A 112,647-nucleotide genomic window follows, 5' to 3' on the forward strand; every position below is an offset into this window, starting at 1 on the left:
CATGTTGCGGCGCAGCGTCGACACCGCCAGCCGCACAGCATCAACCACCTATAAAATTTGGATAAATCAGCGCCCCGCTCAATCCCGGAAGCGGCGACGGACATCGGGATTGGCGGGCAGCGGCGCTCCGTCCTCGCCCAGCGTATGGGCATCCAGCCAGCGTTCGGAGGGCACAAGGACGTGGCCGTAGATCCGCGCGCACACCGCGCGCGCGGCGGTGCCCGGCCAGCCTTCCGGCAGAATCTCCTCCGGCAGCACCGGATCGCGCAGCACGATGCGCCGGTATTCATGGATAAGCAGCACCCGCGCCACCATGGCTTCCAGGTCGCTCAGCCGGGCGCCGCCGTCCAGCGCCTCCGCCAGGGGGGCGAAGGCCTCGATGAAGCGGGCGTAAGCCGCGCCGGTCTCGTCCAGCTGCCAGGCGCGGGCCGCGAGAGCCCTGACGGCACCAGGCGTGCCCTTCAGCTCGAAGTCGAGTCCGTGCGCAGCCTCCGGTCGCGCGACCCCGGATGGCGCGATCCACACGCCGGGCGCCGGCATGCCGAAGCCCGCGGCTTCCAGCGTCGTCCGCATCTCCTCGCGCCCGGCGGCGAGGTCCGGCAGGAACATGCGGAAGGCGCCGGACCAGGCCGGAGGCCGCAGCTCGTAGATGTGCGATGTCGCCTGCCGAAAGGTTTCCCGCCCCTTCTCCGCCAGCCGGTAGAAGGAATTGCGGCCGACCCGCGTGCGCTCCAGCCAGCCATCGGCGGCAAGCCGCGACATGGCGGTGCGCACCACACCCTCGGCGACGTCCAGCCCCTTGAAGAAGGCCAGCAGCGTGCCGAGCCACACGGCCCCGCCCCGCGGGACGACCGCATCGCCGTAGACGGTGATGATGATGGACCACGTGCGCGAGGGCTCCCCCCGCACATGCTCCAGAATCGAATGAAGGGCATCGCGCGACATGCCGCGATCCATAGACCGGGACGCTGTTTCCCGGAAGCCGTGTCGCGGCTAGGCCTTGCCCCGCGCCGCCGAGGCGCGGTGGGGCGCAGCCTTGCCGGTCGCGGCGCGCGGCGCCGGGCTCCGCTTGGCGCTTGCGGCATCCGCGACGGAAGGCTTTGGGGCAACCTTGGGGGTCTTGACCGGCGTCTTAACGGCCGTCTTGGCGGGGGCCTTAGCGGGAGCCTTGGCAGACTTCGTCGCCGCGGATCCCGCCAGGGCGGCAGCGGCGCTCCCCGCGCCCGCGGTCACCAGAGCCGTCACCAGGCGGGCATAGTCCTGCCGGCTCAGCCCCTTGCCCTCCCGGAACCACAGATAGTGCCAGTTCAGCATGCCGAACATGGACATGGTCATGGGCTTCAGCAGCGGTCCCCGCCCGATCTGCGGCACAGTGTCGGCAATGGCGTCGGAGAGCAGCACCACGAGGCGGCGCTCCATGCCGCGCAGCGTCTCCTGCCGTTCCCCGGAGAGGAGCTTCAGGTTGGCGATCTGCACCTGATGCTCCGCGTCGGAATCACGATAGGCCTCGAGCAGGGCAGCGGATATGGCATAGAGCCGCTCCTCCAACGGCGCCGCCTCGATCGCCGCTTCCACCTCGGCGATGATGTGCTCGAGATGAGCGAAGAGGATGTCGAAGAGGACCGCCTCCTTGTCCGGATAATAATGGTAGAGCAGGGCCTTCGAGATGCCGCAGGCATCCGCGATCATGGTGATCGACGTGCCGGAATACCCATACTGCGCGAACAGCTCGGCCGAGCGGTGGAGGATGGCCTGACGCTTGGCGTCATAGTCTTGAGCGCGGGTCCGAGCCATCCTTTTCCATCCGTAACGTGGCAGCGGCACATCTCCGCGGCGTCAGCACACCGAACCCACCGGCCCGGTGCCTTGTGGCATATCAAATATTGTCCGGCTGGTCGATCAATCCTTGGGCCGGTAAAAATCCGAATCGAATGATTGACCAGCCGGTCGGTTAATCATAAAGTCCCCCTGCCGTTGGGTGGCCGCCCCGCGGCATGGAGGCGGGGCCAACCCGCTCCATGGCCAGAACGGTCGTTGGTGGGCACCTCACCGCCCGCAAATGCAAAAAAGGCACGTTATCCGACCGGCTTGCGATCCAGGCTGACCGGCGCGTGCTCCAGGAGGAACGCCAGATGACATCGTCCGCTTCCGGGCGGCGGATCGCGCTCGCGCTTGCCGCCACCCTCGCCACTCTTGCCGGCCCAGCCATTTCTTCGCGTGCCCAGGCCGCAGATCCCATCAAGATCGGCGCCGTGGTCTCCGCCACCGGCCCGTCGGCCTTCCTGGGCGATCCGGAAGCCAGGACGCTGAAGCTCTACGTGGAGGAGCTGAACAAGAAAGGCGGGCTCATCGGCCGCCCGGTCGAGCTGGTGCTCTATGACGACGGCGGCGACGCCAACAAGGCCCGCACCTTCGCCTCCCGCCTCGTGGAGGACGACAAGGTGGTGGCCATGGTGGGCGGCACCTCCACCGGCGCCACCATGGCCATGATCCCGGTGTTCGAGGAAGCGCAGATTCCCTTCGTCTCGCTCGCCGGCGGCATCGAGATCGTCGATCCCGTGCGCGCCTACGTGTTCAAGACGCCCCACACCGACAAGACCGCCTGCAGCAAGATCTTCGAGGACATGAAGGCGCGCGGCATCACCAGGATCGGCCTGATCGCGGGCACGGACGGCTTCGGCAAGTCCATGCGCAACCAGTGCCTGAAGGTGATCGGCGGCTACGGCATCTCCGTCCTCGCCGACGAGAGCTACGGGCCGACCGATGCCGACATGACGCCCCAGCTCAACAAGATCAAGAACACCGCCGGCATCCAGGCGGTGCTGAACCCGGGCTTCGGCCAGGGCCCGGCCATCGTGACACGCAACTATGCGCAGCTCGGCATCTCCGTGCCGCTGTACCAGAGCCACGGCGTCGCCTCGAAGAGCTTCATCGACCTCGCGGGGCCCGCAGCCGAGGGGGTTCGCCTGCCGGCCCCAGCCATCCTGGTGGGCGACAAGCTCGCGGCGGACGACAAGCAGAAAGCCATCGTCGCCGCCTACAAGGCGTCCTACGAGAAGGCCTCCGGCCAGCCGGTCTCCACCTTCGGCGGCTATGGCTTCGACGGCATGCAGATGGTGGCCCAGGCCATCGAGAAGGCGAAGTCCGCCGATCCGAAGAAGATCCGCGACGCCCTCGAGGGCACCAAGGATTACGTGGGCGTGACCGGCATCTACACGCTGTCGCCCACCGATCATCTCGGGCTCGGCACGGACTCCTTCCGCATGCTGGAGATCCGCAACGGCGACTGGACGCTCCAGGCCCCCACCCGCTGATGCGGCACCGCTGCGGCATCCGGAACGCCGCAGCGGCGCGCGATTTACTCCGGCGGCGGCGCTCCCCGCGCCGCCCGTGCCGAGGTGCGAGACGCCGAGGGCGAGGCAAACCATGGCCGAATTCCTGCAACTCCTCTTCTCCGGGCTCACGGTGGGTGCGGTCTATGCGCTCGTCGCCCTCGGGTTCACGCTCATCTACAACGCCTCCGACGTGATCAATTTCGCCCAGGGCGATTTCGTCATGATCGGCGGCATGGGCACCGTGTTCCTCGCCGCGGCGGGCCTGTCCCTGCCGCTGGCCGCCTTCATCGCGGTGCTGGCCGCGGTGGCAGTGGGCCTGCTGCTGCATCGCTTCGCCATCGAGCCGGCGCGCGGCGCCTCGCCGGTGGCGCTCATCATGATCACCATCGGCGCGTCCATCTTCATCAAGGGGGTGGCGCAGCTGGTGTTCGACAAGCAGTTCCACTCGCTGCCCGCCTTCTCGGGCGACGCGCCCATCCCGGTGGGCGGCGCGACCGTGCTGCCGCAAAGCCTGTGGGTGCTGGGCACCGCCGTGGCGCTGGTGGTGGCCCTCTATCTGTTCCTGGAACGCACGCAGCTCGGCAAGGCGCTGCTCGCCACCGCCGCGAACCGGCTGGCGGCAAGGCTGGTGGGCATCAACGTCACCGTCATCCTCGCCCACGCCTTCGGCCTCTCCGCCGCCATCGGCGCGCTCGCCGGCGTCGTGGTCACCCCCATCACGCTGACGCGCTACGACGTGGGCACGCTGTTCGCCCTCAAGGGCTTCGCCGCCGCCATGCTGGGCGGCATGGGCAACCCGCTCGGCGCGGTGGTGGGGGGCCTCCTCATCGGCCTGCTGGAGACGTTCGGCGCCGGCTACCTCAGCTCCACCTACAAGGATGCGGTCGCGTTCGTGATGATCCTCGTCGTCCTCTTCTTCCTGCCGCGCGGCCTGTTCGGCAGCCGCAGCGTGGAGCGCGTGTGATGCTGGCGAACCTCATCCGCGCCCGCTTCACGCCGCTGGTGGCGCTGGCGGCGATCATCGCGGTCGTCCCGCTGGTCGCGCCCTCCTCCTTCCACCTGCGCGTGGCCGCGCTGGTGTGGATCTTCTCCCTCGCCGCCCTCGGGCTCACCATCCTCATGGGCTATGCGGGGCAGGTCAGCCTCGGCCATGCGGGCTTCCTTGGCATCGGCGCCTATGCGGTGGCCATCGGCCCGGCGCGCTTCGGCCTCGATCCGGCCCTGTGCCTGGTCGTCGGCGCCGTCCTCGCCGGGCTGGTGGCTTATGTGGTGGGCCGGCCGATCCTGAAGCTCAAGGGCTACTACCTCGCCATCGCCACCCTCGGCTTCGGCGTCATCGTCGCCCTGGTGCTCCACAGCGAGAGCGAGGTGACCGGCGGGCCGGACGGCATGCAGGTGGCCCGCCTCACCTTTTTCGGCTGGCGCGTCTCCGGCGCCTGGAACTGGTACTGGGTCACGGCCGGCGCGCTTCTCCTCGGCGCCGCCCTCGCCCTGAACATCGCCGCGAGCCCCACCGGGCGGGCGCTCCGGGCCCTGCACGACAGCGAGGTCGCGGCCGCCGGCACCGGCATCGACGTGGCGCGGAAGAAGCTCGCCGCCTTCGTCATCGCCGCGATCTATGCCGCCGTCGCCGGCGGGCTGCTCGCCGCCATGAACGGGCTCATCACCCCGGAAGCCGCGAGCTTCACCCACTCCATCGAGCTCGTGGCCATGGCCATCATCGGCGGCCTCGGCTCCGTTCTCGGCACGGTGGCGGGCGCCGCCTTCCTCGTGGTGCTGCCGCAGGTTCTCACCGCGCTCCAGGAGTATGAGCAGGCGGTGCTGGGCCTGCTGATCATGGTGTTCATGATCGGCCTGCCCGCCGGCATCGTGCCATCCGCGCGGAACTGGCTTCTGGAGCGCCTGTCATGAGCGCCGCCCCCATGACACCGGTCGCCCCCGCCCTGCTGGATGTGAGCGGCCTCGGCATCGCCTTCGGCGGCCTGCGCGCCGTGGACGGCGTGGGCTTCAGGGTGGCCGCCGGCGAGGTCTTCTCCATCATCGGCCCCAACGGCGCCGGAAAGACCACCCTGTTCAACCTCGTCACCGGCATCTACCGCCCCTCCCAGGGACGGGTGGCGCTCGCCGGCGAGGACATCACCGGCCTGCCTTCCCATCTTCTGGTGCGGCGGGGCATGTCCCGCACCTTCCAGAACCTGCAGATCTTCTTCCGCATGACGGCGCTGGAGAACGTGATGGTGGGCCGTCACCTCTCCGAGCGGACCTCCCTCATCGCCGACATCCTCGGGCTGCCGGGCGTCGGCCGGCAGAACCGGGCGACGCGCGAGCAGGCCCGCACCCTGCTGGAGCGCGTCGGCCTCGGCCAGCTTGCCGAGTCCCAGGCCGGCTCGCTTCCCTACGGGGCGCTGAAGCGTCTGGAGATCGCCCGCGCCCTGGCGGCGGAGCCGAAAATCCTGCTGCTGGACGAGCCCGCCGCCGGCTGCAACGCGGTGGAGACCGAGGCCATCGACCACCTCATCTGCGACATCGCCCGCAGCGGCGTCGCCGTGGTGCTCATCGAGCACGACATGAAGCTGGTGATGAAGATCTCCGACCGCATCCTGGTGCTCGCCCAGGGCCGCCCACTGGCGGAAGGCGCCCCCCGGGCGGTGCGGGAGAACCCCGCCGTCATCTCCGCCTATCTCGGCGACCACGGCGCACGGGAGGCCGATCGTGCTTACGGTTGAAGCCCTGTCCTCGGCCTATGGCCGCATCTCGGTGCTGCACGACGTGAACCTCCAGGTGGAGGCCGGCGAGATCGTCGCCCTCGTGGGTTCCAACGGAGCGGGCAAGACGACGCTGCTGCGCACCCTCTCCGGGGTGCAGCCGGCGCGCTCCGGGCGCATCCTGTTCGAGGGCCGGCCCATCGAGCGCATGGAACCGCACAGGCGCGTCGCCTGCGGCATCTCCCAGTCGCCGGAGGGGCGGCAGGTGTTCGGGCCGCTGAGCGTCGAGGACAATCTGAAGCTCGGTGCTTTCCGCCGCTCGGGCGGCCCCATGCGCGAGGCGCTGGAGAAGGTCTACGCCCTCTTCCCCGTGCTGGAGGAGAAGCGCGCCATACCGGCCATGAGCCTTTCGGGCGGACAGCAGCAGATGCTGGCCATCGGCCGCGCGCTGATGGCGGCGCCGAAGCTGCTCCTGCTCGACGAGCCGTCGCTCGGCCTCGCGCCGCTGCTGGTGGACCAGATCCTCGCCGCGGTGGTGTCGCTGAAGGAGCAAGGCATCACCGTGCTGCTGGTGGAGCAGAACGCCTCCGCCGCGCTGGCTATCGCCGACCGGGGCTATGTGCTGGAAACCGGGCGGGTGGTGATCGAGGGCACCGGCGCGGCGCTGCTGGAGGACCCCAAGGTGCGCGCCGCCTATCTCGGCTTCTGAGGGACCTTTCGGTATCGGTCGAAGGCCGGGACCGTCGGCGTCAGGCAACCGGTGGCGGCACCGGGGCCGGCCGTCCGGTGAGGTACCCCTGGATAGCGGTGCAGCCGATGGCCGCGAGCCATTCGAACTGCTCCAGGGTCTCCACACCTTCCGCCACCACCTCGACCTCAAGCCGCCCGCACAGATCGACGATGGCCGTGACGATGTCGCGCGAACGCGAGCTGGCCTCGATGTCGTCGATGAGGCTCTTGTCGATCTTGATTTTCGCGACGGGCAGCTTGTCCAGATAACTCAGCGACGAATAGGCGGCGCCGAAGTCGTCGATGGCCACCCGCACGCCGAGCGCGTTCAGCTGGCGGATCTCTTCCGCTGCCTTCGGCGCATCCTCCACCAGGGCGCGCTCGGTGAGCTCGAGCCACAGGCGGCTGGGGTCGAGCCCGCTGTCGGCCAGCGCCACCTTCACTTCGCCCACCAGGTCGCCCACGGCGAGCCAGCCGGGCGACATATTCACCGAGATCCAGGGCTTCTCCGGCCAGGCCGCCGCCTCCCGGCAGGCGCGACGCAGCACGAACGTATCGAGCTTCGGCCACAGGCCCATGGCCTCCACCCGCGGGACGAACACCCCTGGCCCCACCTCCCCGACATCGGGACGAGGCCACCGCACGAGGGCCTCCCGGCCCAGCAGCCTGCGTCCGGGTGCAGACACCACGGGCTGCCACACGATGGTGAAACCCTCACTGGCGATCGCCGCCTCGATCGCCTGGTCGAACAGGCGCCGCTGCTGCCGGCTCTCCTGGATCTGCGGCGTGAAGACGACGGCGGCCGGGAGCTCCCGCGTGCGTGCGGCCTCCAGCGCGATTCCCGCCATCTGGATGAAGCGGTCCGGATCCACTTCCGCATCGGTCCGGATCGCATACCCGAGATCGAGGCGCATGGGCACGAGTTGCCCCGAAAGGCGGTAAGGCGCTCCGACCGCCTCCACGAGGGTGCCCACAAGACGCTGCGGATCCGGCATCGCCGTGCCACCCGGAACAACCACGGCGAATTCGTCGCCGCCCATGCGGGCCACCGTCGCCCCGGCCGGGGCCGCCTCGGTCAGCCGTCGCCCCGCCTCGATGATGCGCAGATCGCCGGCCGCCCCGCCGAACAGCTCGTTGACCAGGGAACTGTCCCTGAGGTTGATGCGCATGAGCATCCCCTGCCCGGTCATGTCCGCGCCCGCGCACAGGCGCGACAACATCCGCCGGTTCGGCAGGTGCGTCAGGGGATCATGATCCTGCGCCCACAGCATCTCCAGCCGCGACTGCCCCGCGGCGAGCTCCGCGTGCTTGCGGGCGGTGACGTCGAGCGCCAGCCCTTCGGCCAGCGTCTCGCCCGCCTGCTCGGACGCGACCGGATTGATCTGCGAGCGTGCCTGGATCCACACCACGGAGCCGTCTGGCTTGGTGACCCGAAACTCGGAGATCACGGGCCCGGACCGCCGTGCGGAGGCCAGCTGGATGGCCTGCGTCACCACGGCGAGGTCATCGGTATTGATGCGCGACAGGAACACCTGCGGATCAGCGATGACAGCATCCGGGTCGAGGCCGAGCACCTCCCGGGCCCGGGCGCTCATGTAGCGGAACTCGATGCCGCCGTCCGGCCCGAACCCGCGGCGATAGACGACCCCGGGGATGTTCGCTGCGATGGTCGCGAGCTGCTCCCGCGCCGTCGCCATCAGGGCCTCCATGGACATTTGCCTGATATAGGCCGCGAGAATGGCGCCCACCGCGAAGGTTGCTCCCGCCAGGAGCACGAGGTGCAGCAGCCAGTTCGCCTGGTACTGCGGCGTGATGGGAGCGGCAAGGTCACCCCAGTGGAGCTCGGGCAACATGGCGGCGAAGGGCGCAAAGGCCGCCAGCTCCGCCACATGGCGGAGCTTGAACCCGACCACCTGCCTCCGTCCCGTCCAGCGCCATCCCATCCTCCAGGCCATCACCAGCCCGAAGCCCGATGACAGGGCCACCTGGCTGAGGCCGGGCAACGGCCCATCCGCCCACAGCACGCTCGCCGCAGCAGCCGCCGCGGCGGCGAGCGTGCCCGCGGCGAGGCCTGACGACGGGGCGGCCAGGAGCAGGGGAATGATCCGCAGGTCCACCAAGTGCCCCGGCTCCAGCGGCACGGGGACGGTCATGGCCACGACCGCGAGCAGGCCCATCAGCAGCCCGTTGACGAGGTCCTGAACCGGAACAGCGAAGCGCTGGATCTGCGGACGCAGCAACACCATCACGCCGACGATTCCCGCGAGAACCGCAACGCCTCTCAAGACGGCATCCACCGTCTGCAGGAATTCCGTTTCCTCCACCGCCCCCTCGCCCCGGGTCGATGTCGGAGGCGCCCCTGAATGGTCGCCGCGCGACAGATCGGCAGGCTATGCGTCCCTTCGGCCGACTTCCAGCGCTGATGCCGCCAAGTTGAGCGGGATCCACGACGGCCCCGCGGACTCACCGCGGCCAGGAGGCGTTCCCGCTTCGCTGCTTGCTGCTGTTTGGGAGGTTGCGGCACCCCTGCACCACCTGGCGACGGTACCACCCCCGTATCGGCCGTCCGTAGCGAAGCGGCACCGCGACGGATGTCCTATCCCTGTTGCGTCGGCCGATTTTTGCTGATCCTGTTTCCGAAACCTGCCGTGAAGTAGTCGGCCGTGCGTTTTCCGTCCTTTTTTCCCGAGCATGTAAAAGATGCACAATTTTCACATATTGCCCGGCAGCTCTGCCGGAGGTATCGAGCTATCCAACGAATAAAAATACATGGAAAGGATGAAAGGTATCCCCATGGCCAACACGACAGCGGAGCTCGACGCGCTCCTCTCACAGCGATCCCTGACCGACACGCAGCTTCTGGCTGCAACCGAGGCTTCGGCAGACTTCCGGATCCTTCCCGACGCATCGGTGATCAAGATTGGCGGGCAGAGCATCATCGACCGCGGTCGCGCAGCGGTCTACCCGCTGGTGGACGAGATCGTCGCGGCCCGCAAGGCGCACAAGCTGCTGATCGGCACCGGCGCGGGCACGCGGGCACGGCACCTCTATTCGATCGCCGCGGCGCTCAACCTGCCCGCGGGCGTGCTGGCGCAGCTCGGTGCCTCGGTGGCCGACCAGAACGCCGAGATGCTGGGCCAGCTCCTGGCGAAGCACGGCATATCCAAGGTTGACGGCGCCGGTCTTTCGGCCGTGCCGCTCTACCTCGCCGAGGTGCACGCCGTGGTCTTCAGCGGCATGCCGCCCTATTCGCTCTGGATCCGCCCCGCCGCCGAGAGCGTCATCCCGCCCTACCGGACCGACGCCGGCTGCTTCCTGCTCGCCGAGCAGTTCGGCTGCAAGCAGATGATCTATGTGAAGGACGAGAGGGGCCTCTTCACCGCCAACCCGAAGACCGCGAAGGACGCCACCTTCATCCCCAAGATCTCGGTGGACGAGATGCTGGCGCAGGGCCTGCACGACTCGATCCTCGAGTTTCCCATGCTGGACCTGCTGAAGCAGGCGCGCCACGTGCGGGAGGTGCAGGTCGTGAACGGCCTCGTCCCCGGCAACCTGACCCGCGCGCTCGCCGGCGAGCATGTCGGCACCATCATCACCGCGAGCTGAAGAAGAACAACCGCCATGCCTGACAACAACATCAAGCACGTCGCATCGCCGCTCGCGAGCCAGACCCTCCTCGACGGCCAGCTCACCCGCCCGGTTGCCAGCGTCAAGCCCATCCGGCTCCTGCCCTGGCTGCAGGTGGTGAAGATCGGCGGACGCTCCATCATGGACCGCGGCCCGGAGGCGATTCTTCCGATCGTCGACGAAATCCGCAAGATCCTGCCGGAGCACCGCCTGCTCATCCTGACCGGCGCCGGCATCCGCGCCCGCCACCTCTACGGCGTCGGCCTGGACCTCGGCCTGCCGGTCGGCTCGCTGGCCCCCCTCGCCGCGAGCGAGGCCGGCCAGAACGGCCACATCCTCGCCTCGCTGCTCGCGCCGGAGGGCGTCTCCTACATCGAGCACCCGACCATCGCGAGCCAGCTGGCGATCCACCTCTGTGCTGCCCGCGCCGTCGTGGGCAGCGCCTTCCCGCCCTATCACCACCACGAATTCCCGGGCGCGCGCATCCCGCCGCACCGGGCGGACACGGGCGCGTTCCTGCTGGCCGACGCGCTGGGCGCAGCCGGCCTGACCATCGTCGAGGACGTGGACGGGGTGTACACCGCCGATCCCAAGGGAGCGGGCGGCGACAAGGCGCAGTTCCTTCCCGAGGCACGCGCCGCTGACCTCGCGAAGGCCGAGGGCACCCTGCCGTTCGACCGCGCGCTTCTCGAAGTGATGGCCACCGCGCGCCACATCGAGCGCGTGCAGGTGGTGAATGGCCTCGTGCCCGGCCGGCTCACCGCCGCGCTGCGCGGCGAGCATGTGGGCACCATCGTCCACACGGGCGCCCATCCGGCCTGACCATCCACAACCGGCAGCCCCTCCCCGACGACGGGGAGGGGCAACGTCCCATCCACCCCATCAGCTCGCTCTCCCCACCCTCCACCGACTTCGTTCAGGCGGGGTCGGCCTCTTCCGTTGACCGCTTCGCCACCTCGCTCAAGAGCGCGCGGAAGGCAGCAGCAACGGAATCGGGATCGTCCGCCTTGCCTTCCGGCAGCCTTGATCGCCGTGCCGAAGCCCTGCCCTCGGCAGCCGGGCTGCGGCTACGTCCCTGAGGGCAGCCTTTCAAGGCCTTGAAGCAGACTTTCCTTGTGCGCCATGCGCCACCCGCCTCCGTCCGAATGAACGGATTCGCCCAGGATTGCCCATGAAATTCCAGGTGAATTGTGAGAGGCGCCAGAACTTCACATTCTAAGTCAATGGCTTATCTGGTGTCCCGGAAGGGATTCGAACCCCTGACCTGCGGTTTAGGAAACCGCTGCTCTATCCTGCTGAGCTACCGGGACACGCGCTTCTTCTAGAACGGCCGGCGGCAGGAGAAAAGGGCGTCCGTGCACGGTCGTGGAAAGGTGGTGAAAGCACAGGTGATCGTCGGGCGCCTTCTGGCCGCAGCCGCATTCCGCTATCTTCCGGGAATGCATGGCCTTGCGCCCGCGGGACGATCCCAGGCGGGGCGGAGGGGCAAGCGAACGCCGGGCGCCGGCAAGGGGTGCATCCCATGCGGCGGGGCGCCCAGGAAGGTCCGGAACAGGCGGAAGCATGATCGTTCGGCGCAAGACCAGGCCCGATTCGCCCGGCACGGCCGGCCGGCAGCCTTGGCACGCAGCGGGGCTCGGGACTGCGCTGCAGGTCGCCGCGCTCCTCGCCACCGTGCTCCTCGCCGCCGTGCCGACCCTCGCCGCGGCGGCTCCCCAACCGGCGGCGGAGGCCTGCGCCGTGGCGCCGGTCGCCGGCGGAGCCCCGGTTTCCGCCCGCTGGTCGGATTCGGGGGAGCTTCTCCTGGCGGACGGGAGCCGGCTGGCGCCGGAGGGAATCGTTCTGCCGACCCGGCTCGCCACGGATCCCGCCATTCCGGCCGCGGCGGCTGTGGCGGCAGCGGCGGCGCTGGAGGGACACGCCGTGCGCCTCGCCGCTCCCCGGTCCGACCGGCACGGGCGGCTGTCCGGAGCCGCGCTCCTCGGTCCGGCCGATGGTTCGGGCGGAGCCGGAGACGACCTTGGGGAAGACCTTGTGACCGCATTGCTGCGGGCCGGGGCCGGCTATGCCCGGCCGGGGACCGCAGACGGCAGCTGCGCCGCCGCCCATCGCGCTGCGGAAGCCGAAGCCCGGCAGGAGAAGCGCGGCATCTGGGCGGTCGCGGGCACGGTCGCCGAAGCCACGGATGAGGCCGGGCTCAACGCCCACACCGGCCTGTTTGTGGTCGCGGAAGGGCAAGTGCGTGACGTGGGCGTCACCCGCGAGCGGGTGTACCTGAATTTTGGTGCAAGGTGGCGGCAAGATTTCACAGTCATCATCCAGAGGGAGGATTTCGCCACAATCTTGGGCGATAGCCTAGATCCGGCCGCTTTGCGCGGCACCAGAGTGCGGGTACGTGGCGTCGTGCGCGCGGATGGCGGGCCTGCCATCCTGGCGCGCAGGGCTGGCGAGATCGAGCGGCTGGACGGGATGGACCCCTCGGCCGCGCTTCCGCCGCCCCGCCGGCGCAAGGAAAGGTGAACGGGTGCGAGTGAGACGCGGGCAGGAGAACGGGATGCGCGGTGCGGCGCAAGCGGAGCGGGCGGATACGCCTGCGCGCCGCATGCACGCGCTCATGCGCGCGCCTGCCTTGGTCCGGGCCCTCCCGCTGCTCCTGCCCCTCCTGCTGGGCGGCTGCGCGGGCATTGACCTCGACCAGGCAAGCGTTCCCCTCACCTCGCAGGCGGCCGCCTCCGAATATGCCGACATGTCCCCGTCCCAGCGTCGGGAACACGAGCGGCTCGTCGCCAGCTATGGCGGCGCCTATAACGATCCCGAGCTGAAGGCGCTGATCCAGCAGGTGGTGGAGCGGCTCGTCGCCGCCTCCGAGCGGCCGGACCTCAAGTACCGGGTCACCGTGCTGAACTCCCCGGCCATCAACGCCTTCGCCCTGCCGGACGGCTCACTCTACGTCACCCGCGGCCTGCTGGCGCTGGCCAACGACACGTCCGAGCTGTCCTCGGTGCTGGCGCATGAGATGGCCCACGTCATCGCCCGCCACGCCACCATCCGCGAGGACCAGGTGAAGCAGGCGGTGCTGGTGAGCCGCGTCATCTCCGACGTGGTGAACGACCCCGATCTCGGCGCGCTGGCCATGCAGAAGAGCCGGCGCACGCTCGCCTCCTTCTCGCGCGGCCAGGAGCTGGAGGCGGACGCCATCGGCGTCGGCATCGCCGCGCGGGCCGGCTTCGATCCCTATGGCGCGTCGCGCTTCCTCACCGACATGGGCCGCTACGGCGACCTGAAGAGCACCGCCTTCTCCGGTTCCTCCACCACGCCGGACATGGACTTCCTCTCGTCCCACCCGGCGACGCCGGAGCGCATCTCCATCGCCATCGCCAACGCCCGCCAATATGCGGAGGGCACCAAGCCGAGCGACGGCGAGCGTGATCGCAACGCCTACCTTTCGGCCCTCGACGGCATGGTCTACGGCGACGATCCGAAGGAAGGCTTCGTGCGCGGGCGCAAGTTCTTCCACCCCAAGCTCGGCTTCACCTTCACCGCGCCGGACGGCTTCTCCCTGGAGAACACCTCCCAGGCGGTGCTCGGTGCCACCCAGACCGGGCGGGAGGCGCTGCGGCTCGATGCCGTGCGCGTCAACGCCGACCAGTCCCTCGCCCAGTATCTCTCCTCCGGCTGGATCGACGGGGTGGAGATCAACACGGTGGAGACGCTGACCGTCAACGGTTTCACCGCGGCCACCGCGGTCGCCCGCGGCGACCAGTGGTCGTTCCGCATGTTCGCCATCCGCTTCGGCTCCGACGTCTACCGCCTCATCTTCGCCGCCCGCGAGCTGACACCGGAGCTGGACAAGCAGTTCCGCGCCGCCGCCGACACCTTCCGGCGCGTCTCCACCGGCGAGGCCGACACGGTGAAGCCCCTGCGCGTGCGTGTGGTCTCCATCGGCCTCGGCGATTCCGTGGAGAAGGTCGCGGCCCGCATGCAGGTGCCCGACCGGCCGCTGGATCGCTTCCTCATCCTCAACGGCTTCGACGGCGCGGCGAAGCTGAAGTATGGCGAGAAGGTCAAGATCATCGCCGAGTGAGGCTTCGAGCTCACGGGCCCTTGGCCGCTCCACCCCACCCCCATTCCAATCTCCGCCAATTGATCCCGCGCAAGCCCGGTACGCGGGCTCGCCTGCTATGATGCAACCTTCCCGGGATGGGGAGGATGGAAATGTACAAGAAGATCCTCGTCGCGACCGACGGATCGGCCCTGTCGGACCTCGCCGTAGCCCACGCCGTCTCGCTTTCCGCCGCGCTCAAGGCGCGCCTCGTTGCTCTCACCGCGAGCGAGCCTTTCCACCTTCTGACCACCGAAGCCGACCAGATCGCCGACACGGAGGAGGAGTATCGCCGCCTCGTCCAGGTGCGCGCGAGCCGCATCCTCGACAAGGCGGCGGAGAAGGCGGAGGCCGCCGGTGTGGAGATGGCCCGCGTCGCCATCGAGGACGATCACCCGTTCGAAGGCATCATCGCCACCGCCGAGCAGCAGCAGTGCGACCTCATCGTCATGGCTTCCCACGGCCGGCGAGGCCTCTCCGCCATGGTGCTTGGCAGCGAGACCACCAAGGTGCTCACCCATTCCAGCATCCCGGTCCTGGTGGTGCGCGCCGAAGGTGCTCCCGCCGAAAATCCAGCAGCGGCAAGGGCTGCCGGTGAAGCCCGCCCGGACATCGGCCGCCTGCCGCCCATCTGAGGCGGCAAGGGGACATTCTGCAAGGGCGCCCGTATGATATATGCGAGCGGCGAACGATTGAACGTCGATGGGGGCCCATGGCGGAGCTGCGGCAGGTCGAGAAGGAAAATCTGTCGGCGCGTGTCTACGGGCGGATCCGCCGCGCGCTGATCGATGGCCAGTTCGAGCCGGGCGAGCGCCTGCGCATCTCGGCGCTGGCAGCCGATCTCGGCACGTCCATCACCCCGGTGCGGGAAGCCATCTTCCGCCTCGTCAGCGAGCAGGCGCTGGAGATGAAGGCGGCGACGGCGATCCACGTGCCGCTCATCGATGCCGCGCGGCTCAAGGAAATCCAGCTGGTGCGCATGGAGCTGGAGGGGGCGGCGGCGGAGCGGGCGGCGGAGCGGATCACGGACAAGCAGCTGAAGCGGCTGGAGGCCCTCCAGGCGGAGTTCGTGGAGGTTGCCGCCAACCCCAAGAAGGCGAGCCTGAAGAACCGCGACTTCCATTTCACCCTCATCGAGATTGCCGAGCTGCCGCTGCTGGAATCCATCGTGGAGAACATGTGGACCCTCATGGGACCGCTGCTCGGCGTGTTCCACGCCACCCTCTCCCCGCGCGAGATCGCCGGGCAGGATCACCTGCATTTTGAAGTGCTTGCGGCGCTCCGGGCGCGCGATCCGCAGGCCGCGCGGCAGGCCATCCAGCAGGACATCCGGCTGGGGCTGCGCATGGAGGAATGGCTGGAGCAGCAGGCGAAGGCGCCGCCGGCCAAGCGCAAGCTCGCCTCCTTCGCCGCCGGGTAAGGCCGCGACGGCGGTTCGCGACCTTCGCCACCTCCTCCTGACAGGGGCCGGCTGGGGCGCGCGACAGGCATCGCCAAGCCACTGAAATCATTGATTTCGTATCGCGCCGCGCCCTGAAGGCATCGACGGCTTCGCCGCCTTCGGCATCAGGTCATATCGCCGCCGGTTCGGGCATCCCGGCGTCATTACTTTAATACCATCGACAGATATCACCCGCCCGCGGCTCCCCCTTCCGCCCGCGCCGGGCGATCCGCGCCGCCGGCCCCCGTTCCCGGACGTGCCGCGATACCCCTGCCGCTGTCCTCCCCGCCGTCCGGTCGCGCGCAGGCCGCCGGCCATGCAACCCGCCCCAGGAAGGGCGGGCCCGCGAAACATTCGGACACGCGGCGGCAAACAATCGGTACCCCCGGGACCTATTGCCGACATGGCGGCCGGGACAATGCCCAGGAACGGACCGGGGCCTCACCTCGCGTCCGGGCGGGGTCCTCCGTCACCCGCTCCCTCTCCGGGGACCCCGCCACCTCTTCGCCTGCAGGAGACGACGACGATGCACACCCGTGAACCGACGTCCGCCGCCTCCGGGTCGCAGCCGGACCTTCGGCTGGGCGGCGCGCGCCGCAGGAGCATCGACCTCGAGGCCGCGTGCCGCGCCATCGGCCTCGCCGCAGTCCGGCCGTTGCCGCGTCTTCCCCTTTGGTGGCTGGCCGTGGCCGCCGTGGCGCTCGCCGTGCCGGTGGCGACCCATGACATCTCGCTCCGGGACCGGGTGCGGCTGGAGGCGAAGATCCGCTCCAATTTCGCCCATGCGCCGGTGCTGATGGTGGGCGACAGCATCACCTACCAGGCCGCCCCCACCCAGCTGTGCGGCGAGACGGTGTTCAACGCTGCCGTGCCCGGCGACCGCATCGCCGATCTCCTCGGCGATGCGCCGGATTATTCCGCCCGCCTCGCCGAGACCCGGCGGGTGGTGGTGGCGGTCGGCGTCAACGATGCCTGGCCCCGCCACAAGGACCTCGAAAGCTGGATCGCCGACTATCGCGCCCTCGTCTCCCTCTATGCCGGGCGCGACCTGGTGCTGGTGGAGATCAACCCGGCCGATCCGCGCCTCTCCCGCATGATGCGCAAGCTCGACACGGGCTTCATCGCCGGTGCCAACGCCGCCATCCGGCAGATCGCCGCCGAGACCCAAGCGCGGGTGGTGCCGGCGCCGCCGGAGGTGTTGACCAGCGATGGCCTGCACCCCACCCCCGCCGGTGCCGCCCAGTGGCGCGACCGCCTCTCCGCCGCCGCCTGCGCGATGCCGGGCGGCGGCCGCGCCTGACAGCCGCGGTCCGGGTCCTTGCCGGTGCCGCGTGGCCGGTATCGCACGCGTTTCGCCGAGATGGCGCGCAGGCGCGAACCAACAGCCGATGCCCCCTATTCCCCGTTGATGCGCCCCCTCACCCCCATCCGGTCCCTGCGGATGCCGACGCCTCGCCCCTGGCACCAGGGCACGCCCCGATCTGACCGCACCGCGATCAGATCGGATAACGCGTTCTGCTCCTTCACGTTCAGAGAGCCGCTCGGCGGTTCCATATGATCGGATCGCGCTCTAGTCTGAAGCAAAGGCGCCGCCACCTCCGGGCCGGCGGGCCTTGAAACCGGGAACGGTCCGCGACGCGGGCCGGCGAAGGGCGGCGGACGGGTGGAACGCGCACGCGCAGATTCACGGCTACAGGCGGGCGCGGCCAGCCCGGGCTCCGCCGCGCGCGCCGGCGACACGGTGGCTGCGCCCGCCGCCCCGGCGTCCGGCCGGCGCGAGGCGGCGCGCGGCTGGCGCATGGCCGGCCTGTTCCTCGCCCTGTGGATCGGAGGGGTCTCCGCCTTCGCCGCCGTCTCCCTGCGCACCGCATACGAGCGGGCGGAAGAGGCGCTGGATGCGGCCGGCACCGCCCTCCACCGCGTCATCTCCCAGCGCGTCGCCCAGCACGATGCCCACCTCACCAGCCTCGCCGCCCTGGTGCAGGTCGCCGACCCGCCCCCGCGCGAGGCGCTGCGGCTGGTGGCGCTCTCCATCATGCGCTTCTACCCGCGCATCACCTCCATCCGGGTGCTGGAGCAGACGCCCTCCGGCGCCATCGAGACGGTGATGAGCACCTCCGATGCGGCGCGGCCGGTGCCGGCCTTCGCGCCGGCGGTGTTCGCCCAGCGCCCCGGCGAGGCCCGGGCCTATGTGGATGCGGCCCAGGATGCGGCCCAAGGCGCGACCCCGGACGCGGCCCGGAACCCGGTCCCGGACCCCGCGGCGCCCCGGCGCTATTTCCTCGGCAAGCGCACCGGCGCCTCCGCCCGCCCGCTGGCGATGATCGTGGAGATCGACCCCGCCTTGCTGGTGGAGGCGGAGGAACGTCCGGCCTCGGCGGCGGTGAAGCTCTCTTTGGACGATCATCTCCTCGTGGACAGCGCCGCCAGGGAAGACGCGGCCGCCGACGGCGCCGGCTGGAGCCGGCAGCTCACCTTCACCCGCACCGTGGCGAGCCAGAACCAGCCCCTGCGACTGGAGCTGGAGCGCCGGCTGGTGCTCGCCGACGTGCTGGCGCCCCGCCCGCTCCTCGCCGTCGCGGGGCTCGCGCTGGTGGGCCTGCTTGCCCTCGCCTATGCGCTGCGCCAGCGGCGGGAGGCGCGGCGCTCGCGGGATGCGGTGCGCCTCGCCGAGGAGCGCAGCGCCCTCCTGGAGCGGGAAACGCGGCTCGCCCACGCCTCGCGGGTGAACTCGCTGGGCGAGCTCGCCTCCGGCATCGCCCACGAGCTGACCCAGCCGCTCACCGCGCTGCTCAGCCAGAGCCAGGCGGCGGTGCGGCTCGCGGCGCCCGGCGGCGATCCCCGCCTGTCGGACGCGCTCCAGGCCAATGTGCGCGAGGCGCGGCGCGCCGGCGACATCCTCGCCCGCATGCGCGAATACATCTCCAACCGCCCGGTGGAGCGCGCGCCCACCGACCTCAACGCCGTGGTGGCCGACGTGGCGGCCCTCGCCCGCGCCGGCCTCGCCGAGCAGGGAATCCGGCTCGTCACCGAGCTGGACGGCACCTTGCCCGAGGCGGTGGTGAACCCCATCGAGATGGAGCAGGTGCTCCACAACCTCGTGCGCAACGCCGCCGATGCCCTCGCCGCCCCGGGCGGGCCGGAGCGGACCATCACCATCCGCACCCGCGCCGGCCGGCTGGGGCCGGAGATCGATGTGAGCGACACCGGGCCGGGCATCCCGCCCGAGGTCACCGGCCGCCTGTTCGAGCCCTTCTTCACCACCAAGCACGGCGGCATGGGCCTCGGCCTGTCCCTGTGCGCCACCTTGCTGGAACGGGTGGGCGGGCGCATCGCGCCGACGGGCCGGCCGGGCGAAGGCGCCACCTTCACCGTGGTCCTGCCGGCGGCCCCGGCGCGGCGGCAGGCGGCGCAATGAAGGGGATGCGCATCTATCTGGTGGACGACGATGCCGCCGTGCGCGAGGCGCTGGCGCTGCTGCTCTCCACCTATTCCATGACGGTGGAGACCTTCGCCGATCCCGCCGCCTTCCTCGCCCGCGTGGACCCGGCCCGTCCCGGCTGCCTGCTGGTGGACCTGCGCATGCCGCACATCAGCGGCATCCAGCTGAAGGAGGCGCTGGCCGCCCGCGGCATCGACTGGCCCACCGTGATGATCACCGGCCATGGCGACGTGAACGCCTGCCGCCGCGCCTTCAAGGCCGGAGTGGTGGACTTCCTGACCAAGCCGGTGGACGAGCAGGTGCTGCTGGAGGCGGTGCAGGCCGCCGGCCGCGCCCTGGAGACCCTGCTGGAGCGGCACGAGACCCACAATCTCCTGTCCACCCTCACCGACCGCGAGCGGGAGGTGCTGGACATGGTCTGCCGCGGCTGGGCCAGCAAGGAGATCGCCGCAGCCCTCGGCGTCTCCCCCCGCACCATCGACGCCCACCGCGCCAACATCTCCGAGAAGCTCGGCACCTCCTCGGTGGCCGACCTGGTGCGGATGGCGCTGGAGCACGCCCCCGGCGGCCTGCCCCGCAGGCCACAGGGGTAAGGCGCGGGCGCCTGCGGCTCGGTAGGCCTACCTATACCCCTGTGTGGCATCGCGGATTCTGCACCGCGCGGCGGGCGCCTATTGCTGGAGCATCCACAAGAACAACACCCAGGGACAGACGATGAAGCGCCTTGTTCTCGCCGCCGCGGCGACCCTCGCCCTCATGAGCGGGACCTCCGCGCAGGTTCTTCAGGAGAAGAACATGCCGCTCGGCCTCGCCCTCGACATCGCCCGCGAGAGCATCGCCGCCTGCGCGGCCCAGGGCTACAACGTCTCGGTGGCGGTGGTGGACCGGGCCGGCGTGCTGCGCGTCGCGCTGCGCGCCGACAATGCCGGCCCCCACACGGTGGATGCCGCCCGGCGCAAGGCCTTCACCTCCGCCTCCACCCGCGCGCCCACCGGCGCCGTCGCGGAGAACGTGCAGAAGAACCCGGCCCTGGCGCAGCTCGTCGCCATCGACGGCTTCCTGGTGCTGGGCGGCGGCGTGCCGGTGAAGGTGGGCGGCGAGACCATCGGCGCCGTGGGCATCGGCGGCGCGCCGGCCCCGAACCTCGACGAAGCCTGCGCCGCCGCCGCCCTCGCCAAGGTGGAAGCCCAGCTGAAGTGAGCGCCGCGCATCCGCGCGCGTTCTGAAGGCTCACGGCTGGAGGCGGAGCGGCGGGCACCCGCGGTCCGGCTCCGGTGACGAGGCCGGGAACGTTCATTTCGGCCAGCCTGCCCGCAAGCCGGCCGGCGCGTTCCCGGGGGCACCGGCAGCGCCCCCGCCCTGCCGGTGCCCTCAGATCAAAGGCCCGTGAGCGTCACCTCACGGGCCTTTGGCCAGGCCCGCGCGGCGCCTCAGCGACCCGCTCGGCTCCGGTGGAAGACCGGGCCGGTGGCATTACAGCCGCCGCAGCTTGACCTCGGCCACCTCGTGGTCGCCCGCCTTGCTCAGGATGAGGTTGGCGCGCTGGCGGGTGGGCAGGATGTTGTCCTGGAGGTTCGGCAGGTTGATCCGCCGCCAGATGGACAAGGCGGTAGCCTTCGCCTCGTCCTCGGTCAGCTTGGAATAGCGGTGGAAGTAGGAAAGCGGATCGGTGAAGGCGGTGGACCTCAGCCGCATGAAGCGCTCCACGTACCAGCGCTCGATCACGTCCTCGTCCCCGTCGATATAGACCGAGAAATCGAAGAAGTCGGACACGAAGGGAATGGCCTTGCCGTCCTTGGGGGGACGGGTGGTCTGCAGCACGTTCAGCCCTTCGACGATGAGGATGTCCGGCCGGTCGATCTCCACATACTGGTCCGGCATCACGTCATAGAAGAAATGCGAGTAGAGCGGCGCGCGCACCGGCCGTCGCCCGGCCTTGATGTCGGTGAGGAAGCGCAGCAGCAGCGACAGGTCGTAGCTTTCGGGAAAGCCCTTCTTCTCCATCAGCCCCTCGCGCTCGAGGATGGCGTTGGGGAGCAGGAAGCCGTCGGTGGTCACGAGGTCCACCTTGGGCGTGTTGGGCCAGCGGGCGAGCAGCGCCTGCAGCACGCGGGCGGTGGTGGACTTGCCCACCGCCACCGAGCCCGCCACGCCGATGATGTAGGGCATCTTGCCCTCGCCGTTGGCCTCGGCGTCGCGGGCGTCGAGGAAGTGGCTCATGGCGCGGAACAGCTTCTGCGTCGCCGCCACGTAGAGCGAGAGCAGGCGCGAGAGCGGCAGGTAGATCTCCTCCACCTCCTTGATGGAGAGGTGGACGCCGAGGCCCTCCAGCCGGGTGATCTCGTCCGGCCGCAGCGTCATGGGCGTGTCGCGCCGCAGCTGCGCCCACTCGTTGCGGGAGAAGGCGCGATACGGCGAGAGACCGTGGTCGATGGGGCGATCCATGGAAGCCCTCTTCTCAGCCGTGCTGCCGCGACGCCTTTTCCGCAAGGCCGGACTGGCCGGTGCGGCGGGCGAGCTCTTGATGGATGTCCTTCAGCTCCACGCCGCGCGCCTTGAGCACCACGAGGAGATGATAGAGGAGGTCGCTCGCCTCGGCGACGACCGCATCCTTGTCGCCGGAGATGGCCGCGATCACCGTCTCCACCGCCTCCTCGCCCAGCTTCTGGGCGCATTTGCCGATGCCCTTGTCGAGCAGGGAACGGGTGTAGGACGCGCCCGCATCCGCCGACGCGCGCCGGGCGACGATGGCTTCGAGATCGGCGAGGGTGAAGCTATCGCTCATTAAGTCGGCCCCGGGTCCACGCTCTGGAGGGAAGGGAAGGAGCGGCGCGGCTCAGACATCCAGCCGCACCGGAAGGCCCGCCTCCGCGAGGCATTCCTTCGCCTCGCGGATGGTGAAGGTGCCGAAATGGAAGATGGACGCCGCCAGCACCGCGGAGGCCCCGCCCTCGCGGATGCCATCCACCAGGTGATCCAGCGTGCCGACCCCGCCGGAAGCGATCACCGGCACGTGCACGGCGTCCGAAACCGCGCGGGTGAGGGCGCAGTCGAAGCCCTTGCCGGTGCCGTCGCGATCCATGGAGGTCAGAAGGATCTCGCCGGCGCCGAGGTCCACCACCTCGCGGGCGTACTGGATGGCGTCGATGCCGGTGGGCTTGCGGCCGCCATGGGTGAAGATCTCCCAGCGGTCGGCCTCGCCCGGGCCCGACACCTTCTTGGCGTCGATGGCCACCACGATGCACTGCTCGCCGAACTTCTCGGCCGCCTCGCCCACGAAGGCGCGGCGGTTCACGGCGGCGGTGTTGATGGACACCTTGTCGGCGCCCGCGTGCAGCAGGGTACGCACATCGTCCACCGTGCGCACGCCGCCGCCCACCGTGAGCGGCATGAAGCACTGCTCGGCGGTGCGCTGGACCACGTCGAGGATGGTGCCGCGGTTCTCGTGGCTGGCGGTGATGTCGAGGAAGGTGAGCTCGTCGGCCCCGGCGGCGTCATAGGCGCGCGCGGCCTCCACCGGATCACCGGCGTCGCGCAGATCCACGAATTGGACGCCCTTCACCACGCGGCCGTCCTTCACGTCGAGACAGGGGATGACGCGGACCTTCAGCATGGCACACCTATCGTCCGGCCACCAGCGCCAGCGCCGCGCGGGGGTCGAGCCGCCCGTCGTAGAGGGCGCGGCCGGTGATGGCGCCCTCCAGCTTCGCCGCGCGGGGCTCCAGCAGCGCCTCGATGTCGGCGATGGAGGCAAGCCCCCCGGAGGCGATCACCGGCAGGCTGACCGCCTCGGCAAGCGCCACGGTGGCCTCGAGGTTCAGGCCCTTCAACAGGCCGTCGCGGGCGATGTCCGTGTAGATGATGGCGGTGACGCCCGCATCCTCGAACCGTTTGGCGATGTCCACGGCGGCGAGCTCGGAGGTCTCGGCCCAGCCTTCCACCGCCACCCGCCCGTCGCGGGCATCGAGGCCCACGGCGATGCGGCCGGGATGGGCCTTGGCCGCCTGTTTCACGAACTCGGGGTCGCGCACCGCCGCGGTGCCGAGAATGACGCGGGTGACGCCCTTCTCCAGCCAGCCGTCCACGGTGCGCATGTCGCGGATGCCGCCGCCGAGCTGCACCGGAACGGAGACGCTCTCCAGGATGCGCTCCACCGCCGCCGCGTTCACCGGCTTGCCGGCGAAGGCGCCGTCCAGGTCCACGAGATGCAGGTAGCGGAAGCCGAGGGTCTCGAACTCGGCCGCCTGGGCGGCGGGGTCGCGGTTGAACACGGTGGCCCGCGCCATGTCGCCCTGTTCGAGGCGCACGGCGAGGCCGTCCTTGAGGTCGATGGCCGGAAAGAGGATCACGGATGCCACTTCAGGAAATTGCCGAGGAGCGCGAGGCCGAGCTTCTGGCTCTTCTCGGGATGGAACTGGGTGCCGGCCACGTTCTCGCGGGCCACCATGGCGGTGATGGTGCCGCCATAATCGGTGGTGGCCACGAGGTCGATGCCGTCGGCGGGCTTCAGGTGGTAGGAATGGACGAAATAGGCGTTGAGCCCGCCTGCCCCGGTATGGATGCCGGCGAGCAGCGGATGCTCGCGCGCCACCTCCAGCGTGTTCCAGCCCATGTGGGGGATCTTCAGGGCGGGATCGTTGGGGGCGATGCGGTCCACCTCGCCGCGGATCCAGCCGAGGCCCGCGGTCTCGCCATGCTCCAGCCCGCGCTCGGCCAGCAGCTGCAGGCCGACGCAGATGCCGAGGAAGGGCCGGCCCTTCGTCTTCACCGCCTCGGTCATGGCCTCCACCATGCCGGGCACGGCATCGAGGCCGGCGCGGCAGTCGGCGAAGGCGCCGACGCCGGGCAGCACGATGCGGTCGGCGGCGCGCACCACGTCGGGATCGCTGGTGACGACGACCTTCTCCGCGCCGAGGTCGAGCGCGGCGCGCTCCATGGCCTTGGCGGCGGAGTGCAGGTTGCCGGAATTGTAGTCGATGATGGCGACCGTCATCGCCTCAGGCTCCCGGGAAGGCGCCGATGACGCCGGGCTGGCCCATCGGCCGGGCGGCGGGCGCCAGCGGACGGATGGGGGGAATGTGCGGGGCGGGGCGCGGGCCCGTCCACTCGGAGAAGAAGCGGTATTCGGCCTCCTCCCGGTCGGGCGCGATGACCACCCCCACCTCGTTGAAGCCCTTGCGGCCGAGCTTGCGCAGGCGCAGCGCCGGCAGCTCGAAGGCGAGCAGCAGGTGGAAGCCGAAGAAGACGACGCTCGTCACCGCGCCGGCGACGCCCGAGCTTTCCGCGACGCCGAGGATGACCGACACCGCCACATAGGCGGCGAACGGCAGCCACAGGCCGAAGCGCAGCAGCACGAAAGGCGCGAAGAAAAGCGTCGCCCACGAGAATTTCTCGCGCACGAACACCACGCGGCTTGCGGCCGCCTCCGCCGTGTCGCCGGGATTTTCCCGGGCCAGAACCGTCCAGATGCCCATCGCCGGCTCCTAGTTCCCGAGGGCGCCCTTGGTGGAGGGGATCTCCCCCGCCGTCGCCGGGTCCACCGCCACCGCCTGCCGGAGCACGCGGGCGAGGCCCTTGAAGCAGCTTTCCGCAATGTGGTGGGCGTTGACGCCGTAGAGCGTCTCCACGTGCAGCGTCACTCCGGCGCTGGAGGCGAAGGCCTGGAAGAACTCGCGCACCAGCTCGGTGTCGAATTCGCCGATCTTCGGCACCGCGAACTCGGTGCGGAAGACGAGGAACGGCCGGCCGGAAATGTCGAGGGCGACGCGGGTCAGCGTCTCGTCCATGGGCAGGTGCACGTCGGCATAGCGGGTGATGCCGCGCATGTCGCCGAGCGCCTTGCGCACCGCCTGGCCGAGCACGATGCCCACGTCCTCGGTGGTGTGGTGGAAGTCCACGTGCAGGTCGCCGTCCGCCTTCACCGAGAGGTCGAAGCGGGCATGGCGCGCGAGCAGGTCCAGCATGTGGTCGAGAAACCCGATGCCGGTGGAGATGGCAGCCTTGCCCGTGCCGTCGAGGTCGACGGTGAGGGCAACCTTCGTCTCCTTGGTCTCGCGGACGATTTCAGCCTTGCGCATGGAACTCCTCCAAGACCGCGGCTTCTATCAGCAACGACGCTGCATTGCCATATGGCGAAGCGATGACGCCCGCCGCGGCGGGATGCGGTGCGTTGGCACCGGCGGAAACGGTATCCCATGGTGGTATTCGCCGCAGTGCCACCGTCTGTCGCCGCTTTGCAGCAAATATGGCATAGACAGCTTCACCGGAGCCGGAGACCACCGCATGCCGACGACGACGAACGACGGGCTGGAACTCGCCTACCAGGTGACCGGAGAGGGCCCGCCCCTGCTCATCATCTCCGGCCTGTCGGCGGAGCGCACCTTCTGGAACCTCGCGCGGCCGCTGTTCGCCGGCTTCACTCTCGTCGAGTTCGACAATCGCGACATCGGCAAGAGCGGGCGGGCCAGCACCCCCTACGCCGCCGCCGACATGGCGCGGGACGCGCTGGCGGTGCTGGATGCGGCAGGCATCCAGACGGCCCACGTGCTCGGCCATTCCATGGGCGGCGTCATCGCCCAGGAACTGGCGCTCATGGCGCCCCAGCGGGTGAACCGCCTGGTGCTCTCCAACACCTGGGCCCGCAACGACCTCTACACCTCCGAGATCTTCCGTCTCTTCAAGGAGCTGCGCCTCCAGCTCGACAACGAGCTGACCTTCGGCGCCGTGCTCAACTCCTTCGTGCTGGGCATGCGCACGCTGAAGTCGGTGCCCCTGCTCGCCTCGGTGCAGCAGGCGCTGGACGCCGGCCTCTGCCAGGAGAAAGACGCCTTCCTGCGCCAGCTCGACGTGTGCGACAAGGCGGACACGCTGAAGCGCATCGGCGCCATCTCGGCCCCCACCTTCGTGCTGTTCAGCGACGACGACCGCCTGTTCTCCCCGGCGCTGGTGCGGGAGATCGCCAGCGCCATTCACGGCGCGGCGCTGGACGAGATCCTCGACAGCGGCCATTGCCCCATGGTGGAGGCACCGCAGAATTTCGCCACCTCGGTGCGCGCCTTCCTGAACGCCAGCTGAGGCGATCGGCCCCGGTCCACGGCCGGCGCCGCGCTGCCCCTGGCGCGCGGCGTCGGCTTCCGGGATCGAGGTTTGACGGGGGATTGATCCGCACGAGTTGCGTCCGCGCCGGAACCGCCTAAGTAAGGCCGGAGCGGAGCTTTTCATGCAGCATTCCCCGGATACCATCTACGGCACCACCATCGTCTCGGTCCGCAAGGGCAACCGCGTCGCCATCGCCGGCGACGGGCAGGTCACGCTCGGCCAGACCGTGCTGAAGGCCAATGCGCGCAAGGTGCGCCGGCTCGGCAAGGGCGACGTGATCGGCGGCTTCGCCGGCGCGACGGCGGATGCCTTCACTTTGTTCGAGCGGCTGGAGGCCAAGCTGGACCAGTATCCGGGCCAGCTCCAGCGCGCGGCCGTGGAGCTCGCCAAGGACTGGCGCACCGACCGCTACCTGCGCCGGCTGGAAGCCATGATGATCGTCGCCGACGCCTCGGTCTCCCTGGTGCTCACCGGCACCGGCGACGTGCTGGAGCCGGACGCGGGGGTGGCCGGCATCGGCTCGGGCGGCATGTTCGCCCTCGCCGCCGCCCGCGCCCTGCTCGACCGCGAGGAGGACCCGGAGGCCATCGTGCGCCGGTCGCTGGAGATCGCCGCCGACATCTGCGTCTACACCAACCGCAACATCGTCGTGGAAAGCATCGGCTCCTGACCGCCGTCCCGGCGCGCCCGCGCGCCTGCCCACCGCCCCCCGGATCTTCGTGAGCATGCCTTCATGAGCGACTTTTCCCCCCGCGAGATCGTCTCCGAGCTGGACCGCCACATCGTCGGCCAGGCCAAGGCGAAGAGGGCGGTGGCCATCGCCCTGCGCAACCGCTGGCGCCGCCTCAAGCTGGACGACAAGCTGCGCGAGGAGGTGCTGCCCAAGAACATCCTCATGATCGGCCCCACCGGCGTGGGCAAGACCGAAATCTCCCGCCGCCTCGCCCGCCTCGCCGGCGCCCCCTTCCTGAAGGTGGAGGCCACCAAGTTCACCGAGGTGGGCTATGTGGGCCGCGACGTGGAGCAGATCGTGCGCGACCTGGTGGAGGTGGGCATCGGCCTGGTGCGCGAGGTGAAGCGCAAGGACGTGCAGGCCAAGGCGCACCTCGCCGCCGAGAACCGCGTGCTCGATGCTTTGGTGGGCGCCACCGCCTCCCCCGCCACCCGCGACGCCTTCCGCAAGCGCCTGCGCGCCGGCGAGCTGGACGACAAGGAAGTGGAGGTGGAGGTGCAGGCCGGCGGCGGCCAGGGCATGCCCATGTTCGAGATCCCCGGCATGCCGGGGGCGCAGATGGGCGCCATCTCGCTCGGCGACATGCTGGGCAAGGCCTTCGGCGGCCGCACCAAGCCCCGCCGCGTGACCGTCAAGGAAGCCCACCCCCTCCTCCTCACCGAGGAGGCGGACAAGCTCATCGACCAGGACGCCATCACCCAGGAGGCGATCCACGCGGTGGAGAACAACGGCATCGTCTTCCTGGACGAGATCGACAAGATCGCCGGCCGCGAGGGCCGCTCGGGGGCCGACGTGTCACGGGAAGGCGTGCAGCGCGACCTCCTGCCCCTCATCGAGGGCACCACCGTCTCCACCAAGCACGGGCCGGTGAAGACCGACCACATCCTGTTCATCGCCTCCGGCGCGTTCCACGTGTCGAAGCCCTCGGACCTCCTGCCGGAGCTCCAGGGCCGCCTGCCCATCCGCGTGGAGCTGGAGGCGCTGACCCGCTCCGACTTCGTGCGCATCCTCACCGAGACCGAGGCCAGCCTCGTCAAGCAGTCGGTGGCGCTGATGGCCACCGAGGGCGTCGCCCTCACCATCACCGCCGACGCGGTGGAGGCCATCGCCGATGCGGCGGTGGAGGTGAATTCCAACGTGGAGAACATCGGCGCCCGCCGGCTCCAGACGGTGATCGAGCGGGTGCTGGACGACCTCTCCTTCTCCGCCCCCGACCGCTCCGGCGAGACCGTGGTGGTGGACGCCGAATATGTCCGCTCCCGCGTCGCCGACCTGGCGAAGAACGCCGACCTCAGCCGCTTCATCCTCTGAGGCGCCGCACCGCCGGCGGCCGCCGCCCGCTCATTTCCCGCAGGCGGCGAGGAAGCTGGTGACGGGGAGCTTCGAGCCCTTCAGGGGCAGCCGCTCCCCCGCCGCGCCGTCGATCTTCAGCGACAGGCTCTGCCCCGTCTTGACCGAGGCCCAGAAGGGCGCGCGCGGGTCGAGGGCGAAATGGATCTCGTAACCGCCGTACATCTCCTCCGGCTGGGCCGTCGCCACCACCTCGGTCGCCTTGCCGTCCACCAGCAGGGTGGCCGGCAGCTTCTCGCGGCAGGGGCGCAGGCCGTCGCAGGCCTTCTCCTCCCCGGCCTTGATGCTGGCGCGGTCCGGCGCGGGGTAGGTCACCTCGATCCGCCCCTTGCCGCACTGGGCGATGAAGCTCACGTCCTCCTCCGCATCGTCGGCGCCGAAGACGAGGCTCGGCCCGCTGTCCCCCGGGTTCAGCCGCCAGGAGCCGGCGTGCGCCGGGCCGGCGGCGAGCAGCATCGCGGCAGCCAGGAGCGCCTTGCGGAAAGGTGATCGGAAGGCGGCCGTCACCCCCCGCGGTCGGCGGCGGGCATCTTCAGGAAACGTCCACTGCATGCCGGGCTCCGGAAGTGGCTGACGCCCCTCCTTCTACCACAAGCTGTCGTTCGCGCGCAGGGAAGCGCGCAGAGGAAGCGCAAGCAGGGAAGCGCACGCAGGAGAAGGCGCCTCAGGAGAGGCGCCGGCCCTCCGCCTCGCCGCCGCCGTCCTGCCCGCCCTCCTGCCAGGCCAGCTTCTTGCGGTAGAGCGTGGAGGGACTGAGGTCGAGCGCCGCCGCGGCCAGGGCGATGTTTCCGTCATAGGCGGCAATGGCCGCCTCGATGGCCCGCCGCTCCACCACGGAGAGCGGCTCCACCCGCGCCGGGGGGCTCCAGCCGGCGGGCAGGCCCAGCCACATGCCGGTCCCGGGCAGGCTCGCCCCGCCGGGCGAAGGCGCCGGCGCGGCAGGGGCATCCGCCGCCTCCAGCCCGGCCTCGCCGACGAGATGGGCCGGCACCACCGGCCCGTCGGCGAGGACGGCGGCCCGCCGCATCAGGTTCTGCAATTCCCGCACGTTGCCGCGGAAGCCGCGGACGCGCAGCGCCGCCACCGCCTCGGGCCCGAGGCGCGGCAGGGGACGGCCCTCCTCCCCCGCCACGCGGGCGAGGAAGGCCTCGGCCAGCAGCAGCACGTCGTCGCCCCGCGCCCGGAGCGGCGGGATGCTCAGGTGCAGCACGTGCAGGCGATAGAACAGGTCCTCCCGCAGCCGCCCGGCGCGCACCTCCTCCAGCGGGTCCCGGCCGGTGGTGCAGACGAGGCGGACATCCGCCTCCCGGTCCTCCCCGTCGCCGCCGCGGCGCAGGCGGCCGGTCTCCAGGAAGCCGAGCAGCTTGGCCTGCAACTCCAGGTCCACGTCGCAGATCTCGTCCAGCAGGAGGGTGCCGCCGGAGGCGCGCTCGGCGATGCCGGCGCGGAACACCCCCTCGCCGAACAGCTCCGCCTCCAGCGCGTCGCGGCTGAGGGCGCGGCAGTCGAGGGTGAGGAACGGCCCGTCATGGCGCGGCGAGGAGGCGTGCACCGCCCCGGCGGCCAGGGACTTGCCGGCCCCGCTCTCGCCGGCGATGAACACCGGCGCGCGGGAGGCCGCCACCCGCGCGATCCCGTCATAGAGCGCCGCCATGGCCGCCGAGCGGCCGAGGAAGCCGCAGAAATCCCCGGCATGCCGCGTGGCCGGCCGCAGGGCCCCGCCGCGGCGCTCGGGGCGGCGGGCGGAGGTGGCCGCGAGCAGGCGGTCCACCACATCCTCCGGCTTCAGCGGCTTCTGCACCACGTCGTCGGCGCCGGCCCGCATGGCGGCCACCACGTCGCCCACCGAGCCCTCGGCAAGCGCCACCACCAGCGTGCCCTCGAAGCCGGCGGCGCGCAGGCGCGTCACCGCCCGGCCCTCCCCCGGCCCCACAGCCACCAGGGCGGAGGCGCAGCGCTGCAGCACGGCGAGGGCCGCCTCCAGCGTGTCCGCCTCCAGCACATGCAGGGCCTCGCGCCGGGCGAGCGCCCCGCGCAGCATCTGGCGGACGGAGGGATCGGCGTCGCAGACGAGGATGCAGGTATGGCGCTCCGGCCGTCCGGCCGTGAAAGAACCCGAGGGGAGACCGGTCATGGCATGAATCGCAGGGAGGAAATCATCCCCGCGATCTTTCGCGAACAAGGTAAAGGAACCCTTGCGCCGGGCCCGCCGCCCCTACCCCCGCGGCGGCTTGCCGGCGATGGCCTCGCGGGAGAGGCCGGCGGCCTCCAGGGCGGCCAGCGCCTTTTGCGCATGCGGCTCGGAGGGGATCAGCCGGCGCACCATCTGGCGCACCCCCTGCGCCCCGTCGGGCAGGTGGCGGACAAGGTTCGCCACCGCCTCGTGCTCCTCGGCGGTGCGGCCGAGCGCGTGCAGGGTGAGGGCCAGCGCCAGCTTGTTCTCGAAGCCCGGATGCAAGGCGAGCTGCGGCACCAGGGCCTGGGCCGCGGCCATGTCCTCGCGCAGGAAGGCGGCAAAGCCCAGGAAGGCGTCCTGCAGCGGCGTGCGCACGGCGCCCTCGCGCCGGGCCTTCTGCAGCAGCGCCTCGCCCTCGTCGACCTTGCCGGCGCCGATGTAGACGGAGGCCACCATGGCCGCCACGTCGAAATCGAGCGGGTTCAGCTCCAGCGCCTTCTGGGCGGTGGCGAGCGCCTCCTCCGGCTCGCCCGCGAACATCTGCACCAGGGCGAGGGTGCGCGCCGCATAGGCGCTGGCGGGGGCGAGGTCCACGGCCCGCTCGGCGAGGTCCAGCACGCCTTCCACCACTTCGTCGGAGGCGGCGGCATACGTGCCCTCGCGCATCAGCGTGTAGAGCGTGGTCATGGCGGCCACCGCATGGCCCAGGGCGAAGTCCGGGTTGCGCTTGGCGAGGTCGGCCAGGCAGGCCTGCGCGGCCGCGGCGCGCTGCGCCTGCTGGGCTTCCTGCCGCAGCATGGAGAGGGCGCCGGCGACGCAGCCGAAGCCCGAGCCCGGCGCCTTGGCGAGCGCCTGCGCCCGCGCCCGGACGGGGATGACCCCGTAGGTCTCCATGATGGCGGCGGCGATCTCGTGCACCACCCGCCGCTCGCTGTCGGCGATGCCGGGGCCCTGCTGGAGCCCGTCGAGGGCGGCCGACCAGACGATGGAGCCGTCGCACCGGTCGGTGAGGCGCACCACCAGCGAGAAGGAGCTATCGCTCCGGCCTTCCGCCAGGGCGGCGAGGGAGAAGACCGAGCGCGACTGCGGCCCGTTGCAGGCCTCCGCCACCACGCTCTCGGGGGTGGAGACCCCGGCCGCCTTCACATCCACGAAATCGAAGCGGGCGAAGGCGTCGCGCATGCGCTCCTCGATCGCCTTCAGCTCGCCGGCGGGCAGGCTGGCGGTGCCGGCGGCCTCGATGGGGCGGACCTCGACGATGGGCAGGCGGATGGCGTCGGCGATGAAGATTTCCCGCTGCGGCACCTTCTGCCCCTCGAACGGCAGGCCGAACAGGGCCGCGCCGGCGACCACGACCGCCAGCACCGCCCCCGCGACCCCCCGCCAGGGAAAGTGCCGCGCCGGCGGCAGGACGGCCGGCACCGGAACGGCGGCCTCCTCCCCCTGCGGCGAGGGCGGGGCGGCCTCGTCGGCGGCCGTGTCCTCCGCCGTCCCTTCCCCGCGGGGCAGGAACAGGGGCACGTAGCCGCCCTTGGGAATGTCGATGACGACCGGGTCGGCGGTGCCCTGGGTGGAATAATAGCGCTCCAGCGCGCGGCGCAGGCGGGTCGCCTCCACCCGCACGATGGGGTCGGCCTGGGGGTCGAACGAGGCGGGCCGGCCGAGGGCCTCCACCGCGATGGTATAGCCCTTGATCTCCTCGGCCCGGCCTTCGAGGGTGGCCTCCACCACGAAGCGCAGGAAGGCGGCGAGCCGCGGCGAGGCGCTGAAGTCCGGAGAGGCGAGCACGCGCTCAAGCGCCGCGCGAATCTGTCGCGCGCGCTCCGCCTCCGCCGCTGCCGCGTCGGCGAGCGGGAGAGGGGCGTCAGCCTCTGGAGCGGCGTCGCCGCGCGCCTCGGGGACAATCTCTACCAATATACCATCCTTACGCATGGTCAGTGACCTTTGTGGGTCAGAAGCCATGCTTGCGCAAGAGGCCGGGCCGGCACGCGCGGCCGCCTCCGGGCACACCTCTCCCGTCCGCCCTCCGCGCCGACCGGCAAGCGGCGGCGCATCTCTACTAAAGTTCCCCGGCGCTTTCACCATCGCCGTGACGCCGGAGGCCGATGCGCACAGGGTGCTTGTGCCCAGCGGCACTGTTCCCAGGACGCCGCCGCGCTGCTAGCTTCCCCAGCCGCGAGGCCGAACGATGGCAAAGTGCGCATCTGCGGCCGCAGGGAGAGTATCCATCATGGCTCTGGATGATCTGAATTCGGACGGTTCGGTTTCCCACGGCGAGGCAGCGCCGAATGATCTCGAAGCCTTCTGGATGCCGTTCACATCCAACCGCTCCTTCAAGAAGCGACCCCGCCTCGTCTCCCGCGCCAAGGACATGTACTATTACACCCCCGAGGGCCGGCCGATCCTCGACGGCTGCGCCGGCCTGTGGTGCGTGAACCCCGGCCATAACCGCGAGCCGATCGTCGAGGCCATCCGCCAGGCGGCCGCCGACCTCGATTTCGGCCCCACCTTCCAGTATGGCCACCCCAACGCCTTCCGGCTGGCGAGCCGCATCGCCGCCCTCGCCCCGGGCGACCTCGACCACGTGTTCTTCTGCAACTCCGGCTCCGAGGCGGTGGACACGGCGCTGAAGATCGCCCTCGCCTATCACCAGACCACCGGCGCCGGCACCCGCACCCGCTTCATCGGCCGCGAGCGCGCCTATCACGGCGTCGGCTTCGGCGGCATCTCGGTGGGCGGCATCGTCTCCAACCGGCGCACCTTCGGCGGCATGCTGGTGGGCGTCGACCACCTGCGCGCCACCTACGACCGCGAGAACCAGGCCTTCACCAAGGGCGAGCCGGACTACGGCGCGCACTTCGCCGACGAGCTGGAGCGCATCGTCGCGCTGCACGACGCCTCCACCATCGCCGCGGTGATCGTCGAGCCCATGGGCGGATCCACCGGCGTGCTGCCGGCGCCCAAGGGATATCTCAAGCGGCTGCGCGAGATCTGCGACAAGTACGGCATCCTGCTCATCTTCGACGAGGTCATCACCGGCTACGGCCGCCTCGGCTACGCCTTCGCCGCCGAGCGCTACGGCGTCCTGCCGGACATGATCACCTTCGCCAAGGGCATCACCGCCGGCGCCGTGCCCATGGGCGGCGTGCTGGTGCGCAAGCACATCCACGATGCCTTCATGAAGGGGCCGGAGCACGTGGTGGAGCTGTTCCACGGCTACACCTACTCCGCCCACCCGCTCGCCTGCGCCGCCGGCCTCGCGACGCTGGACCTCTATGCGCAGGAGAACACCTTCACCCACGCCCGCGCGCTGGAGCCCTTCTTCGCCGACGCGGTCATGAGCCTGAAGGACAAGCCCGGCGTGCAGGACATCCGCACGGTCGGCATCACCGGCGCCGTGGACCTCGCCCCCAAGGACGGCGCCCCCGGCCTGCGCGGCTACGAGGCGCTGGAGAAGGCGTTCCACGAGGAAGGCCTGATGATGCGCATCGCCGGCGACACGCTGGTGGTGACGCCGCCGCTCATCATCTCCAGGGAGCAGGTGGGCGAGCTGGTGGACAAGCTCGGCCGCGTCATCGAGAAGGTGGCCTGAACCAGGCGGTCCGCGGCGCCACGCACCCGGCGCCGCGGACCTCCGCCATGGCGGTCTGCTACCTCCATCTCCGCCCCGACGCCGGGGACGGACTGGAAAAGGCCCGGCGGGCGCCGATAACCTGCCGTTCCGCCTTCACATTTCCGTCGCGGGGTGGGGCAACATTCACCCGCCCATGAGTTCGTTCACCTGACGATTCATGCTATCTCGCACCTGCGAAATATCTCCGAGGCTGCCCTCATGTTCCCCACGCCGAAGCCGGTTCTGACGCCCAACACCTACGCTTACGAATCCGAGCCCATGGTGAAGCCGACCGGCTTCCGGGAATATGACGCCCGCTGGCTGTTCCAGAAGGAAATCAACCTGATGGGCGTGCAGGCGCTGGGCATGGGGCTCGGCACGCTGATGCACGAGATGGGCATCAGGCCGGAGATCGTCACCGGCCACGACTTCCGCTCCTATTCCTCCTCCATCAAGCTGGCGCTGGTCTCCGGCCTCATGGCCGCCGGCATCAAGGTGCACGACATCGGCCTCGCCATGTCGCCCATGGCCTATTTCGCCCAGTTCGCCCTCGACGTGCCGGCGGTGGCCATGGTGACCGCCTCCCACAACGACAACGGCTGGACCGGCGTGAAGATGGGCGTCAACCGCCCGCTCACCTTCGGGCCGGACGAAATGAGCCGGCTCAAGGAAATCGTTCTGTCGGCTAAGTTTGATCTCAGGGGCGGCGGGTCCTACGTGTTCGTGGAGAATTTCCCGGACGTCTACATCAAGGACCTCACCAACCGGCCGAAGCTGAAGCACCCCATCAAGGTCATCGCCGCCTGCGGCAACGGCACCGCCGGCGCCTTCGCGCCGCGCATCCTGGAGGCGCTGGGCGCGCAGGTGATCCCGCTGGACACCGAGCTCGACCACACCTTCCCCAAGTACAATCCGAACCCCGAGGACATGGAGATGCTCCATGCCATGCGGGACGCGGTGCTGGAGCACGGCGCGGACGTGGCGCTGGGCTTCGACGGCGATGGCGACCGCTGCGGCGTGGTGGACGACACCGGCGAGGAGATCTTCGCCGACAAGGTGGGCGTGCTGCTCGCCCGCGACCTCGCCAAGATCCACCCCAACGCCACCTTCGTGGTGGACGTGAAGTCCACCGGACTGTTCGCCACCGATCCCGAGCTCATCAAGCTCGGCGTGAAGGCGGACTACTGGAAGACCGGCCATTCCTACATGAAGCGCCGGGTCAACGAGACCGGGGCGCTGGTGGGCTTCGAGAAGAGCGGCCACTATTTCTTCAACAAGCCGGTGGGCCGCGGCTATGACGACGGCCTCGTCTCGGCCATCGCCGTGCTCGACATGCTGGACCGCAACCCGGGCAAGAAGCTCTCCGAGCTGCGCGAGGCGCTGCCGAAGACCTGGTCCTCGCCCACCATGTCGCCCCACTGCGCGGACGAGGCCAAGTACGGCATCGTCGCCCAGGTGGTGAAGCATTACGAGGAGCTGGCCGCCAAGGGCGCCCTCGTCACCGGCCAGAAGATCCGCGACCTCGTGACGGTGAACGGCGTGCGCGTCACCTGCGAGGACGGCTCCTGGGGCCTGGTGCGTGCCTCCTCCAACAAGCCCGAGCTGGTGGTGGTGGTGGAAAGCCCGGTCTCCGAGGCGCGCATGCGCGAGATGTTCAAGGAGGTGGACGCCGTGCTGCGCACCCACCCCGAGGTGGGCGCCTACAACCAGACCATCTGAGGCAGGCGGCCGCCTTTCCTCCGCCGGCCCGGCGCCGGCCTTGCCAGGTCCCGGCCCTTCCCCGCACGCGGGGGAGGGCTTTCGTTTTCCTGCGGATGCGGAGCCAGATTGACAAAGCCCTCCCCCTTCATCGCCATCGTCGGCGCCGGCCCGGCGGGCCTCGCGGCGGCGGAGGTGCTTTCCGCGGCCGGCGCCCGCGTGGCGGTCTATGACCGCATGCCCACCGCCGCCCGCAAGTTCCTGATGGCGGGGCGCGGCGGGCTCAACCTCACTCATTCGGAGCCGCTGCCGCGCTTCCTCACCCGCTACGGCGCGGCGGCCGAGCGCCTCGCCCCCGCGCTCACGGCCTTCCCGCCGCAGGCCTTGCGCGACTGGGCCCTGGGGCTGGGGGAAGAGACCTTCGTCGGCTCCAGCGGGCGGGTGTTTCCCATGAGCTTCAAGGCCTCGCCCCTGCTGCGCGCCTGGCTCGCCCGGCTTGCGGCGCAGGGCGTCAGCCTGCACCCGCGCCACGCCTTCCGGGGCTGGACGCCGGCGGGCGCCCTCGCCTTCGACACGCCCGACGGCGCCCGCGAGATCGCGGCCGATGCGGTGCTGCTCGCCCTGGGCGGCGCCTCCTGGCCGCGCCTCGGCGCGGACGGGGACTGGGTGGAGGTGCTGCGCGGCGTCGGGGTCCCGGTGAATGCGCTGGCGCCCTCCAACATGGGGGTGACCATCGGCTGGTCGGAGGTGTTCCGCAGCCGCTTTGCCGGAACGCCCCTAAAGCGCATCGCCCTGCGGTTCGGCAAGAGCGTGGTGCGCGGCGAGGCGGTGGTGACGGCCACGGGGCTGGAGGGTGGCGTCGTCTACGCCCTGTCCGCCGACCTCCGGCGGGCGCTCAGCCATCGCGCCGTCACCCTGCATCTGGACCTGCGCCCGGATGTGGACCTCAAGGCCCTCGCCGCCAGGCTCGCCGCCGCCCCGGCCAAGGCCTCCTATTCCACCGTGCTGGCGAAGAACGGCGGCCTTGCCCCGGTCGCCGCCAACCTCGTGCGCGAGGTGACGGGCCCGGCCCGGCCGGAGGCTGAGGCCCTCGCCGGCCTCATCAAGAGCCTGCCGCTGGAGGCGACCGGCCATGCCGGGCTGGAACGCGCCATCTCCACCGCCGGCGGCATCGCCTGGCGGGGCGTCGCCCCGGACTTCGCGCTCACCGGCCTTCCCCCCCACCTGCCCCCGGTCTTCGCGGCGGGGGAGATGCTGGATTGGGAGGCCCCCACCGGCGGCTACCTGCTTCAGGCCTGCTTCGCCACCGGCCGCGCCGCCGCCGAGGGCATGAAGGCGCGCCTCAGCCTGTAAAGCCGCCGGCGTCGAGAAAGGCCTGCTCCTCCGCCGTCATGGCGCGGCCGAGGATGGGGTTGCGATGGGGAAAGCGGCCGAAGCGGTCGATGGCCTCCTGGTGCAGCAGGGCATAGGCGATGCCCTCCTCATGCCCCAGCGCCCGGTAGAGCGCGACGCAGCGTGCCTGCGCCGCCCGGTCCTCCGCATGCATGAAGGGCAGATAGAAGAAGGTGACAAGCACCGCCGGCACCTCCGGCGCCCGGTCGAAGCCTTTGCCGATGGCCTCACTGGCCGCCGCCAGCGCAAGCGGATCGCTGGCGAAGGCGGACGGCGTGCCGCGGAAGACGTTCCGCGGCACCTGGTCGAGCAGGATGATCCGCGCCAGCGCGCCGAGGGGCGTCTGCGCCCACGCGTCCAGCGCGCCGCAGGCGGCCGCCTCATGGGCCGGGAGCAGCGCCGCCCGCACCTCCTCATCGAAGGCGGCGCCGCCGCCGAACCATTTCTCCCGGCCGGCGGACAGCCAGAAGGCGACGACCTCCTGCGGCGTCCTCACCGCAAGGGTCATCGCGGCAGCCCCGGCGGGGCCAGCGGATTGTCGGTGAGCGCCGCGCGATCCGGCGTGTCCAGCTGCGGCACGCCGAGGAAGGCGTTGAACAGGCGGGCGATGACCTTGGGGTCGAGGTCGCGCACGATCATCACGAGGCGCGTGCGGTGGTCGTCGTCCGGCCAGGCGGGCAGGCGGGCGGGCGGGTGCATCACATGCTGCACGGCGTGGAGCACGATGGGCGCATCCGGCTCCTCCGCCACCTTCACGATGCCCTTCATGCGCAGCACGTTGCCGCCATGGGTGGCGCGCAGCAGCTCCAGGAACAGGTCCAGCGTCCCGGCCGGGATGGCCGCGTCGGTGGCGAGGGTGAAGGCGCGGATGCGAGAATCGTGGCGGTTGGGGTCCTGCCCCGCGCCGTCCGGCTCGCCCTCGGCCGCGGCCACCGCTTCGGCGGCGAGCCAGCGGGCGACGTCCGGTGTCTTGGTCTTCGGGTCGTAGAGGCCGGCGCCGAGCAGGGTGGCGGCATCCGCCTCCCCCGCCGCCGCATCCACCAGCCGGGCGGCCGGGGCGAGGCGCTTCAGCCGCACCTTCAGGGCGCCGAGCGCCGCGCGCTCCGCGTCGGTGGTCAAAAGGTCGGTCTTGGTCAGCACCAGCCGGTCGGCCATGGCCGCCTGCTTCACCGCTTCCTCATGCTGGTCGAGGGTCGTGTCCGCATTCACCGCATCCACCACGCAGACCAGCCCGTCGAGCCGGTAGCGCAGGCCGAGATAGGGGTGGGTCATCAGCGTATGGATCACCGGCGCCGGATCGGCGAGGCCGGTGGTCTCGATGATGACCCGGGCGAACGGCGGCAGGCGGTCGTTGTCGCGCCCGCGCAGCAGATCCTCCAGCGCCGCGACGAGATCGCCGCGCACGGTGCAGCACAGGCAGCCGGAGGAGAGCATCACGATGCCCTCCTCCACCGGCCGCACGAACAGATGGTCGAGGCCCACCTCGCCGAACTCGTTGATGAGCACGGCGGTGTCGGCAAGCGCCGGATCGGCGAGCAGGGCGTTGAGCAGGGTGGTCTTGCCGGCACCAAGGAAGCCGGTGAGCACCGTGACCGGGATGGGCTCGGGCGGGCCGCGGCGCGGGGCCGGCTCCGCTGGCGCGGGCGTGTCCGACGCCGCTTGGGGCACTGCGCCCGCGAGGGGACCCGTCATGGCGGATGCTCCAGAGGGGGCTTCAGGGAGGCCGAAGCCTTGCTTCCCCCTGCCTCTACGAGACCGCGCCCGAGGTCAAGAGCCGGCTGCGCGGACGCGCCACCGGGCCTCAGTCGATAGGCAGCGGTCGTGTGCCCCTCTGCTCACGGCCTTGGGGCGTCAGCCCCGCAGCGGCGACCCAGGGAACCGGATCAGGTGGCGGGCTTGGGCGCGGGCGCGGCACCGTCGGCCGGAGCGTCCGCAGGCTTGGGCTTCGGCTTGGGCTTCGGCGAAGGCACCGTGCCGGCCGTCACCGGGGCGGCGGGCTTCACCTGCTTCTTCTGGGCGCCGGCATCCGCCGTGGCGCCCTCGCCCGAGGACTTGGGCCTGGAGGCAGCGGCCGTCGTCGGCTTCGCCTCCGAGCCGGAAGGCGCGCTCGAAGCCGTCTTGGGCTTGGGCTTCGCCGCCGGCTTCTGGGTGTCGCCGCTCTCGGCGGAAGCGGATTGCGACGCCCCGCCCGCGGGTTTCGCATCCTTGGCCGCCTGCCTGGGGCCGGGCTTCTTCTTCGGCTTCTCGTCCTCCGCATAAGCGGAGCCGAGGTCCTGCGGATTGCTGCGGGTGCCCACGAACACCTGCACCGGCGGCATGGAGGGCGGCAGGGTCTGCAGCAGCTCGGCGCCGGACTTGGGCAGGGTGGGCGCGGCGAAGGCGAAGCCGACGCTGGCGTTCGGATCGGGCTCGTCGTCCGCCTCGGAGGCGACGCGCTTGCCGCCGCACACCTCGGCCTTCATGTCGCCGGGGGGGCCGCCCGTGTTGGACAGGCTGGAGAGCAGCGGCTGCGCCGCGCCGAACACACCCCAGGAGGACTGGAAGCCCTTCTCCAGCGTCAGCGCCGCCTGCTCGGTGCGGGCGGTGCCGGAGCGCGCCCCGAGGATCACGACGATGAGCCGCTTGTTGCCGCGCGTCGCGGTGGCGACCAGATTGTAGCCCGAGCCGCAGATGAAGCCGGTCTTCATGCCGTCGGCGCCGGGATAGCGGTCGATCAGCCGGTTGTAGTTGCGCAGCACCGCCTTGCCGATGCGGATGGCGGGGATGCGGAACAGGGCCTCCTGCTCCGGGAAATGGTAGATGATGGCCCGCGCCAGGATGGCGAGGTCGCGGGCCGTCGTCATCTGGTCGGGGTCCGGCAGGCCGTTGGGATTCTCGAAATGGGTGCCGCTCATGCCGAGGTGCGCCGCGGTGGCGTTCATCTCGGCGACGAAGGCGGGCAGCGAGCCGCCCACGCCCTCGGCCACCACCATGGCCATGTCGTTGGCGGACTTCACCAGCACCATCTTGAGCGCGTTGTCGAGCGTCACCACCGTGCCGGGCTTGAAGCCCATCTTGGACGGCTGCTGGGAAGCGGCGAGCGCCGAGACGGTGAGCGGCGTATCCAGGGTCAGGCGCCCGTTCTTCACCGCGTTGAGCGCCACGTAGACGGTCATCAGCTTGGTGACGGAGGCCGGGTACCAGGGCCGGCCGGCGTCCTTCTGCTCCAGCACCCGCCCGGTTTCGGCCTCCACCAGGAGGATGGGATTGGCCTGCGCGGAAAAGGCGGGGGCGAGAACGCCCAGCGCGAGGCTCACGGCCGCTGCGGCAAGACCGAACCACGTGGCCCCTGCCCTAGTCGCGCCAGCCGTCGAACTGGATTTCGTGCGCGCCAACCGTTCAGCTCCCGTATTGGAACAAGGGCTCAATACCATTGAGCCCCTCATTACCCGGTTTCGCAACCGCGGAAAAGGCGAAATGCACCGGTAAAGATCGGTGCAGCGGCAGTTATGGCCCTGTTCTTTTTGCCATGCTTTCGCCCGATTTAACGATCACCCGCCCGATACCCCTGCGAAATCTTTCACCGCGCCGCGAAGCTCAAGTCTCGGCGATCGTATGCCCCGCCTCTTCCGTGCCCGCCATGAACTGGGCACGCGCCAGGCCGGCAAAGCGGCCGCCGAGGCGCACCAGCTCATCGAAGCTGCCCGCCTCCACCACCCGCCCGTGCTCGAACACCAGAATGCGGTCGGCATTGCGCACGGTGGCGAGCCGATGGGCGATGACGAAGGTGGTGCGCCCCTTCATCACCTCGTCGAGGGCGGCCTGCACCTTTACTTCCGTGGCGGCATCGAGCGCGCTGGTCGCCTCGTCGAGGATGAGGATGGGCGGGTTCTTCAGCAGCGCGCGGGCGATGGAGAGGCGCTGGCGCTCGCCGCCGGAGAGGGCCCGGCCCCGCTCGCCCACCACCGCCTTGAGGCCGAGGGGGTTGCGCTCCACCAGTTCCAGCGCCTGGGCGCGGGCCAGGGCCTCGCGCATCTCCGCCTCGGTGGCGTCGGGCTTGCCGACCTTGAGGTTGTCGGCGATGGAGCGGTTGAACAGCAGCGGCTCCTGGAACACCACGCCGATGGCATGGCGGAGCGAGGAGAGCGTGGCGTCGCGGATGTCCATGCCGTCGATGCGGATGGCGCCCGACTGCGGGTCGAACACCCGGTGCAGCAGGGCAAGCGCCGTGGACTTGCCAGCCCCGGTGGTGCCCACGAAGGCGAAGGTCTGGCCCGGCTCCGCATGGAAGGAGACGTCCCCCACGGCGGTGCGCTTGCCGTCGTAGGAGAAGGACACGTCGTCGAACACCACGTCGCCCTTCACATCGGCGAGGGGGCGGGCATTCGGCCGGTCGCGCACCGAGCCCACCGTGTCCAGCACCTCGAAGAACTGGGCGAGCTGGGGGGCGGAGAGCATCAGCCGGTTGAAGAAGCTCACCGTGTGGTCGAGCCGGCCGATGAGCATGTTGGCGAAGGCCACGTAGGTGACGATGTCGCCGATGGCGGCCAGGCCGTGGATATAGAGCCAGGTGCCGATGAGCAGGATGGCGAGGATGGTGAGCGTGGTCGCCGCCTTGGTCGCCATGGACACCATGGCCCACCACGACAGCACCGGGATCTGCACCGCCAGCACCCGGTTCACCGTGTCCTTGAGGCCGGAGACCTCGGCCTCCGTGCGCGTGTAGCTCTGGATCACGGCCACGTTGCCCAGCGCGTCGGAGGTCTGCTCGGCGAGGTCGGAATTGTACTCCTCCACCTCCCGCTGCATGGCCTCGGTGCGGCGGATGACGTAGGCGGTGACGATGCCGAACACCACCATCAGCGCGATCAGCACCAGCCCGAGCCGCCAGTTGATCCAGATGCCCACTGGCACGAGGATCACCAGCGAGATGATGGCCGCGCAATCCTCGCGGAAGAAGGAGAGCCACAGGCCCCACAGGGCGTCCACGCCCTCCAGCATCACCTTCAGCAGGCGGCCGGAGTGGGTCTCCCCGTGGAACGAGAGGGGAAGCTGGAGCACATGCTCGAAATATTGCGCCAGCACGCCGAGCCGCCGGCGGTGGGAGAGGCGGTCGGCATGCAGGGAGATCAGCACCCCCGCGCCGATGTTGAACAGGCCGAAGCCCACCCAGGCGGCGAGCAGGGGGGTGAGGTCGTCGAACGTGGGCAGGCGGGTCGCCGCTTGGGCGGCGGCCAGCGTGTCGATGATGCGGCCGAACAGGATGGGCTCGGCGAACTGGGCAATGGCCAGCAGAAGGTTGGAGACGGCGAGCAGGGCGCCGAGCCGCGCCTGCGGGCCGAGCAGGCTGATGGTGCGGGCATAGACGCGCAGAAGGCTCATGGTCGCGGTCCCCGTGCCGGTTCCGCCGCAGGAGAGCGGAGGCGCGGCCTTGGCGCAAGGGGCTGGATCAAGGGGAAGGGTCAGGCAGCCGGATAAAGTCGGGAATGCAAGGGCATGGCACGGCGACGCAGCCGTCGCGCGCAGCCGTGCGGCTCGAATACCCGTGCGGATGACCGCCTTGCCGATTGACGCGCCCGCCCGCCGCCCCTATAAGCCGAGCCCGAACTCAGGCGGCTGCGGCGGCCGGAGCCCGGCCCGCATTTCTCGCAACGATCTCGTTCATTCGAGCCGCGCGAGCGGGCAGCGGCGAAATCGCCGTCGCAGCGCCGCTGCCGGGGTCCGTCACCTTAGGCAGCCTCAAGACATCCGGAGACAAGACCCGTGAAGCGCACCTATCAACCGAGCAAGCTCGTGCGCAAGCGCCGCCACGGCTTCCGTGCGCGCATGGCGACCCGCAACGGCCGCAAGATCATCGCCGCCCGCCGCAACCACGGCCGCCAGCGCCTGTCCGCCTGAGGGGTGGACATACGCGGAGCTGCCCATCGTGGATCGCCTCCGCAAACGCCGTGACTTCCTCGCCGCTGCCAAGGCCCTGCGTGCCGGCACGGCGCCCTTCCTGATGCAGGGCCGCGATCGCGGCGACGCGGACGGGATGCGCGTGGGTTTCACGGTCACCAAGAAGACCGGCAACGCGGTGGTGCGCAATCGCATCCGCCGTCGTTTGCGCGAGGTGGCCCGCAAGGTGCTGCCCGAGGCCGGCCGGCCCGGCTTCGATTACGTGCTGGTGGCGCGCGAGGCCGCGCTGCGGACGCCGTTCGAGACCCTGGTGCGCGACCTGGAGCGCGCCCTGCGCAAGCTCGACGCCCCGGCCCGGCCCAAATCCGATGCCAAGCGCGATCCGGGCGGCAAGCGCGATCCGGGACCCGGCCGCGGACGGCCCGAGCGGAACCGGACGCCGGACGGGCGCAAGGCCGCCGCGCAAGGCGCAGGCGGACCGGACAAGGGTCCGCGCCCGGCCCCCGCCGCCGCCCAGACACACGATCTGACAGACTCGACTTCTACCGATCCAAGCCGACGCCCGCCGACGGAGGCCCTCCGGCATGACTGAAAACCGCAACATGTTCATCGCCATCGGCCTGTCGCTGGCGATCCTGCTGGGCTGGCAGTATTTCTTCGGCATCCCGCAGGCGGAGAAGCAGCGGCAGGCGGCCGAGCAGCAGCGCATCGCCCAGCAGGCGACTCCGCAGGCCACGCCCGGAACGTCCGCTGCTCCCGGCGCGACCCCCGCGCCCGGCGGCGTGCCCCAGGCCGGCGGCACCGCGCCCGCCCGCGCCCTGACCCGCGAGGAAGCGCTCGCCCTGACCCCGCGTGTCGTCATCGACACCCAGCGCCTGAAGGGCTCCATCTCGCTGAAGGGCGGCCGGGTCGACGACCTTTCCCTCCTTGAATACCACGAGACGGTGGACCCCAAGAGCCCGAACATCGTGCTCCTGTCCCCCTCGGGCGCCCCCAATCCCTTCTATGCGGAATTCGGCTGGACCTCGGCCGCCGGCACCGGCGTGAAGGTGCCGGGCCCCGACACCGTCTGGACCGCCCCGGCCGGCGCCACGCTGACCGAGAAGACGCCCCTGACCCTCACCTGGGACAACGGCGGCGGCCTCGTGTTCCGGCGCACCTTCACCATCGACGACCATTACATGTTCGCGATGAAGGACGAGGTGGAGAACAAGGGCGGCGCCTCGGCCACCCTCTATCCCTATGCGCTGGTCTCCCGCCACGGCATCCCGCACGTGGCCGGCTTCTACATCCTGCACGAAGGCCTCATCGGCGTGCTCGGCGAGAACGGCCTCCAGGAGGTCACCTACGCCAAGCTGGAGAAGGACAAGCCCCACACCTTCTCCGCCACCGGCGGCTGGCTCGGCATCACCGACAAATACTGGGCGGCCACCGTCATCCCCGACCAGAGCGTGAAGGTGGACGCCAAGTTCTCCACCTCCAGCCTCGGCGGCGTGCAGACCTTCCAGGCCGATTATCTCGCCGCCCCCATGACCGTGGAACCGAGCGCGACGGTCACCTCCAAGAGCCAGCTCTTCGCCGGCGCCAAGGTGGTGCAGGTGGTCGACGGCTACCAGAAGACCTACGGCATCGACCGCTTCGACCTGCTCATCGACTGGGGCTGGTTCTACTTCATCACCAAGCCCCTGTTCCTCGCCATCGACTGGATCTACCGGCTGGTGGGCAACTTCGGCGTCGCCATCCTGATCGTGACGGTGGTGCTGAAGGGCATCTTCTTCCCGCTGGCCAACAAGTCCTACGCCTCCATGGCGAAGATGAAGGCGGTCCAGCCGGAGCTCACCTCCATCCGCGAGCGCTACGCCGACGACAAGGTGAAGCAGCAGCAGGCGATGATGGAGCTGTACAAGAAGGAGAAGATCAACCCGGTGGCGGGATGCCTGCCCATCCTGATCCAGATCCCGGTGTTCTTCGCCCTCTACAAGGTGCTGTTCGTGACCATCGAGATGCGGCACGCGCCCTTCTTCGGCTGGATCCGCGACCTGTCCGCGCCCGACCCGACCACCATCTTCAACCTGTTCGGCCTCATCCCGTGGGACCCGGGTTCCGTCCCGGTCATCGGCAGCTACCTGCTGCTGGGCGCCTGGCCCATCATCATGGGCATCACCATGTGGGTGCAGATGAAGCTCAATCCGGCCCCGCCGGACCCGACCCAGCAGATGATCTTCAACTGGATGCCCATCATCTTCACCTTCATGCTGGCGCACTTCGCCGCCGGCCTGGTGATCTACTGGGCGTGGAACAACACGCTTTCGGTGACCCAGCAGGCCGTCATCATGAAGCGCCACGGGGTGAAGATCGAATTGTGGGACAACATCCGTTCCGCCTTCCGCAAGAAGGCCTCGGCCAAGGGATAGGCCAAGGGACAGGCAAGGACGCACGGCAAGAGCCGGCGCCCCCCGCCCGACTGCGGGGCTCCCTTGCAGCTTTCCACATTCTCGAGACGCCGGCGCCACCAGCGCCGGCGTTTTCGTTCACGGCGGCGGTATGCCCAGGGGGCTCACCCGCCTGTGATCCCGGGGGCGCGTCTTCGACCATCCGCCGCCATGCTCCGAGCGTACCCCTCTGTCGTTCAGAACGGAGGGTCGCCATGTCCAGCTCCGCCAATCCCAGAACGTTCAGGCCCCGGTCCGCGAGGCCCGGCTCCGCCCTGACCGGCCTCGTGGCCGCCGCCCTGCTCCTCGGCACCGGCACCGCCGGCGCCGCGAGCTATCGCATCGACCCGGCACGGACGCAGATCGCCTTCGCCATCGGCGCCAAGGGCTACCCCGTGACGCGGGGCGAGTTCCGCCGCTTCACCGCGAAGCTCGCCGTCGACGCCGCCGCCCCGTCGCGCAGCCATGTCGCCTTCGATGTGGCCGCAGCCTCCATCGATACGCACTCGCCGCTGCTCAACGATTATGTCCGCGCGCCCGGGTTCCTCGACACGGCACACCATCCGGGCATTGCCTTCCGTTCCACCTCGGTGCGCAAGGTGGATGAGCACACGGTGGAGCTCACGGGCAACCTGACCCTGCTCGGCGTCACCCGGCCCCAGTCCTTCCGCGTGACCGTGACTCCCGCCGACGCCGCCGGCTACAGGCTGGTCGCGGAAGGCGACATCCGCCGCTCCGACTTCGGCATGACCGGCGGGTCGCCCATGGTGGCGGACATCGTGACCATCACCGTTTCCACCGTCGCGGTGGGCGAGTGATGCGCACGCCGGAGGCCATGCCGCCGGCCTGCTGGAGCCTGCCGCTGCGCCTGCTGCACTGGGGCGTGGCGGCGCTCGTGCTCGGCCTGCTGGCGCTGGGCTTCGTGATGACCAACGCGCAGTTCGACCTGCCCACGAGCTTCACCCTCTACCAGTGGCACAAATGGATCGGCCTTCTGGTGCTGGCCCTGTGGCTGCCACGCCTTGCAGCGCGCGCCATGTCCGGCCGCCCGCCGGAAACGGCGGGGTGGGAGGGGCGTGTGGCCCGCCTCGTCCATGCAACCTTCTACATGCTGCTGCTCGCCATGCCGCTCACCGGCTGGCTGGCGACGTCCGCCTCACCGCTGCACCTGCCGCTCATGGTGCCCCTGCCCTTTCTCGGCCTCGTCCCCATGCCCGAGCTGATCCGTCCCGATCCGGCGAGCTATGCGGTTCTGAGCGGGTTGCACGAGATCTTCGCCTTCGTGCTGACGGCGCTCGTCGTCCTGCACGTGGCCGGGACAATCAAGCACGTGGCGGTGGATCACGACGGCACGCTGCGGCGGATGATCGGCTGAGACACCCCGGAAACGAAAATGCCCCGGACCGGCCGGGGCATCTCGAAGGGTGCGATCCGCTCGCGGCCGGTCAGCCGCCGGCGACCGGCAGCGGGATGGGCGCCGGGCCAAGGGCGGTGCTGCGCGAGACGGAGGTGCGCTCCACCTCCCGGTCCGCATAGGGCAGCTCCAGCCGCTCCCACACGTCCGACAAAGCCGTCGCCAGATGGGCGATCAGCGCGTCGTCATGGAACGGCGTGGGAGTGATGCGCAGCCGCTCGGTGCCGCGGGGCACGGTGGGGTAGTTGATGGGCTGGATGTAGATGCCGTACTCGGCGAGCAGCAGGTCGCTCGCCATCTTGCAGGCCTTGGCGTCGCCCACCATCACCGGAACGATGTGGGTGGGGGTCTCCATCTGCGGCAGGCCGGCGGCGGCGAGCGCCGCCTTCACCTTGGCCACCTGGGCGCGCTGGCCCTCGCGCTCCGCCTGGGAGGTCTTGAGGTGGCGCACGGAGGCGGCGGCCGCCGCGGCGACGGCCGGCGGCAGGGCGGTGGTGAAGATGAAGCCGGGCGCGTAGGAGCGCACCGCGTCGATGATCAGGCGCTTGCCGGTGATGTAGCCGCCGACCACGCCGAAGGCCTTGCCCAGCGTGCCCTCGATCACGTCCACCCGGTGCATGACGCCGTCACGCTCGGCGACGCCGGCGCCGCGGTCGCCATACATGCCGACCGCGTGCACTTCGTCGAGATAGGTCATGGCGCCGTAGCGCTCGGCGAGGTCGCAGATGCCGGCGAGGGGGGCGATGTCGCCGTCCATGGAATAGACGCTCTCGAACACCACCAGCTTCGGCCGGTCGCCGGCCGCCTGCAGCAGCTCTTCCAGATGGTCGAGGTCGTTATGGCGGAAGATGGCCTTCTGCCGGCCGCCGTGGCGCACGCCCTCGATCATGGAATTGTGGTTGAGCTCGTCGGAGATCACCACGCAGTCCGGGATCAGCTTCACGATGGTGGAGATGCCGGTGGCGTTGGAGATGTAGCCCGAGGTGAAGACGAGGCCGGATTCCTTGCCGTGCAGGTCGGCGAGCTCGCGCTCCAGCGCCACGATCTCATGGCTGTTGCCGGAGATGTTGCGGGTGCCGCCGGCGCCGGCGCCGCGCGCCTTCGCCGCCTCGCACATGGCCTCCACCACCTTGGGGTGGCTGCCCATGCCGAGATAGTCGTTGGAGCACCACACCACGATGTCGCGCGGGCCGCCGGGGGAATGCCACACCGCCCGCGGGAACCGCGAGGCGTCGCGCTCGATCTCGGCGAAGGTGCGATAGCGGCGCTCCTTGCGCAGGGCGTCGATGGCGTCGGCGAAAAAGCTGTCGTAGTTCATTCCGGACCCTGCGGGGCGACAGGCGACCGAAAAGGAACGATCGCTCATTGTTCTCACCTTACGGGGGAACCTTGCTCCTTGTATTGATACCAATCAAGAGGTGAGGCGGACGCGCGGCGATCCGGCGCAACCTAGCGCTGCTGCAACAGAATTTCCGCATCGCAGCATGGCGCGCGACGCGGGGCCGCGGCCGCGCCCGGCCGCGCCGCCCGGACCATGGCGCGCGCCGCGCCGGCGCTATCGGGCGGGCTCCGCGACCAGCACCAGATCGATCAGCCGCGGCAGAAAGTGATCGAACACCGCCGCCACCGTGCGTGGGTCGGCGGCATCGGCGACGACGCTCCTGGAGGCGGACGGCCCGATCAGCAGCGCGTCGATGCTGGCGGCACGGGTGCCGTCCGACCACGCCACGTCCCGCCGGATGGACAGGATCCGCACCGCCTCCACGGTCCGCTCCTCGAGATCGTGCACCCCCGCCGTGAGGATCTGCCCCCGCGACCCGGCCGGCGCATCGCGGGCGAGGCGCATGTGATGGGCTTCAAAAGCCTCGCGGGCGAGGTCCGGACGATGGGGCTGCATTCCTGTAGCTTGTGCGCGCCCCCACCGGACATCCGGGGCTGGCGCAGGCAATAGGCGGCGACGCCCGATGGCGTCTCGGTGCGGCGCCAGCCTTCCATGGCCAGCACGGCCGCCATCGGCACGGCGGCCCGCCCCGGCGTGCCGAGGGCCAGCAGGACGGCGACGAAAGCACCGGCGCGCGCCACCCGCTTGCCCGGCATGCCCATGATTGCGGCCCGCTGCTCACTTCGGGCGCATGCGCGCCTTCACACATTTTGAGTACTGACTCCGATCCGCCCCAATTTCCATCAATTTGCCCCTTGCATAGGCGGGTCGAATCCCCTACATCCGCCTTCGCCCAAATTCGCACGTGCCTGTGGTCGCGTGTCGGTCGGTAGGACTCCGGACAAGAGGCCGGAAAGCTGCCAGGACGACCGATAGCCGGAGGGAACCGGCCCACCCCGCTCCTCATGCGGGGGACGTGACTTGAAGCAACGACGTAAGGGCTTTTTTGGTCTCGGTCGGCCCTCCAAAGGCCGGCGTTACTGAAGAGGCACTACATCTTGCCGGCCGTGCGGAGTGGGATTTCCCTCTCCAAGCGTGCGCAGTCGTCTTCCTCACCCGCGTGGCGTGTCGCCATGCCGGGCGGTTCGACTGCCGTTCGGTCCGATGATGCGGCCGGGATTGAGCCCGGCGAAGCGGGTACGGCCCGCAGACGTTCGGCGTGTCCACATCGCCGCGCGGCTGCCTGCGCGTGCCCCGGATGGCCCCAGGTGGGGTTGTCCGTCCTGTCGTCGCGCGGCCTGGTCCGCGCTTCACGAGGCTTCAGGTCACGGGGAGGACACCATGACCGATCGCATCCGCGAATTCCTGCGTACCCGACGAGAGGACGGCCCCTGCGTGGTGGTGGACCTCGACGTGGTCCGCGCCAATTACCAGGCGTTCGCCCGCGCGCTGCCGGACACCCGCGTGTTCTATGCGGTGAAGGCCAACCCCGATGGCGCCATCCTGAAGACGCTCGAGGCGATGGGCTCGTCCTTCGACTGCGCCTCCACCGGCGAGATCGAGATGGTGCTCGCCACCGGCGCGGGCGCCGAGCGCATTTCCTTCGGCAACACCATCAAGAAGGAGCGCGACATCGAGCGCGCCTTCAAGCTGGGCGTGCGCCTGTTCGCGGTCGACTCCTATGAAGAGGTGGAGAAGATCGCCCGCGTCGCCCCGCGCTCCAAGGTGTTCTGCCGCATCCTGTGCGACGGCGCCGGCGCCGAATGGCCGCTGTCGCGCAAGTTCGGCTGCGAGCCGGAGATGGCGACGGACGTGCTGGAGCACGCCTATCGCCTCGGCCTCAACGCCTATGGCGTGTCCTTCCACGTGGGCTCGCAGCAGAAGAACGTGAACGCCTGGGACGGGGCGCTCGCCTCCGCCGCGCGCATCTTCCGCAGCTGCGCCGAGCGGGGCATCTCCCTGTCGATGGTGAACCTCGGCGGCGGCTTCCCCACCCGCTATCTGCAGGACGTGCCGGCGGCCAAGGCCTATGGCGAGGCGATCTTCGACGCCTTGCGCAAGCATTTCGGCAACCAGATCCCCGAGACCATCATGGAGCCGGGCCGCGGCATGGTGGGCAACGCCGGCCTCATCGAGGCCGAGGTGGTGCTCATCTCGAAGAAGTCCGAGGCCGACGCCATGCGCTGGGTATACCTGGACATCGGCAAGTTCGGCGGCCTCGCCGAGACCATGGAGGAGGCGATCCGCTATCCGTTCCGCACCCCGCGGGACGGGGACGACACCGCCCCGTGCGTGCTGGCCGGACCGACCTGCGATTCGGCCGACGTGCTTTATGAGAAGACCCCGGTGGAGCTGCCCCTGTCGCTCTCCATCGGCGACAAGGTGATCATCGAGGCGTGCGGCGCCTACACCACCACCTATTCGGCGGTGGCGTTCAACGGCTTTCCGCCGCTGCGCTCCTACGTGATCTGAGGGCCGAAGAGGCCATTTCAGCGCCCGCGCGGCGCCCGAGCCCCCGCCCCCGATGCGCCGCATCCGGGGCCGGCGCGGCTGGGGCCCCGCACACGGTCCCCCGGCACCGGCCACGCGCCGTCCGGGGCATGGGGAGGGAGCCTGCTCCCTCGTCTTCCGCACCCGTCCCTTCAAGGGGTTCACCTGGCTGCATCGCGGCCGGGACGGGCTTCTTCACCTCTCCGTTTTGGCACAGGAGATGCCGATGACCGAGATCGTGCTGGAAACCGTGGAAGATGTGGCCTCCCGCGAGGCCCTGCTCGACCTGTGCCTGGGCGAGGAGCGCCGCGCCAAGGCCTCCGAGCGCCTGCGCGAGGGCCGCCTGCCGGCGGAGGGCCTCGCCTTCTGCGCCTACGGGCCGGACGGACGGCTCGCCGGGACCGTGCGCCTGTGGAACGTGACCGCCGGGCCGGGCAGGCCGGCGCTGTTGCTGGGCCCGCTGGCGGTGCACCCCTGGTTCCAGGCCCACGGGCTTGGCGGCGCCCTGATGCGCACCGCCCTCGCGGCGGCGCAGGAGAAGGGGCATGGGGCGGTGATCCTGGTGGGCGATGCGCCTTACTATGGCCGCTTCGGCTTCTCGGCGCAGAAGACCGGCGAATTGTGGATGCCCGGTCCCTACGACCGCCACCGCCTGCTGGCGCTGGAGCTCGCCGAAAGCGCCCTCGACGGTGCCCGCGGCCTCATCAGCCCCACCGGTGCGCGCATCGTGCAGCCCTCCCTCGCCGAGCTGGCCCATCAGGCGCTCGCTGGCGAGACGCGCCGCTCGGCCTGATCGCTTCCGTTCACGAAAGCGATCGTTCGCCGAAGCGGGCGCGCATCTCCCCTCTCCCCCGGCGCCGGCCCTGCCGCGCCGCGCGGGAGAGGGGAGAATGCCCGACACATCCGGCCGCCCACCGCTCCACGACGAAGACCGGCGCAGCGATGCAAGCCGAAGCAGCGGGGCATGCGCGCCCCGGCGACCGGCCTCGGCATGCATCGCCGCAGGAAGGGCTCAGAACAGCTTCAGGCCGGGAGGCAAGGCGAGGCCGCCGGTGAGGGCCTGCATCTTGTCCTGCATCACCCGCTCGGCCTTCGACCGGGCGTCGGCGAGGGCGGCGACGATGAGGTCCTCCAGGATCTCCACCTCCTCCGGCTTCACCAGCGAGGGGTCGATGCGCACGGCCTTGCACTCGCCCTTGGCGGTGACGCGGGCGGTGACGAGGCCGCCGCCGGCGGCGCCGTCCACCTCGATGGTCTCCAGCTCCGCCTGCATCTGCTGCATGCGCTCCTGGAGCTCCTTGGCCTGCTTCATCATGCCCATCAGGTCGCGCATGGCGCCCATCCTCCATGTTGCCGCGCCGCGCCACCGGGCGCCGCGCGAGGTGTTCCGCGCAGCCTCCGCGCGGGCGTGTTCCTGCGCGCGCGGCTCAGGCGCCGCGCGCTCCCGACGTGCGGAAAGAGACCGCGTTAGCCGGTCTGACCGCCATGCGGCCAGATCGGCGCGTGCCCTAGTATTCCAGCTCGTCGCCCTCGCCGGGGCCGGCCATGAGGTCTTCCTCGGAGGGGGCCAGCACCTCCTCGTGGATGGGGGCCTCCTCGCGGGTGCGCACGTCCACCACCTCGGCGCCGGGGAAGCGGGCCAGCACGGCGGCCACCAGCGGATGGGCCTTGATGCCCTCCTCCCGCTCCGCCTTCACCGCCGCCTGCTCCTCCGCCACCGTCGCCCCGCCGGCCTGGGCCGAGAGGGAGACCAGCCAGCGCCGGCCGGTCCAGTCCGAGAGCTTGCGCGACAGGTCCTGGATGACGCTCGACGGCGCGCCCGGCACCAGCGCCACCTCGATGCGGCCCTCCTCGAAATGCACCGGGCGCAGGTGGGTCTCCACCGCATGCTTCAACGACAAATCGCGCCGCGTCGAGGCGAGGGCCACCACGTCCTGCAGGCTGGCAAGGCGCGGCCCCGCCACCGGGGCCGGAGCCGTGCGCGTCTCCTGGCGCATTTCCGGCCGTGGCGCCACCGGACGGGGCGCCAGCGACGGGCGCGCGCCGCCGCCCCCGCCGCCCGAGGGCGTGGATGAAGGCGTGGACGAAGGCGCCGGCACATCGGGCACCGGCTGGTCCTTCAGGCGGCGCAGCGCCTCGTCCGGGGTGGGAAGGTCGGCGGCATAGGCGAGGCGCACCAGCGCCATCTCGGCAGCCTGGGCCGGCTTGGGAGCCTGCTGCACCTCGGAGATGCCCTTCATCAGCATCTGCCAGGCCCGGGCCAGCACACGCATGGAGAGGCCCTGCGCCATCTCGCTGCCGCGCACCCGCTCGGCCTCCACCAGGGCCGCATCCTCCGCTGCGTCGGGCACGATCTTGAGGCGGGTGACGAGGTGGGTGAACTCGGCGAGGTCGGTGAGGATCACCGCCGGGTCGGCGCCCGCGTCATACTGGTCGCGGAACTCGCCCAGCGCCCGTGCCACCTCGCCCTTCATCAGCGCTTCGAACAGATCGATCACCCGGCCGCGGTCGGCGAGGCCCAGGAGGCGCCGCACCTCCTCGCCCGTCACCTGCCCGCCGCCATGGGCGATGGCCTGGTCGAGCAGGGAAAGGCTGTCGCGCACCGAGCCTTCCGCCGCCCGCGCGACGATGGAGAGGGCCTCCGCCTCGATGGCGACGCCCTCCCTGGCGCAGATGCCGGAAAGGTGCGCGGCCAGCGTGCCCGCCTCCACCCGCCGCAGGTCGAACCGCTGGCAGCGGGACAGCACGGTGACGGGCACCTTGCGGATCTCGGTGGTGGCGAAGATGAACTTCACATGCTCCGGCGGCTCCTCCAGCGTCTTGAGCAGGCCGTTGAAGGCCGCCGTGGAGAGCATGTGCACTTCGTCGATGATGTAGACCTTGTAGCGCGCCATCACCGGGCGGTAGCGGGCGCTCTCGATGATCTCGCGGATGTCGTTGATGGAGGTGTTGGACGCCGCGTCCATCTCCATCACGTCCACATGGCGGGATTCGATGATGTCGCGGCAATGCTTGCCCATCACCGACAGATCGAGGCTCGGCCCGCCGGGCGCGCCGTCCGCCGGCTCGTAATTCAAGGCGCGGGCGAGGATGCGGGCGGTGGTGGTCTTGCCCACGCCGCGCACCCCGGTGAGGATGTAGGCCTGCGCGATGCGCCCCGAGGAGAAGGCGTTCCGGAGCGTGCGGACCATGGCCTCCTGGCCGATGAGGTCCGCGAAATTCTGCGGGCGGTACTTGCGCGCCAGCACCCGGTAGGCGGCGGGCGCCGGCTCCGCAGCGACAGGCGGCGCGACAGGAACCGCGGCCGGCACCGGCGGCGGACCGCCGAGGTCGAGCCCCGGCCCGTCGTCATCGGAGTGCGCGCGCGTGTCCTCGCTCATGAAGCTGCCTTGGGGTGAGGGGAAGATCCCTCCCCCATACATAGCACCGCCTGCGCGCGCGTCGAGGCGCGCCGCCGGGAAAACCCGCCGCGGCGGGGGACGCCTGTTGATGACGCCCCGGCGCGGCCGGGCTCGGCCGGTCCCCTGAGCGCGGCTCACGCGCGCCCCGATCACCTGGCCCGGATCACTTGGGCCAGATCACTTGGCCCGGATCACTTGGCCCGGGTCACTTGGCCTTGGGCTGCTCCGCCTTGGGGGCGTCGGCCTTGGGGGCATCGGCCTTGGGCGCCTCGGCCACGGGGGCGCGCACGCAGACGTAGCGGCGGAAGCCGTCGGCGACGGCCTGCTTGTGCTTGGCATCGAGGCGGGCCGGCACATTCTTCGCGACCGCGGCCTTGCAGGCCTCCTCGGTGGGATAGGTCGACTGCCGGTTCACGTCGGTTTCCGCATTGGTGAGGGATGTAAGGACGATGACGACGACGACCCACATGGGAGCCTCCCTTGAACGATGCGCCTGTCTCTATGCGCCGATCGGTACGGGATTGCGACGGGATGACGGCAATTTACGCCATCTCCCCCGGTCTTCGGCCGGCGCCGGGCGGCGTCGCTCTGGGGCGCATCACGCCCAAACCGTCATGGCCGGGCCCGCCCCTCCCCACCGCCCGGGCATGGGACCGGCGGCTGATCCCGGCCGCAGGGCGCGGATACCCCCGCACCTCGGCTCCCGCCAACGGGGGGACAAGCCCGGGCATGACGATCGATGGGGACGGTGCCGACACGTGTCCCGCGCCGCACCGGGCCGATGACGGCGCGGCGGGCGGAACGTGTTCTCGCAAGGCATGAGGTGGGAGGCTGGACGAAGACCCGAGACCGGGCTCGTTGGGGCTGCTTCCTTCCGGACCTGACCCGGTTGGCGAGTGGCTCGTCCACCGCCAACCTCCCGAGGGCTATATGGCAGGGGGAGGGGCGGGATGCAAGGGGGTGGGAGAGCCGCTATTTTGGCCCCTCAAGTAGCCGAAACCAATCCTTTACCGTCAACATCAAACGATCTACCTCGTCTTCGGCCAACAAGCCACAATGTGCGATCGGCCCTCTCAAATTATTGAGAGAATACATAATTCTTCCCATCGCTTTTTGATTGCTTAAAATTCCGCCAAACAGAGAATAATTCGATCTAATTATATCTCCGAGATGGCCAAAAGTTACATAATCGAGAGGATTTTCAGATCGAGGCGTAAATCCAGCCTCCTGTTCGCGTTGCAAATTCGCGCGATATTCGATTTTCGCACTCTCTGGTGCATATATGTCCCACCAATCCGGCCCACCACTATGTTCCGTTAGCGTATCATCGATTAACCTTCTTATTTCATTTTCAAGCATATAGAATAATTTGTAGTGGGCTGCCATCTCCATGGCATTATTACGTATATTTGTTGAAAATTGAGATAAAAGAGGCTCAATTTTTACAATATCTTTCGAATCGGCTCCGCTGCCTGTCTGAGGGACAAATTCGTCCACCTCCCGCTTTAGAGCCGCACATTTAAGAACAAAAAGCTCCAGAATATCTTCCGTATTCATTTCAGAAGATTCTCCTTTATACTCTTGAATATTGCATTCAGCACTCTAATATCAGATGTCTCTGGAAGAACTATGTTTATATTATACGCGAGACTGACGCGATCAAGACCAGGACCATTTGCCGGCCCACCCGAAGCAGCCACCGGCGCAAGCCCCCCCATCATCAGGCGAGGGGCCACTGCCATCGCCCTGGGAATTTTCCGCACCCGGCGTAACGAAGCTCTTCAGAGCATTAAATGTCGACTTAATCGCTTGAGTTACCGGCTCGTTTGACTTTAATCCAGTTATTTCAACTATAATATCCCTCAAATTACTATCATCAACCGTATGCGCATATTCACTTCTCTTGAATATTTCGGGAAACGCATTCTTGAGCGCCTGGAGCGCGGCCGCGCTCCTTCCACTTGAGGTCCGAAATTTCGCATAAAGATCCGTTGGAATCGCATCGCTTGTCAAAAAGCCCATTCTTTTCAGTATTGGTATCGTAGCTCGAGCCCCACCACCCGAAAGTTTAAGTATATTTTCCATAAAATCTGCATTAAATTTCTCAGGCCGCGATGCTCCAATAGACCTCTCCAGTGCTCGCTTCAGGGTACCATGAGCGGTCATATAAGGAAGGTTGCCCGGTATCTTGCGCGGTGTACTAGGAGAAGCTTTATCCTTTGGTGCGGCCCCCTTAGCGGGGTCAGCAGATGCATCAAGCGCCTTTTTTGCCTTCGCGGGCTTCACTTCTTCCGGCATCGAATTTTCCACAGTAGTGAGGAAAGCAATTAAATGCAGCTATCCCCCTCAATTACAAGATGCATCATCGCGAAAAGCACTCTCGTGGGCAGGTCGTATACGGAGCATGCACGCCTATAAAATTCGCCCCTCGTACTTCGAGGTACGAAGGCTAAGAGCCCCCGATAACCCCCTTTCCACCCCACCCCTCAAACCGCTCACCCCCCATCCACCCCTTCAACACCACTCCAACACCCAACCATTTGAAATATCACACACTCCCCCTCTGGCACATCCCTTGCTGAAATCGTTCCAATCCCCCGGCCTCGACGCCGGAGGGGAGGACAAGGTCAGCCAAGGGGGGACGCCTTTATGGCCCTCGAGACGTTCTATGAGGTCATGCGGCGGCAGGGCATCACCCGCCGTTCGTTCCTGAAATACTGCTCGCTCACGGCGGCGGCCCTCGGCCTCGGGCCGGAGTTCGCGCCGCAGATCGCCTATGCGATGGAGACCAAGCCGCGCACCCCGGTGCTGTGGCTGCATGGCTTAGAGTGCACCTGCTGCTCGGAAAGCTTCATCCGCTCGGCGCATCCGCTGGCCAAGGATGTCGTCCTCTCCATGATCTCGCTGGATTATGACGACACGCTGATGGCCTCCGCCGGCCACCAGGCGGAAGCGATCCTCGACGAGGTGATGACCAAGTACAAGGGCAACTACATCCTCGCGGTGGAAGGCAACCCGCCGCTGAACGAGGATGGCATGTATTGCATCATCGGCGGCAAGCCCTTCGTGGACCAGCTGAAGAAGGTGGCGAAGGACGCCAAGGCCATCATCTCCTGGGGCTCCTGCGCCTCCTACGGCTGCGTGCAGGCGGCCCGGCCCAACCCCACCCGCGCGACGCCGGTGCACGAGGTGATCTTCGACAAGCCCATCATCAAGGTGCCGGGCTGCCCGCCCATCGCCGAGGTGATGACCGGCGTCATCACCTACATGCTCACCTTCGACCAGCTCCCCGCCCTCGACCGGCAGGGCCGGCCGCTGATGTTCTATTCCCAGCGCATCCACGACAAGTGCTACCGGCGCCCGCACTTCGACGCCGGCCAGTATGTGGAGAGCTTCGACGACGAGGGCGCGCGCAAGGGCTATTGCCTCTACAAGGTGGGCTGCAAGGGCCCCACCACCTACAACGCCTGCTCCACCGTGCGCTGGAACGACGGCGTGTCCTTCCCCATCCAGGCCGGCCACGGCTGCATCGGCTGCTCGGAGGACGGCTTCTGGGACAAGGGCTCGTGGTACGCGCGCCTCGCCGACCTCAAGGGCTCGGGCTTCGGCATTGAATCCAACGCCGACAAGGTGGGCCTCGTCGCCGCCGGCGCGGTGGGCGCGGGCGTCGCGGTGCATGCCGCGGTGAGTGCGCTGAAGCGCGCCCAGCACAAGAACACGGACAACGGCGCGAAGACTGAGGGAGGCGAGAAGTGACCATCCAGACGCCGAACGGCTTTTCCCTCGACACCTCCGGCAAGCGCATCGTCGTCGATCCGGTCACCCGCATCGAAGGCCATATGCGCTGCGAGGTGAATGTGGATTCGAACAACATCATCCGCAACGCGGTCTCCACCGGCACCATGTGGCGCGGGCTGGAAGTCATCCTGAAGGGCCGCGACCCGCGCGACGCCTGGGCCTTCGTGGAGCGCATCTGCGGCGTGTGCACCGGCTGCCATGCGCTCACCTCCGTGCGCGCGGTGGAGGACGCCCTCCAGATCAAGATCCCCAACAACGCCTTCCTGATCCGCGAGATCATGGCCAAGGTGCTGCAGTGGCACGACCACGTGGTCCATTTCTACCACCTCCACGCGCTCGACTGGGTGAACCCGGTGAACGCGCTGAAGGCGGACCCCAAGGCGACCTCGGTGCTACAGCAGTCCATCTCGGCCCACGCCAAGTCCTCGCCGGGCTATTTCCGCGACGTGCAGAACCGGCTGAAGAAGTTCGTGGAGAGCGGCCAGCTCGGCATCTTCAAGAACGGCTATTGGGACAACCCGGCCTACCTGCTGCCGCCGGAAGCGGACCTCCTCGCGGTGACGCACTATCTGGAAGCGCTCGATTTCCAGAAGGAAATCGTGAAGGTGCACACCATCTTCGGCGGCAAGAATCCGCACCCCAACTATCTGGTGGGCGGCGTGCCCTGCGCCATCAACATGAACGGCGACATGGCCGCCGGCGCCCCGCTGAACATGGAGCGGCTGAACTTCGTCAAGCTGAAGCTCCAGGAAGCCTTCGAATTCTCGCAGAACGTCTATGTGCCGGACGTGATCGCCATCGCCTCCTTCTACAAGGGCTGGCTCTATGGCGGCGGCCTCTCCGGCCAGAACGTCATGGACTATGGCGACTATGAAGCCATCCAGGGCCAGAAGAAGACCGACCGCCTGCCCGGCGGCGTCATCCTCAACGGCAACTGGAACGAGGTGCACCCCATCGACCCGCGCGATCCCGCGCAGGTGCAGGAGTTCGTGGCCCACTCCTGGTACACCTACGGCGACGCGGACAAGGACAAGGGCCTGCACCCGTGGGACGGCATCACCGATCCCCATTACGAGCTCGGCCCCAACGCCAAGGGCACCCGCACCAACATCGAGGCGGTGGACGAGAACGCCAAGTATTCGTGGATCAAGGCGCCGCGCTGGAAGGGCAATGCGGTGGAGGTGGGCCCGCTCGCCCGCTACATCCTCGCCTATGCCCACGGCGTGGACTACGTGAAGGGGCAGGTGGACGAGGCCCTCGGCCAGTTCAACACGCTGGCGGGCACCCAGCTGACGCCCAAGCAGGCGCTGCCCTCCACCATCGGCCGCACGCTGGCCCGCGCGCTCGAGGCGCACTATTGCGCCAAGATGATGCTGGACGATTTCGACCACCTCATCGCCAACATCAAGGCCGGCGACACCTCCACCGCCAACATGGAGAAGTGGGACCCCGCCACCTGGCCGAAGGAGGCCAAGGGCGTCGGCACCGTGGCGGCGCCGCGCGGCGGCCTCGGCCACTGGATCAAGATCAAGGACGGGCGGATCGAGAACTACCAGTGCGTGGTGCCCACCACCTGGAACGGCGGGCCGCGCGACCCCAAGGGCAACATCGGCGCGTTCGAGGCCTCCCTCATGAATACGCCCATGCAGCGCCCCGAGGAGCCGGTGGAGATTCTCAGGACCCTCCACTCCTTCGACCCGTGCCTCGCCTGCTCCACCCACGTCATGTCCGACGACGGGGCGGAACTGGCGCGTGTCACCGTGCGCTGAGGAGGCGGGGCCATGACCGACACCTCTCTCGGGAATTCTCGCCTCTCCTCCGGCGCCGCGCCTCCCGCGGCCCCCGCCACCCCGGTCGCGCAGGCGATCAAGGATGGAAAGAAGCTGACCACCGTCTATGTCTACGAGGCGCCGGTGCGCCTGTGGCACTGGGTGAACGCCCTTTCCATCCTGGTGCTGTGCGTCACCGGCTATTTCATCGGCTCCCCCTTCCCGACCCTGTCGGGGGAGGCGAGCGCCCATTACCTCATGGGCACCATCCGCTTCACCCATTTCGCGGCGGGCTACATCCTCGCCGTGGGCTTCCTGGGGCGGATCATCTGGGCCTTCTTCGGCAACAAGTATTCGCGGGAACTGTTCACCTTCCCGTTCTGGCGGAAGAGCTTCTGGAAGGGCTTCTTCACCGAGATCCAGTGGTACGCCTTCCTGAAGCCCCGGCCGCTGAAGTTCGTCGGCCACAATCCCCTGGCGCAGGTGTTCCTGTTCTTCGTGATGGTGGTGGGCCTCGCCTTCATGATCGTCACCGGCTTCGCCCTCTATTCGGAAGGCGCCGGGCCGGGCTCGTGGCAGGATCGGCTGTTCGGATGGGTGCTGCCGCTGCTGGGCGGCTCCATGCAGGTGCACACGCTGCATCACCTCGGCATGTGGGTGATCATCGTGTTCGTGATCATCCACGTCTATTCGGTGATCCGCGAGGACATCATGTCCCGCCAGTCCATGGTCTCGGCCATCACCAACGGCTACCGCACCTTCCGGGACGACGATCCGGAGTGAGGCGAGATACATGCGAATGATGAAGGGGCGCGGCCGTGGCCGCGCCCTTTTCATTTCGGGGCACCCCAGTTGGCTACCGCGATGCAGCTACCGCAGAAGCGAGAAATTGCCGCAGCGCCCATTCGGGGAATGCATGGGGCAGCGGCTGTCGGCGCAGGGCAGGCCGCTGGAATTCGCTCCCACAATCCGGAAAATGAAAACCTGAATTCCATTTTCTGCCCTAAAGGATCATACTCCTTCCGCTCGCCACGCCTTCGCCATGTCCGGGGTATGCAGCCGCCGCAGTCCGAATCAACACGTTGGCCGACTTCGCAAGGGGCTGGCACGCTCTTTGAATTGGACAAGCTCAAAAGCAGACGGCGGCAGACCGTCGTGGGAGGCCGTGAGCGAGGAGGGATGCGTCGCATGGTCGACGAACGGATAGCTGCGCCCGATTCACCTGTATCCGATCCGCTGGCGGCCCCGCGCCTCCTGGTGCTGGGCATCGGCAACATCCTGTGGGCGGACGAGGGCTTCGGCGTCCGCGTGCTGGAGGCGCTGGACGCCTCGCACGCCTTCCCCGAGAGCGTCACCCTGCTCGACGGCGGCACCCAGGGTCTCTACCTCCTGCCCTATCTGGAGGAAGCCGACGGCGTCGTGATCCTCGATGCCGTGGACTTTGGCCTTCCCCCCGGCACCCTGCACATCCGCGCCGACGCCGAGGTGCCCGCCGTGCTCGCCGCCCGCAAGGTGAGCCTGCACCAGACCGGCTTCCAGGAAATCCTCGGCCTGCTCGCGTTGCGCGGGAAAACCCCCGCCCGCATCATTCTCGTGGGCGTGCAGCCGGAGATTCTCGACGACTACGGCGGCGGCCTCACCGCCACCATCGCGGCGCAGGTGGAGCCCGCCGCCCGCACGGTGCTGGAGATCCTCGCCCGCGAGTTCGGCATCGTCCCCGCGCCCCGCAGCGGCGAGGGCTCGCTGGTGACCGCTGCCGTGGCGCGCGATCCTTATGAATCCCAGCGTCCGAGCGCCGAGGAGGCCTGCCGCATCGGCGACCCCCGCGTGCTCGTCCAGACGGGGAGCTGAAGCCATGTGCCTCGGCCTTCCCATGCGCGTCGAGGAGGTGCACGGCACCTTCGCCCTGTGCAGCGCCGAGGGTCGCGTGGAGCGCGTGGACCTGGCGCTGGTGCCGGATGCGGCGCGCGGCGACCACGTGCTCGTGTTCCAGGGTGCCGCGCGGCGCCTGCTCGATGCGGACGAGGCCCGCCTGATCGCCGAGGCGCTCTCCGGCGTCGCCGCCATCATGGCCGGAGATGTGGACGAAAGCCGCATCGCCCGCGCCTTCGCCGACCTCGTGGACCGCGAGCCCACCCTTCCGCCCCACCTCGCCGCGGCCTACGCCGCCGGCCGAAAGGAAGCCTGATGCCCCCGGCTGACCCGACCCAGCAGACCCTGCACCCCCTCGTGCGCCGCCTCCTCACCGAGCGCGCCTATCCCTATCTGGAAGAGCCCGAGGACGCGGCGCGACTCGATGCGCACGACCATCTCCTGTTCCTGCCGGCCCATGGCAAGACGCATCTGGAAAGCCCGGACATCGCCGTGGTGCTGCCCGAGCTGGTCAAGGCACTGGGCGGGGAAGAGGCGCTCGGCGGCGCCGTCGCCGGCCCGAAGACCGAGGCCGCGCTGCGCGATGCCATGAGCCTCGCCCTGCCCGCCATCGTGGTGATGCGCGCCGGCGCGCCGGTGGGCGCCATCTCCCGCATGCGCGACTGGGACGAATATCTGGAACGCCTCGGGGCCCTGCTGAAGACCCCTTCCGCCACCACCCACTGAGCCTGCGTCAAAAGACAGAGCCAAGAGGCAGAGCCCCATGTCCTCCTCCCCCTTCGCCACACAGCCTCCCGTCGGCTTCGGCCCCGGCTCCCAGCCGGGCGCGGACGAGGAAGGCCTCGCCTACCTGCCGCTCCCCTCGGGCATGCGCACCTTCGAGGCGCATCTGCCGGAGGTGGAGGACAAGGATCGCCTCGCCCCGGCCCTCAAGGTGCTGGAGGAGGTGATCACCGCCCTCGAGGGCTGGGCGCCCGGGGCGAGCCACACCATTCCCCTCGGCCATCTGGACCGGGAAAACCTCGCCCTGGTGGACGAGGCCATGGGCGAGGGCGAGGTGGCCGTGAAGGTGGCCGGCCTCAGCGACGCGCGCCCCATGGAGATCCAGGAGGCGACGTTCGCCGGCGTGTGGCGCCTGCGCGGCGGCGCCGACCGCATCGAGGTGGCGGCCTTCCCGCGCGGCGCGCTGGTGCGGGCCTTCGGCGCCGCGGCGGGCATCGACCTCGCCGGGCTCGACGCCCCCATGCCCGGCATCTTCAATGCGCCGGCGCTGCTGGTGGAGATCGAGGACCGCGCCCGCACCCGGCAACCCGGCGATGCGCCCCATGTGATCAACCTGTCGCTCCTGCCCCACACGCCGGAAGACCTTGCGATGCTGGACGAGCGCCTCGGCCCGGGGGCGACCACCGTGCTCTCGCGCGGCTACGGCAACTGCCGCATCGACGCCACCGGCACCCGCGGCGTCTGGCGGGTGCGCTACTACAATTCGCAGGACATGCTCATCCTCGACACCATCGAGGTAAGCGACGTCCCCGAGGTGGCGTGCGCCGCCGCCGAGGATATCTCAGACTCCGCCGAGCGCCTCACCGAGGTGCTGGCGGCGATCCGCTAGGGCCCGCCCCATGGCCACCTCACACAGCTTCTTCGAAGGCTCCTACCTCGGCGACCGGGCGCGGCTCGCCCCCACCGCGCGGCTCGAGTGCAAGGTCTGCTGGCACGTCTACGACCCGGCCGAAGGGTGCGAGACGTGGCAGATCCCGCCCGGCACCCCGTTCAACGCCTTGCCGGACCACTGGCGCTGCCCGGTCTGCGACGGCGCCCGCGACCAGTTCATGGTGCTGGACGGCGGCACGCCGGACCTGCCGGCGGTGGCGGCCCCCGTCGCCGCCGACCCTCACCTCGACAAGCAGCTGGCGCAGATGCCCGGCAGGTTCGAGGCCACCTTCCGCGAGATCCATTCGGCCAAGATGAAGGGCGTGCCCTTCGTCAACGAGACCCTGGGAGTAAAGGCCATCGGCTTCCGCGCCCACGAGGGCCGCGCCCTCGGCGTGCTGGTGACGCCGTGGTTCATGAACCTGGTGCTGCTGCCGGCCGCCGGGGAGGACTGGTCGCAGTTGAAGACGGGCGAGAAGGAGCTCATCGACTTCCCGTCGGGCACCTACGAGTTCCTCGCCGCCAACCGGCCGGAAACCGGGCCCTACAAGGCCTGCTCCCTGTTCTCGCCCATGTTCGACTTCTCCTCCATGCTGCAGGCGGTGGAGACGGCGCAGGCGGTGATCCCGGCCCTGTTCGATCCGGCCAACCGGGAGGACGGCACCCGCTCCGGCGAGATCCGCCGCCGGGCGGAGGAGGCTGCCGCGGAAGAGGCCGCGCGGGACGCGGCCCTCGCCGTGGCGGAGGCCGGGGATGGGGAGACGCCCCCGTCCCTTCCCCGCCCCCCGGCGGAAATGTCCCGCCGCGCCATGCTGCTCGGCCCCCTGTCCGGCACGCCGGACGCCTCCCGGGACGGCGTGTCATGACACCGGCGCCCGCCACGCTCCGCCGCCTCGCCATCGCGCCCGACGGGCGCGGGGCGGGCTGGCGCATGGCGCGGGAGGCGGGACCGGACCCGGCTGCGGCCCTCCTCGGCCGCACGCCGGAGGACGCGGCGCGGCTCGCCCCCCTCGTCTTCAACCTGTGCGGCGCCGCCCACGGCCTCGCCGCCGCCTCGGCCCTGGGCCTGCCCGCCACGGCGGACACGCGGGCCATGGCGCGGGAGACCGTGCGCGATCACGCCCTCGCCATGCTCCACACCTGGCCCGGCGCCGTGGGCGCGCCACCCGACCGCGAGGCGCTCTCCCTGCTCGCCCGCCCCGGCGGCGAGATGGCCTTTGCCGCCGCGCTGGTGGGAGACGGCAGCGACCTTCCCGCCTTCTCCCTCGCGGAGATGGAGGCGTGGCTTCAGGAAGCGCCCACGGCGACCGCCCGGCTCCTCGGCCGGATCCGGCGCGAGGTGGATCCGGCCGAAGGGCGTGCCGGACTGCCGGAACTGACGGCAGACGACCTGTCGGCCGCGCTGCGGGCCGCGGCTGCGCCTGCCTCGCGGCCGCCGGTCCCTCCGGTGGAAGACGCACGCACGGGGGATGGGCACCGGACAGGCGGAGACCCATCAGCCTCCCGAACGACGACGCGCGTCCACGGCATGGCAGCCGGCGATGCCGCCCTCCGCGAAACCGGCGCGCTCGGCCGCGTGGCGGCGACGCCGCTCCTCTCCTCCCTCCTCGCCGGAGAGGGCCCGAGCCTGTTCGTGCGCCTGCTGGCACGGCTGGCGGACTGCCTCATCGCGCTGCGAGGCCCGCCGGCTCTCGTGCCGGCGCCGGAACCGGGCCTCGGCCTCGCGCCGGCGGCGCGCGGGCTCCTCGGCCATGCGGCGCGGGTGGAGAACGGGCGCGTCGCCAGCTATCGCATCCTCTCCCCCAGCAGCTGGAATCTTTCGCCCGGCGGGCTCATGGAGCGCGCCTTCGCCGCCCTCACGCCCGGACGGCAGACGCCCTGGCTGGCCCCGCTCCTCGTCTCGGCCATCAATCCCTGCGTGCCCGTCACGCTCTCCACCGCGCAGGAGCTCGCCCATGCATGAGATGGCCCTGTGCGAGAGCCTGCTCTCGGCCATGGAGGACGCGGCGAAGGCGCAGAACTTCTCCCGCGTCACCCGCGTGCGCCTCGCCGTCGGCCGCTTCGCCGGCGTGGAGGTGGAGGCGCTGCGCTTCGGCTTCGACGTGGTGATGAAGGGCTCGCTGGCCGAGGGCGCCGAGCTGGTGGTGCTGGAAGAGGACGGCAGCGCCTGGTGCTTCGACTGCTGCGAGACGGTGGCGCTCGCCCATCGCCTCGCCCCCTGCCCGAAATGCGGTGGGGAACGCCTCGTGCCCAATGGCGGCACGGAGATGAAGATCAAGGACCTGGAGGTGATGTGATGTGCACGGTCTGCGGCTGCAGCGGCGACGGCGCCACCATTTCCGACGCGGCGGGCGGGACCGCCCATTCCCATGCGCACGGCGCGGCGCATGCCCACGCGCATGCCGCTTCCCACGCCCCCGGCGGCGCGCACACCCACACCCATGCGGACGGCACCACCCACAGCCATGCGCATGGCCATGACCATGGCCATCACGATGGTCCCCACGACCATCACCATCCGCATGCGGAGGCTCCCCACCGCGACCGGGACGGCACGCTGGACTATGGGGCGGGCCCCGCCCGCGCCCACGCGCCAGGCCTCTCCCAGGCGCGCATGGTGGAGATCGAGACCTCCATCCTCGCCAAGAACGACGATTACGCCGCCCGCAACCGCGCCCGGCTCGACGCATCCGGCGTGCTGGCGCTGAACCTCCTCTCCGGCCCCGGCGCCGGCAAGACCACATTGCTGGTGGAGACGCTGAAGGCGCTGTCCGGCCGCCTGCCCTCAGCCGTCGTCGAAGGCGACCAGCAGACCGACAACGACGCCGCGCGCATCCGTGCCGTGGGCGTGCCGGCAGTGCAGATCAACACCGGCAAGGGCTGCCACCTCGACGCCCACATGGTCGGCCACGCGCTGGAGAAGCTGCCCCTGCCTCCGGGCGGCATCCTGTTCATCGAGAATGTGGGCAACCTCGTCTGCCCCGCCGCCTTCGACCTCGGCGAGACGCGGCGCGTCACCCTCATCTCGGTGGCGGAAGGAGACGACAAGCCGCTGAAATATCCCGACATCTTCCAAGGCGCCGACCTCGTCCTCGTCACCAAGGCCGACCTCGCACCTTATGTGGACGCGGACATGGGGCGGCTCGAGGCCAACATCCGCCGCGTCAATCCGCAGGCGGAGATCCTGCGCGTGTCCTCGCGCGGCGACGTGGGCCTCGCCCGCTGGATCGCCTGGCTGGAGGCGGCGCGGAGCCAGCGCCTCGATCAGCTGGCCAGCGCCCGGGAAGCCGAGGCCGCCGCCCTGCGCGCCGCCGCCGGGGGGGCACGATGAACCGCCGCCCCGCCATCCTCGTGGTGGACGACGAGCCGCGCTCGGTGGAGGTCATCGCGCGGGTGCTCGACGAGGAGTTCGACGTCTTCACCGCCCTCAATGCCGAGGAGGCGCGCCGCATCCTGGAGAACGAGTGGATCCAGGTGATCTTCTGCGACCAGCGGATGCCGCAGACCTCCGGCGTCGCCCTGCTCACCGAGGTGCGCGAGCGCTGGCCGGACATCCTGCGCATCATCGTCACCGGCTACACCGAGCCGGAAGACATGATCGGCGCCATCAACGAAGCCGGCATCTACCAGTTCATCCCCAAGCCCTGGCACCCGGACCAGCTGCTGCTCGCCGCCCGGAACGCCGCGCACCTCTTCACCCTCCAGCGCGACCACGAGCGCCTGAGCCTCGAGATGAAGCTCACCACCTCCACCGCCGAGGCGCGGCTGGGGGCGCTGGAAGCGCGGGTGAAGCAGAACTTCCATTTCGACACCCTCATTCGCGCCCCCGGCAGCCCGCTTTCGCAGGTGTGCACCCGCGCCGCGCAGGTGGCGACCTTCGACGTGCCGGTGCTCATCCATGGCGAGACCGGCACCGGCAAGGAGCTCATCGCCCGCGCCATCCATTATTCGAGCCTCCGGTCCGACCGGCCCTTCTTCCCCGTGAACTGCGGGGCGATCCCGGACGAGCTCCTTGAATCCGAGCTGTTCGGCCACAAGAAGGGATCGTTCACCGGCGCGCACGTGACCCGCGTCGGCCTGCTGGACCAGGCGGACGGCGGCACCATCCTGCTCGACGAGATCGGCGACGTCTCCCCCGCCTTCCAGGTGAAGCTGCTGCGCTTCCTGCAGGAGGGCGAGATCCGCCCGGTGGGCTCCAATGAATCCAAGCGCGTCAACGTGCGGGTGCTCGCCGCCACCCATCGCGACCTCCATGGCGAGGTGGGCCGCGCCCGCTTCCGCGAGGACCTCTACTATCGCCTCTCCGCCATGGTGCTGACCCTGCCGGCCCTGCGCGAGCGGCGGGCGGACGTGCCGGTGCTGGCGCAGGCCATTCTCGATGCGCTGTCGGCCCAGCACGGCAAGCGCGCCAAGGGCTTCACCGACGAGACCCTGGCCTGCATGCAGGCCTATGACTGGCCGGGCAACGTGCGCGAGCTGCAGAACGAGGTGACGCGCATGCTGGTGCTGGCCGAGCGCGACACGCTCACCGCCGACCTGCTCTCGCCCCATGTGGTGCGCGCCGCCGCCGCCGAGATCCGCGCGCCGGAGGCCATCGCGCTGCCCGACGGCGGGCCCCTGAAGGACCGCATCGAACGCATGGAAGCCACCATCCTCACCGAGACGCTGGTGCGCTGCCGCTGGAACAAGAGCCGCGCGGCGGAGGAGCTCGGCCTCTCCCGCGTGGGGCTCCGGGCCAAGCTCGACCGCTACGGGATCTCCCGCGGCGGCGCCTTCGGCAAGTCCCATTGAGGCCAACCGAGAGAACAACAAGGAGGAAGCCCCATGTGCCTCGGCATTCCCGGACAGATCGTCGCCGTCGCGGACGAGGAGACCATGCTCTGCGTGGTGGATGTCTCCGGCGTCCGCCGCACCGTGGACGTGGTGTGCGTCGCCGCGCCCGGCGCGCCGCTCGAAGACCTCGTGGGCGCCTGGGTGCTGGTGCACGTGGGCTTCGCCATGAGCCGCATCGACGAGGAGGAGGCCGCGGCCACCCTCAAGGTGCTCACCGAGATCGGCGAGGCCGCCGCCGAGATGGAGGCGCTGACGACGGGCAGCGTCGACCTCCACCCCACCGTCCAGGCGTGAGGAGACGGACATGCGCTACGTCGACGAATTCCGCGATCCGGTGCTGGCCGCCGCGCTGGTGAAGGAGATTTCCGCCATCGCCGCCCGGCTGGAGCGCGGGCGCGACAAGCCCTTCGCCATCATGGAGGTGTGCGGCGGGCATACCCACGCCATCTTCCGCTACGGGCTGGAAGGCCTGCTGCCCGACCTCGTGGAGTTCGTCCACGGGCCCGGCTGCCCGGTCTGCGTGCTGCCCATGGGCCGGGTGGACGACTGCGTCGCCATCGCCGAGCGGGAGGAGGTGATCTTCGCCACCTTCGGCGACGCCATGCGCGTGCCGGGCTCGAAGAAGAGCCTGCTCCAGGCGAAGGCGGACGGCGCCGACGTGCGCATGGTTTACTCGCCGCTGGATGCGCTGGCGCTGGCCAAGCGCAATCCGGAGCGGGACGTGGTGTTCTTCGGCCTCGGCTTCGAGACCACCATGCCCTCCACCGCCCTCACCGTGCAGCGGGCGGCGCGCGAGGGGGTCTCCAACTTCTCCCTCTTCTGCAACCACATCACCATCATCCCCACGCTGCGCGCGCTGCTGGAGCAGCCGGACCTCGGCATCGACGGCTTCATCGGGCCGGGGCATGTCTCCATGGTGATCGGCACCGCGCCCTACCGCTTCATCGCGGAAGAGTTCAACAAGCCGCTGGTCGTCTCCGGCTTCGAGCCCATCGACCTCCTCCAGTCGCTCCTCATGGTGCTGAGGCAGATCGAGGAAGGGCGCGCGCGGATCGAGAACCAGTACGCCCGCGTGGTGCCGGAGCACGGCAATCCGGCGGCGCTGAAGGCGGTTCAGGAGGTCTACGAGCCGCGCGAGACGTTCGAGTGGCGGGGCCTCGGCTCCATCGCCGGGTCCGGCGTGCAGCTCACCGCGCCTTATGCGGCATTCGACGCGGAGACGCGCTTCGCCGTGCCCGCCGTGAAGGTGGCCGACCCGTCCTCCTGCCGGTGCGGCGAAGTGCTGACCGGCGCGGCGAAGCCGTGGGCGTGCCCCGAGTTCGGCAAGGGCTGCACGCCCGAGACGCCGCTGGGCGCGCTCATGGTCTCCTCCGAAGGCTCTTGCGCGGCTTACTACCAGTATGGCGGAATGCGGGGAGAAGCCGCATGAACATCCCCTTCCCCGCCCCCTCCTCCGCCCGCCGCCGGCCGCTGGCGCACAGGACCGTGACGCTGGCCCATGGCGGCGGCGGCAGCGCCATGCGCGACCTCATCGACGACGTGTTCCTCTCCGCGTTCGCAAGCGAGGGGCGCGCGGCGCCGGAGGACCAGGCGCGCTTCGACCTCGCCGCCCTCATGGCGCACGGCGACCGGCTCGCCTTCACCACCGACGGCTTCGTGGTGGACCCGCTGTTCTTCCCCGGCGGCGACATCGGCAAGCTCGCGGTCTGCGGCACGGTGAACGACCTCGCCGTGGGCGGGGCGAAGCCGGTGGCGCTTTCCTGCGCCGTCATCATCGAGGAGGGGCTGCCGGTGGACACGCTCCGCCGGGTGGCCCGCTCCATGGCCGAGACGGCGCGGGCGGCGGGCGTCGCCATCGCCACCGGCGACACCAAGGTCGTGGCGCGGGGCGCCTGCGACAAGCTCTTCATCACCACCACCGGCATCGGCGTGGTGCGCGCCGGCCTCGACGTGGGCATCGGCAAGGCGCGGCCCGGCGACGTGGTGCTGGTGAACGGCCTGCTCGGCGACCACGGCGCCGCCATCCTCAACGCCCGCGGCGACCTCGCCCTCGACACCGAGATCGCGAGCGACTGCGCGCCGCTCAACGGCCTGATCGAGACGCTGACGGCCGCCGCGCCCGGCATCCGCATGATGCGGGACGCCACCCGCGGCGGCATCGCGGCGGTGGTGAACGAGCTGGCCGAGGCGAGCGCGGTGGGCATCCGCCTGGACGAGCTGAGCCTGCCCATGCGCCCCGAGGTGATGGGCTTCTGCGAGATCCTCGGGCTCGACCCGCTCTACCTCGCCAACGAGGGCAAGATCCTCGCCGTCGTGCCGGCGGAGGAGGCGGACGCCGCGCTCGCCGCGCTGCGCGCCCACCCGCTCGGGCAGGACGCCCGGGCCATCGGCGAGATCACCTCGGAACGGCCCGGACGGGTCGTCATGCGCACGCGCTTCGGGGGAGAGCGCATCGTCGACATGCTCGTCGGCGACCAACTGCCCCGCATCTGCTGAAACCGTCACCGCGACCCTTGGGGAGAAAGAACATGCGTCACACAGCCCGCACGGCCATCGCCGCCGCTGCCCTCACCCTCCTGCCACAGCTGGCCTTCGCCCACACGGGCGCGGGCGCGGTGCATGGCTTCGATGCCGGCTTCGCCCATCCCATGAGCGGGCTCGACCACATGCTGGCCATGCTCACCGTGGGCATCTTCGCCTGGCAGCTGGGCGGGCGCGCCGTCTGGGCGGTGCCCGCGACCTTCGTGGCGCTGATGGCGGTGGGCGGGGCGCTGGGCGTCTCCGGCGTCGAGGTCCCGTTCGTGGAGATGGGCATCGCCCTCTCGGTGGTGGTGCTGGGCGCGGTCGTCGCCCTCGGCCTCAAGGCGCCGCTGGCCCTCGCCATGGCGGTCACCGGCTTCTTCGCGCTCTTCCACGGCCACGCCCACGGCACCGAGATGCCGCTCGACGCCTCGGGCCTCTCCTACGGCCTCGGCTTCATGAGCGCGACGGCGCTGCTGCACCTCGCCGGCCTCGGCCTCGGCATGACGATCGGCCGCTTCGGCGAGATCCACGGCGCCAAGGTGGTGCGCGGCGCCGGCGCGGCGGTGGCGGTGGCCGGCCTCGGCCTCGTCAGCGGGCTCATCTGAAACAAAAGGCGGCGGGTTCGGCCCGCCGCCTTTTCTCCTGTCCCGTGCTTCGGCACGGCCTTCACACCACCGCCATCTCCTCCAGCGCCATCAGCGACTCGGGGAGCACCTGGCCGCCGTCCACCACCAGCGTCTGGCCGGTGATGTAGCCCGCCTCCTCGGAAGCGAAGAACAGGACCGCGTTGGCGATGTCCTCCACGCCGCCGAGCCGCTTCAGCGGGATCGATCCTTCCATCTTCGCCAGATAGTCGGCGCCGAGGCCGTCCAGGCCCTCGGTCTTGATGTTGCCCGGCATCACCGCATTCACCGTGATGCCCCAGGGCGCGAGCTCGATGCAGGCGGTACGCACGAAGCCGAGCTGGCCGGCCTTGGAGGCGCCATAGTGCGCCCAGCCGGGATAGCCGGTGATGGGGCCGGTGATGGAGCTCGTCACCACGATCCGCCCCCACTTCGCTGCCTTCATGGCCGGCATCACCGCCGCCACCGACAGGAAGGTGCCCTTCAGGTTCACGTTCATCACCTGGTCGAAATCCGCCGCGGTCATCACGTCGAGCTTGGCGGCGGGGAAGATGCCGGCGTTGGCGCACAGCACGTCGATGCGCCCGTAGCGCTCCAGCGCCGCCGCGGCGAAGGCCTCGCACTGGGCGGGATCGGACACGTCGGCCGCGAAGCCCGAGGCGTTGGGGCCGATCTCCGCGGCGGCCGCCTCCGCCTCGGCGAGGCTGCGCGAGACCACCAGCACGTTGAGCCCGGCCGCGCCGAAGCGCCGGGCGATGCCTTTGCCGATACCCTTGCTGCCGCCGGTGACGATGACGGTCCGCCCCGCGAGCGCCTTCAGCATTCTGTGCTCCTATTCCCCTGGGTCAGTTATTAGGCAGATGTTGGAACTGCCACGAAAGTTGGCAGAAACCACCTTGCCCGGCGAAAAACATGTTGTAAAGCCCACGGCACGGCGCTTAACATCCAACATAGTCCAACAAGAGTCCCACATACGGCGGCTCGCCCGGTTCGCGGATGGTGGCATCCGCGGAAACGGGAGAGGCATGCCCGGGGACCGCTTCCAGAAGCTCGCGCGATCCAGAGGGATACTCCATGACGATGAACCGGCGGTCAGTTCTCAAGGGAATGGCGGCGGGGGGCCTCGCCCTCGCGGGCGGGCCTTTCGCAAGCGCCGGCAAGGCGTTCGCGGCGCGCGAGAAGGAGCTGAACATCCTGTGCTGGGAGGGCTACAACTCCGCCCAGGTGCTGGACCCGTTCCGCAAGTCCACCGGCGCGACCGTGAAGGCGGAGAGCCTCACCAACGATCCCACCATGATCAACCGCCTGCGCGCGGGCGAGACCAATGTGTGGGACCTGATCAACGTCAACAATCCCTGGGCCCGCAAGATCATGTACCCGGAGAAGCTGATCAAGCCGCTCCCCCGGGCGACCTTCGAGCCCTATTTCGACAAGATGCTCCCCCAGTTCAAGCCGCCCTACAAATGGGCCATGGACGATTCCGGCAAGGACCTGCTGGGCATGTGCCAGCGGTTCGGACCCTATTCCTTCGTGGTGAACACCAAGAAGATCTCCCGCAAGACCGCCGAGGAGGTGGGCTGGGACCTGTTCAACGATCCCAAGCTCTCCGGCAAGTACGGCATCCTCGAATCCGACGACTGGAACGTCTTCGGCCTGTTCGTCGTGGCGGGCATCGACCCGTTCAAGAAGCACACGCCGGAGGAGATGGCCAAGTTCGAGGAGACGGCGAAGCGCGTCTTCAAGGGCGCCAAGCTCATCGGCGACATCGCCGCCATGAACCAGGCGCTCATCTCCGGCGAGATCGACCTGCACCTCACCGGCGGCACCTATTCCGTCTCCCCCGCCCGCGCGGACGGCTATCCGGAGATGCGCGGCATCACGCCCCTCAAGGGCCCCATGGCCGGCGGCAAGGGCGGCATCGCCTGGATCGAGGTGACGTCCCTCGTCAACAACCCGCAGCTCTCGCCGCTGGCCGAGACCTTCCTGAAGTACGTGCAGCAGCCGGAGGTGGCGCACACGGTGGCGTTCGCCGAGGGCACCTTCAACCCGGTGGCGCAGATGGGCAATCCGGACTGCTTCAAGCTGTTCAGCAAGAAGGAGCTCGACGCCATCCAGTGGGACAGCCTGGAAGAGGAGATGGCCCGCTCGGTCGAGTACGACATCGTGCCCGACTACGACCAGGCCCTCGACCTCATGACCGCCGCCAAGCGCGTGCGCGGGTGAGAAGCCGCGACGGCCGGGCGCGGGCTTCCCGCCCCGGCCGCAGCAGCCCTTGAAGCAAGGCGTGCGGGTGACGAGATGACCGAGACCAGGGACAGCAAGCCGATCCTCCAGCTCGTGGGCGTGCGCAAGACGTTCAACGACCTCGCCGCCGTGGAGAAGATCGACCTCGACATCATGGAGGGGGAGTTCTTCACCATCGTCGGGCCCTCCGGCTCGGGCAAGACGACGCTGCTGCGCATGCTCGCGGGCATGGAGGCGCCGAGCGAGGGCAACATCACCCTCCATGGCGCGCGCATCAACGACCTGCCGCCGAACCGCAGGCCCACCTGCCTCGTGTTCCAGTCGCTGGCCCTGTTCCCGCACATGAGCGTGGGCCAGAACATCGAGTTCCCGCTGAAGATGCGCGGCGTGGATGCCGCCGTCCGCAAGGCCCGCGCGCTGGAGCTGATGGCCATCGTCCGCCTGCCGGCGAGCTATTACGGCAAGAACGTCATGAAATGCTCCGGCGGCGAGCGCCAGCGCGTGGCGCTGGCCCGCGCGCTCGCCTACGACCCGGAGGTGCTGTTCTTCGACGAGCCGCTCTCCGCCATCGACTACAAGCTCAAGAAGGTGCTGGAGAAGGAACTGAAGGACCTGCACCGGGAGACCGGCAAGACCTTCATCTACATCACCCACTCCCTGGAGGAGGCGATGGTGATGTCCGACCGCATCGGCGTGATGCGCGCCGGGCGCCTCGTGCAGGTGGGCACGCCGGAGGAGATCTACACCGCCCCCGCCGACCGCTTCGTGGGCGAGTTCGTGGGCGAGGTGAACGTCATCGAGCTGAAGCGCGCCGGCGCCGCCTGGGCGGGGGTGGACGTGCCCGGGACGTTTGCCGCCGCGCCGCCCGCCGACACTCCGGACGCCACCTCCACCTTCGTGGTCATCCGCCCGGAATACATGCGCTTCCTCAAGGACGGCGAACAGGCGGACAATGCGCTGGAGGGCGTCGTCTACAACGAATACTCGCTCGGCTCGCGCATCCAGTACCAGGTGCGGGTGGGCGATAAGGTGATGCTGGTGGAGCTCTCCCGCGCCAACGCGCTCGACGCCGCCGCCAACCGCAACGTGCGGCTCGGCTGGGATGTCCGCGACGCCATCTCGGTGAAGGGCTGAGCATGCGCGAAGCCGCCGTGTCCCCCTCCCCCCTCTCCCCCTCGCCCTTGTCCTCCGCCGCCGCACCCCCGGCCCGCCCGGTCCGCTCCCCCCTGTCGGGCCGGCTCGCCGGGCTGTGGGCCGCCGCCGGGGCGCGCTGCGCGCTGCCGGTGGCGGTTCTCCTCGCCCTCGGCTTCCTGGCGCCCCTCGTCGCCATCTTCGCCTATTCCTTCGCCCCGCCCCGCTCGTTCGACGTGTTCCGCGCCTTCTCGCTGGCGAATTATGCGGAGCTGTTCTCGCCCTCGAACACGGTGTGGCTCTCCTTCGCCTGGTCCATCGGCCTCGCCCTCTTCACCTGCGCCATCCTCGCGGTGGTGGCCTATCCCATCGCCTACGGGCTCGCCTTCCTGTTCGGGCGCTGGTCGTCCCTGGTCTCGGTGCTGTTCGTGTTCCCGCTGTTCGTGTCGGAGAACGTGCGGCTCTACGGCTGGGTGCTGTTCTTCATCAAGAACGGGGTGCTGGACGGCACGCTGAAATGGCTCGGGCTCGAGGGCGCGCCGGCGGTGCTCTACACGCCGGGGATGATCCTGGCGGGCATGGTCTACACTTATCTGCCGTTCATGCTGTTCCCGCTCACGCTCGGCCTCTCCATGGTGCCGCGCGACCTCATCGACGCCGCCCGCGACCTCGGCGCCAACCGCTTCCAGATCTGGCGCGAGGTGGAGGTGCCGCTGGCCATGCCGGGCATCCTCATCGGCATGCTGCTCACCTTCGTGCTCGCCATCGGCGCGGTGTCGGAGGCCAAGATCCTCGGCGGCCAGTCGGTGATCGTCATCTCCCACGACATCGAGATCGCCTTCACCTACGCGCAGAACTGGCCGCTCGGCTCGGCGCTGGCGGTGCTGGTGACGGCCTTCATCGGCGCGCTGACGCTCCTCGTCTTCGCCCGCCTCGATCTCGACCGGCTGCTGGGGAGGCGCTGATGGAACAGGACAAGCTGCGCACCCGCGTGTTCATCGCCACGTGGACCGTCATCGTCGGGGTGCTCGTCTATCTGCCCATCGCCTGCGTGGCGCTGGCGAGCTTCACCAAGGGCCGCTACTTCGCCTTCCCCATCCGCGCCTTCTCCACCGAATGGTGGGAGAAGACGGCGGATTCCATCGAGATCGGCATGATCGTGCGGAACTCGCTGGCGGTGGCGGCGCTGGTGACGGTGGTTTCCGTGGTGCTCGCCTTCTTCGGCGCCCTCGCCTTCGCCCGCTACGACTGGAAGGGCCGGCGGCTCTACCAGAAGCTCATCCTGCTCCCCGTCTTCTTCCCGCAGCCGGTGCTGGGGCTCGCCCTGCTGCTCGCCTTCTCGGCGCTGGGCATCACCACCTCGTGGCTCACCGCGGTGTTCGCCCACCTCGTGTGGATCGTGCCGGTGGTGACGCTGGTCATCGCCATCAAGGTCTATGGCTTCGACCCGACGCTGGAGGAAGCCGCCTTCGACCTCGGCGCGAGCCGGCTGCAGGTGCTGCGCAACGTGACGCTGCCCATCCTGTGGCCGGGCATCTGGTCCGGCGCCCTGTTCGCCTTCCTGCTGTCCTGGGGCAACTTCCCCCTCTCGCTCTATACTGCCGGGGCGGATTCCACCGTGCCCAAATGGCTCTATGCCAAGATGGTGGCGGGCTACACGCCCATGGTCCCGGCGCTGGGCACCATGGCGACGCTCGCCGCCGCCCTTGTGCTGCTCGGCGGCGGGCTCGTGGGGATCGCGCTGCGCAAATGGCGGGCGGCATGATGGCGGATGATGTGAACGAAGCGGCACCGGACACGGCACCGGAGGGGGCGGCACCGGAGGGCGTGGGCCGCCTCTCCAAGAGGGCGCGGCACGAGCGCATCGTCTCGGAGCTGATGGCCTGCTCCACCCTGCGCGTGTCGGAGCTCGCGGCCGAGCTCGGCGTCTCCACCGAGACCATCCGGCGCGACCTGTTCGAGCTCTCCGAGAAGGGCCTCATCAACCGCACCTACGGCGGGGCGGTGCGCCCGCTCGGCACCGAGCCCTCGGTGAGCGAGCGCCACCGCATGATGGTGGAGGAGCGCGAGGCCATCGCCGCCGCCGCCGCGACCTTCATCAAGCCCAACGAGGTGGTGGCCATCGGCGCCGGCGCCACCACCACCCACGTGGCGCGGCGCATGGCGGCGGTGTGCCGCGACATCACGGTCATCACCCATTCCTTCTCGGTGGCGACCGTGCTGGCCGCGAACCCCACCATCACCGTGCTCATGTGCCCCGGCCGCTACAACGGCCGCGAGGGCATGATGGTGGGGGCGGAGACGGTGGAGTTCCTCCAGTCCTACAACGCCAACTGGGCCATCCTCGGCGCCTCGGGCATCACCGCGGAGGGCCTCTCGGACGCGGAGGCGGACGCCGCCTCGGTCTACAAGGCCATGATGCTGCGCGCCATCGAGACCATCGCGGTGGCGGACCACACCAAGTTCTCCCAGCAGTCGCTCGCCATCTGGGGCCGCTGGCACGACGTGAAGCGCCTCGTGACGGATGAGGCCCCCGCCTTCGCCATCGCCCGCGCGCTGGAGCGGGGCCGCGTGGAGGTGACCGTCGCCCCGAAGAGGAGCGAGGCATGACGTCACCCGCCCTGTCCGGCTGGAAGCAGCGCCACCGCTCGCTCTATTACGCCGCCGCGCCCGCACCGGACGACCCGGTGATCGTCCCGGAGGCGACCGCGTTCCTCGTCATCGACGTGCAGAACACCTATGTGGAGCGCCCCGCCCGCAGCGACGTGCCGGCGGGCGAGCAGGCCCATTACGACGCCTGGACACCCTTCCACGACCGCATGCGCGAGGTGGTGATCCCCAACATCGCGGACGCCCTCGCCTTCTTCCGTGGCCGGGGCATGGAGTGCCTGCACGCCCGCATCGCCTGCGCCACGACGAACGGGCGCGAGCGCTCGCTGAGCCAGAAGAAGCCGGGCTTCAACAACCTGCTGCTGCCGAAGGACGAGCACGCGAGCCAGATCGTCGCCGCCGTGGCGCCGCAAGGCGACGAGATCATCGTCACCAAGACCACCGACAGCGCCCTGACCGGCACCAATCTGCGCCTCGTGCTCCACAATCTCGGCGTCCGCACGGTGGTGTGCGCGGGCATCTTCACCGACCAGTGCGTCGCCTCCACCGTGCGCTCGCTGGCGGACGAGAGCTTCGACGTGATCGTGCTGGAGGATTGCTGCGCCGCCGCCTCCATGGCGCTGCACGACGCCGAGCTCGACATCCTCAACATGATCTACTGCAACGTCATGCGGCTCGATGAATTCAAGGCGCTCGCGGCGCCGGACAAGTCCTGAGGGAACGCCCGTGCTCTACGACGAAACCTTCCTCTCCCGGCTCGAGAACGGCGTGCGCGCGGCGCTGCCCCGCTGGGGCGTCGCGCGTGATGCGCAGGTGAAGCTCCTCACCATCTCCGAGAACGCCACCTTCCGCGTCACCGACAAGGCGCTCGGCAACCTCGTGTTCCGCGTCCACCGGCCGGGCTACCACAGCCGGGCGGAGATCGCCTCGGAGCTCGCCTGGATCGAGGCCCTGCGCGCCGACGCCGTGGTGACGACGCCCCGGCCCATTCCGCTCATGGACGGCAGCCTCATCGCCGACATTGACGATGACGGCATCACCCGCCACGTGGTGGCGTTCGAGTTCCTGCCCGGCAGCGAGCCGGCGGAAGGCGAGGACCTCGCCGCCTGGTTCCGGCACCTCGGCGCCATCCACGCCCGCCTGCACGCCCATGCGCGCAGCTGGACGCGGCCGGAGGGCTTCACCCGCAAGGTCTGGAACTTCGAGAGCACGCTGGGCGACAAGCCCCTGTGGGGCGACTTCCGCGCCGCCCTCGGCCTCGATGCGGCGGGCCGCGCCCTGCTGGAGCGCACGGCGGCGGTGCTGAAGGAAAAGCTCGCCCCCCTCGACCGGCCGGAGAGCTTCGGCCTCGTCCATGCGGACCTGCGGCTCGCCAACCTGCTGGTGGACGGGGAGCGCCTCGCGCTCATCGATTTCGACGACTGCGGCTTCTCCTGGTTCCTCTACGATTTCGCCGCCGCCATCTCCTTCCTGGAGCATGAGCCCTATGTGCCGGTCCTGAAGGCCGCCTGGCTGGAAGGCTACGCCGCCGCGGCGCCCCTGCCCGCCGATGCCGAGGCGCAGCTCGACCTGTTCGTGATGCTCCGCCGCATCCTGCTCACCGCCTGGGTGGTCTCCCACGCGGAGACGCCCACCGCCCAGAGCATGGGCGTTTCCTACACGCAGGGAACGCTGACCCTCGCCGAGGCCTTCCTCGCCCGTCACGGGTGATGGCGCCGGCGAAACGAAGACATGAAAAGAACGAGGTGAAGACAATGGGCCAGACGACGCGGCAGAAGAAGCAGATCCTCGCGCTCAACGCCTTCGCCGCCGATGCCGAAGCGCCGCTGCCCGCCGATGTCGCCGACCTCGTGGCGCGGCGCGGCAGGAATTTCGGCGCCACCTCGGTGCTGTTCTACGAGCGGCCGCTGCACATCGTCGGGGCGAAGGGCGCGCGCATCTTCACTGCCGACGGGCGTTCCTATCTCGACCTCTACAACAACGTTCCCTCCGTGGGGCATTGCCATCCGAAGGTGGTGGAGGCCGTCTCCCGCCAGATGGGGCGCTACAACATCCACACCCGCTATCTGTTCGACGAGGTGCATGACTATGCCGAGCGCCTGCTCGCGCATTTCCCCGCGCCCCTCACCAACGTCGCCTTCACCTGCACCGGGTCGGAGAGCAACGACCTTGCCCTGCGCCTCATCCGCGGGGCGACCGGCGGGCAGGGCATCGTCGTCACCGAGACGGCCTATCACGGCAACACGCTGGCGGTGACGGAGGTCTCCCCCTCCTCCTATAAGCGCGGGACGCCGCCGGCTTATGTGCGGGCCGTGCCGCCGCCCCATCCCCGGCACTATGGCGCGGACGTGGGCGCGGGCTTCGCCGCCGCCATCACCGCCGCGGCGCAGGCCATGGCGGCGGAGGGGATCCCCTTCGCCGGCCTGCTGGTGGACAGCATCTTCTCCTCGGACGGCGTCTATGCGGACCCGCCCGGCTTCCTCGCCCCGGCCTTCGCGGCGGCGCGGGCGGCGGGCGGCATGGTCATCGCCGACGAGGTGCAGCCGGGCTTCGCCCGCACCGGCACCCACATGTGGGGCTTCGCCCGCCACGGCGTGGTGCCGGACGTGGTGACCATGGGCAAGCCCATGGGCAACGGCTTTCCCTTGGGCGGCGTCGTCACCCGGCCGGACCTGCTCCAGCGCTTCGCCGACGCATTCGGCTATTTCAACACCTTCGGCGGCAATCCGGTGGCGAGCGCGGCCGGGCTCGCGGTGCTCGGCGCCATCGCCGAGGACGGGCTGATGGAGAATGCGCGCGTGGTGGGCGGACGCATCGTCGAGCGCCTGACCGCCGCCCGTGCGCGCTGCCCGGCCATCGGCGAGGTGCGCGGAGCGGGGCTCTATCTGGGCGTCGAGATCGTCTCGGCGGGCACCGGCGCGCCGGATGCCGAGGGCGCCAGCGCCCTCATCAACGCGCTCCGGGAAGACGGCATCCTCATCGGCGCCGCCGGCCCCCTCGGCCACGTGCTGAAGGTGCGCCCGCCGCTGTGCCTCACGCTGGACGAGGCAGACCGGTTCGCCGACGCGATGGAGAAGATCCTCGCGGCGTGACGCGCCCGTTCCTGCCGCCCGGACATCCGAAGGACTGCCCCCGCCGTCATCCCCCGGCTTGAGAAACCACCCGCGCGCCCCCGGCCGACTGAAACGAAGCGTCAGCGCAGTGGAAGGAGAGCCGGGGCCCAGCGCAAGGATGCGCCGGAGGCGGCTTGAGCGGAAAGCGCTGAAGATAAAGCCGGCTTCGCCGATTTCTCCCCTGGGTCCCGGATCGGCGCTCCCCCTTCGGTGTCGCTGGTCAGGGGAACCGGGGCGCGCCCACGCAAACCCAATATAATACCTCCCCATCCACCCCCGCCGTGACAGCGCCGCATCCCTGGGCTATGGGCGTGCCCCCGAAGCAAAGGAGACCCCATGGCCGCCGCACCGCAGGGAAACGCTGAAGCCATCGCCCGCATCATCGCCGCCGAGATCGGCGCCCGCCCGGCGCAGGTCACGTCCGCCGTCTCCCTCATCGACGAAGGCGCCACGGTTCCGTTCATCGCCCGCTACCGCAAGGAAGTGACGGGCGGCCTCGACGACACCCAGCTGCGCACGCTGGAAGAGCGCCTCTCCTATCTGCGCGAGCTGGAAGCCCGGCGCGCCAGCGTGCTCACCTCCATCGACGGGCAGGGCAAGCTCTCCGACGAGCTGCGCGGAAAGATCGAGGCGGCCACCACCAAGGCCGAGCTGGAGGACCTCTACCTCCCCTACAAGCCCAAGCGCCGCACCAAGGCGGAGATCGCCCGCGAGAAGGGCCTCGGGCCGCTCGCCGAGGCCATCCTCGCCGACCGCTCGGTGGCGCCGGCCGAGCGCGCGGCCGCCTTCCTCAACGAGCAGGTGGCGGACATCAAGGCGGCCCTCGACGGCGCGCGGGACATCCTGGTGGAGACCTTCGCGGAGAATGCCGACCTCGTTGGCCGCCTGCGCGGCCACATGAAGGCCTCAGCCGTGCTCAAGGCGAAGGTCGCCGAGGGCAAGGAGGAGGCGGGCGCCAAGTTCCGCGACTATTTCGACCATTCGGAGAAATGGGCCACTGCCCCGAGCCACCGCGTGCTCGCCATGCTGCGCGGCCGCAACGAGGAGATGCTGACCCTCGACCTGGTGGTGGACGAGGACGCCACCGCCCCGGTGAAGCCCGCCGAGCGCATCGTCGCCGAGGCCTATGACATTCCCCTCGCCAATGGCGCGCCGGCCGACGGCTTCCTGCTGGAGGTGGCCCGCTGGGCGTGGCGGGTGAAGCTCTCGCTCCACCTCACCGTGGAGCTGATGGGCGAGATGCGCGAACGGGCCGAGGAAGAGGCCATCCGCGTCTTCGCCCGCAACCTCAAGGATCTGCTGCTCGCGGCCCCGGCCGGCTCGCGCGCCACCATGGGCCTCGACCCCGGCATCCGCACCGGCGTGAAGGTGGCGGTGGTGGACGGCACCGGCAAGCTGCTGGGGACCAGCACCGTCTATCCCTTCCAGCCGCGCAACGACGTGCAGGGCGCCATGGCGGAGCTGGCGCACCTCATCCGCCGGCACAATGTGGAGCTGATCGCCATCGGCAACGGCACGGCGAGCCGCGAGACCGACAAGCTGGCGGCTGACCTCCTCGCCGCCCTGCCGCCGGACGCGGAAGGTAAAAAGCCCATCAAGGTGGTGGTGAGCGAGGCCGGCGCCTCGGTCTATTCCGCCTCCGCCACCGCCGCCGCCGAGATGCCGGACATCGACGTGTCCCTGCGCGGCGCCGTCTCCATCGCCCGCCGGCTGCAGGACCCGCTGGCGGAGCTGGTGAAGATCGAGCCCAAGGCCATCGGCGTCGGCCAGTACCAGCACGACGTGGATCAGGCCCGCCTCGCCAAGGCCCTCGACGCCGTGGTGGAAGACGCGGTGAACGCGGTGGGCGTCGACCTCAACACCGCTTCCGCCTCTTTGCTCGCCCGCGTGTCGGGCCTCGGCGCGTCGCTGGCTGAGGCCATCGTCGCCCACCGCAATTCGGTCGGCGCGTTCAAGACCCGCAAGGAATTGCTCAAGGTCGCCCGCCTTGGTCCGCGCACCTTCGAGCTGGCCGCCGGCTTCCTGCGCATCCCGGACGGCGCCGAGCCCCTCGACGCCTCCGCCGTGCACCCGGAAGCCTACGACCTCGCCAAGAAGATCGTCTCCGCCTGCGGGCGCGACGTGCGGGCATTGATGGGGGATACGGCCGCGCTCAAGGCGCTCGACCCGCGCGCCTTCGTGGACGAGCGCTTCGGCCTGCCCACCGTGCGCGACATCCTCACCGAGCTGGAGAAGCCCGGCCGCGACCCGCGCCCGGCGTTCAAGACGGCCTCCTTCGCCGAAGGTGTCAACACGCTCAGCGACCTCAGGCCCGGCATGGTGCTGGAGGGCACGGTGACCAACGTGGCCGCATTCGGCGCGTTCGTTGACATTGGCGTGCACCAGGACGGGCTCGTCCACGTCTCGGCGCTGGCGGACCGCTTCGTGAAGGATCCACACGAAGTCGTCAAAGCCGGCGATGTCGTCAAGGTCCGCGTGGTGGACGTGGACGCGAAGAGGAAGCGCATCGCCCTCTCCATGCGCAAGGACGATGCGGGCGGCGCGCGTCCCTCCGGCGGCACCGCCCGGCCCGACCAGCCCCGCGGCAACGACCAGCGCCGCGGCCCCACGCCGAAGGAAAAACCCAGCCAGGGCGCCTTCGGCGCAGCACTGCTCGACGCCATGCGGCGCAAGGGCCAGTGAGGCCGGGCGCCCCGGCGCCCTACCCGTGCTCCACCACCAGCCGGGCGCCGGGCGCGAGGCGGGCGAGGAGCCGCCGCAGGTCTGCGCGCCTGAGCGCCACGCACCCGGCGGTGGGGGAAAACCCCTGCCGCGCCAGATGGATGAACACCGCCGAGCCGCGCCCGCTGACCCGCGGGCGTGCGTTGTGGTCGAGGATGAGGACCAGGTCATACACCTCATCCTCCCGCCACATGCGCTCGTGGGACACCGGGCGTGGACCGCCAAGCGGGAGCCGCACGGCCCTGTTGTAGCGGCGGTCACCGACCTCGTCACACCAGCCGTCGCCGGGGCGAATCGGCGCCACCGGAAGGCGCGTCACCGGGCGCGGGCCATGGTCCGGGCGATACAGCACCTTGAGAATGCGCCAGCTTCCGGCGGGCGTGCGGCCGTCGCCCTCATGCTTGTCGAAGCCGGTTCCGGCACGGCCGATGGCCACCGGCAGCACCAGCCCCCCGGCGCGCAGCAGGCCCAGATGGACCGCGCCCGGCCGGCGGCGGACAGCGATTCGCGAGATGCCCACAGGATATCGAGCCGTCATGACGTAATCCAATACCTACAAATGCCCATCATCAGATGGAAATTTGCGCACAGCCATGGGCATGCTGTACTTGCGCGATTCGCTCGCCTGCAAGGGCGCAGGAGGAATTGATGGCCAATGCGTGGAAAATCCTGGTGGTCGAAGACGACCCGGAGCTGCGCGATGCCCTGATCGAGCAGCTCGCGCTCCAGGACGAGTTCGAGCCCGTCGGCGCGGACACGGCCGCCGGCGCCATCGAGCAGGCAAAGAACGGCAGCGTGGACCTCGTCATCATGGACGTGGGCCTGCCCGACATGGACGGGCGCGACGCGGTACGGCAGATCCGCCGCAACGGCTTCAAGGCGCCCATCCTGATGCTGACCGGGCACGACACGGACAGCGACACCATCATGGGCCTGGAAGCCGGGGCCAACGACTACATCGTCAAGCCGTTCCGCTTCGCGGTGCTGCTGGCCCGCCTGCGGGCGCAGATGCGCTCCCACGAGGCGAGCGAGGATGCGGTGTTCGCCATCGGACCCTATTCCTTCCGGCCCGGCGCCAAGCTGCTGCTCACCGAGCGCGGCTCGAAGATCCGCCTCACCGAGAAGGAAACAGCGATCCTGCGCTATCTCTACCGGGCCGGAAAGACGCCGGTCCCGCGGGAGACGCTGCTGCAGGAGGTCTGGGGTTACAATTCCGGCGTCACCACGCATACTCTGGAAACCCACATCTACCGCCTCAGGCAAAAGATCGAGCCCGACCCTTCCAACCCCACTTTGCTCGCCACCCAGGCCGGAGGCTACAAGCTCGTTCCCTGAGCCGCCGCCGGCCCCCGCAGTCCCCCCGTCTTCGTCGCAACAAGGAAACGCCGTCGGTGAGCATCGAGAAGGACATCGCGCTGCTGCGGGCGGTCGCCACCTTCGACATGCTCGCAGATGACGCGTTGCACACGCTCGCCGCCGTCGCCGCCGAGCGGACGCTCGCCGCGGGCGAGACCCTGTTCCACCAGGGTGAGGCGTCGGACGGGGCCTATGTGGTGGCCTCCGGCCGCATCCGCTTCTCGGACGAGACGAAATCGCGGGCGAAGCGTCTGCTGAAGGAGGTGGGGCCCGGCGCGCTCATCGGCGAGACCGCCCTCATGGTGGAAACGCCCCGGCCCGCCACCGCCGTCGCCTCCGAACCGACGGTGCTGAAGTTCATTGCCCGCGCCGCCTTCCTGCGCGTGCTGGAGCGCCATCCCGAGGCGGCCACGAAGCTGCGGCGCACCATCGCCAAGCGGCTCGACGACACCATCCGCGCCCTCGATTCCGTGCGCCTGAAGCTGGAGGACCAGCGCCAGCGCCGCCGTCGCTAGAGCGCGATCCGAGCAGACAGGATCATGAGCCGATGGGGTCCGCCCCCGGAGGCGCGCTCAGTCCGGCGCCTTCAGGCGATAGCCGACGCCGGTCTCGGTGCGGATGTAGCGCGGCTGCTCGGGATCGTCCCTGAGCTTCTGCCGCAGCTGGCGCACGAACACGCGCAGGTGCTGCACGTCCTGCGCATGGCCCCACACCTTCTGCATGATGAAGGCATGGGTGAGCACCTTCCCCGCATGCTGGATGAGCAGGCGCAGGATGTCGTATTCCTTGGGCGAGAGCTTCACCTCCTCCTCGCCGAGCCGCACGATCCGGCGCACGAGGTCGACGCTGAGGTCGCCGAGGCGGAACAAGGGCCGTTCTCCCTGGGTCTGCAGGCGATGGCGCAGGGCGACGCGGATGCGGGCCACCAGCTCGTTCATGCCGAAGGGCTTGGTCACATAATCGTCGGCGCCGAGGTCGAGGGCCTCCACGATCCCCGCCTCGTCGGTTCGGCTGGACAGCACCACCACCGGCGCTTCCAGCCCGCTGTCCCGCCAGCGGCGTAGCAGGTCCTGCCCGCCGAGGTCCGGCAGGCCGAGGTCGAGCAGGACGAGATCCGGCGGCTCGGCCGCCACCGCCGCCAGCGCCTCCCCACCCGTCGCCGCGCCGGTCACCCGATAGCCCTGGGTGCCGAGGCCGGTGACCAGGAGACGGCGGATGGCCGGCTCGTCGTCCACCACCAGGATGTTGAGCTGCGCGCCACTCACGCTGAAGCCTCCGCCGGGACCGGGATCGGCTCCACCGGCATCAGGATGCGGAAACATGCGCCCCGCCGCCCGCCCGGGCCTGCGTCCGCGACGATGGTGCCACCCATGGCCTCCACGAAGCCGCGGCAGATGGCGAGCCCGAGCCCGGTGCCGGGCCGCACCCGGTCGCCCTTGCTGACGCGATAGAAGGGATCGAACACGCGCTCGCGGTCCTCCACCGGAATTCCGGGGCCCTCGTCCTCGATGTCGAGGGCCACCGCCCCGCCCTGCCGCGCAGCCGCGATGCGCACCACGGAGCCCGCGGGCGCGTATTTTGCCGCGTTGTCGAGCAGGTTGAACAGCACCTGCTCGAACAGCACCGGGTCCACCTTCAGCATGGGCAGGTCCGGGGCGATGCGGATGTCCACGAGGTGGTGCTTCAGCATCGCCTCACCGCGGCGCAGCGCGGTGCCGACGATCTCGGAGACGTCGCAGAAGGCAGCATTGGGCGCCACCGCCCCGGCCTCGAGCCGCGTCATGTCCAGCAGGTTGGCGATGAAGCGGTTGAGCCGTCCGGCCTCGTCCTCGATGGTGGAGAGCAGCTCCGCCCGCGCCGGCTCGCCGAGCCCGCCGGAAAAATCCCGCAACGTGCCCGCCGCGCCCATGATGGCGGCAAGCGGCGTCTTGAGGTCGTGGGAGATGGAGGTGAGCAGCGCCGAGCGCAGCCGGTCCGCCTCCGCCGCCACGCGTGCCGCCTCGATGGCGGAGGCGAGGTTCACGCGCTCCACCGCGAGAGCCGCCTGGTCGGACAGCGCATCGAGCAGCCGCCGCTGTTCCGGGTTCAGGGGCGGCCCCTCCCCGTCCCGGTCGATGCCGATCACCCCCACGGCTCCCCGGCCCGTGCGCATGGGCAGGAACAGCCGCTTGGCGCCCGGCAGGGTATCGGCGCCGCGCCCGGCCGCGCGGTTGTTCTCGAAGGCCCAGCGGGCGGCGGCGAGATCGGCCGCGTCCAGGAAGTCCTCGGGCGGATAGCCGGCGCGCACGGCAATGCCGCCGTCCTCCTCCGGCAGCAGCAGCACCACGCGCACCTTCAGCATGGAGGCCATCTGGAACACGGTCGCCCACAGCAGGTCGTCCAGTGCCCCGACGCCGGCCAGCTTGCGGGCGAAGAGGTAGAGGTCCTCCGCCGTCTTGGCCCGGGCGCGCGCGATCAGCGCCTGCCGGCGCACGCGGGCGGTGAGGTTCGAGGCGATCACCGCCACCACCAGGAAGAAGAACAGGGCGACCACGTTCTCCGGATCGGTGATGGTGAAGGTGTAGAGCGGCGGGATGAAGAAGAAATTGAACGCCAGCATGCCGGCGAGCGAGGCGAACAGCGCCGGCCACAGGCCGAGGCGCACCGCGCTCACCAGCACCGCGGTCAGAAAGACCAGGGCGATGTTCTGGAGGGCCAGGATGCGCTGGAGCGCGAAGCCCGCGAGAGTCGCCAGCGCCACGAAGCCGAGGGAGGCGGCATAGGCCGGCACCGAGAACGCATCCCCCTCCGCCCGCCCGCGGATCGCGTCCGGCGGGCTCCCTCCGCCCTCCTCGCCGGCGATGACGTGGACGGAAATGTTCCCGGCCTTCCGCACCAGCTCGTGCACCACCGAGCCGTTGAGAATCTCGAACCAGCGGGAGCGGTCGGACTTGCCCACCACCACGTGGGTGGCGTTGGCGCCGCGCGCATAGCCGATCACGTCGTCGGCCACCCGCCCGCCGCCCGGCAGGGTCGCCGCCTCCCCGCCGAGGCGTTCGGCGAGGCGCAGGGTCTCGGCGATGCGGTTGCGCTCGCCTTCCGAGAGCCGCAGGCTGCGCGGCGTCTCCACATAGAGCGCGGTGAAGGGCGCGCGCAGCCGGTCGGCGAGGCGCTTGGCATAGCGCACCAGGCTGGCGCTGCGGGGGTCCTCGCTCACGCACACCACCACCCGCTCGCCCGCGGCCCAGGGGCCCTGGATGGCGTGGGCCCGCATGTGGGAGAGCAACTGGTCGTCCACCCGCTGCGCGGCGCGCCGCAGGGCGAGCTCGCGCAAGGCGGTGAGGTTGCCGGCGGAAAAGTAATTGTCGATGGCCCGGCGCGCCGTGTCGGGCACGTAGACCTTGCCATCCTTTAGACGCTGGATGAGGTCATCGGGGGTGAGGTCGATCAGCTCGATATCGTCGGCCTTCTCCAGCACCGCGTCCGGCACCGTCTCACGCACGCGGATGCGGGTGATCTGGGCGACCACGTCGTTGAGGCTTTCCAGGTGCTGGATGTTGAGCGTGGAATAGACGCTGATGCCCGCCGCCAGCAGCTCCTCCACGTCCATGTAGCGCTTGGCATGGCGGCTGCCTGGCGCATTGGTGTGGGCAAGCTCGTCCACCAGCACGAGGGCGGGCCGCCGTGCCAGGATCGCGTCGAGGTCCATCTCCTCCAGCGCGCGGCCGCGGTGGGCGTCATGGCGGCGGGGGATGATCTCGAAGCCTTCGGTGAGAGCCACCGTCTCCTTGCGGCCATGGGTCTCGACGAGGCCGATGACCACGTCGGTCCCGTCCGCCTTGCGGGCGCGGGCGGCGCTGAGCATCTCATAGGTCTTGCCGACGCCGGGGGCGGCCCCGAGGAAGATCTTCAGCCGGCCGCGCCGTTCGCGCTCGGCCGCCTCCAGCAGCGCCTCCGGGGAGGGCCTCGGCTTGGCGTCAAACTCATCTGGCATCTGGACACCTCGGGCAAAGGCTTATCCCTGCCGCAGCCAGCCCGCAATCCAAGGTGGGGCGTCAGCCCGCGACGAGGAAGGGTCCGGCGGCGCCCAGCAGCACCACCACCGCCAGCGGCGGCACGCGCCAGACCGTGAGCAGCAGGAAGCCGGCAAGGGCCACTGCGAAGTCCTTCGGCCCGAGCACCGCACCGGTGAACACCGGGCTGTAGAGCGCCATGCCGAGGATGCCGACCACCGCCGCGTTCGCCCCGCGCATGGCCGCCTGCGCCGCCGACCGCCGCCGCAGATCCCCCCAGAAGGGGAGCATCCCCGTCACCAGCAGGAGGCCGGGCAGGAACACCGCCACCAGGGCGATGGCCGCGCCGGCGATGCCGTTGGGGGAAGGCCCCATCACCGCCCCGAGATAGGCGGCGAAGGTGAAGAGCGGCCCCGGTACCGCCTGGGCGAGGCCGTAGCCGGCGAGGAACTGCTCCGTCGTCACCCAGCCCGGCGCCACCACCTCCGACTGGAGCAGGGGCAGCACCACATGGCCGCCGCCGAACACCAGCGCACCCGAGCGGTAGAAGGCATCGAACAGGTGGATGGCCTGCAGGTGCGTGATGCCGGCCACCACCGGTGGCACCAGCAGCAGGACCGCAAACAGGGCCAGCAGGACGGCACCCGTCCGTCGGGACAGGGGCACCGGCTCCGCATGCGGCAGGACCTGACGGGCCGTCCCCCGGACCGGGGCGGACTTGTGGTCATGGGCCTGTTCCCGCGGACGGCACAGCACCAGCCCCGCAGCGGCGCCGAAGGCGATGGCCGCCACCTGGGCGAGGGTTCCGCCGGCGAAGGCAAGGAGGGCGACGGCGGCAAGGGCGATGGCGGCGCGCGGGCCGTCGGGCGTCAGCGTCTTCACCATGCCCCACACCGCCTGCGCCACCACCGCGACCGCCACCAGCTTGAGCCCGTGCAGCACCCCCGCGAAGGTGGGGCCAGCGACCGCGGCGGTGCCGAGCGCGGCGGCAACGAGGGCGATGGCTGACGGCAAGGTGAAGCCCGCCCAGGCGGCGAGCCCCCCGAGAAGCGATCCCGACCGCAGGATGCCCAGGGCAAAGCCCAGCTGGCTGGAGGCGGGGCCGGGCAGGAATTGGCACAGGGCGACGAGATCGGCGAAGCCCTCGTCGTCGATCCACTTGCGGCGCAGCACCAGCGCGTCGCGGAAATAGCCGATATGGGCGATCGGCCCGCCGAAGGCGGTGAGGCCGAGCTTCAGGAAGGCGAGGAACACCTCCCCCACCGTGCCACGGGTCCGTGCCGCCCTGCGCCCTGCGTCCGCCTTGCCGTCCATGGTACGCCCCGCCGCCTCGTGCGGGTCTGGATGTCACCGGCGAAGGCCGCCCGTCAAGCCGCAAGAACGTGTCCCTCGACGATGCGGGCCACGGCTTGCGCTGGCGCAGCCGTGGCCCCGTGGCGGAAGAGGAACCGCAGGGCCGGGCGCGACCGGCGGCGCCGTATCGCGGCCCGGCAAGGCCCACCGGTCCGGAGGGCAGGCCTTACTCGGCGGGGGTGCCGGTCGGGACGGTGGAGATGATGCCCTCGTCGAACTCGTCCTCGAGGGAGATCGGCTCGCCGTTCAGCGCCCGGGTCAGCTGCGCCTTGTCCAGCTCGCCTTCCCAGCGGGCGACCACGATGGTGGCCACCGCATTGCCGATGAAGTTGGTGAGCGCCCGGCACTCGGACATGAAGCGGTCGATGCCGAGGATGAGGGCAAGACCCGCCACCGGAACCGACGGCACCACCGAGAGCGTCGCCGCCAGGGTGATGAAGCCGGCGCCGGTGATGCCCGCCGCGCCCTTGGACGAGAGCATGGCCACGAGCAGCAGCAGGATCTGTTCCTCGAGCGACAGGTGGATGCCGGTCGCCTGCGCGATGAAGAGCGCGGCGAGGGTCATGTAGATGTTGGTGCCATCGAGGTTGAAGGAATAGCCGGTGGGGATCACCAGGCCCACCACCGACTTGGCGCAGCCGGCCCGCTCCATCTTCAGCATGAGGCCCGGCAGGGCCGCCTCGGAGGACGAGGTGCCGAGCACCAGCAGCAGTTCCTCGCGGATGTAGCGCAGCAGCTTCCACAGGGAGAAGCCGTTGTAGCGCGCCACCAGCCCCAGGACGATGAACACGAACAGCGCGGCCGTGAGGTAGAAGGTGGCGATCAGCATGGCGAGGTTCTTCACCGAGCCGATGCCGTACTTGCCGATGGTGAAGGCCATGGCGCCGAACGCTCCGATGGGCGCCGCCTTCATCACGATGGCCACCAGGCGGAACATGGCGTGGGACGCCGAGGTGAACAGCGTCAGCACCGGCTGGCCGTAGTCGCCGATGCCGCCCAGCGCGACGCCGAACAGCACGGAGAAGAACAGCACCTGGAGGATGTCGCCGTTGGCCAGCGCGGAAACCGGGGTCGACGGAATGATGTCCATCAGGAAGGTGATGATGGAGGCATCGTGCGCCTTCGCCGCATAGGTCGCGACCGCCTTGGGGTCGAGCGTCTTGGGATCGATGCCGAGGCCCGCGCCCGGCTGCACCACATTGGCCACGATGAGACCGATGATGAGGGCGAGGGTTGAAAAGGCGAGGAAGTAGATCATGGCCTTGCCGGCCACGCGACCGACCTTGCCAAGGTCACGCATGCCGGCGATGCCGGTCACCACGGTGAGGAAGATGACCGGCGCGATCACCATCTTCACGAGCTTGATGAAGGCGTCGCCCAGCGGCTTCAGGCTGGCGCCGATATCCGGGTAGAAATGGCCGAGCAGGGAGCCGGCGATGATGGCGACGATCACCTGGAAATAGAGGTGATGGTAGAATTTGCCGGGGTACACGTGCTTTGCCGCGGCGGCGGGAAGGGCGGGGGCCATGGAGTCTCGTTCCTCCGCCGGAGCCGTGGTGCCTCTTCCGTTGGGCACTTCGGGCGCCGGATGCTTCGTTGAGGGGCCGGCGCACGCGCGCCGCTGACACCGCCCATTGCGCAAGCCGCATGCCAGTCCCGTGCGGCGCGCGCATCCTCGTTAAGTAATTGTAATCCATTGCTTCTCGTCAGCCCCTTCAATGCGGGACTCGACAGGGCGTGCGGAAGACGGCACAGTCGGCAAATGAACTGTGCGGAAATCCGCACACAGGCAGGCGGAAAGCCGGGTGGAAACGTCCTCACGCGAAGGTGCCGGGAAGGGCGGGCGAAGGCGGTTCCTCCTCGCGGCCGCGGCGGTGGCCGGCGTGCTCGCGGTCATGCTCGGGCTCGACCGCGCCGCCGATTATGCCGCCCGCCGGTGGGCGCTAGCGCAGGTGGAGGGCGGCGCGGAGACGGCCGCCGCCCTGCGCGTCGCGGTCCTGCGCAGCGAGATCGAGAAGCAGCGCTCCCTGCCCATCGCCTTGGCCCAGGACCCGGACGTGCGCCGGGCGCTGGAGACTCGCGACCCGGAGCGCCTCGTCGCCCTCAACAGGCGCTTCGAGGCGCTGGCCGCCGGGGCGCGCACCGGCGTGATCTACCTGATCGATGACGAAGGCCACACCATGGCCGCCAGCAATTTCCGCACGCCGGAGAGCTTCCTCGGCAGCGACTATGGCTTTCGCCCCTATTTCCGACTGGCTCTTTCCGAGGGGCGGGCCGAGCATTTTGCCTTCGGTACCGTCAGCCACAAGCCCGGTCTCTACCTCGCCCAGCGCGTGGAGGCGGACGGCAGGGTGCTGGGCGTGCTGGTGCTCAAGGCCGAGTTCGACCCCATCGAGGACGAATGGCGGCGCTTTTCCGAGCCCACCTTCGTCACCGATGACCGTCACATCGTGCTCATCGCCAGCGAGCCCGCCTTCCGCTTCCGCACCACGGTGGCGCTCGACCCGGTGGAGCGCAACGCCATCCGCGAGAGCCTCCAGTTCGGCGACGCCCCCCTTGACCTCATCGATCTCACCGCCGTCGCCGGCGACCCTCGGCTGAAGCGCGTGCGCCTGCCTGGGCGCAAGGCACCGGAGGAGTTCTTCGAGGCCTCCATGCCCGTGCCGACCACGGACTGGACGCTCTCGGTGCTCGCGCCCACCGCCGCCACCATCAATCTTGCCGCCACCGCCGCCCGCGCCTCCGCCGCCCTGCTCGGTGTCGTGGCGCTGGGGTCCGCCGGCCTGTGGCGCTCCCGCCGCCGCCGCCGGGTGCTGGCGGAGGCCCGCTCAGCCGAAGCGCGGCGGGAGCTGGAGGAACGGGTCGCCGCCCGCACCGCCGAGCTGAGCGAGGCCAACGCCCAGCTGCGCACCGAGATGGAGGAGCGCCGCCGCGCCCGCCTCGCCATCGACGCCTTGCAGGACGAGCTGGTGCAGGCCTCCAAGCTTGCCCTCCTCGGCCAGATCGCCGCCGGTGTCGCCCATGAGGTGAACCAGCCGGTGGCCGCCATCCGCACCTTCGCCGAAAACTCCCGGGCCTTCCTCGACCGGGGCGACACCACGTCGGCGACGCAGAATCTCGAGACCATCGCGGCGCTCACCGAGCGTATCGGCGCCATCACCGGCGAGCTGCGGGCCTTCGCCCGCAAGTCCGCTCCGCAGCTGGAGCCCGTGCCGCTGGGCACCGCCATCGACGGGGCCTTGCTGCTGCTGCGCTACCGCCTGCTGCAAACCTCCATCGCCCTCACCGTCGCCCTCGACGCCCCCGGGGCGCGGGTGATGGCGGATCGCGTGCGGCTGGAGCAGGTGTTCGTCAACCTCATCCAGAACGCCGCCGAGGCCCTCGGCACGCGGGCCGACGGGGAAATCCGCATCGCCTCGCAGACCGGAACCGACAAGGTGGTCGTCACCGTCTGCGACAACGGCCCCGGGCTTTCCGAGGAGGTGCTGGGGGCGCTGTTCCTGCCCTTCACCACCACCAAGCCGCAGGGCCTCGGGCTCGGCCTCGTCATCTCCAAGGACATCATCGTCGAGTGCGGCGGCACCGTCGCCGTGGAGAATCGCGGCGGCGCCCACTTCACCATCACCTTGCCGCGGGCGCGCGAGCCCGCGGCAGGAGCAGAAGAAGAACACCCATGACAGGCCTCACCGGGGTGGATGTCGCCTTCATCGACGACGACGACGTGTTGCGCGCCGCCAACGTGCAGGCGCTGATGCTCGCCGGCCTCAACGTCACCGCCTATGCCTCGGCGGTAGACGCGCTGGAGGAGATCGATGCCACCTTCCCCGGCGTGGTGGTGAGCGACGTGCGCATGCCGCGCATCGACGGGCTGGAACTGTTTCGCCGCCTGAAGCGCCTCGATCCGGACCTGCCGGTCATCCTTGTCACCGGCCACGGGGACATCACCATGGCGGTGGATGCCATGCGCGAGGGGGCCTACGATTTCCTCGCCAAGCCCTATCCCTCCGAACGGCTCATCACCGGCGTGCGGCATGCCCTCGATCGGCGCCGCCTGGTGCTGGAGAACCGGGAGCTGAAGCGGTCCGTGGAGGCTGCGAGCGAGGACCTGCCCCTCCTCGGCTCCACCCCGGTGATGGAGCGCATGCGGCAGATGCTGCGGCAGATTGCCGATGCCGACGTGGATGTGCTGGTGGAGGGGGAGACCGGTTCCGGCAAGGAGGTGGTGGCCCACGCGCTCCACCGCTGGAGCCGTCGCGCCAGCCGGCCGATGGTGGTGGTCAATTGCGGCGCGCTGCCGGAAACGGTGATCGAGAGCGAATTGTTCGGCTACGAGGCGGGCGCCTTCACCGGCGCGCTCAAGAAGCGCGTCGGCCGCATCGAGCACGCCCATGGCGGCACGCTCTTCCTCGACGAGATCGAGGCCATGTCGCCGGCCCTGCAGGTGAAGCTGCTGCGGGTGCTGGAGGCCCGCGAGGTGGCGCCGCTGGGCACCAACGAGACCCGGCGGGTAGACATCCGCGTGGTCGCCGCCTCCAAGGTGGACCTGCCGGCCCTGGTGCGGCAGGGCGCCTTCCGGGAGGATCTCTACTACCGCCTGCACGTGGCCGCGGTGCGCATCCCGCCCCTTCGGGAGCGGCGGGGGGACGTGCCGTTGCTATTCGGCCATTTCCTGGCGCGGGCGGCGGAGCGCTTCAACCGGCCGCAGCCGGAGCTCGACGCCCACGTCCGCCGCCACCTCGCCGAGCACGACTGGCCGGGCAACGTGCGCGAGCTGGTCCATTATGCCGAGCGCGTGGCCCTCGGCCTCGCCGAGGCGGCGCCCCCCATGCCGGCCGAGCCTCAGGAGGACGGCACGCTGCCGGAGCGGGTCGACCGCTTCGAGGCAAACGAGATCCGCGCCGCGCTGGAGGCGAACCAGGGCGACGTGCAGGCCACCGTCGCCACCCTCGGCATCCCGCGCAAGACCTTCTACGACAAGCTCCGGCGCCACGGCATCGACCAGGCCGCCTACCGGCTGGGGAAGCTCCGGGGATAGGTTCTGGAGCCGGCTATTCCACAGCCATGTCCCCCGCGGCGCCGAAAATCGCGGCCCCCTGGTCCGCCGGCCCGACGGCGGCGCGGAAGGCGGCGAAAAGATCCCGGCCGACGCCGGTGTGATGGGCGGAGAGGTCCGCCCTGGCGGCGGGGCGGGCGGCCCATTCGCCGGGGGGCACCAGCACCTCCAGCCGGCCTGACACCGCATCGACACGCATCACGTCCCCATCGCGGATCCGCGCGATGGCGCCGCCCTCCGCCGCCTCGGGGGTCACATGGATGGCGGACGGCACCTTGCCCGAGGCGCCGGAGAGCCGGCCATCGGTGACGAGGGCCACCTTCTGGCCCCGGTCCTGCAGCACCCCCAAAGGCGGCATCAGCTTGTGCAGCTCCGGCATGCCGTTGGCCTTCGGCCCCTGGAAGCGCACCACCGCCACGAAGTCGCCCGCCAGCTCCCCGGCCTTGAACGCCGCCTGCAAATCCTCCTGGGCGTGGAACACCCGGGCCGGCGCCTCGATCACGTGCCGCTCGGGCGCGACCGCCGAGGTCTTGATGACCGCGCGGCCCATGTTGCCGTCCAGCACCTTCAGCCCGCCGGTCGCCTGGAACGGCGTGCCGGCGCCCCGCAGCACCGCTTCGTCGCCACTGGTCGCGGGGCCTTCGCGCCAGCCGAGGCTGCCATCCTCGCCCAGCATCGGCTCGCGGGTATAGGCCGCGAGCCCCCGGCCGAGGACGGTCTCCACGTCCTCATGCAGAAGGCCCGCACTCAACAGCTCGCGGATGACGAAGGCCATGCCTCCCGCCGCGTGGAAATGGTTCACGTCCGCGGTGCCGTTGGGATAGACGCGGGCGAGCAGCGGCGTCACCTCGGCCAGCTCCGAGAAGTCGTCCCAGGTGAGGGAAATGCCGCCCGCCGCCGCCATGGCGACGAGATGGAGCGTGTGGTTGGTGGAGCCACCGGTGGCGTGGAGCCCGACGATGGCGTTCACGAAGGCCTTCTCGTCCAGCATGCGGCCGGCCGGGATGGGGTCGTTGCCCAGCGCGGTGATGGCGAGCGCCCGTTCCACCGCCGCCCTGGTCAGCGCGTCGCGCAGCGGCGTGTCGGGGGTGACGAAGGAGGCGCCGGGCAGATGCAGGCCCATGATCTCCATGAGCATCTGGTTGGTGTTGGCGGTGCCGTAGAAGGTGCAGGTCCCCGGTCCGTGATAGGACTTCGCCTCCGCTTCCAGCAAGGCGTCGCGGCCGACCTTGCCCTCGGCGAACAGTTGGCGGACCTTGGACTTCTCCGTGTTGGAGAGGCCGCTGGTCATGGGCCCGGAGGGGATGAACACCGCCGGCAGATGGCCGAACGACAAGGCGCCGATGACCAGCCCCGGCACGATCTTGTCGCAGATGCCGAGAAAGACGGCGGCATCGAAGGTCTGGTGGGACAAGGCGATAGCGGTGGAAAGCGCGATCACGTCGCGGGAGAAGAGGGAGAGCTCCATGCCCGCCTCACCCTGCGTGATGCCATCGCACATGGCTGGGACGCCGCCGGCCACCAGCGCCACCCCTCCGGCCGCACGCGCAGCCTCCCGGATCAGCTGAGGATAGCGCTCGTAGGGCTGGTGGGCGGAGAGCATGTCGTTATAGGCGGTGACGATGCCGATGGAGGCGCCCTGTCCGGCGCGCAGCATGGCCTTGTCGGCAGGGCCGCAAGCGGCGAATCCATGCGCCTGGTTGGCACAGCCGAGCGCCTGTCGGTGGGGCCGGTGCGCCCCGGCCTCGGCGATGCGGTCGAGATAGCGCGCCCGGCCCGCGCGGCTACGCGCCGCGATCCGATGCGTCACCTCGCCGACGCGGGCGTTGAGAGTGGGCTGGGCCATGGCGAACTCCTGCTGGCTTCGGGCGTGCGGAGCTGGATCCTGCCGCGCCGGGCGCGCGGGACAAGTCCCGTTCCGGAGAAAGTCGCATGCCGATACGGGAAGAATGGGGCGCGCGACCCGCGCACGCCCCTGTTCGCGCCTCACGGGCGGGGCGGGATCTCAAGGCCGCGCTGGACCGCGGGGCGGTCAAGGCCCCGCTCCAGCCACCGCGGGACGTGCGTGAGGCTCGCATAGTCGACGAGCTCGCCCGCCCCATAGAAGCCGATCAGGTTGCGCACCCAGCCGAGCAGCGAGATATCGGCGATGGTGTAATCGGCGCCCATGATCCACGGACGATTGGCCAGCCGGCCTTCCAGCACCCCGAGCAGGCGCCGGGTCTCGGCGCGGTAGCGCTCCAGCGGGCGCTTGTCCTCGATCTCGCGGCCGGCGAACTTGTGGAAGTAGCCCAGCTGGCCGAACATGGGCCCCACCGATGCCATCTGGAAGAACAGCCACTGCAGCGTCTCGTAGCGCGCGGCAGGGTCCTGCGGCAGGAGCTGGCCGCTCTTCTCCGCGAGGTAGACGAGGATCGCCCCCGATTCGAACAGGCCGAGCGGCGTCCCGTCCGGACCGTCGGGGTCGATGATCGCCGGAATCTTGCCGTTGGGATTGAGGGAGAGGAACTCCGGCGTCCAGGTCTCGTTCTGGCCGATGTTGATGGTATGCGCCTCATAGGGCAGGCCGATCTCCTCCAGCATGATGGAGACCTTCACGCCATTCGGCGTCGGCAGCGAATAAAGCTGCAGCCGGTCCGGATGCTGGGCCGGCCAGCGCGTCGTGATGGGGAAGGCGGACAGGGTGGTCATCGGCGCTCCTTAGGCGATCCGCCGCGCGAGGGACGGCAAGGCGAAGCCACGCGGGGCGCTGCGGCTGCGGCTGACACGTTGGGGAGGACGCTCGCGCGGGCGGAGGTGGGGACGATGCCGAGCACATAAGCCCTCGCCGCTCCCACCGAAAGAACGCAGCCATCAAAAAGCCGCGCGGCGGACGGCCCGCTAAGGGAAGATCTCGCCCAGCACGTCCGCCGGGCGGCACAGGCGCACGCCCCTGCCGGTGAAGACGAAGGGCCGGTTGATGAGGACCGGGTGCGCAGCCATGGCGTCGAGCAGCGCATCGTCGCTCACGCCGGGGGCGCCGAGGCCCAGTTCCTCGAAGGGGCCGCCCTTGTCGCGCATGGCGCCGCGCACCGTAAGCCCGGCGGCCTTGACCGCCCTGGCGATGTCGGCGCGACCCGGCGGCGTCTTGAGATAAAGCACCACCTCGGGCTCGATCCCCTTGGCGCGGATCGCGGCCAGCACGTTGCGCGAGGTGCCGCACGCGGGATTGTGCCAGATGGTGACTTTCTGCGAGCGGCTCAAGGACCTTCCCTTCCCGGTGCAGCGCAGGATGCGGGACGCGACCCGCTCCGTGCAAGCGCCGGATACCCTCGACAGGCGGCACGGGATAAATTATCTATAATTCCATGCGGCAGGAGCCAGAAGAAACCATCGCCTCCCGGATCACCCGCGCCCTCGCGGACCGGATCATCGCCGGCACCCTCGCAGCGGGGGAAAAGCTGCGGCAGGACCATATCGCCGAGGAGTTCGGCGCCAGCCACGTGCCGGTCCGCGAAGCCTTCCGCCGGCTGGAGGCGCGAGGGCTCGCGGTGAGCGAGCCGCGGCGGGGCGTGCGGGTGGCGGCCTTCGACCGGGCGGACATCCGCGAAGTGGTGGAGATGCGCGCGGCGCTGGAGGCCCTGGCCCTGCGCCACGCCATCGCCAACCTCACGCCAGCCCTGCTGTCCGAGGCCGACGCTGCCGCCGATGCCACCGACCGCTGCACCGACATCAAGGCCTGGGACGAGGCCAACCGGCATTTCCACCGGCTTCTGCTGGCCCCCTGCGCCATGCCGCGGCTGCTCGCCACAATCGACGATCTGCAGGCCGCAAGCGCGCGCTATCTCTTCGCCACCTCGGCCGCGAACTTCGTGCCGCGCGTGGACCGCGAGCACCGCGCCATTCTCGCGGCCCTCCGCAAGGGGGACACCGAGACGGCGGTGGCCACTCTCGCCCGGCACGTGAAGCGCATCGGCTAAGCCCCGGCGCCAGGAACAGACGCTTCAGGCGGCCCAGGCCGGTCCGCCGCTGCGCCGGGAATGAGGATGGCCGCGTGGCGCAGGGCCCATGACGCCCGACACCCCAACGCCCTCCGGCCCCTTCGACCATCGGACGACCGCCCGCAGGCCATTGCCCCTTGCCGTTTGCGGCGAGGTATGGAATTTTTTGGAGATATCATATGTAAATTATCTATAATTTGGAGAGCCCATGCTGGCGGACACGCATTCCCTTCCCCCGACCGCCGCTTCCGCGGGGGATCGTGCGGGCTGGACCCGCGCCGAGGCCGAGGCGCTCTATGCGCTGCCCTTCAACGACCTCCTGTTCGAGGCGCACCGCGTCCACCGCGCGCATTTCGATCCCAACGAAGTGCAGCTGGCCCGCCTGCTCAGCGTGAAGACCGGCGGCTGCCCGGAGGATTGCGGCTATTGCTCCCAGAGCGCCCATTACGACACCGGGGTGAAAGCGACCCGCCTCATGGGCGACAACGAGGTGCTGGCTGCCGCTGCCGAGGCAAAGGCCTCCGGCGCCACCCGCTTCTGCATGGCCGCCGCCTGGCGCGCGCCCAAGGAGCGCGACCTGGACCACGTCTGCGAGATGATCTCCGCGGTGAAGGCCATGGGGCTCGAGACCTGCGCCACCCTCGGCATGCTCGATGCCCGGCAGGCGGAGCGCCTCGGCGCCGCCGGCCTCGATTACTACAACCACAATGTGGACACCTCGCCCGACTTCTACGGCGAGATCATCACCACCCGCACCCTCCAGGACCGGCTCGACACCCTCGGCCACGCCCGTGGTGCCGGCCTCAAGCTGTGCTGCGGCGGCATCGTCGGCATGGGCGAGACCATCGCCGACCGGCTCGACATGCTGGTGCTGCTGGCAAACCTCGCCCCGCCGCCGGAGAGCGTGCCGCTCAACCTCTGGAACGAGGTGGAAGGCGTGCCGGTGGCGCAGACCGCCCAGGCGGTGGAGCCCATCGCATTCGCGCGCCTCGTGGCGGTCGCCCGCATCCTCATGCCCAGGAGCGTGGTGCGCCTGTCCGCCGGCCGCTCGCACATGAGCGACGAGCTCCAGGCCCTGTGCTTCTTCGCGGGCGCCAATTCCCTCTTCGTCGGCGACACTCTGCTCACCACTGCCAATCCGGCCGAGGACAAGGATGCCCGCCTGCTCGCGCGCCTCGGCCTCACCGCCGCACCGGGCGGAACGGTCCATGACCACGGCTGAGACGCCCCTCGGCGGACCCGGGACGCATCAGGCTGCCCTCGCCGCGTTGGAGCGACGGGGGCGGCTGCGGGCGCTCGCACCCCGGGCGGGGCTCGACTTCGCTTCCAACGACTATCTGGGCCTCGCCGAATCCGAGGACCTGCGGGCCGCCGCCGTCGCCGCCCTCATGCGCGGCGTGCCGGCGGGGGCAGGCGGCTCGCGCCTGCTGCGCGGCAACCACCCCGAGCACGCGGCGCTGGAACAGGAGGCGGCCACCTTCTTCGGCGCCCAAAGCGCCCTGTTCCTCGCCGGAGGCTTTTCCGCCAATGCCGCCCTCGTGGCGACCCTGCCCCGGCGCGGCGACCTCGTGGTGCACGACGCCCTCATCCACGCCAGCGTGCACGAGGGCCTCGCGGCGACCCATGCGGAGGCCGTCACCACACCCCACAACGATGCCGGCGCGGTTGAGGATGCCATCCGTCGCTGGCGCGTCGCGGGCGGGCGCGGGCAGCCGTGGATCGTGGTCGAGACGCTCTATTCCATGGACGGCGACTTCGCCCCCCTCGACGACCTCGCCCGCATCGCCGAGGCCCATGACGCCATGCTGCTGCTGGACGAAGCCCACGCCACCGGCGTCTATGGCCCCGGCGGGCGCGGCCTTGGCGCCACCCTCGAAGGCCGCGCCAATGTGGTGACGCTCCACACCTGCGGCAAGGCGCTGGGGGCCATGGGCGCCCTCGTCTGCCTGCCGGCCGGGCTGAGGGACTATATGGTCAACCGCGCCCGCGCCTTCATTTATGCGACGGCTCCCTCCCCGCTGCTGGCGGCCATCGTGCGGGCCGCCCTCTGCCTCGCCGCCGCCGCGGACGACCGGCGCGCGCTGCTGCACGCCCGCACCACGCAGGTGCGCGAGGGCCTCGCCCGCCTCGGCCTGCCCTCCACGCCCTCGCAGATCCAGACAGTGCTCCTCGGCGCCGACCGCAGGGCGACCACAGTCGCCTCGGCGCTCCAGCACGGGGGCTTCGACGTGCGCGCCATCCGCCCGCCCACCGTGCCCGAGGGCACGGCGCGCCTGCGCCTCGCCCTCACCCTCAATGTCTCGGATGCGGACACGCGGGACCTGCTCGCGGCGCTGCCGCGCGTGATGGCGGAGGCCGGAGTGGCATGAGCGGCTTCATCGTGACCGGCACCGACACGGACATCGGCAAGACGGTGTTCTGCGCCGCCCTCGCCGGCGCGCTGGACGCGGCCTACTTCAAGCCGGTGCAGGCCGGCCTCGGCGGCGAGACCGACTCGCAAACCGTGCTGCGCCTCTCCGGCCTGCCGGCGCACCGGATCCTGCCGGAGGCCTATCGCCTGGCCCTGCCCGCCTCGCCCCACTGCGCCGCGGCGGCCGAAGGCCTGCGCCTCGATCCCTCCGCCCTCGCCTTGCCCGCGACGCCGCGGCCGCTGGTGGTGGAAGGCGCGGGCGGGCCGCTGGTGCCGCTCGACCGGCGCACCGTGTTCGCGGACGTGTTCGCCCGCTGGGGCCTGCCGGTGATCCTGTGCGCGCGCACATCACTCGGCACCATCAACCATTCGCTGCTCGCCATCGAGGCGCTGCGGCGCCGGGGCCTGTCCATCCATGGCATCGCCTTCATCGGCGAAGCGGCCGAGGACAGCGAGGCGATCATCGCCGAGATGGGCGGTGTCCCCCGCCTCGGCCGCCTCCCGCACCTGCCCGAGCTGACGCCGCAGACGCTGCGCGCCGCCTTCGCCGCCGCTTTCACCCTCGCCGATTTCACGCCCGGGAGCCTTCGGCCATGAGTTTCGCCCGCCCATGAGTTTCGCGCAGCCGTCCGGCCTCAGCGGCCCCTCTCCCGTCTGGCACCCCTTCACCCAGCACGCGCTGGCTCCGGAGCCGCCCGTGGTGGTGCGCGGGCGGGGCGCCTGGCTGGAGACGGCGGAAGGCGGCCGCATCCTCGATGCCATCTCCTCCTGGTGGGTCATCACCCACGGCCACTGCCACCCGCGCATCGTCGAGGCGATCCGCGCGCAGGCCGGCCAGCTCGACCAGGTGATCTTCGCCGGCCATACCCACCCCGCGGCGGAGGCCCTGGCGCGGCGGCTGGTGCACGCGGCCCCCGAGGGGCTCGATCACGTCTTCTTCTCGGACAGCGGCTCCACGTCGGTGGAGGTGGCGCTGAAGATGGCCGCCGGCTTCTGGCGCCATTCCGGCGCGGCACGGACGCGCATCCTGGCGCTGGAGCACGGCTATCATGGCGACACCATCGGCACCATGTCGGCCGGGGCACGGGGCATCTACAACGAGGCCTACGCCCCCTTCCTGTTCGAGGTGACGCGCCTGCCCTTCCCCGAGCCTGGCCGCGAGGGCGAGACCCTCGCCGCGCTGGAGGCTGCCTGCCGCGAAGCCCCCGCCGCCTTGGTGCTCGAACCCCTGGTGCTCGGTGCCGGCGGCATGCGCATGTATCCGCCGTGGGTGCTGAGCGAGATGGCGGCCCTGTGCGCGCGCAACGGCGTGCTCCTCATCGCCGACGAGGTGATGACCGGCTTCGGGCGCACCGGAACCCTCTTCGCGTGCACCCAGGCGGGGGTGGTGCCGGACATACTGTGCCTGTCGAAGGGGCTCACGGGCGGCTCGCTACCCCTTGCGGCCACGCTCTGCCGGCGGGAGATCTTCGACGCCCATTATTCCGCCGACCGCACCCGCACCTTCTTCCATTCCAGCTCCTTCACGGCGAACCCCATTGCCTGCGCCGCCGCCCTCGCCAACCTGGACATCTGGGACGCGGAGGACGTGGCCGGCCGCGTCGCGGCCCTGGGCGCCCTCCAGGAGGAGCGCCTCGCGCCCTTCCGCGATGACCGGCGGTTCCGCCATGTCCGCCGGCTCGGCACCATCACGGCCCTCGATCTGGCGGTGGAGGACGCGGGCTACCTGGCCGGCATCGGCCCCCGCCTCGCCGCCTTGTTCCGGGAGCGGGGCCTGCTGCTGCGCCCGCTGGGCAACACCATCTACGTGCTGCCGCCTTATTGCGTCACGGCCGAAGAGCTGGACCTCGTCTATGCCGCCATCGCCGAGGCCGCCGACCTTGCGGGCGCCCCGTGAGGCGGGGGACGCGCATCGCCGGGCTCGGCCACCACGCCCCGGCGGGCCTCGTGGCCAATGCCGAGATCGAGCAGCGGCTGGGGCTGGAGGCGGGCTGGATCGAGCGGCGCACGGGCATCCGGGCGCGCCGGCATGCGGGCCCGGACGAGGCGATGAGCGACCTCGCCTGCGCGGCGGCCGAGATGGCTCTCTCCCGGTCGGACCTGCCGCGCGGTGCCATCGGCCTGACCCTGCTCGCCACCTCCACGCCCGACCACCTGCTGCCGCCCACCGCGCCGCTCCTGGCCCATCGCCTGGGGCTCACTGCCGGTGGGGCGGTGGACCTCACCGGCGCCTGCGCCGGCTTCCTCTACGCCCTCGTGCTGGCGGACGGCTTCGTGCGGGCGAGCGGGCGGCCGGCGCTGGTGGCCGCCGCCAACATCCTGTCCCGCCGCATCGATCCGGACGATCGCAACACCGCCGCCCTTTTCGCCGACGCCGCCGGCGCCGTGGTGCTCGCCCCCTCGGAGCGGCCGGACAGCGGGCTGCTCGCCTCCGCCCTTTCCGCCGACGGCGCGGGCTACGACCTCATCCAGATCCCCGGCAGCGGCACGCGCCGGGGGCCGGACGCAGCGGCCGGCACCGGGCACATGGTGATGCGCGACGGCCGGGCGGTCTTCTCCCGGGCCATCGACATGATGGCGCACGGCTGCCGCAGCGTGCTTGCGGAGACGGGCCTCGGCATGAGCGACGTGACCCATTTCGCGCCGCACCAGGCCAATGGCCGCATCGTCGCAGCCCTGGAAGAACGGCTCGCCATAACGCCGGGGCGCACGCTTTCGAGCTTCGAGGACTTCGGCAATTCGTCGGCCGCCACCATCCCCTTCACCCTGTCCCTGCGGGCCACGGAGCGGGACTACCGGGACGGCGACGTGTTGCTCATGGCCGCCGCCGGCGCGGGACTCACGGGAGGAGCGGCCCTGTTCCGATTCTGAGGGTTCCGGGGGCGGCCAGACCGGGAGCATCGCTCCGGCCCGGGCCTGGAGCGGCCTTCGGGGCGATGGTGCGGGCGGTCGGCACATAATAGTAAAATCAGGTGCAATCAAACCGCATCAGACTTATCCGCATGATGCTGTCGGAATAGGTTTTTAAGAGGTTTGTAACATCCACGAATATCGCCAGTTGTCATCTCGTATCACTCCATCTACATCCAATATGTGGATTGGAGTGTGGCTTGGTATGGCAAGGGAACTTCATCGTCTCTCGACGGTATTCGTCCGCCAGGCTCCTGCCGGCAAGTATGCCGATGGCGGCGGCCTCTGGCTCCACAAGCGCGACGGAAGCGCTGGACAATGGGTGCTCCGGATCACTGTCCACGGGCGAATGCGCTACATGGGGCTTGGGGCAATTGCCGATGTCCCCCTACGTGAAGCCAGGGACGAGGCCAATAAGTGGCGCACCGTCGTCAGGGGCGGGAGCGATCCGATAAAAGAGCGCGAGCGCCAGCGCCGTGAGAAGGAGCGGAACCTCCATCTGCTGGCGGATGTAGCCAAAGACGCATTCGAGTCGCGGAAAGCCGAGTTGAGGGGCGACGGGAAGGCTGGCCGGTGGTTCAGCCCGCTCGAACTCCATGTCCTGCCGAAGCTAGGCAAGGTTCCCGTCGCGGATATCAATCAAATCGATATCCGCGACACGTTGGCCCCGCTCTGGCATGAAAAGGCTGCCACAGCTGAAAAGGCTATCGGCCGCCTTGGCGTCGTGTTGAAGCACGCGGCGGCGCTCGGCTTGAACGTCGATTTGCAGGCCGTGGACAAGGCCCGCGCCCTTCTTGGCAGGTCCCGGCACAAGGCGGAGAACATCCCGGCGCTGTCATGGCCGGACGTGCCGGCCTTCTACAAGTCGCTGAGCGATGGCAGCGTCACGCACCTCGCGTTGCGCCTCTTGATTCTGACCGGCGTCCGCTCCCGTCCACTGCGCTTCATACACGCCGATCAGATCGACAGCGACGTGTGGACGATTCCCGCCGAACTGATGAAGGGGCGCGAGGGGGACACGTCCGAGTTTCGCGTGCCACTGTCGGGCGAGGCGCTGGCTGTGATCGAAGAAGCGCGGCGGCATGCGCGCGATGGGTTTCTTTTCCCGTCCATGCGCAAGGGCGTGATCTCAGACATGACCTTATCCCGATACATGGAGCGTCAAAAGATGGAAGCCCGTCCCCATGGCTTCCGTTCCTCACTGCGCGTCTGGCTCGCAGAGACGACGGGCGCGCCGCACGAGATTGCCGAGACGATCCTGGGGCATGTGGTGGGCGGAAAGGTCGAACGCGCCTATCGTCGGACGGACTTCCTCGAACAGCGAAGAATGCTCATGGAGCGGTGGGCAGATTTTGTCACCGGGAAGAGCGGCAAGGTAGTCCAGCTTGCGGAGGCGCGCGGCTGATGGAAACTCCCGGCACGCCATGGGATATTGAAGCGCTGGCGGTTGTGCGAGATCATGACCGATCTATGGGCAACGCTCGTGATATTGTCATTATGGACTGGCTAGCGAAGGGCGACACGCGGCCATTCGCGGACTGGATCATGTGCGGGCATGCCCCATCCCAGGAAGTGCTTATTGCGCTGGCGGTGATGATGACGCGCGCCGACAATCCAAGCTTCGACCCTGCCGGTATTGACGATCCGAAGATGCGCGAGATTGCGGATATTTTCCCGCTCGGCATCGAAGTGACCGGCAAGGGCAAAAGGACGCGCGATCCAGCAAACATCATACGCGACAAGCTCATTGCGCGGGACGTGGCGAGGGCCATGGCGCGCAATCTTTCCAGAGAAAAAGCGGTTGGACTTGTGACTGACTGGCTTGCTGAAATCGGCATTCACATGGGTACGGATGCCGTTGAGAAAGCCTACAAGACACACAAATCGGAAATCGTGGGTACGAAACCCGACCAATCTGTACCGTGATCTAAAATTTCACATCATCAAGTATCGGCGCATCGCAAATCAGTGAGGCCGATATGACCGCTTCCGAACTCACGACATCTCCCGACCCGCTGCTCAATGTGAAGGAAAGTGCCGCTCTTCTCGGCGTTTCCACCCCGACATTTTGGCGGCGCGTTGCTGATGGAACCGCACCGAAGCCTCTCAAGCTGGGCAGCCTGTCGCGTTGGCCGCGTTCCGAAATTCTTGGCGTGATCGACCGCCTCAAGGCTGCGCGAGGCATGGCCTGACACTATTGCCATCCCCACTCGCCGGGCAAAAAAGCAAATGCCCGGCCGCGTTTCAACCGGGTGCTGGCTGTGGGTGCGAGTCATTAAAGCGACATCGTCGTTGCCATAATCGCATCAATAGGCCAGCCCGCGCATGCTGCGAGGGCGTTCACGTGAAGTATATGAAGCCCGAAGGTCTTGACGTGATTATCGCCGGCGGACCTAAACATCTTGCGGTGCTCGCCGTAGCGGCCCGCTATGGTCACGTTGATATCGTAAACGACATCCAGTCGAGGAAGCCATTCGGACTTACTCGGGATGGGAGCATCCCAACAATCTTCTTGATCGGGGATGACACCGAGAAATCTCTCGGACCGAGTGGGTTCCATCGGCCGTCTCTCAAGCGGGCTATCCGCGCCTCAGAGGCGTTCGTGCTGATCTCATGCGCGCCGCTCGCCGAGGCATATGCAGCGGCCGCGCATCTCGCGGTGGACCTCCGCCAACATGCCATGATCGTCGAAACGCGCCTTGAGCACGAGGCGGATTGGTACAATCTCATTCAAAATCTCGCGCCCGGCCGTCCCATCCTGCTCGCGACCGTAAAAGGGGGGCGCGCGTGATGGCCTACACCTTCGCCGACTGGCGGGCCGGCGTGCGCCCGCCTGACGGGTGGGATTGCGCTGACGCGGTTGATGACGGTTGGACAAAATCCGACCTAGACACGTACATGAGGACCACCGCGCGTCTATGGGTGCCGCCGGCAGAGCGCGCAATCGAAGCGCGGCACATGGAGCTGTCGGGCAAGATCAAGCGGCAGACCGTGGCGCCTGCCTATGATCGGCCGGCAGAGGATCGCGCTGGCGTGCGCTCCGGCCCCGTGGGCGGCTGTCACGCTTCTCCCTCTCGGCGCTCGCCGCCGCCTGTCCAGCATTCTCGGGCGGCGGGGGATGCCGCCTTGGGCGCGCCGCTGGTTCTTGACCGTCGCGACCCACTGCAGTCCGCGCGGAAGTTGCTCGCTGATCGATACACCGAGAACGGGGTGCGCACCCTGCACCACCATCGCGGCACCTTTCACGAATGGACCGGCGTCCACTACAGGCAGGCTGATCCCGGCGCGGTGGATGCGATCATATGGACCTTCCTTGAGCACGCCATTTGCCTCACGGAAACCGATCCTGAACCTTTCCGGCCTACCCGCGCCCGCGTTGGCGATGTGCGCGCGGCCCTCGCCGCCGCGAGCAACTTGAGTGCCCACGTCGAGCCACCGGCGTGGCTCACTGAAAACGACATGCCACCGGCCATCGAGTTGCTGCCCGTGCAGAACGGCTTGCTGCATCTTTCCAGTGGGGACCTTTACCCTCCAACGCCGGAATATTTCGGCCTCAACGCCGCTGGTGTCGCCTTCGATCCGGACGCGTTGGAGCCGAAGGAGTGGCTGCGCTTCCTTGAGCAAATATGGGGTGAGGACCGACAGTCCATCGAGACCTTGCAGGACATCGCAGGCTATCTGCTCGCGCCGGACACGTCGCAACAAAAGATCATGCTCATCGTCGGGCCGAAACGTTCCGGCAAGGGAACGATAGCGCGGGTCCTCACGGGACTGCTCGGGCGGGACAGTGTGGCCGCCCCTACGCTCGCCAGCCTCGCGACGAACTTCGGTCTAGCCCCCTTGATCGGGAGGTCCGTCGCGAGCATCGGCGACGCGCGACTCAGCGCCAGGGCCGATCAGGCTGCCATCGCAGAACGGCTCCTGTCGATCTCCGGTGAGGACAGCATCACCATCGACCGCAAGTTCCTCTCGGCGTGGACGGGGCGGCTGCCCATCCGGTTCCTCATCATGACGAATGAGTTGCCCCGCCTCTCGGACGCATCAGGGGCGCTCGCCTCGCGCTTTGTGGTGCTGACCATGGAACGCTCGTTCTTCGGCAACGAAGACCGTGCCCTGGGGAACCGCCTCATGGGAGAGCTTCCAGGCATCCTGAATTGGGCGCGTGTCGGCTACCTCAGGCTTCAGAAGCGCGGCTATTTCCTCCAGCCCGACAGCGCACGCGAGGCAGTTGACGAGTTGGAAGCCCTCGGCTCACCGGTCGCCTCGTTCGTGAAGGATCGGTGCACCGTCGCCTCGGGCCTGCAATGCCCGGCCGAGCGCCTGTTCGGTGAATGGAAGCTCTGGTGCGAGGCCAGTGGGCGGCGGGAGCCAGGGACCATTTATACATTCGGGCGTGACCTGAGGGCCGTCGTTACCGGTCTTCGCGTTGTAAGGCCGAGGATCGAGGGGCACCAAACACGCTTCTATGAGGGGATCGGCATTGCTGGTGCGACCGAGCAGGATCGTTCCCGGCCATACAACGATTGGTGAGTGAGCCGCGCTGAGACGCGTCTCTCACCATTGCACGTGAAGTCAGATTAAAGAGGGTTATATAAGCCAATATAAAGCAGAAGAAAATGGGATTACAATGTACTGAAATGCGTCTCAGCGCGCCTCACCCTGCCGGCCCATGAGGACGTCATGCACTCTAAAGACCTGAACGATCCGGCCAAAGCCGAAGCCTTCCTACGCCGGAGCCTCGCCGAAGTGGAAGCCGAAATTGCCAAATGGGAAGCTCAGTTAGGGGAGGTCGACCCCAACAGCCTCGATGCCGCTCGCGCCCGGCTTCAGCTCCAGTTTCGTCACGCCGACCGCGAGCGCCTGTCCGCCGCCATGGCGACAGCGGATCGGATTAGGGCAGTTTGAAATCTGTAACTCTTGCGAAGCTTCCCGTCGAATGCACTATGCGGCGTGCCCGTGCATGAACTAGGCCGTGTACTCATAAACCCAGCGGCGTGATGCGAAGGCAATGTCCGCGTTGCCCCTATAGCCGCCGGGGTTGTGCGGCAACACAGAATGTCTCGATGCGCCAGAACCGGACACCGGGTTGCAGCCAGCAAAGCGGACATTCTTGTTGAGCATTTCCGGTTTCGGAAAGCAGCTCTCAGTCAGGTGAGATATCGGCTTCAGACCGCACTTATGCGCGCCGAGCCTTCAGCCGCCGCGCTGCTTCATCGCGCGAAATTCGCGCGGCCCGAGGCCGGTCGCCTTTCGAAAGGCGCGGGCGAAATTGGCGGGGGAGGAATATCCCAACTCTGCGGAAATATGGGTGACCGACCCGCTCGTATGGCGCAACAGCTCGGTCGCGCGCTGAACTCTGACCGCGGTCGTGAGACGACGAAAGTCCGTCCCGGCACCGTGCAGTTCCCGCTGCAACGTCCGGACGCTGGTGTCTATGGATCGGGCGATATCCTCGATCGCGACGTCGCCGGCGAGAACCTGGGTCCGGATCTGCTCGACGGCGACGCCCAGCAGGCTCCGTGGAGCGCCGCCCGGCCGGTCGCGTGCGACATCCTCCAAGGTCACGATTGGCTGCGCCGCGCGCTTTGAAGCCGCCATCAGATGGCGCCGCTCGGCGACGATGGTCACGGCTGGCGCGTTGAAGAGCACCGGGCACTGAAACACGTCCTCGAAAAGAGCCGCCTGATGCGGTGTCTCGATGTCGAGTTCTATACGCAAGGGCCGCCAGCCCTCGGGCAAATAGGCCCTGAAGAGGCTGAGCAGTTCGCCGGCTGCGGCGCTGGCCACAGCGGCGTATTCCTTGGTGCCGGCCAAGGAAGATGCGTAACTATACCGGACTTCGCCGGCAACGGTCGTGACGGACAGCTTGTCATAGGTGCTGTGATAGCGCAGCGCCTCGATGCTGCGCTTGATCGCCTGTCCGAGGGTGCCAGCGCCAAACACATAGCGTCCGAAGCTGCCATACGCTCCGGCATCCATGACGGGGGCGATCAGGAGCCGAGATTGGGCTCACCGGCTGCTTTTCCGACCGCATCGACGAAATCAACCATCGCCTGTTGCGGAATGAAACTATGGCAGCCTTCGATCAGCTCGACATCGAACCCTGCGGCACGATTGGCCCGCTTGAGCGCCCTCTCCCCGATTTCGTTGCGTACGAACGCGGGCAGGCCCTGCAGGACATGGCTGGAAATCACAGGGACTGCGGCCATGTGACGAGGGTCCCTGAACATGCCGTCGGTGGCGCAAAATGAGTGGCTTCGATATCGGCTGCCGCTTAGCGTGGCAACAGGGTCCTGCGGACAAGTCGTTGATGATTTGGCCCCGTGCGCGCAGGGGGTGTCCGTACATGGTGAATGAGCCCGCGAAGGGGACGCGAACGATGATCCGGCCAACCTTGATCGGCAGCCTTGCCTTGATGCTCGCGGCAGGCTCCGCCTACGCGCAGGTGTCCACCGAAACGGTCAAATCGTTGTCGGCGCCCTCCTCGATCGAGACCCGTGCCGGAAAGCTCGAGTTTCGCGACGGCGCGCCGACGGAAGAAACCGCGCAGAAGGTCTACGACACGCTGGACTTCACCCGCGCGCTCAACGTCTACAACAACAGCTTCCGAGGGGCGTCGGCGCTCGCCATCGTCAAGGGCTTCCAGGGAATCGGCGCCAATCCCGGCGATGTCGTCATCTTCCCCGAGCTGATGGATTCGAATTCGCTGTTCCTGACCGCGAATGCCGACACGGTCTACTACCTCACCGGCCTCGACCTGAGCAAAGGCCCCATGGTGATCGAGCAGCCGTCGAACGCCATCGGCACGATCAACGACATGTGGTTCTCCTGGATCATCGACATCGGCGCGCCGGGGCCGGACCGCGGGCTCGGCGGGAAGTATCTGGTCGTGGGGCCCGACTATAAGGGGCCGCTGCCTGAGGGCGGCTACTTCGTCGCCCGTTCGAAGACGAATTTCGCGCTTTATGCCGCGCGTGCGAACCTGGTGGACAACGATCCGAAGCCGGCCGTCGACAACATCAAGCGCACCATGAAGGTCTATCCCTACCAACCAGGTGCTTTCGGCTCCAGCATTGCCCAGGCCCTCGATGGTACGGTGCGCATCGCCGGCGAGCCGAAGATTCCGGAAACGAAGTTCATCGAGGCGTCCGGACGCGCGTTCAACACGATCCCGCCCAGCGACTTCGGCTTCTTCGAGCTGATCAACGAGAACGTCCAGAACGAGCCCGCCACCAGCTACGACGTGGAGCTGACCGGCCAGCTCGCCGCCATCGGGATCGTGCACGGCAAGCCGTTCCAGCCGGACGAGCGGATGAGGAAGATCCTGTCCGAAGCCGCCGCGGTCGGCCAGGCGACGGGCCGGGCGCTCAACTGGCGCTTTGCGCTGAAGCACCCGGATTGGGCCTATTATGAAGGCTCCCATTGGGGCAGCATGCTGTGGGAAGGCGGCGCCTTCTTCGAGACGCCCCCGCCCGTATTCGAGAAGGGTATCTTCAAGCCCCTCCCGCCGACCGGCGCCCGCACCCTCGATTCACGCACCGCCTTCTACTACGGCTACACGCTCGACTCGCCGGGCATGATCATGCGGATCCCCGGCGTGGGCTCGCAATATCTGATGGGTTTCCTTGATTCCGCCGGCAAGCCGTTCGACGGCGCGAAGACCTACAAGGTGAGCCTGCCCAAGGATATTCCGGCGGCGGCATTCTGGTCTTTCACGCTCTACGACAACCAGACGCGCTCGATGCTGCAGACGCCACAGAAGTATCCGCGCGCCGGCAGCCAGAGCTACCCCTCGCCTGCGGCGGAAGCGGCCAGCGATGGCACCACCGCAGTTTATTTCGGTCCCGTCCAGCCGAAGGGCGTCGCGCGCGGCAACTGGATCCAAACCGATCCCCAAAAAGGTTGGTTCACGATTCTTCGCCTCTACAGCCCGCTCCCGTCGTTCTTCGAGAAGAGCTGGCGCCCGAGCGAGATCGAACCGGTCGAGTGACCCCATCCGGAGCGGACGGCGGCGCGTATCGAGGGAGCGCCGCGCTTGCGCCAAGACAAGACATTGGCTCATTGCCGGATAGCGGACGGTTGGCTTTGCGCCCCAAGAAACGACATTAGATCCCTGCTTGACAGCAGCGCCGACAAGCCGACATCCAGTTGAATGTTCTAAATCCCGGCTGATCATGTCATGCTGGTGCACCAAGCTGGCGCGGTGGCATTGATCCGTCTTGAGGGTATTAGTGAGATGGGGGCAGTTTCCGCAGCAGAACTAGCTA

The 112,647-nt window shown here is 69.4% G+C and carries 106 protein-coding genes, 1 tRNA gene and 1 other RNA gene (1 of these 108 cut by a window edge); 71 read left to right on the forward strand and 37 right to left on the reverse strand.

From position 1 onward, the window contains the following. Positions 1–78 precede the first annotated feature (78 nt). Together paaX and V5F59_RS21520 are read right to left on the reverse strand one after the other, a co-directional pair. The gene (gene paaX / locus V5F59_RS21515; RefSeq protein WP_393980951.1) at positions 79–945 is read right to left on the reverse strand and encodes a phenylacetic acid degradation operon negative regulatory protein PaaX; all 867 of its coding nucleotides are present in this window, start codon (positions 943–945) and stop codon (positions 79–81) included. 48 nt (positions 946–993) lie between these two features. Next, complete coding sequence (locus V5F59_RS21520; protein WP_393980949.1) at positions 994–1,794, reverse strand: TetR/AcrR family transcriptional regulator; 801 nt, start codon at positions 1,792–1,794, stop codon at positions 994–996. A gap of 338 nt (positions 1,795–2,132) precedes the next feature. Between V5F59_RS21520 and V5F59_RS21525 the strand changes: the two genes are divergently transcribed. The 5 genes from V5F59_RS21525 (at position 2,133) to V5F59_RS21545 (ending at position 6,749) form a co-directional block, all read left to right on the forward strand. After that, positions 2,133–3,314 carry an ABC transporter substrate-binding protein gene (locus V5F59_RS21525; protein ID WP_393980947.1) on the forward strand — a complete coding sequence of 394 codons (1,182 nt, stop codon included), beginning with the start codon at positions 2,133–2,135 and terminating at the stop codon, positions 3,312–3,314. A 112-nt stretch (positions 3,315–3,426) separates the two neighbouring features. Continuing rightward, complete coding sequence (locus V5F59_RS21530; RefSeq protein WP_393980945.1) at positions 3,427–4,299, forward strand: branched-chain amino acid ABC transporter permease; 873 nt, start codon at positions 3,427–3,429, stop codon at positions 4,297–4,299. Continuing rightward, complete coding sequence (locus V5F59_RS21535; RefSeq protein ID WP_393980943.1) at positions 4,299–5,246, forward strand: branched-chain amino acid ABC transporter permease; 948 nt, start codon at positions 4,299–4,301, stop codon at positions 5,244–5,246. Before V5F59_RS21530 ends, V5F59_RS21535 begins: the two co-directional genes overlap by 1 nt. Further along, positions 5,243–6,061, forward strand: a complete 819-nt coding sequence (locus V5F59_RS21540) for an ABC transporter ATP-binding protein (RefSeq protein WP_393980941.1) — start codon at positions 5,243–5,245, stop codon at positions 6,059–6,061. The genes V5F59_RS21535 and V5F59_RS21540 overlap by 4 nt, the downstream gene beginning before the upstream one ends. Beyond that, a complete protein-coding gene (locus V5F59_RS21545; RefSeq protein WP_393980939.1) occupies positions 6,048–6,749 on the forward strand; it encodes an ABC transporter ATP-binding protein in 702 nt (233 codons plus the stop codon). Before V5F59_RS21540 ends, V5F59_RS21545 begins: the two co-directional genes overlap by 14 nt. A gap of 40 nt (positions 6,750–6,789) precedes the next feature. Here V5F59_RS21545 and V5F59_RS21550 read toward each other — a convergent pair whose 3' ends face one another. After that, entirely contained in the window at positions 6,790–9,093 is a 2,304-nt protein-coding gene (locus V5F59_RS21550) for a putative bifunctional diguanylate cyclase/phosphodiesterase (protein WP_393980937.1), read from the reverse strand. A gap of 469 nt (positions 9,094–9,562) precedes the next feature. On the opposite strand from V5F59_RS21550, the gene V5F59_RS21555 reads away from it, so the two are divergent. After that, positions 9,563–10,375 carry an amino acid kinase family protein gene (locus tag V5F59_RS21555; RefSeq protein WP_393980935.1) on the forward strand — a complete coding sequence of 271 codons (813 nt, stop codon included), beginning with the start codon at positions 9,563–9,565 and terminating at the stop codon, positions 10,373–10,375. Positions 10,376–10,390: 15 nt separating this feature from the next. After that, positions 10,391–11,218, forward strand: a complete 828-nt coding sequence (locus V5F59_RS21560; protein ID WP_393980933.1) for an amino acid kinase family protein — start codon at positions 10,391–10,393, stop codon at positions 11,216–11,218. A gap of 411 nt (positions 11,219–11,629) precedes the next feature. On the opposite strand, the gene V5F59_RS21565 is transcribed toward V5F59_RS21560, so the two are convergent. Beyond that, a tRNA-Arg gene (locus V5F59_RS21565) sits at positions 11,630–11,706 on the reverse strand. Between the two features lie 430 nt (positions 11,707–12,136). On the opposite strand from V5F59_RS21565, the gene V5F59_RS21570 reads away from it, so the two are divergent. The 8 genes from V5F59_RS21570 (at position 12,137) to V5F59_RS21605 (ending at position 20,581) form a co-directional block, all read left to right on the forward strand. Then, entirely contained in the window at positions 12,137–12,916 is a 780-nt protein-coding gene (locus V5F59_RS21570) for a hypothetical protein (RefSeq protein ID WP_393980931.1), read from the forward strand. A gap of 82 nt (positions 12,917–12,998) precedes the next feature. Further along, a complete protein-coding gene (locus V5F59_RS21575) occupies positions 12,999–14,480 on the forward strand; it encodes a M48 family metalloprotease (RefSeq protein WP_393980929.1) in 1,482 nt (493 codons plus the stop codon). 131 nt (positions 14,481–14,611) lie between these two features. Beyond that, the gene (locus tag V5F59_RS21580) at positions 14,612–15,133 is read left to right on the forward strand and encodes a universal stress protein (RefSeq protein WP_393980927.1); all 522 of its coding nucleotides are present in this window, start codon (positions 14,612–14,614) and stop codon (positions 15,131–15,133) included. A gap of 77 nt (positions 15,134–15,210) precedes the next feature. Next, positions 15,211–15,918, forward strand: coding sequence for a GntR family transcriptional regulator (locus V5F59_RS21585; protein WP_393980925.1), 708 nt, complete (start codon positions 15,211–15,213; stop codon positions 15,916–15,918). A gap of 547 nt (positions 15,919–16,465) precedes the next feature. Next, complete coding sequence (locus V5F59_RS21590) at positions 16,466–17,239, forward strand: SGNH/GDSL hydrolase family protein (RefSeq protein ID WP_393980923.1); 774 nt, start codon at positions 16,466–16,468, stop codon at positions 17,237–17,239. 441 nt (positions 17,240–17,680) lie between these two features. Beyond that, positions 17,681–19,357 carry a sensor histidine kinase gene (locus V5F59_RS21595; protein ID WP_393980921.1) on the forward strand — a complete coding sequence of 559 codons (1,677 nt, stop codon included), beginning with the start codon at positions 17,681–17,683 and terminating at the stop codon, positions 19,355–19,357. Continuing rightward, positions 19,354–19,974, forward strand: coding sequence for a response regulator transcription factor (locus V5F59_RS21600; protein WP_393980919.1), 621 nt, complete (start codon positions 19,354–19,356; stop codon positions 19,972–19,974). The genes V5F59_RS21595 and V5F59_RS21600 overlap by 4 nt, the downstream gene beginning before the upstream one ends. A 121-nt stretch (positions 19,975–20,095) precedes the next feature. After that, complete coding sequence (locus tag V5F59_RS21605; RefSeq protein WP_393980917.1) at positions 20,096–20,581, forward strand: GlcG/HbpS family heme-binding protein; 486 nt, start codon at positions 20,096–20,098, stop codon at positions 20,579–20,581. Positions 20,582–20,854: 273 nt separating this feature from the next. On the opposite strand, the gene coaA is transcribed toward V5F59_RS21605, so the two are convergent. Genes coaA through hisB form a run of 7 tightly spaced genes read right to left on the reverse strand, consistent with a single transcriptional unit; the run spans position 20,855 to position 25,458 of the window. Further along, positions 20,855–21,826: a type I pantothenate kinase gene (gene coaA, locus V5F59_RS21610; protein ID WP_393980915.1), complete on the reverse strand. Its 972-nt coding sequence runs from the start codon at positions 21,824–21,826 to the stop codon at positions 20,855–20,857. A gap of 13 nt (positions 21,827–21,839) precedes the next feature. After that, positions 21,840–22,166: a phosphoribosyl-ATP diphosphatase gene (locus V5F59_RS21615; RefSeq protein WP_393980913.1), complete on the reverse strand. Its 327-nt coding sequence runs from the start codon at positions 22,164–22,166 to the stop codon at positions 21,840–21,842. Positions 22,167–22,217: 51 nt separating this feature from the next. Continuing rightward, complete coding sequence (gene hisF, locus V5F59_RS21620; protein ID WP_393980911.1) at positions 22,218–22,994, reverse strand: imidazole glycerol phosphate synthase subunit HisF; 777 nt, start codon at positions 22,992–22,994, stop codon at positions 22,218–22,220. A 7-nt stretch (positions 22,995–23,001) separates the two neighbouring features. Further along, on the reverse strand, positions 23,002–23,739 hold the full coding sequence (hisA, locus tag V5F59_RS21625; RefSeq protein WP_393980909.1) for a 1-(5-phosphoribosyl)-5-[(5-phosphoribosylamino)methylideneamino]imidazole-4-carboxamide isomerase: 738 nt from the start codon (positions 23,737–23,739) through the stop codon (positions 23,002–23,004). Then, entirely contained in the window at positions 23,727–24,374 is a 648-nt protein-coding gene (gene hisH, locus V5F59_RS21630; protein ID WP_393980907.1) for an imidazole glycerol phosphate synthase subunit HisH, read from the reverse strand. The genes hisA and hisH overlap by 13 nt, the downstream gene beginning before the upstream one ends. A 4-nt stretch (positions 24,375–24,378) precedes the next feature. Continuing rightward, a complete protein-coding gene (locus tag V5F59_RS21635; RefSeq protein ID WP_393980905.1) occupies positions 24,379–24,855 on the reverse strand; it encodes a DUF2628 domain-containing protein in 477 nt (158 codons plus the stop codon). Positions 24,856–24,864: 9 nt separating this feature from the next. After that, complete coding sequence (gene hisB / locus V5F59_RS21640) at positions 24,865–25,458, reverse strand: imidazoleglycerol-phosphate dehydratase HisB (RefSeq protein ID WP_393980903.1); 594 nt, start codon at positions 25,456–25,458, stop codon at positions 24,865–24,867. Between the two features lie 205 nt (positions 25,459–25,663). Here hisB and V5F59_RS21645 point away from each other — a divergent pair, with 205 nt between their 5' ends. The 3 genes from V5F59_RS21645 (at position 25,664) to hslU (ending at position 28,523) form a co-directional block, all read left to right on the forward strand. Next, on the forward strand, positions 25,664–26,455 hold the full coding sequence (locus tag V5F59_RS21645; RefSeq protein ID WP_393980901.1) for an alpha/beta fold hydrolase: 792 nt from the start codon (positions 25,664–25,666) through the stop codon (positions 26,453–26,455). Positions 26,456–26,600: 145 nt separating this feature from the next. Beyond that, entirely contained in the window at positions 26,601–27,149 is a 549-nt protein-coding gene (gene hslV / locus V5F59_RS21650; protein ID WP_393980899.1) for an ATP-dependent protease subunit HslV, read from the forward strand. A 63-nt stretch (positions 27,150–27,212) separates the two neighbouring features. Then, positions 27,213–28,523, forward strand: coding sequence for an ATP-dependent protease ATPase subunit HslU (gene hslU, locus V5F59_RS21655; protein ID WP_393980898.1), 1,311 nt, complete (start codon positions 27,213–27,215; stop codon positions 28,521–28,523). A gap of 30 nt (positions 28,524–28,553) precedes the next feature. Here hslU and V5F59_RS21660 read toward each other — a convergent pair whose 3' ends face one another. From V5F59_RS21660 to V5F59_RS21670, 3 genes are all read right to left on the reverse strand, one after another. Further along, on the reverse strand, positions 28,554–29,114 hold the full coding sequence (locus V5F59_RS21660; protein WP_393980896.1) for a hypothetical protein: 561 nt from the start codon (positions 29,112–29,114) through the stop codon (positions 28,554–28,556). A 112-nt stretch (positions 29,115–29,226) separates the two neighbouring features. Then, entirely contained in the window at positions 29,227–30,696 is a 1,470-nt protein-coding gene (locus V5F59_RS21665) for a sigma-54-dependent transcriptional regulator (RefSeq protein ID WP_393980894.1), read from the reverse strand. Positions 30,697–30,777: 81 nt separating this feature from the next. Further along, positions 30,778–32,652, reverse strand: coding sequence for a tetratricopeptide repeat protein (locus tag V5F59_RS21670; RefSeq protein ID WP_393980893.1), 1,875 nt, complete (start codon positions 32,650–32,652; stop codon positions 30,778–30,780). A gap of 316 nt (positions 32,653–32,968) precedes the next feature. On the opposite strand from V5F59_RS21670, the gene aptA reads away from it, so the two are divergent. From aptA to V5F59_RS21685, 3 genes are all read left to right on the forward strand, one after another. Beyond that, positions 32,969–34,330 (forward strand): omega-aminotransferase AptA, encoded by a 1,362-nt coding sequence (gene aptA, locus V5F59_RS21675; RefSeq protein ID WP_393980891.1) that lies wholly within the window; start codon positions 32,969–32,971, stop codon positions 34,328–34,330. A 240-nt stretch (positions 34,331–34,570) separates the two neighbouring features. Next, positions 34,571–36,070, forward strand: a complete 1,500-nt coding sequence (locus V5F59_RS21680) for a phosphomannomutase/phosphoglucomutase (protein WP_393980889.1) — start codon at positions 34,571–34,573, stop codon at positions 36,068–36,070. Between the two features lie 108 nt (positions 36,071–36,178). Continuing rightward, positions 36,179–37,402, forward strand: a complete 1,224-nt coding sequence (locus V5F59_RS21685) for a TIGR03862 family flavoprotein (protein ID WP_393980887.1) — start codon at positions 36,179–36,181, stop codon at positions 37,400–37,402. On the opposite strand, the gene V5F59_RS21690 is transcribed toward V5F59_RS21685, so the two are convergent. The 4 genes from V5F59_RS21690 to V5F59_RS21705 form a co-directional block, all read right to left on the reverse strand. After that, positions 37,392–37,949 (reverse strand): DUF924 family protein, encoded by a 558-nt coding sequence (locus V5F59_RS21690; protein ID WP_393980885.1) that lies wholly within the window; start codon positions 37,947–37,949, stop codon positions 37,392–37,394. The genes V5F59_RS21685 and V5F59_RS21690 overlap by 11 nt on opposite strands. Beyond that, a complete protein-coding gene (locus V5F59_RS21695; protein ID WP_393980883.1) occupies positions 37,946–39,133 on the reverse strand; it encodes a CobW family GTP-binding protein in 1,188 nt (395 codons plus the stop codon). The genes V5F59_RS21690 and V5F59_RS21695 overlap by 4 nt, the downstream gene beginning before the upstream one ends. A 191-nt stretch (positions 39,134–39,324) precedes the next feature. Continuing rightward, positions 39,325–40,737 carry a serine hydrolase gene (locus V5F59_RS21700; RefSeq protein ID WP_393980881.1) on the reverse strand — a complete coding sequence of 471 codons (1,413 nt, stop codon included), beginning with the start codon at positions 40,735–40,737 and terminating at the stop codon, positions 39,325–39,327. Between the two features lie 280 nt (positions 40,738–41,017). Beyond that, on the reverse strand, positions 41,018–42,802 hold the full coding sequence (locus V5F59_RS21705) for a glucan ABC transporter ATP-binding protein/ permease (RefSeq protein ID WP_393980879.1): 1,785 nt from the start codon (positions 42,800–42,802) through the stop codon (positions 41,018–41,020). A 381-nt stretch (positions 42,803–43,183) separates the two neighbouring features. On the opposite strand from V5F59_RS21705, the gene rpmH reads away from it, so the two are divergent. The 5 genes from rpmH (at position 43,184) to V5F59_RS21730 (ending at position 47,125) form a co-directional block, all read left to right on the forward strand. Then, positions 43,184–43,318, forward strand: coding sequence for a 50S ribosomal protein L34 (gene rpmH, locus V5F59_RS21710; RefSeq protein WP_012113946.1), 135 nt, complete (start codon positions 43,184–43,186; stop codon positions 43,316–43,318). A 28-nt stretch (positions 43,319–43,346) separates the two neighbouring features. Beyond that, positions 43,347–43,910, forward strand: coding sequence for a ribonuclease P protein component (gene rnpA, locus V5F59_RS21715; RefSeq protein ID WP_393980877.1), 564 nt, complete (start codon positions 43,347–43,349; stop codon positions 43,908–43,910). Continuing rightward, complete coding sequence (gene yidC / locus V5F59_RS21720; RefSeq protein ID WP_393980875.1) at positions 43,903–45,732, forward strand: membrane protein insertase YidC; 1,830 nt, start codon at positions 43,903–43,905, stop codon at positions 45,730–45,732. The genes rnpA and yidC overlap by 8 nt, the downstream gene beginning before the upstream one ends. A gap of 233 nt (positions 45,733–45,965) precedes the next feature. Continuing rightward, positions 45,966–46,568, forward strand: a complete 603-nt coding sequence (locus tag V5F59_RS21725; RefSeq protein WP_393980873.1) for a YceI family protein — start codon at positions 45,966–45,968, stop codon at positions 46,566–46,568. Next, positions 46,568–47,125, forward strand: coding sequence for a cytochrome b (locus tag V5F59_RS21730; protein ID WP_393980871.1), 558 nt, complete (start codon positions 46,568–46,570; stop codon positions 47,123–47,125). Before V5F59_RS21725 ends, V5F59_RS21730 begins: the two co-directional genes overlap by 1 nt. Positions 47,126–47,195: 70 nt before the next feature. On the opposite strand, the gene hemA is transcribed toward V5F59_RS21730, so the two are convergent. Together hemA and V5F59_RS21740 are read right to left on the reverse strand one after the other, a co-directional pair. Continuing rightward, the gene (gene hemA, locus V5F59_RS21735) at positions 47,196–48,482 is read right to left on the reverse strand and encodes a 5-aminolevulinate synthase (protein WP_393980869.1); all 1,287 of its coding nucleotides are present in this window, start codon (positions 48,480–48,482) and stop codon (positions 47,196–47,198) included. 237 nt (positions 48,483–48,719) lie between these two features. After that, positions 48,720–49,061, reverse strand: coding sequence for a hypothetical protein (locus V5F59_RS21740; protein ID WP_393980867.1), 342 nt, complete (start codon positions 49,059–49,061; stop codon positions 48,720–48,722). Positions 49,062–49,886: 825 nt separating this feature from the next. Between V5F59_RS21740 and V5F59_RS21745 the strand changes: the two genes are divergently transcribed. Next, the gene (locus V5F59_RS21745; protein WP_393980865.1) at positions 49,887–51,017 is read left to right on the forward strand and encodes a type III PLP-dependent enzyme; all 1,131 of its coding nucleotides are present in this window, start codon (positions 49,887–49,889) and stop codon (positions 51,015–51,017) included. 244 nt (positions 51,018–51,261) lie between these two features. Then, the gene (locus tag V5F59_RS21750; protein WP_393980863.1) at positions 51,262–51,828 is read left to right on the forward strand and encodes a GNAT family N-acetyltransferase; all 567 of its coding nucleotides are present in this window, start codon (positions 51,262–51,264) and stop codon (positions 51,826–51,828) included. A 219-nt stretch (positions 51,829–52,047) separates the two neighbouring features. Here V5F59_RS21750 and V5F59_RS21755 read toward each other — a convergent pair whose 3' ends face one another. The 6 genes from V5F59_RS21755 to V5F59_RS21780 all read right to left on the reverse strand — a co-directional run bounded on the left by V5F59_RS21755 (position 52,048) and on the right by V5F59_RS21780 (position 56,734). After that, on the reverse strand, positions 52,048–52,368 hold the full coding sequence (locus tag V5F59_RS21755) for a YbaB/EbfC family nucleoid-associated protein (protein WP_393980861.1): 321 nt from the start codon (positions 52,366–52,368) through the stop codon (positions 52,048–52,050). 175 nt (positions 52,369–52,543) lie between these two features. Further along, complete coding sequence (locus tag V5F59_RS21760) at positions 52,544–54,415, reverse strand: DNA polymerase III subunit gamma/tau (RefSeq protein WP_393980859.1); 1,872 nt, start codon at positions 54,413–54,415, stop codon at positions 52,544–52,546. A 226-nt stretch (positions 54,416–54,641) separates the two neighbouring features. After that, positions 54,642–54,905, reverse strand: coding sequence for a hypothetical protein (locus V5F59_RS21765; RefSeq protein ID WP_393980857.1), 264 nt, complete (start codon positions 54,903–54,905; stop codon positions 54,642–54,644). A 353-nt stretch (positions 54,906–55,258) separates the two neighbouring features. After that, positions 55,259–55,357, reverse strand: an RNA gene (gene ffs, locus V5F59_RS21770) — signal recognition particle sRNA small type. 51 nt (positions 55,358–55,408) lie between these two features. Beyond that, complete coding sequence (locus tag V5F59_RS21775; RefSeq protein WP_393980855.1) at positions 55,409–55,993, reverse strand: Swt1 family HEPN domain-containing protein; 585 nt, start codon at positions 55,991–55,993, stop codon at positions 55,409–55,411. A gap of 102 nt (positions 55,994–56,095) precedes the next feature. Then, entirely contained in the window at positions 56,096–56,734 is a 639-nt protein-coding gene (locus tag V5F59_RS21780) for a DUF5343 domain-containing protein (protein WP_393980853.1), read from the reverse strand. 351 nt (positions 56,735–57,085) lie between these two features. Between V5F59_RS21780 and V5F59_RS21785 the strand changes: the two genes are divergently transcribed. The 16 genes from V5F59_RS21785 (at position 57,086) to V5F59_RS21860 (ending at position 71,489) form a co-directional block, all read left to right on the forward strand. Then, the gene (locus tag V5F59_RS21785) at positions 57,086–58,192 is read left to right on the forward strand and encodes a hydrogenase small subunit (protein WP_393980851.1); all 1,107 of its coding nucleotides are present in this window, start codon (positions 57,086–57,088) and stop codon (positions 58,190–58,192) included. After that, positions 58,189–60,003: a nickel-dependent hydrogenase large subunit gene (locus V5F59_RS21790; protein WP_393980849.1), complete on the forward strand. Its 1,815-nt coding sequence runs from the start codon at positions 58,189–58,191 to the stop codon at positions 60,001–60,003. The genes V5F59_RS21785 and V5F59_RS21790 overlap by 4 nt, the downstream gene beginning before the upstream one ends. A gap of 12 nt (positions 60,004–60,015) precedes the next feature. Next, positions 60,016–60,786 carry a Ni/Fe-hydrogenase, b-type cytochrome subunit gene (gene cybH, locus V5F59_RS21795; RefSeq protein ID WP_393980847.1) on the forward strand — a complete coding sequence of 257 codons (771 nt, stop codon included), beginning with the start codon at positions 60,016–60,018 and terminating at the stop codon, positions 60,784–60,786. A gap of 405 nt (positions 60,787–61,191) precedes the next feature. Further along, positions 61,192–61,854 (forward strand): HyaD/HybD family hydrogenase maturation endopeptidase, encoded by a 663-nt coding sequence (locus V5F59_RS21800; protein WP_393980845.1) that lies wholly within the window; start codon positions 61,192–61,194, stop codon positions 61,852–61,854. Between the two features lie 4 nt (positions 61,855–61,858). Continuing rightward, positions 61,859–62,191 (forward strand): HypC/HybG/HupF family hydrogenase formation chaperone, encoded by a 333-nt coding sequence (locus tag V5F59_RS21805; protein WP_393980843.1) that lies wholly within the window; start codon positions 61,859–61,861, stop codon positions 62,189–62,191. After that, a complete protein-coding gene (locus V5F59_RS21810; RefSeq protein ID WP_393980841.1) occupies positions 62,191–62,601 on the forward strand; it encodes a thioredoxin domain-containing protein in 411 nt (136 codons plus the stop codon). The genes V5F59_RS21805 and V5F59_RS21810 overlap by 1 nt, the downstream gene beginning before the upstream one ends. 37 nt (positions 62,602–62,638) lie before the next feature. Continuing rightward, positions 62,639–63,487 (forward strand): hydrogenase expression/formation protein, encoded by an 849-nt coding sequence (locus V5F59_RS21815; RefSeq protein WP_393980839.1) that lies wholly within the window; start codon positions 62,639–62,641, stop codon positions 63,485–63,487. Between the two features lie 10 nt (positions 63,488–63,497). Next, positions 63,498–64,394: a [NiFe]-hydrogenase assembly chaperone HybE gene (locus tag V5F59_RS21820; RefSeq protein WP_393980837.1), complete on the forward strand. Its 897-nt coding sequence runs from the start codon at positions 63,498–63,500 to the stop codon at positions 64,392–64,394. Continuing rightward, positions 64,391–65,491, forward strand: coding sequence for a nickel-dependent hydrogenase large subunit (locus V5F59_RS21825; RefSeq protein ID WP_393980835.1), 1,101 nt, complete (start codon positions 64,391–64,393; stop codon positions 65,489–65,491). The genes V5F59_RS21820 and V5F59_RS21825 overlap by 4 nt, the downstream gene beginning before the upstream one ends. Next, positions 65,484–65,825, forward strand: a complete 342-nt coding sequence (gene hypA, locus V5F59_RS21830; RefSeq protein WP_393980833.1) for a hydrogenase maturation nickel metallochaperone HypA — start codon at positions 65,484–65,486, stop codon at positions 65,823–65,825. The genes V5F59_RS21825 and hypA overlap by 8 nt, the downstream gene beginning before the upstream one ends. Further along, a complete protein-coding gene (gene hypB / locus V5F59_RS21835; RefSeq protein WP_393980831.1) occupies positions 65,825–66,859 on the forward strand; it encodes a hydrogenase nickel incorporation protein HypB in 1,035 nt (344 codons plus the stop codon). Before hypA ends, hypB begins: the two co-directional genes overlap by 1 nt. Further along, positions 66,856–68,319, forward strand: coding sequence for a sigma-54-dependent transcriptional regulator (locus V5F59_RS21840; protein ID WP_393980829.1), 1,464 nt, complete (start codon positions 66,856–66,858; stop codon positions 68,317–68,319). The genes hypB and V5F59_RS21840 overlap by 4 nt, the downstream gene beginning before the upstream one ends. Positions 68,320–68,352: 33 nt before the next feature. After that, the gene (locus tag V5F59_RS21845; protein WP_393980827.1) at positions 68,353–68,655 is read left to right on the forward strand and encodes a HypC/HybG/HupF family hydrogenase formation chaperone; all 303 of its coding nucleotides are present in this window, start codon (positions 68,353–68,355) and stop codon (positions 68,653–68,655) included. A gap of 10 nt (positions 68,656–68,665) precedes the next feature. Continuing rightward, positions 68,666–69,790, forward strand: a complete 1,125-nt coding sequence (gene hypD / locus V5F59_RS21850; protein WP_393980825.1) for a hydrogenase formation protein HypD — start codon at positions 68,666–68,668, stop codon at positions 69,788–69,790. Beyond that, a complete protein-coding gene (gene hypE, locus V5F59_RS21855) occupies positions 69,787–70,857 on the forward strand; it encodes a hydrogenase expression/formation protein HypE (RefSeq protein ID WP_393980823.1) in 1,071 nt (356 codons plus the stop codon). Before hypD ends, hypE begins: the two co-directional genes overlap by 4 nt. Positions 70,858–70,889: 32 nt before the next feature. Then, a complete protein-coding gene (locus V5F59_RS21860; protein WP_393980821.1) occupies positions 70,890–71,489 on the forward strand; it encodes a HupE/UreJ family protein in 600 nt (199 codons plus the stop codon). A 61-nt stretch (positions 71,490–71,550) separates the two neighbouring features. Here V5F59_RS21860 and fabG read toward each other — a convergent pair whose 3' ends face one another. Next, a complete protein-coding gene (gene fabG / locus V5F59_RS21865; RefSeq protein WP_393980819.1) occupies positions 71,551–72,330 on the reverse strand; it encodes a 3-oxoacyl-ACP reductase FabG in 780 nt (259 codons plus the stop codon). A gap of 257 nt (positions 72,331–72,587) precedes the next feature. On the opposite strand from fabG, the gene V5F59_RS21870 reads away from it, so the two are divergent. From V5F59_RS21870 to V5F59_RS21910, 9 genes are all read left to right on the forward strand, one after another. After that, positions 72,588–73,730, forward strand: a complete 1,143-nt coding sequence (locus V5F59_RS21870; RefSeq protein WP_393981177.1) for an ABC transporter substrate-binding protein — start codon at positions 72,588–72,590, stop codon at positions 73,728–73,730. Positions 73,731–73,805: 75 nt separating this feature from the next. Beyond that, positions 73,806–74,885, forward strand: a complete 1,080-nt coding sequence (locus V5F59_RS21875) for an ABC transporter ATP-binding protein (RefSeq protein WP_393980817.1) — start codon at positions 73,806–73,808, stop codon at positions 74,883–74,885. Positions 74,886–74,887: 2 nt separating this feature from the next. Beyond that, positions 74,888–75,847 carry an ABC transporter permease gene (locus tag V5F59_RS21880; RefSeq protein WP_393980815.1) on the forward strand — a complete coding sequence of 320 codons (960 nt, stop codon included), beginning with the start codon at positions 74,888–74,890 and terminating at the stop codon, positions 75,845–75,847. Beyond that, positions 75,847–76,647 carry an ABC transporter permease gene (locus V5F59_RS21885; protein ID WP_393980813.1) on the forward strand — a complete coding sequence of 267 codons (801 nt, stop codon included), beginning with the start codon at positions 75,847–75,849 and terminating at the stop codon, positions 76,645–76,647. Before V5F59_RS21880 ends, V5F59_RS21885 begins: the two co-directional genes overlap by 1 nt. Further along, positions 76,644–77,492 (forward strand): DeoR/GlpR family DNA-binding transcription regulator, encoded by an 849-nt coding sequence (locus V5F59_RS21890; protein WP_393980811.1) that lies wholly within the window; start codon positions 76,644–76,646, stop codon positions 77,490–77,492. The genes V5F59_RS21885 and V5F59_RS21890 overlap by 4 nt, the downstream gene beginning before the upstream one ends. After that, positions 77,489–78,208: a cysteine hydrolase family protein gene (locus V5F59_RS21895; protein WP_393980809.1), complete on the forward strand. Its 720-nt coding sequence runs from the start codon at positions 77,489–77,491 to the stop codon at positions 78,206–78,208. Before V5F59_RS21890 ends, V5F59_RS21895 begins: the two co-directional genes overlap by 4 nt. A 10-nt stretch (positions 78,209–78,218) precedes the next feature. After that, positions 78,219–79,202, forward strand: coding sequence for a phosphotransferase enzyme family protein (locus tag V5F59_RS21900; protein WP_393980807.1), 984 nt, complete (start codon positions 78,219–78,221; stop codon positions 79,200–79,202). Positions 79,203–79,246: 44 nt separating this feature from the next. Continuing rightward, positions 79,247–80,584, forward strand: coding sequence for an aspartate aminotransferase family protein (locus V5F59_RS21905; RefSeq protein ID WP_393980805.1), 1,338 nt, complete (start codon positions 79,247–79,249; stop codon positions 80,582–80,584). Positions 80,585–80,941: 357 nt separating this feature from the next. Next, entirely contained in the window at positions 80,942–83,287 is a 2,346-nt protein-coding gene (locus V5F59_RS21910) for a Tex family protein (RefSeq protein ID WP_393980803.1), read from the forward strand. 19 nt (positions 83,288–83,306) lie between these two features. Here V5F59_RS21910 and V5F59_RS21915 read toward each other — a convergent pair whose 3' ends face one another. Continuing rightward, positions 83,307–83,864 carry a L,D-transpeptidase family protein gene (locus V5F59_RS21915; RefSeq protein ID WP_393980801.1) on the reverse strand — a complete coding sequence of 186 codons (558 nt, stop codon included), beginning with the start codon at positions 83,862–83,864 and terminating at the stop codon, positions 83,307–83,309. A gap of 110 nt (positions 83,865–83,974) precedes the next feature. On the opposite strand from V5F59_RS21915, the gene V5F59_RS21920 reads away from it, so the two are divergent. Then, complete coding sequence (locus V5F59_RS21920; protein ID WP_393980799.1) at positions 83,975–84,661, forward strand: response regulator transcription factor; 687 nt, start codon at positions 83,975–83,977, stop codon at positions 84,659–84,661. Positions 84,662–84,717: 56 nt separating this feature from the next. Then, the gene (locus V5F59_RS21925; RefSeq protein WP_393980797.1) at positions 84,718–85,197 is read left to right on the forward strand and encodes a cyclic nucleotide-binding domain-containing protein; all 480 of its coding nucleotides are present in this window, start codon (positions 84,718–84,720) and stop codon (positions 85,195–85,197) included. Between the two features lie 57 nt (positions 85,198–85,254). Here V5F59_RS21925 and V5F59_RS21930 read toward each other — a convergent pair whose 3' ends face one another. The 4 genes from V5F59_RS21930 to V5F59_RS21945 form a co-directional block, all read right to left on the reverse strand. Further along, positions 85,255–85,947: a response regulator gene (locus V5F59_RS21930; RefSeq protein ID WP_393980795.1), complete on the reverse strand. Its 693-nt coding sequence runs from the start codon at positions 85,945–85,947 to the stop codon at positions 85,255–85,257. Then, positions 85,944–88,655 carry a DUF4118 domain-containing protein gene (locus V5F59_RS21935; RefSeq protein ID WP_393980793.1) on the reverse strand — a complete coding sequence of 904 codons (2,712 nt, stop codon included), beginning with the start codon at positions 88,653–88,655 and terminating at the stop codon, positions 85,944–85,946. Before V5F59_RS21935 ends, V5F59_RS21930 begins: the two co-directional genes overlap by 4 nt. Positions 88,656–88,716: 61 nt before the next feature. Continuing rightward, positions 88,717–89,988 (reverse strand): chromate efflux transporter, encoded by a 1,272-nt coding sequence (chrA, locus tag V5F59_RS21940; RefSeq protein WP_393980791.1) that lies wholly within the window; start codon positions 89,986–89,988, stop codon positions 88,717–88,719. A gap of 205 nt (positions 89,989–90,193) precedes the next feature. Then, positions 90,194–91,555 carry a dicarboxylate/amino acid:cation symporter gene (locus V5F59_RS21945; RefSeq protein ID WP_393980789.1) on the reverse strand — a complete coding sequence of 454 codons (1,362 nt, stop codon included), beginning with the start codon at positions 91,553–91,555 and terminating at the stop codon, positions 90,194–90,196. 355 nt (positions 91,556–91,910) lie between these two features. Between V5F59_RS21945 and V5F59_RS21950 the strand changes: the two genes are divergently transcribed. Together V5F59_RS21950 and V5F59_RS21955 are read left to right on the forward strand one after the other, a co-directional pair. Further along, entirely contained in the window at positions 91,911–93,704 is a 1,794-nt protein-coding gene (locus V5F59_RS21950; protein WP_393980787.1) for a sensor histidine kinase, read from the forward strand. Beyond that, the gene (locus tag V5F59_RS21955; protein ID WP_393980785.1) at positions 93,701–95,062 is read left to right on the forward strand and encodes a sigma-54-dependent transcriptional regulator; all 1,362 of its coding nucleotides are present in this window, start codon (positions 93,701–93,703) and stop codon (positions 95,060–95,062) included. The genes V5F59_RS21950 and V5F59_RS21955 overlap by 4 nt, the downstream gene beginning before the upstream one ends. Positions 95,063–95,075: 13 nt before the next feature. On the opposite strand, the gene edd is transcribed toward V5F59_RS21955, so the two are convergent. The 3 genes from edd to arsC all read right to left on the reverse strand — a co-directional run bounded on the left by edd (position 95,076) and on the right by arsC (position 98,323). Continuing rightward, positions 95,076–96,926, reverse strand: coding sequence for a phosphogluconate dehydratase (gene edd / locus V5F59_RS21960; protein WP_393980783.1), 1,851 nt, complete (start codon positions 96,924–96,926; stop codon positions 95,076–95,078). Between the two features lie 140 nt (positions 96,927–97,066). After that, entirely contained in the window at positions 97,067–97,771 is a 705-nt protein-coding gene (locus V5F59_RS21965) for a glutathione S-transferase N-terminal domain-containing protein (RefSeq protein WP_393980781.1), read from the reverse strand. 189 nt (positions 97,772–97,960) lie between these two features. Beyond that, positions 97,961–98,323 carry an arsenate reductase (glutaredoxin) gene (arsC, locus tag V5F59_RS21970; protein ID WP_393980779.1) on the reverse strand — a complete coding sequence of 121 codons (363 nt, stop codon included), beginning with the start codon at positions 98,321–98,323 and terminating at the stop codon, positions 97,961–97,963. 104 nt (positions 98,324–98,427) lie between these two features. On the opposite strand from arsC, the gene V5F59_RS21975 reads away from it, so the two are divergent. The 12 genes from V5F59_RS21975 (at position 98,428) to V5F59_RS22030 (ending at position 109,285) form a co-directional block, all read left to right on the forward strand. Beyond that, positions 98,428–99,039 (forward strand): GntR family transcriptional regulator, encoded by a 612-nt coding sequence (locus tag V5F59_RS21975; protein WP_393980777.1) that lies wholly within the window; start codon positions 98,428–98,430, stop codon positions 99,037–99,039. Between the two features lie 229 nt (positions 99,040–99,268). Then, the gene (gene bioB, locus V5F59_RS21980) at positions 99,269–100,282 is read left to right on the forward strand and encodes a biotin synthase BioB (RefSeq protein WP_393980775.1); all 1,014 of its coding nucleotides are present in this window, start codon (positions 99,269–99,271) and stop codon (positions 100,280–100,282) included. Continuing rightward, the gene (locus tag V5F59_RS21985) at positions 100,269–101,429 is read left to right on the forward strand and encodes an 8-amino-7-oxononanoate synthase (protein ID WP_393980773.1); all 1,161 of its coding nucleotides are present in this window, start codon (positions 100,269–100,271) and stop codon (positions 101,427–101,429) included. Before bioB ends, V5F59_RS21985 begins: the two co-directional genes overlap by 14 nt. Further along, on the forward strand, positions 101,426–102,067 hold the full coding sequence (gene bioD, locus V5F59_RS21990; protein ID WP_393980771.1) for a dethiobiotin synthase: 642 nt from the start codon (positions 101,426–101,428) through the stop codon (positions 102,065–102,067). The genes V5F59_RS21985 and bioD overlap by 4 nt, the downstream gene beginning before the upstream one ends. Before the next feature lie 13 nt (positions 102,068–102,080). After that, positions 102,081–103,367: an adenosylmethionine--8-amino-7-oxononanoate transaminase gene (locus V5F59_RS21995; RefSeq protein WP_393980769.1), complete on the forward strand. Its 1,287-nt coding sequence runs from the start codon at positions 102,081–102,083 to the stop codon at positions 103,365–103,367. After that, the gene (locus V5F59_RS22000) at positions 103,364–104,341 is read left to right on the forward strand and encodes a beta-ketoacyl-ACP synthase III (RefSeq protein WP_393980767.1); all 978 of its coding nucleotides are present in this window, start codon (positions 103,364–103,366) and stop codon (positions 104,339–104,341) included. The genes V5F59_RS21995 and V5F59_RS22000 overlap by 4 nt, the downstream gene beginning before the upstream one ends. A 244-nt stretch (positions 104,342–104,585) precedes the next feature. Beyond that, positions 104,586–105,785, forward strand: a complete 1,200-nt coding sequence (locus tag V5F59_RS22005; protein WP_393980765.1) for a tyrosine-type recombinase/integrase — start codon at positions 104,586–104,588, stop codon at positions 105,783–105,785. Continuing rightward, positions 105,785–106,306, forward strand: a complete 522-nt coding sequence (locus V5F59_RS22010) for a hypothetical protein (protein WP_393980763.1) — start codon at positions 105,785–105,787, stop codon at positions 106,304–106,306. Before V5F59_RS22005 ends, V5F59_RS22010 begins: the two co-directional genes overlap by 1 nt. Before the next feature lie 53 nt (positions 106,307–106,359). Beyond that, positions 106,360–106,572, forward strand: a complete 213-nt coding sequence (locus V5F59_RS22015) for a helix-turn-helix transcriptional regulator (RefSeq protein WP_393980761.1) — start codon at positions 106,360–106,362, stop codon at positions 106,570–106,572. A gap of 161 nt (positions 106,573–106,733) precedes the next feature. Continuing rightward, on the forward strand, positions 106,734–107,171 hold the full coding sequence (locus V5F59_RS22020) for a hypothetical protein (protein WP_393980759.1): 438 nt from the start codon (positions 106,734–106,736) through the stop codon (positions 107,169–107,171). Beyond that, the gene (locus V5F59_RS22025) at positions 107,171–108,910 is read left to right on the forward strand and encodes a DNA primase family protein (protein WP_393980757.1); all 1,740 of its coding nucleotides are present in this window, start codon (positions 107,171–107,173) and stop codon (positions 108,908–108,910) included. Before V5F59_RS22020 ends, V5F59_RS22025 begins: the two co-directional genes overlap by 1 nt. Positions 108,911–109,060: 150 nt before the next feature. After that, complete coding sequence (locus tag V5F59_RS22030; protein WP_393980755.1) at positions 109,061–109,285, forward strand: hypothetical protein; 225 nt, start codon at positions 109,061–109,063, stop codon at positions 109,283–109,285. Positions 109,286–109,573: 288 nt separating this feature from the next. Here V5F59_RS22030 and V5F59_RS22035 read toward each other — a convergent pair whose 3' ends face one another. Next, complete coding sequence (locus V5F59_RS22035) at positions 109,574–110,359, reverse strand: AraC family transcriptional regulator ligand-binding domain-containing protein (RefSeq protein WP_393980753.1); 786 nt, start codon at positions 110,357–110,359, stop codon at positions 109,574–109,576. An 11-nt stretch (positions 110,360–110,370) separates the two neighbouring features. Further along, positions 110,371–110,589, reverse strand: coding sequence for a hypothetical protein (locus V5F59_RS22040; protein ID WP_393980751.1), 219 nt, complete (start codon positions 110,587–110,589; stop codon positions 110,371–110,373). Between the two features lie 170 nt (positions 110,590–110,759). Between V5F59_RS22040 and V5F59_RS22045 the strand changes: the two genes are divergently transcribed. Both V5F59_RS22045 and V5F59_RS22050 read left to right on the forward strand, forming a co-directional pair. After that, on the forward strand, positions 110,760–112,370 hold the full coding sequence (locus tag V5F59_RS22045; RefSeq protein ID WP_393981175.1) for a DUF1254 domain-containing protein: 1,611 nt from the start codon (positions 110,760–110,762) through the stop codon (positions 112,368–112,370). A 189-nt stretch (positions 112,371–112,559) separates the two neighbouring features. After that, positions 112,560–112,647, forward strand: partial view of a hypothetical protein gene (locus tag V5F59_RS22050; RefSeq protein ID WP_393980749.1) — the 5' end (the start) only. 989 nt of this gene lie beyond the right edge of the window; the window shows 88 of its 1,077 coding nt (coding positions 1–88); it begins with the start codon at positions 112,560–112,562; its stop codon lies beyond the right edge, outside the window.

Source organism: Xanthobacter nonsaccharivorans (assembly GCF_043194755.2).
Lineage (GTDB): Bacteria > Pseudomonadota > Alphaproteobacteria > Rhizobiales > Xanthobacteraceae > Xanthobacter > Xanthobacter autotrophicus_G.

Coding starts and splice junctions, on each gene's coding strand:
- V5F59_RS21915 (WP_393980801.1), bottom strand. CDS start 83,864: ATGACGGCTCGATATCCTGTGGGCATCTCGCGAATCGCTGTCCGCCGC.
- V5F59_RS21815 (WP_393980839.1), top strand. CDS start 62,639: ATGTCCTCCTCCCCCTTCGCCACACAGCCTCCCGTCGGCTTCGGCCCC.
- V5F59_RS21740 (WP_393980867.1), bottom strand. CDS start 49,061: ATGCAGCCCCATCGTCCGGACCTCGCCCGCGAGGCTTTTGAAGCCCAT.
- bioB (WP_393980775.1), top strand. CDS start 99,269: ATGCTGGCGGACACGCATTCCCTTCCCCCGACCGCCGCTTCCGCGGGG.
- V5F59_RS21540 (WP_393980941.1), top strand. CDS start 5,243: ATGAGCGCCGCCCCCATGACACCGGTCGCCCCCGCCCTGCTGGATGTG.
- hisF (WP_393980911.1), bottom strand. CDS start 22,994: ATGCTGAAGGTCCGCGTCATCCCCTGTCTCGACGTGAAGGACGGCCGC.
- V5F59_RS21890 (WP_393980811.1), top strand. CDS start 76,644: ATGATGGCGGATGATGTGAACGAAGCGGCACCGGACACGGCACCGGAG.
- V5F59_RS21880 (WP_393980815.1), top strand. CDS start 74,888: ATGCGCGAAGCCGCCGTGTCCCCCTCCCCCCTCTCCCCCTCGCCCTTG.
- V5F59_RS21590 (WP_393980923.1), top strand. CDS start 16,466: ATGCACACCCGTGAACCGACGTCCGCCGCCTCCGGGTCGCAGCCGGAC.
- V5F59_RS22020 (WP_393980759.1), top strand. CDS start 106,734: ATGAAGCCCGAAGGTCTTGACGTGATTATCGCCGGCGGACCTAAACAT.
- V5F59_RS21975 (WP_393980777.1), top strand. CDS start 98,428: ATGCGGCAGGAGCCAGAAGAAACCATCGCCTCCCGGATCACCCGCGCC.
- V5F59_RS21580 (WP_393980927.1), top strand. CDS start 14,612: ATGTACAAGAAGATCCTCGTCGCGACCGACGGATCGGCCCTGTCGGAC.
- V5F59_RS21725 (WP_393980873.1), top strand. CDS start 45,966: ATGTCCAGCTCCGCCAATCCCAGAACGTTCAGGCCCCGGTCCGCGAGG.
- V5F59_RS21920 (WP_393980799.1), top strand. CDS start 83,975: ATGGCCAATGCGTGGAAAATCCTGGTGGTCGAAGACGACCCGGAGCTG.
- V5F59_RS21845 (WP_393980827.1), top strand. CDS start 68,353: ATGTGCCTCGGCATTCCCGGACAGATCGTCGCCGTCGCGGACGAGGAG.
- V5F59_RS21755 (WP_393980861.1), bottom strand. CDS start 52,368: ATGCGCGACCTGATGGGCATGATGAAGCAGGCCAAGGAGCTCCAGGAG.
- V5F59_RS21775 (WP_393980855.1), bottom strand. CDS start 55,993: ATGAATACGGAAGATATTCTGGAGCTTTTTGTTCTTAAATGTGCGGCT.
- V5F59_RS21800 (WP_393980845.1), top strand. CDS start 61,192: ATGGTCGACGAACGGATAGCTGCGCCCGATTCACCTGTATCCGATCCG.
- V5F59_RS21690 (WP_393980885.1), bottom strand. CDS start 37,949: ATGACCCTTGCGGTGAGGACGCCGCAGGAGGTCGTCGCCTTCTGGCTG.
- hypA (WP_393980833.1), top strand. CDS start 65,484: ATGCATGAGATGGCCCTGTGCGAGAGCCTGCTCTCGGCCATGGAGGAC.
- V5F59_RS21615 (WP_393980913.1), bottom strand. CDS start 22,166: ATGAGCGATAGCTTCACCCTCGCCGATCTCGAAGCCATCGTCGCCCGG.
- paaX (WP_393980951.1), bottom strand. CDS start 945: ATGTCGCGCGATGCCCTTCATTCGATTCTGGAGCATGTGCGGGGGGAG.
- V5F59_RS21905 (WP_393980805.1), top strand. CDS start 79,247: ATGGGCCAGACGACGCGGCAGAAGAAGCAGATCCTCGCGCTCAACGCC.
- V5F59_RS21665 (WP_393980894.1), bottom strand. CDS start 30,696: ATGACCGGTCTCCCCTCGGGTTCTTTCACGGCCGGACGGCCGGAGCGC.
- V5F59_RS21695 (WP_393980883.1), bottom strand. CDS start 39,133: ATGACGGGTCCCCTCGCGGGCGCAGTGCCCCAAGCGGCGTCGGACACG.
- V5F59_RS21730 (WP_393980871.1), top strand. CDS start 46,568: ATGCGCACGCCGGAGGCCATGCCGCCGGCCTGCTGGAGCCTGCCGCTG.
- hslV (WP_393980899.1), top strand. CDS start 26,601: ATGCAGCATTCCCCGGATACCATCTACGGCACCACCATCGTCTCGGTC.
- V5F59_RS21820 (WP_393980837.1), top strand. CDS start 63,498: ATGGCCACCTCACACAGCTTCTTCGAAGGCTCCTACCTCGGCGACCGG.
- hisH (WP_393980907.1), bottom strand. CDS start 24,374: ATGACGGTCGCCATCATCGACTACAATTCCGGCAACCTGCACTCCGCC.
- V5F59_RS22030 (WP_393980755.1), top strand. CDS start 109,061: ATGCACTCTAAAGACCTGAACGATCCGGCCAAAGCCGAAGCCTTCCTA.
- V5F59_RS21810 (WP_393980841.1), top strand. CDS start 62,191: ATGCCCCCGGCTGACCCGACCCAGCAGACCCTGCACCCCCTCGTGCGC.
- V5F59_RS21965 (WP_393980781.1), bottom strand. CDS start 97,771: ATGACCACCCTGTCCGCCTTCCCCATCACGACGCGCTGGCCGGCCCAG.
- cybH (WP_393980847.1), top strand. CDS start 60,016: ATGACCGACACCTCTCTCGGGAATTCTCGCCTCTCCTCCGGCGCCGCG.
- hemA (WP_393980869.1), bottom strand. CDS start 48,482: ATGAACTACGACAGCTTTTTCGCCGACGCCATCGACGCCCTGCGCAAG.
- V5F59_RS22045 (WP_393981175.1), top strand. CDS start 110,760: ATGATCCGGCCAACCTTGATCGGCAGCCTTGCCTTGATGCTCGCGGCA.
- V5F59_RS21600 (WP_393980919.1), top strand. CDS start 19,354: ATGAAGGGGATGCGCATCTATCTGGTGGACGACGATGCCGCCGTGCGC.
- hypB (WP_393980831.1), top strand. CDS start 65,825: ATGTGCACGGTCTGCGGCTGCAGCGGCGACGGCGCCACCATTTCCGAC.
- V5F59_RS21705 (WP_393980879.1), bottom strand. CDS start 42,802: ATGAGCCTTCTGCGCGTCTATGCCCGCACCATCAGCCTGCTCGGCCCG.
- V5F59_RS21780 (WP_393980853.1), bottom strand. CDS start 56,734: ATGCCGGAAGAAGTGAAGCCCGCGAAGGCAAAAAAGGCGCTTGATGCA.
- V5F59_RS21945 (WP_393980789.1), bottom strand. CDS start 91,555: ATGGCCCCCGCCCTTCCCGCCGCCGCGGCAAAGCACGTGTACCCCGGC.
- V5F59_RS21860 (WP_393980821.1), top strand. CDS start 70,890: ATGCGTCACACAGCCCGCACGGCCATCGCCGCCGCTGCCCTCACCCTC.
- V5F59_RS21645 (WP_393980901.1), top strand. CDS start 25,664: ATGCCGACGACGACGAACGACGGGCTGGAACTCGCCTACCAGGTGACC.
- hisB (WP_393980903.1), bottom strand. CDS start 25,458: ATGCGCAAGGCTGAAATCGTCCGCGAGACCAAGGAGACGAAGGTTGCC.
- V5F59_RS21825 (WP_393980835.1), top strand. CDS start 64,391: ATGACACCGGCGCCCGCCACGCTCCGCCGCCTCGCCATCGCGCCCGAC.
- V5F59_RS21585 (WP_393980925.1), top strand. CDS start 15,211: ATGGCGGAGCTGCGGCAGGTCGAGAAGGAAAATCTGTCGGCGCGTGTC.
- hslU (WP_393980898.1), top strand. CDS start 27,213: ATGAGCGACTTTTCCCCCCGCGAGATCGTCTCCGAGCTGGACCGCCAC.
- hypD (WP_393980825.1), top strand. CDS start 68,666: ATGCGCTACGTCGACGAATTCCGCGATCCGGTGCTGGCCGCCGCGCTG.
- V5F59_RS22005 (WP_393980765.1), top strand. CDS start 104,586: ATGGCAAGGGAACTTCATCGTCTCTCGACGGTATTCGTCCGCCAGGCT.
- V5F59_RS21745 (WP_393980865.1), top strand. CDS start 49,887: ATGACCGATCGCATCCGCGAATTCCTGCGTACCCGACGAGAGGACGGC.
- V5F59_RS21910 (WP_393980803.1), top strand. CDS start 80,942: ATGGCCGCCGCACCGCAGGGAAACGCTGAAGCCATCGCCCGCATCATC.
- V5F59_RS21805 (WP_393980843.1), top strand. CDS start 61,859: ATGTGCCTCGGCCTTCCCATGCGCGTCGAGGAGGTGCACGGCACCTTC.
- V5F59_RS21535 (WP_393980943.1), top strand. CDS start 4,299: ATGCTGGCGAACCTCATCCGCGCCCGCTTCACGCCGCTGGTGGCGCTG.
- V5F59_RS21785 (WP_393980851.1), top strand. CDS start 57,086: ATGGCCCTCGAGACGTTCTATGAGGTCATGCGGCGGCAGGGCATCACC.
- V5F59_RS22035 (WP_393980753.1), bottom strand. CDS start 110,359: ATGGATGCCGGAGCGTATGGCAGCTTCGGACGCTATGTGTTTGGCGCT.
- V5F59_RS21885 (WP_393980813.1), top strand. CDS start 75,847: ATGGAACAGGACAAGCTGCGCACCCGCGTGTTCATCGCCACGTGGACC.
- V5F59_RS21660 (WP_393980896.1), bottom strand. CDS start 29,114: ATGCAGTGGACGTTTCCTGAAGATGCCCGCCGCCGACCGCGGGGGGTG.
- V5F59_RS22010 (WP_393980763.1), top strand. CDS start 105,785: ATGGAAACTCCCGGCACGCCATGGGATATTGAAGCGCTGGCGGTTGTG.
- V5F59_RS22015 (WP_393980761.1), top strand. CDS start 106,360: ATGACCGCTTCCGAACTCACGACATCTCCCGACCCGCTGCTCAATGTG.
- V5F59_RS21520 (WP_393980949.1), bottom strand. CDS start 1,794: ATGGCTCGGACCCGCGCTCAAGACTATGACGCCAAGCGTCAGGCCATC.
- aptA (WP_393980891.1), top strand. CDS start 32,969: ATGGCTCTGGATGATCTGAATTCGGACGGTTCGGTTTCCCACGGCGAG.
- V5F59_RS22025 (WP_393980757.1), top strand. CDS start 107,171: ATGGCCTACACCTTCGCCGACTGGCGGGCCGGCGTGCGCCCGCCTGAC.
- V5F59_RS21525 (WP_393980947.1), top strand. CDS start 2,133: ATGACATCGTCCGCTTCCGGGCGGCGGATCGCGCTCGCGCTTGCCGCC.
- hypE (WP_393980823.1), top strand. CDS start 69,787: ATGAACATCCCCTTCCCCGCCCCCTCCTCCGCCCGCCGCCGGCCGCTG.
- V5F59_RS21530 (WP_393980945.1), top strand. CDS start 3,427: ATGGCCGAATTCCTGCAACTCCTCTTCTCCGGGCTCACGGTGGGTGCG.
- V5F59_RS21575 (WP_393980929.1), top strand. CDS start 12,999: ATGCACGCGCTCATGCGCGCGCCTGCCTTGGTCCGGGCCCTCCCGCTG.
- bioD (WP_393980771.1), top strand. CDS start 101,426: ATGAGCGGCTTCATCGTGACCGGCACCGACACGGACATCGGCAAGACG.
- edd (WP_393980783.1), bottom strand. CDS start 96,926: ATGGCCCAGCCCACTCTCAACGCCCGCGTCGGCGAGGTGACGCATCGG.
- V5F59_RS21760 (WP_393980859.1), bottom strand. CDS start 54,415: ATGAGCGAGGACACGCGCGCGCACTCCGATGACGACGGGCCGGGGCTC.
- chrA (WP_393980791.1), bottom strand. CDS start 89,988: ATGGACGGCAAGGCGGACGCAGGGCGCAGGGCGGCACGGACCCGTGGC.
- fabG (WP_393980819.1), bottom strand. CDS start 72,330: ATGCTGAAGGCGCTCGCGGGGCGGACCGTCATCGTCACCGGCGGCAGC.
- V5F59_RS21995 (WP_393980769.1), top strand. CDS start 102,081: ATGAGTTTCGCGCAGCCGTCCGGCCTCAGCGGCCCCTCTCCCGTCTGG.
- V5F59_RS21750 (WP_393980863.1), top strand. CDS start 51,262: ATGACCGAGATCGTGCTGGAAACCGTGGAAGATGTGGCCTCCCGCGAG.
- V5F59_RS22040 (WP_393980751.1), bottom strand. CDS start 110,589: ATGGCCGCAGTCCCTGTGATTTCCAGCCATGTCCTGCAGGGCCTGCCC.
- yidC (WP_393980875.1), top strand. CDS start 43,903: ATGACTGAAAACCGCAACATGTTCATCGCCATCGGCCTGTCGCTGGCG.
- coaA (WP_393980915.1), bottom strand. CDS start 21,826: ATGGATCGCCCCATCGACCACGGTCTCTCGCCGTATCGCGCCTTCTCC.
- V5F59_RS21935 (WP_393980793.1), bottom strand. CDS start 88,655: ATGCCAGATGAGTTTGACGCCAAGCCGAGGCCCTCCCCGGAGGCGCTG.
- V5F59_RS21895 (WP_393980809.1), top strand. CDS start 77,489: ATGACGTCACCCGCCCTGTCCGGCTGGAAGCAGCGCCACCGCTCGCTC.
- V5F59_RS21875 (WP_393980817.1), top strand. CDS start 73,806: ATGACCGAGACCAGGGACAGCAAGCCGATCCTCCAGCTCGTGGGCGTG.
- V5F59_RS21955 (WP_393980785.1), top strand. CDS start 93,701: ATGACAGGCCTCACCGGGGTGGATGTCGCCTTCATCGACGACGACGAC.
- V5F59_RS21870 (WP_393981177.1), top strand. CDS start 72,588: ATGAACCGGCGGTCAGTTCTCAAGGGAATGGCGGCGGGGGGCCTCGCC.
- V5F59_RS21555 (WP_393980935.1), top strand. CDS start 9,563: ATGGCCAACACGACAGCGGAGCTCGACGCGCTCCTCTCACAGCGATCC.
- V5F59_RS21635 (WP_393980905.1), bottom strand. CDS start 24,855: ATGGGCATCTGGACGGTTCTGGCCCGGGAAAATCCCGGCGACACGGCG.
- V5F59_RS21680 (WP_393980889.1), top strand. CDS start 34,571: ATGTTCCCCACGCCGAAGCCGGTTCTGACGCCCAACACCTACGCTTAC.
- V5F59_RS21605 (WP_393980917.1), top strand. CDS start 20,096: ATGAAGCGCCTTGTTCTCGCCGCCGCGGCGACCCTCGCCCTCATGAGC.
- V5F59_RS21765 (WP_393980857.1), bottom strand. CDS start 54,905: ATGTGGGTCGTCGTCGTCATCGTCCTTACATCCCTCACCAATGCGGAA.
- V5F59_RS21985 (WP_393980773.1), top strand. CDS start 100,269: ATGACCACGGCTGAGACGCCCCTCGGCGGACCCGGGACGCATCAGGCT.
- V5F59_RS21840 (WP_393980829.1), top strand. CDS start 66,856: ATGAACCGCCGCCCCGCCATCCTCGTGGTGGACGACGAGCCGCGCTCG.
- V5F59_RS21560 (WP_393980933.1), top strand. CDS start 10,391: ATGCCTGACAACAACATCAAGCACGTCGCATCGCCGCTCGCGAGCCAG.